This is a genomic window from Amycolatopsis nivea (genome assembly GCF_004522235.1).
Lineage (GTDB): Bacteria > Actinomycetota > Actinomycetes > Mycobacteriales > Pseudonocardiaceae > Amycolatopsis > Amycolatopsis nivea.
The window spans coordinates 1-113,015 of record NZ_SDLT01000014.1 but is presented as its reverse complement, the minus strand read 5'-3'; the positions used below and the strand labels follow the sequence as shown (position 1 = coordinate 113,015).

At 70.7% G+C, this 113,015-nt stretch carries 108 protein-coding genes and 2 pseudogenes (1 of these 110 running past the window's edge); 70 read left to right on the top strand and 40 right to left on the bottom strand.

Annotated features, from left to right (window positions below):
- The 5 genes from EIZ44_RS18685 to EIZ44_RS18665 form a co-directional block, all read left to right on the top strand.
- A protein-coding gene (locus EIZ44_RS18685) for a GntR family transcriptional regulator (RefSeq protein WP_134730081.1) crosses the window boundary here: on the top strand, window positions 1-456 show its 3' portion. It extends 264 nt beyond the left edge of the window; only the last 456 of its 720 coding nucleotides appear in the window; the start codon falls outside the window, past its left edge; its stop codon occupies window positions 454-456.
- The gene (locus EIZ44_RS18680; protein ID WP_134730079.1) at window positions 453-1,388 is read left to right on the top strand and encodes a carbohydrate kinase family protein; all 936 of its coding nucleotides are present in this window, start codon (window positions 453-455) and stop codon (window positions 1,386-1,388) included. Before EIZ44_RS18685 ends, EIZ44_RS18680 begins: the two co-directional genes overlap by 4 nt.
- Window positions 1,389-1,402: 14 nt before the next feature.
- The gene (locus EIZ44_RS18675) at window positions 1,403-2,425 is read left to right on the top strand and encodes an ADP-ribosylglycohydrolase family protein (RefSeq protein ID WP_167754192.1); all 1,023 of its coding nucleotides are present in this window, start codon (window positions 1,403-1,405) and stop codon (window positions 2,423-2,425) included.
- Window positions 2,426-2,458: 33 nt separating this feature from the next.
- Window positions 2,459-3,844 carry an MFS transporter gene (locus tag EIZ44_RS18670; RefSeq protein WP_134730075.1) on the top strand — a complete coding sequence of 462 codons (1,386 nt, stop codon included), beginning with the start codon at window positions 2,459-2,461 and terminating at the stop codon, window positions 3,842-3,844.
- 245 nt (window positions 3,845-4,089) lie between these two features.
- A complete protein-coding gene (locus tag EIZ44_RS18665; RefSeq protein ID WP_134730073.1) occupies window positions 4,090-4,803 on the top strand; it encodes an alpha/beta fold hydrolase in 714 nt (237 codons plus the stop codon).
- A 194-nt stretch (window positions 4,804-4,997) separates the two neighbouring features.
- Here the strand turns inward: EIZ44_RS18665 and EIZ44_RS18660 are convergent, their stop codons facing one another.
- Complete coding sequence (locus EIZ44_RS18660) at window positions 4,998-5,207, bottom strand: CsbD family protein (RefSeq protein ID WP_037812879.1); 210 nt, start codon at window positions 5,205-5,207, stop codon at window positions 4,998-5,000.
- A 183-nt stretch (window positions 5,208-5,390) separates the two neighbouring features.
- Between EIZ44_RS18660 and EIZ44_RS18655 the strand changes: the two genes are divergently transcribed.
- From EIZ44_RS18655 to EIZ44_RS18550, 24 genes are all read left to right on the top strand, one after another.
- Complete coding sequence (locus EIZ44_RS18655) at window positions 5,391-5,852, top strand: Asp23/Gls24 family envelope stress response protein (protein ID WP_037812877.1); 462 nt, start codon at window positions 5,391-5,393, stop codon at window positions 5,850-5,852.
- Window positions 5,853-5,864: 12 nt separating this feature from the next.
- Window positions 5,865-6,182 (top strand): hypothetical protein, encoded by a 318-nt coding sequence (locus EIZ44_RS18650; RefSeq protein ID WP_037812876.1) that lies wholly within the window; start codon window positions 5,865-5,867, stop codon window positions 6,180-6,182.
- Window positions 6,179-6,355 carry a hypothetical protein gene (locus EIZ44_RS44760; RefSeq protein ID WP_037812875.1) on the top strand — a complete coding sequence of 59 codons (177 nt, stop codon included), beginning with the start codon at window positions 6,179-6,181 and terminating at the stop codon, window positions 6,353-6,355. The genes EIZ44_RS18650 and EIZ44_RS44760 overlap by 4 nt, the downstream gene beginning before the upstream one ends.
- Before the next feature lie 3 nt (window positions 6,356-6,358).
- On the top strand, window positions 6,359-6,727 hold the full coding sequence (locus EIZ44_RS18645) for an Asp23/Gls24 family envelope stress response protein (protein WP_043840028.1): 369 nt from the start codon (window positions 6,359-6,361) through the stop codon (window positions 6,725-6,727).
- Window positions 6,724-7,251, top strand: coding sequence for a DUF6286 domain-containing protein (locus EIZ44_RS18640; RefSeq protein WP_134730071.1), 528 nt, complete (start codon window positions 6,724-6,726; stop codon window positions 7,249-7,251). Before EIZ44_RS18645 ends, EIZ44_RS18640 begins: the two co-directional genes overlap by 4 nt.
- A complete protein-coding gene (locus EIZ44_RS18635) occupies window positions 7,248-7,811 on the top strand; it encodes an Asp23/Gls24 family envelope stress response protein (RefSeq protein WP_134730069.1) in 564 nt (187 codons plus the stop codon). The genes EIZ44_RS18640 and EIZ44_RS18635 overlap by 4 nt, the downstream gene beginning before the upstream one ends.
- Window positions 7,812-7,845: 34 nt before the next feature.
- Window positions 7,846-8,478, top strand: coding sequence for a TetR/AcrR family transcriptional regulator (locus EIZ44_RS18630; protein WP_134730067.1), 633 nt, complete (start codon window positions 7,846-7,848; stop codon window positions 8,476-8,478).
- A 192-nt stretch (window positions 8,479-8,670) separates the two neighbouring features.
- On the top strand, window positions 8,671-10,011 hold the full coding sequence (locus EIZ44_RS18625) for an MFS transporter (protein WP_205673221.1): 1,341 nt from the start codon (window positions 8,671-8,673) through the stop codon (window positions 10,009-10,011).
- 3 nt (window positions 10,012-10,014) lie between these two features.
- Window positions 10,015-11,331 (top strand): MmgE/PrpD family protein, encoded by a 1,317-nt coding sequence (locus tag EIZ44_RS18620; protein ID WP_134730065.1) that lies wholly within the window; start codon window positions 10,015-10,017, stop codon window positions 11,329-11,331.
- A gap of 80 nt (window positions 11,332-11,411) precedes the next feature.
- Window positions 11,412-13,523 (top strand): hydantoinase/oxoprolinase family protein, encoded by a 2,112-nt coding sequence (locus EIZ44_RS18615; RefSeq protein WP_134730063.1) that lies wholly within the window; start codon window positions 11,412-11,414, stop codon window positions 13,521-13,523.
- Window positions 13,520-15,538, top strand: coding sequence for a hydantoinase B/oxoprolinase family protein (locus EIZ44_RS18610; protein WP_037812866.1), 2,019 nt, complete (start codon window positions 13,520-13,522; stop codon window positions 15,536-15,538). The genes EIZ44_RS18615 and EIZ44_RS18610 overlap by 4 nt, the downstream gene beginning before the upstream one ends.
- Before the next feature lie 26 nt (window positions 15,539-15,564).
- Entirely contained in the window at window positions 15,565-17,133 is a 1,569-nt protein-coding gene (locus EIZ44_RS18605; protein WP_037813359.1) for a class I adenylate-forming enzyme family protein, read from the top strand.
- Entirely contained in the window at window positions 17,130-18,086 is a 957-nt protein-coding gene (locus EIZ44_RS18600; protein WP_134730061.1) for a cyclase family protein, read from the top strand. The genes EIZ44_RS18605 and EIZ44_RS18600 overlap by 4 nt, the downstream gene beginning before the upstream one ends.
- A 21-nt stretch (window positions 18,087-18,107) precedes the next feature.
- Window positions 18,108-19,280 carry a thiolase family protein gene (locus EIZ44_RS44755; RefSeq protein ID WP_037812863.1) on the top strand — a complete coding sequence of 391 codons (1,173 nt, stop codon included), beginning with the start codon at window positions 18,108-18,110 and terminating at the stop codon, window positions 19,278-19,280.
- A 5-nt stretch (window positions 19,281-19,285) separates the two neighbouring features.
- Complete coding sequence (locus EIZ44_RS44750; protein ID WP_167754191.1) at window positions 19,286-19,687, top strand: Zn-ribbon domain-containing OB-fold protein; 402 nt, start codon at window positions 19,286-19,288, stop codon at window positions 19,685-19,687.
- On the top strand, window positions 19,684-20,592 hold the full coding sequence (locus EIZ44_RS18590; RefSeq protein WP_078870451.1) for a TIGR03620 family F420-dependent LLM class oxidoreductase: 909 nt from the start codon (window positions 19,684-19,686) through the stop codon (window positions 20,590-20,592). Before EIZ44_RS44750 ends, EIZ44_RS18590 begins: the two co-directional genes overlap by 4 nt.
- Window positions 20,589-24,041, top strand: a complete 3,453-nt coding sequence (locus EIZ44_RS18585) for an indolepyruvate ferredoxin oxidoreductase family protein (protein WP_134730057.1) — start codon at window positions 20,589-20,591, stop codon at window positions 24,039-24,041. Before EIZ44_RS18590 ends, EIZ44_RS18585 begins: the two co-directional genes overlap by 4 nt.
- Window positions 24,035-25,399 carry an FAD-binding oxidoreductase gene (locus EIZ44_RS18580; protein ID WP_134730055.1) on the top strand — a complete coding sequence of 455 codons (1,365 nt, stop codon included), beginning with the start codon at window positions 24,035-24,037 and terminating at the stop codon, window positions 25,397-25,399. The genes EIZ44_RS18585 and EIZ44_RS18580 overlap by 7 nt, the downstream gene beginning before the upstream one ends.
- Window positions 25,381-26,367, top strand: coding sequence for an alcohol dehydrogenase catalytic domain-containing protein (locus EIZ44_RS18575; protein WP_051728927.1), 987 nt, complete (start codon window positions 25,381-25,383; stop codon window positions 26,365-26,367). Before EIZ44_RS18580 ends, EIZ44_RS18575 begins: the two co-directional genes overlap by 19 nt.
- The gene (locus EIZ44_RS18570) at window positions 26,364-27,593 is read left to right on the top strand and encodes a CoA transferase (RefSeq protein ID WP_134730053.1); all 1,230 of its coding nucleotides are present in this window, start codon (window positions 26,364-26,366) and stop codon (window positions 27,591-27,593) included. Before EIZ44_RS18575 ends, EIZ44_RS18570 begins: the two co-directional genes overlap by 4 nt.
- A 2-nt stretch (window positions 27,594-27,595) precedes the next feature.
- Window positions 27,596-29,056 (top strand): aldehyde dehydrogenase, encoded by a 1,461-nt coding sequence (locus EIZ44_RS18565; RefSeq protein WP_205673228.1) that lies wholly within the window; start codon window positions 27,596-27,598, stop codon window positions 29,054-29,056.
- Between the two features lie 62 nt (window positions 29,057-29,118).
- Window positions 29,119-30,723 carry a PQQ-binding-like beta-propeller repeat protein gene (locus EIZ44_RS18560; RefSeq protein ID WP_134730049.1) on the top strand — a complete coding sequence of 535 codons (1,605 nt, stop codon included), beginning with the start codon at window positions 29,119-29,121 and terminating at the stop codon, window positions 30,721-30,723.
- On the top strand, window positions 30,720-31,592 hold the full coding sequence (locus tag EIZ44_RS18555) for a TIGR03621 family F420-dependent LLM class oxidoreductase (protein ID WP_037812853.1): 873 nt from the start codon (window positions 30,720-30,722) through the stop codon (window positions 31,590-31,592). Before EIZ44_RS18560 ends, EIZ44_RS18555 begins: the two co-directional genes overlap by 4 nt.
- Before the next feature lie 6 nt (window positions 31,593-31,598).
- Window positions 31,599-32,789: an acyl-CoA dehydrogenase family protein gene (locus tag EIZ44_RS18550; RefSeq protein ID WP_134730047.1), complete on the top strand. Its 1,191-nt coding sequence runs from the start codon at window positions 31,599-31,601 to the stop codon at window positions 32,787-32,789.
- Here the strand turns inward: EIZ44_RS18550 and EIZ44_RS18545 are convergent.
- The 4 genes from EIZ44_RS18545 to EIZ44_RS18530 are packed head-to-tail and all read right to left on the bottom strand — an operon-like array spanning window position 32,780 to window position 34,948.
- Window positions 32,780-33,280, bottom strand: a complete 501-nt coding sequence (locus tag EIZ44_RS18545) for a nitroreductase family deazaflavin-dependent oxidoreductase (protein ID WP_134730045.1) — start codon at window positions 33,278-33,280, stop codon at window positions 32,780-32,782. The two genes, EIZ44_RS18550 and EIZ44_RS18545, sit on opposite strands and share 10 nt — an antisense overlap.
- A 25-nt stretch (window positions 33,281-33,305) precedes the next feature.
- Window positions 33,306-33,797 carry a pyridoxamine 5'-phosphate oxidase family protein gene (locus EIZ44_RS18540; RefSeq protein ID WP_134730043.1) on the bottom strand — a complete coding sequence of 164 codons (492 nt, stop codon included), beginning with the start codon at window positions 33,795-33,797 and terminating at the stop codon, window positions 33,306-33,308.
- 7 nt (window positions 33,798-33,804) lie between these two features.
- Window positions 33,805-34,458, bottom strand: a complete 654-nt coding sequence (locus EIZ44_RS18535) for a TetR/AcrR family transcriptional regulator (protein WP_134730041.1) — start codon at window positions 34,456-34,458, stop codon at window positions 33,805-33,807.
- 52 nt (window positions 34,459-34,510) lie between these two features.
- Complete coding sequence (locus EIZ44_RS18530; RefSeq protein WP_134730039.1) at window positions 34,511-34,948, bottom strand: MarR family winged helix-turn-helix transcriptional regulator; 438 nt, start codon at window positions 34,946-34,948, stop codon at window positions 34,511-34,513.
- Between the two features lie 96 nt (window positions 34,949-35,044).
- Here EIZ44_RS18530 and EIZ44_RS18525 point away from each other — a divergent pair, with 96 nt between their 5' ends.
- Window positions 35,045-36,301, top strand: a complete 1,257-nt coding sequence (locus tag EIZ44_RS18525; RefSeq protein ID WP_134730037.1) for an alpha/beta hydrolase — start codon at window positions 35,045-35,047, stop codon at window positions 36,299-36,301.
- 18 nt (window positions 36,302-36,319) lie between these two features.
- Here EIZ44_RS18525 and EIZ44_RS44745 read toward each other — a convergent pair whose 3' ends face one another.
- Both EIZ44_RS44745 and EIZ44_RS18520 read right to left on the bottom strand, forming a co-directional pair.
- Window positions 36,320-36,493 (bottom strand): hypothetical protein, encoded by a 174-nt coding sequence (locus EIZ44_RS44745; protein WP_167754190.1) that lies wholly within the window; start codon window positions 36,491-36,493, stop codon window positions 36,320-36,322.
- Window positions 36,494-36,584: 91 nt separating this feature from the next.
- Entirely contained in the window at window positions 36,585-37,514 is a 930-nt protein-coding gene (locus EIZ44_RS18520) for an NADP-dependent oxidoreductase (protein ID WP_134730035.1), read from the bottom strand.
- A 123-nt stretch (window positions 37,515-37,637) separates the two neighbouring features.
- Here EIZ44_RS18520 and EIZ44_RS18515 point away from each other — a divergent pair, with 123 nt between their 5' ends.
- The 6 genes from EIZ44_RS18515 to EIZ44_RS18490 all read left to right on the top strand — a co-directional run bounded on the left by EIZ44_RS18515 (window position 37,638) and on the right by EIZ44_RS18490 (window position 41,875).
- A complete protein-coding gene (locus EIZ44_RS18515) occupies window positions 37,638-38,138 on the top strand; it encodes a MarR family winged helix-turn-helix transcriptional regulator (protein ID WP_134730033.1) in 501 nt (166 codons plus the stop codon).
- Window positions 38,139-38,169: 31 nt separating this feature from the next.
- Window positions 38,170-38,814 carry a helix-turn-helix transcriptional regulator gene (locus tag EIZ44_RS18510; RefSeq protein WP_134730031.1) on the top strand — a complete coding sequence of 215 codons (645 nt, stop codon included), beginning with the start codon at window positions 38,170-38,172 and terminating at the stop codon, window positions 38,812-38,814.
- A 32-nt stretch (window positions 38,815-38,846) separates the two neighbouring features.
- The gene (locus tag EIZ44_RS18505) at window positions 38,847-39,314 is read left to right on the top strand and encodes a DUF3291 domain-containing protein (RefSeq protein ID WP_134730029.1); all 468 of its coding nucleotides are present in this window, start codon (window positions 38,847-38,849) and stop codon (window positions 39,312-39,314) included.
- A 103-nt stretch (window positions 39,315-39,417) separates the two neighbouring features.
- On the top strand, window positions 39,418-39,897 hold the full coding sequence (locus tag EIZ44_RS18500; RefSeq protein WP_200864202.1) for a DoxX family membrane protein: 480 nt from the start codon (window positions 39,418-39,420) through the stop codon (window positions 39,895-39,897).
- A 39-nt stretch (window positions 39,898-39,936) separates the two neighbouring features.
- Entirely contained in the window at window positions 39,937-41,163 is a 1,227-nt protein-coding gene (locus tag EIZ44_RS18495) for a hypothetical protein (protein ID WP_134730027.1), read from the top strand.
- A gap of 103 nt (window positions 41,164-41,266) precedes the next feature.
- Entirely contained in the window at window positions 41,267-41,875 is a 609-nt protein-coding gene (locus EIZ44_RS18490) for a dihydrofolate reductase family protein (RefSeq protein ID WP_134730025.1), read from the top strand.
- On the opposite strand, the gene EIZ44_RS18485 is transcribed toward EIZ44_RS18490, so the two are convergent.
- From EIZ44_RS18485 to EIZ44_RS18470, 4 genes are read right to left on the bottom strand one after another with little or no spacing between them, the layout of a single operon-like run.
- On the bottom strand, window positions 41,838-43,607 hold the full coding sequence (locus EIZ44_RS18485; protein ID WP_134730023.1) for a dipeptide ABC transporter ATP-binding protein: 1,770 nt from the start codon (window positions 43,605-43,607) through the stop codon (window positions 41,838-41,840). The genes EIZ44_RS18490 and EIZ44_RS18485 overlap by 38 nt on opposite strands.
- 1 nt (window position 43,608) lies before the next feature.
- Entirely contained in the window at window positions 43,609-44,442 is an 834-nt protein-coding gene (locus EIZ44_RS18480) for an ABC transporter permease (protein ID WP_134730021.1), read from the bottom strand.
- The gene (locus tag EIZ44_RS18475; protein ID WP_134730019.1) at window positions 44,439-45,377 is read right to left on the bottom strand and encodes an ABC transporter permease; all 939 of its coding nucleotides are present in this window, start codon (window positions 45,375-45,377) and stop codon (window positions 44,439-44,441) included. Before EIZ44_RS18475 ends, EIZ44_RS18480 begins: the two co-directional genes overlap by 4 nt.
- Window positions 45,374-46,876 (bottom strand): ABC transporter substrate-binding protein, encoded by a 1,503-nt coding sequence (locus tag EIZ44_RS18470; protein WP_205673218.1) that lies wholly within the window; start codon window positions 46,874-46,876, stop codon window positions 45,374-45,376. Before EIZ44_RS18470 ends, EIZ44_RS18475 begins: the two co-directional genes overlap by 4 nt.
- Before the next feature lie 170 nt (window positions 46,877-47,046).
- Here EIZ44_RS18470 and EIZ44_RS18465 point away from each other — a divergent pair, with 170 nt between their 5' ends.
- Window positions 47,047-47,514, top strand: coding sequence for a hypothetical protein (locus EIZ44_RS18465; protein WP_134730015.1), 468 nt, complete (start codon window positions 47,047-47,049; stop codon window positions 47,512-47,514).
- Between the two features lie 217 nt (window positions 47,515-47,731).
- Here EIZ44_RS18465 and EIZ44_RS18460 read toward each other — a convergent pair whose 3' ends face one another.
- On the bottom strand, window positions 47,732-48,784 hold the full coding sequence (locus EIZ44_RS18460) for a LacI family DNA-binding transcriptional regulator (RefSeq protein WP_134730013.1): 1,053 nt from the start codon (window positions 48,782-48,784) through the stop codon (window positions 47,732-47,734).
- A 105-nt stretch (window positions 48,785-48,889) separates the two neighbouring features.
- Window positions 48,890-49,867, bottom strand: coding sequence for a nitroreductase family protein (locus EIZ44_RS18455; RefSeq protein ID WP_134730011.1), 978 nt, complete (start codon window positions 49,865-49,867; stop codon window positions 48,890-48,892).
- Window positions 49,868-50,079: 212 nt separating this feature from the next.
- Between EIZ44_RS18455 and EIZ44_RS18450 the strand changes: the two genes are divergently transcribed.
- Entirely contained in the window at window positions 50,080-50,541 is a 462-nt protein-coding gene (locus EIZ44_RS18450) for an SRPBCC family protein (RefSeq protein ID WP_037820677.1), read from the top strand.
- Here the strand turns inward: EIZ44_RS18450 and EIZ44_RS18445 are convergent.
- The 8 genes from EIZ44_RS18445 to EIZ44_RS18410 are packed head-to-tail and all read right to left on the bottom strand — an operon-like array spanning window position 50,532 to window position 58,912.
- Window positions 50,532-52,112 carry a phytoene desaturase family protein gene (locus tag EIZ44_RS18445; protein WP_134730009.1) on the bottom strand — a complete coding sequence of 527 codons (1,581 nt, stop codon included), beginning with the start codon at window positions 52,110-52,112 and terminating at the stop codon, window positions 50,532-50,534. The two genes, EIZ44_RS18450 and EIZ44_RS18445, sit on opposite strands and share 10 nt — an antisense overlap.
- 4 nt (window positions 52,113-52,116) lie before the next feature.
- Window positions 52,117-53,187, bottom strand: coding sequence for an NAD-dependent epimerase/dehydratase family protein (locus tag EIZ44_RS18440; RefSeq protein ID WP_134730007.1), 1,071 nt, complete (start codon window positions 53,185-53,187; stop codon window positions 52,117-52,119).
- Window positions 53,188-53,239: 52 nt separating this feature from the next.
- Entirely contained in the window at window positions 53,240-54,472 is a 1,233-nt protein-coding gene (locus EIZ44_RS18435; RefSeq protein WP_134730005.1) for an NAD(P)/FAD-dependent oxidoreductase, read from the bottom strand.
- Window positions 54,469-54,780, bottom strand: coding sequence for a 2Fe-2S iron-sulfur cluster-binding protein (locus EIZ44_RS18430; RefSeq protein WP_037820669.1), 312 nt, complete (start codon window positions 54,778-54,780; stop codon window positions 54,469-54,471). Before EIZ44_RS18430 ends, EIZ44_RS18435 begins: the two co-directional genes overlap by 4 nt.
- Before the next feature lies 1 nt (window position 54,781).
- Complete coding sequence (locus tag EIZ44_RS18425; protein WP_205673217.1) at window positions 54,782-55,675, bottom strand: fumarylacetoacetate hydrolase family protein; 894 nt, start codon at window positions 55,673-55,675, stop codon at window positions 54,782-54,784.
- Window positions 55,672-56,847 carry an RsbRD N-terminal domain-containing protein gene (locus EIZ44_RS18420; RefSeq protein WP_134730001.1) on the bottom strand — a complete coding sequence of 392 codons (1,176 nt, stop codon included), beginning with the start codon at window positions 56,845-56,847 and terminating at the stop codon, window positions 55,672-55,674. The genes EIZ44_RS18425 and EIZ44_RS18420 overlap by 4 nt, the downstream gene beginning before the upstream one ends.
- Window positions 56,844-57,686 carry a polysaccharide deacetylase family protein gene (locus EIZ44_RS18415; protein ID WP_134729999.1) on the bottom strand — a complete coding sequence of 281 codons (843 nt, stop codon included), beginning with the start codon at window positions 57,684-57,686 and terminating at the stop codon, window positions 56,844-56,846. The genes EIZ44_RS18420 and EIZ44_RS18415 overlap by 4 nt, the downstream gene beginning before the upstream one ends.
- Window positions 57,686-58,912, bottom strand: a complete 1,227-nt coding sequence (locus EIZ44_RS18410) for a cytochrome P450 (protein WP_134729997.1) — start codon at window positions 58,910-58,912, stop codon at window positions 57,686-57,688. The genes EIZ44_RS18415 and EIZ44_RS18410 overlap by 1 nt, the downstream gene beginning before the upstream one ends.
- Before the next feature lie 267 nt (window positions 58,913-59,179).
- Here EIZ44_RS18410 and EIZ44_RS18405 point away from each other — a divergent pair, with 267 nt between their 5' ends.
- Window positions 59,180-59,509 carry a hypothetical protein gene (locus EIZ44_RS18405; protein ID WP_051171685.1) on the top strand — a complete coding sequence of 110 codons (330 nt, stop codon included), beginning with the start codon at window positions 59,180-59,182 and terminating at the stop codon, window positions 59,507-59,509.
- A gap of 49 nt (window positions 59,510-59,558) precedes the next feature.
- Window positions 59,559-60,410, top strand: a complete 852-nt coding sequence (locus EIZ44_RS18400; RefSeq protein WP_500676315.1) for a DUF72 domain-containing protein — start codon at window positions 59,559-59,561, stop codon at window positions 60,408-60,410.
- Between the two features lie 12 nt (window positions 60,411-60,422).
- On the opposite strand, the gene EIZ44_RS18395 is transcribed toward EIZ44_RS18400, so the two are convergent.
- Window positions 60,423-61,187 (bottom strand): helix-turn-helix domain-containing protein, encoded by a 765-nt coding sequence (locus EIZ44_RS18395; RefSeq protein ID WP_134729995.1) that lies wholly within the window; start codon window positions 61,185-61,187, stop codon window positions 60,423-60,425.
- A 74-nt stretch (window positions 61,188-61,261) separates the two neighbouring features.
- On the opposite strand from EIZ44_RS18395, the gene EIZ44_RS18390 reads away from it, so the two are divergent.
- Window positions 61,262-62,203: an amidohydrolase family protein gene (locus EIZ44_RS18390; RefSeq protein ID WP_134729993.1), complete on the top strand. Its 942-nt coding sequence runs from the start codon at window positions 61,262-61,264 to the stop codon at window positions 62,201-62,203.
- 8 nt (window positions 62,204-62,211) lie between these two features.
- On the opposite strand, the gene EIZ44_RS18385 is transcribed toward EIZ44_RS18390, so the two are convergent.
- The 3 genes from EIZ44_RS18385 to EIZ44_RS18375 all read right to left on the bottom strand — a co-directional run bounded on the left by EIZ44_RS18385 (window position 62,212) and on the right by EIZ44_RS18375 (window position 65,185).
- Window positions 62,212-62,949 carry an adenylyltransferase/cytidyltransferase family protein gene (locus EIZ44_RS18385; RefSeq protein WP_167754189.1) on the bottom strand — a complete coding sequence of 246 codons (738 nt, stop codon included), beginning with the start codon at window positions 62,947-62,949 and terminating at the stop codon, window positions 62,212-62,214.
- Between the two features lie 74 nt (window positions 62,950-63,023).
- The gene (locus tag EIZ44_RS18380) at window positions 63,024-64,598 is read right to left on the bottom strand and encodes a 4-hydroxyphenylacetate 3-hydroxylase family protein (RefSeq protein WP_134729989.1); all 1,575 of its coding nucleotides are present in this window, start codon (window positions 64,596-64,598) and stop codon (window positions 63,024-63,026) included.
- A 23-nt stretch (window positions 64,599-64,621) separates the two neighbouring features.
- Window positions 64,622-65,185: a flavin reductase family protein gene (locus EIZ44_RS18375; RefSeq protein ID WP_134729987.1), complete on the bottom strand. Its 564-nt coding sequence runs from the start codon at window positions 65,183-65,185 to the stop codon at window positions 64,622-64,624.
- Window positions 65,186-65,313: 128 nt separating this feature from the next.
- Between EIZ44_RS18375 and EIZ44_RS18370 the strand changes: the two genes are divergently transcribed.
- Complete coding sequence (locus tag EIZ44_RS18370; protein ID WP_439098607.1) at window positions 65,314-66,123, top strand: IclR family transcriptional regulator domain-containing protein; 810 nt, start codon at window positions 65,314-65,316, stop codon at window positions 66,121-66,123.
- A 557-nt stretch (window positions 66,124-66,680) separates the two neighbouring features.
- The gene (locus EIZ44_RS18365; RefSeq protein WP_134729983.1) at window positions 66,681-68,708 is read left to right on the top strand and encodes a hypothetical protein; all 2,028 of its coding nucleotides are present in this window, start codon (window positions 66,681-66,683) and stop codon (window positions 68,706-68,708) included.
- Here EIZ44_RS18365 and EIZ44_RS18360 read toward each other — a convergent pair.
- From EIZ44_RS18360 to EIZ44_RS18340, 5 genes and pseudogenes are all read right to left on the bottom strand, one after another.
- Entirely contained in the window at window positions 68,699-69,652 is a 954-nt protein-coding gene (locus EIZ44_RS18360; RefSeq protein ID WP_134729981.1) for a M28 family metallopeptidase, read from the bottom strand. The two genes, EIZ44_RS18365 and EIZ44_RS18360, sit on opposite strands and share 10 nt — an antisense overlap.
- 126 nt (window positions 69,653-69,778) lie before the next feature.
- Window positions 69,779-71,374, bottom strand: a pseudogene (locus EIZ44_RS18355) (M4 family metallopeptidase); the annotation flags it as partial.
- Between the two features lie 671 nt (window positions 71,375-72,045).
- Window positions 72,046-72,705, bottom strand: a complete 660-nt coding sequence (locus EIZ44_RS18350; RefSeq protein WP_134729977.1) for an alpha/beta hydrolase — start codon at window positions 72,703-72,705, stop codon at window positions 72,046-72,048.
- Window positions 72,702-73,091, bottom strand: a complete 390-nt coding sequence (locus EIZ44_RS18345; RefSeq protein WP_205673216.1) for a RidA family protein — start codon at window positions 73,089-73,091, stop codon at window positions 72,702-72,704. Before EIZ44_RS18345 ends, EIZ44_RS18350 begins: the two co-directional genes overlap by 4 nt.
- Entirely contained in the window at window positions 73,088-74,536 is a 1,449-nt protein-coding gene (locus tag EIZ44_RS18340; protein WP_167754188.1) for an FAD-dependent monooxygenase, read from the bottom strand. The genes EIZ44_RS18345 and EIZ44_RS18340 overlap by 4 nt, the downstream gene beginning before the upstream one ends.
- A gap of 100 nt (window positions 74,537-74,636) precedes the next feature.
- Here EIZ44_RS18340 and EIZ44_RS18335 point away from each other — a divergent pair, with 100 nt between their 5' ends.
- The 6 genes from EIZ44_RS18335 to EIZ44_RS18305 all read left to right on the top strand — a co-directional run bounded on the left by EIZ44_RS18335 (window position 74,637) and on the right by EIZ44_RS18305 (window position 78,600).
- Window positions 74,637-75,284 (top strand): TetR/AcrR family transcriptional regulator, encoded by a 648-nt coding sequence (locus tag EIZ44_RS18335; protein ID WP_134729973.1) that lies wholly within the window; start codon window positions 74,637-74,639, stop codon window positions 75,282-75,284.
- Between the two features lie 189 nt (window positions 75,285-75,473).
- Complete coding sequence (locus EIZ44_RS18330; RefSeq protein WP_051729756.1) at window positions 75,474-75,842, top strand: ArsR/SmtB family transcription factor; 369 nt, start codon at window positions 75,474-75,476, stop codon at window positions 75,840-75,842.
- A 1-nt stretch (window position 75,843) separates the two neighbouring features.
- Entirely contained in the window at window positions 75,844-76,494 is a 651-nt protein-coding gene (locus EIZ44_RS18325; RefSeq protein ID WP_134729971.1) for an SRPBCC family protein, read from the top strand.
- Window positions 76,491-76,982, top strand: a complete 492-nt coding sequence (locus tag EIZ44_RS18320; RefSeq protein ID WP_134729969.1) for an SRPBCC family protein — start codon at window positions 76,491-76,493, stop codon at window positions 76,980-76,982. The genes EIZ44_RS18325 and EIZ44_RS18320 overlap by 4 nt, the downstream gene beginning before the upstream one ends.
- 450 nt (window positions 76,983-77,432) lie before the next feature.
- Window positions 77,433-77,858 (top strand): hypothetical protein, encoded by a 426-nt coding sequence (locus EIZ44_RS18310; protein ID WP_043828369.1) that lies wholly within the window; start codon window positions 77,433-77,435, stop codon window positions 77,856-77,858.
- A gap of 235 nt (window positions 77,859-78,093) precedes the next feature.
- Window positions 78,094-78,600, top strand: a complete 507-nt coding sequence (locus EIZ44_RS18305) for a hypothetical protein (protein WP_134729967.1) — start codon at window positions 78,094-78,096, stop codon at window positions 78,598-78,600.
- A 3-nt stretch (window positions 78,601-78,603) separates the two neighbouring features.
- Here EIZ44_RS18305 and EIZ44_RS18300 read toward each other — a convergent pair whose 3' ends face one another.
- Window positions 78,604-79,005, bottom strand: coding sequence for a nuclear transport factor 2 family protein (locus EIZ44_RS18300; RefSeq protein WP_134729965.1), 402 nt, complete (start codon window positions 79,003-79,005; stop codon window positions 78,604-78,606).
- 38 nt (window positions 79,006-79,043) lie between these two features.
- Between EIZ44_RS18300 and EIZ44_RS18295 the strand changes: the two genes are divergently transcribed.
- Window positions 79,044-79,934: an AraC family transcriptional regulator gene (locus EIZ44_RS18295; RefSeq protein ID WP_134729963.1), complete on the top strand. Its 891-nt coding sequence runs from the start codon at window positions 79,044-79,046 to the stop codon at window positions 79,932-79,934.
- A gap of 11 nt (window positions 79,935-79,945) precedes the next feature.
- Here the strand turns inward: EIZ44_RS18295 and EIZ44_RS18290 are convergent, their stop codons facing one another.
- The gene (locus EIZ44_RS18290; protein WP_439098606.1) at window positions 79,946-81,124 is read right to left on the bottom strand and encodes an epoxide hydrolase family protein; all 1,179 of its coding nucleotides are present in this window, start codon (window positions 81,122-81,124) and stop codon (window positions 79,946-79,948) included.
- 201 nt (window positions 81,125-81,325) lie between these two features.
- On the opposite strand from EIZ44_RS18290, the gene EIZ44_RS46165 reads away from it, so the two are divergent.
- Window positions 81,326-81,490 (top strand): DUF6389 family protein, encoded by a 165-nt coding sequence (locus EIZ44_RS46165; protein ID WP_369127027.1) that lies wholly within the window; start codon window positions 81,326-81,328, stop codon window positions 81,488-81,490.
- Between the two features lie 161 nt (window positions 81,491-81,651).
- Here EIZ44_RS46165 and EIZ44_RS18285 read toward each other — a convergent pair whose 3' ends face one another.
- A complete protein-coding gene (locus EIZ44_RS18285; RefSeq protein WP_134729961.1) occupies window positions 81,652-82,263 on the bottom strand; it encodes a transglycosylase SLT domain-containing protein in 612 nt (203 codons plus the stop codon).
- A gap of 170 nt (window positions 82,264-82,433) precedes the next feature.
- Here EIZ44_RS18285 and EIZ44_RS18280 point away from each other — a divergent pair, with 170 nt between their 5' ends.
- The 11 genes from EIZ44_RS18280 to EIZ44_RS18235 all read left to right on the top strand — a co-directional run bounded on the left by EIZ44_RS18280 (window position 82,434) and on the right by EIZ44_RS18235 (window position 93,912).
- Window positions 82,434-83,441, top strand: a complete 1,008-nt coding sequence (locus EIZ44_RS18280) for an LLM class flavin-dependent oxidoreductase (RefSeq protein ID WP_134729959.1) — start codon at window positions 82,434-82,436, stop codon at window positions 83,439-83,441.
- Window positions 83,442-83,453: 12 nt separating this feature from the next.
- On the top strand, window positions 83,454-83,891 hold the full coding sequence (locus EIZ44_RS45145) for a nuclear transport factor 2 family protein (RefSeq protein WP_037819610.1): 438 nt from the start codon (window positions 83,454-83,456) through the stop codon (window positions 83,889-83,891).
- A complete protein-coding gene (locus EIZ44_RS18275) occupies window positions 83,888-84,709 on the top strand; it encodes an alpha/beta fold hydrolase (RefSeq protein ID WP_205673215.1) in 822 nt (273 codons plus the stop codon). Before EIZ44_RS45145 ends, EIZ44_RS18275 begins: the two co-directional genes overlap by 4 nt.
- Window positions 84,706-85,644: a DUF1028 domain-containing protein gene (locus tag EIZ44_RS18270; RefSeq protein WP_134729956.1), complete on the top strand. Its 939-nt coding sequence runs from the start codon at window positions 84,706-84,708 to the stop codon at window positions 85,642-85,644. The genes EIZ44_RS18275 and EIZ44_RS18270 overlap by 4 nt, the downstream gene beginning before the upstream one ends.
- The gene (locus tag EIZ44_RS18265) at window positions 85,641-86,786 is read left to right on the top strand and encodes a M20 family metallopeptidase (protein ID WP_134729954.1); all 1,146 of its coding nucleotides are present in this window, start codon (window positions 85,641-85,643) and stop codon (window positions 86,784-86,786) included. Before EIZ44_RS18270 ends, EIZ44_RS18265 begins: the two co-directional genes overlap by 4 nt.
- Before the next feature lie 29 nt (window positions 86,787-86,815).
- Window positions 86,816-87,880 carry an S-methyl thiohydantoin desulfurase family protein gene (locus tag EIZ44_RS18260; RefSeq protein WP_167754187.1) on the top strand — a complete coding sequence of 355 codons (1,065 nt, stop codon included), beginning with the start codon at window positions 86,816-86,818 and terminating at the stop codon, window positions 87,878-87,880.
- Window positions 87,877-89,166 (top strand): hydantoinase/oxoprolinase N-terminal domain-containing protein, encoded by a 1,290-nt coding sequence (locus tag EIZ44_RS18255; protein WP_134729950.1) that lies wholly within the window; start codon window positions 87,877-87,879, stop codon window positions 89,164-89,166. The genes EIZ44_RS18260 and EIZ44_RS18255 overlap by 4 nt, the downstream gene beginning before the upstream one ends.
- A complete protein-coding gene (locus tag EIZ44_RS45935; RefSeq protein ID WP_134729948.1) occupies window positions 89,163-90,746 on the top strand; it encodes a helix-turn-helix domain-containing protein in 1,584 nt (527 codons plus the stop codon). Before EIZ44_RS18255 ends, EIZ44_RS45935 begins: the two co-directional genes overlap by 4 nt.
- A gap of 80 nt (window positions 90,747-90,826) precedes the next feature.
- The gene (fgd, locus tag EIZ44_RS18245) at window positions 90,827-91,849 is read left to right on the top strand and encodes a glucose-6-phosphate dehydrogenase (coenzyme-F420) (protein WP_134729946.1); all 1,023 of its coding nucleotides are present in this window, start codon (window positions 90,827-90,829) and stop codon (window positions 91,847-91,849) included.
- A gap of 104 nt (window positions 91,850-91,953) precedes the next feature.
- Window positions 91,954-93,486 carry a PucR family transcriptional regulator gene (locus EIZ44_RS18240; RefSeq protein ID WP_134729944.1) on the top strand — a complete coding sequence of 511 codons (1,533 nt, stop codon included), beginning with the start codon at window positions 91,954-91,956 and terminating at the stop codon, window positions 93,484-93,486.
- Between the two features lie 42 nt (window positions 93,487-93,528).
- A complete protein-coding gene (locus EIZ44_RS18235; RefSeq protein WP_134729942.1) occupies window positions 93,529-93,912 on the top strand; it encodes a hypothetical protein in 384 nt (127 codons plus the stop codon).
- Between the two features lie 6 nt (window positions 93,913-93,918).
- Here the strand turns inward: EIZ44_RS18235 and EIZ44_RS18230 are convergent, their stop codons facing one another.
- Both EIZ44_RS18230 and EIZ44_RS18225 read right to left on the bottom strand, forming a co-directional pair.
- Window positions 93,919-94,731: an MBL fold metallo-hydrolase gene (locus EIZ44_RS18230; protein WP_134729940.1), complete on the bottom strand. Its 813-nt coding sequence runs from the start codon at window positions 94,729-94,731 to the stop codon at window positions 93,919-93,921.
- A gap of 49 nt (window positions 94,732-94,780) precedes the next feature.
- On the bottom strand, window positions 94,781-95,470 hold the full coding sequence (locus EIZ44_RS18225) for a GbsR/MarR family transcriptional regulator (protein ID WP_134729938.1): 690 nt from the start codon (window positions 95,468-95,470) through the stop codon (window positions 94,781-94,783).
- A gap of 169 nt (window positions 95,471-95,639) precedes the next feature.
- Here EIZ44_RS18225 and EIZ44_RS18220 point away from each other — a divergent pair, with 169 nt between their 5' ends.
- From EIZ44_RS18220 to EIZ44_RS18210, 3 genes are all read left to right on the top strand, one after another.
- The gene (locus EIZ44_RS18220) at window positions 95,640-96,821 is read left to right on the top strand and encodes a cytochrome P450 (protein WP_134729936.1); all 1,182 of its coding nucleotides are present in this window, start codon (window positions 95,640-95,642) and stop codon (window positions 96,819-96,821) included.
- Window positions 96,822-96,824: 3 nt separating this feature from the next.
- Entirely contained in the window at window positions 96,825-97,637 is an 813-nt protein-coding gene (locus EIZ44_RS18215) for an oxidoreductase (RefSeq protein ID WP_134729934.1), read from the top strand.
- 65 nt (window positions 97,638-97,702) lie between these two features.
- Entirely contained in the window at window positions 97,703-98,008 is a 306-nt protein-coding gene (locus EIZ44_RS18210) for a hypothetical protein (RefSeq protein WP_134669098.1), read from the top strand.
- A gap of 64 nt (window positions 98,009-98,072) precedes the next feature.
- Here EIZ44_RS18210 and EIZ44_RS18205 read toward each other — a convergent pair whose 3' ends face one another.
- Together EIZ44_RS18205 and EIZ44_RS18200 are read right to left on the bottom strand one after the other, a co-directional pair.
- On the bottom strand, window positions 98,073-99,821 hold the full coding sequence (locus tag EIZ44_RS18205) for an AMP-binding protein (protein ID WP_167754186.1): 1,749 nt from the start codon (window positions 99,819-99,821) through the stop codon (window positions 98,073-98,075).
- The gene (locus EIZ44_RS18200) at window positions 99,808-101,607 is read right to left on the bottom strand and encodes a prenyltransferase/squalene oxidase repeat-containing protein (protein WP_134729930.1); all 1,800 of its coding nucleotides are present in this window, start codon (window positions 101,605-101,607) and stop codon (window positions 99,808-99,810) included. Before EIZ44_RS18200 ends, EIZ44_RS18205 begins: the two co-directional genes overlap by 14 nt.
- Window positions 101,608-101,835: 228 nt before the next feature.
- Between EIZ44_RS18200 and EIZ44_RS18195 the strand changes: the two genes are divergently transcribed.
- From EIZ44_RS18195 to EIZ44_RS18180, 4 genes are read left to right on the top strand one after another with little or no spacing between them, the layout of a single operon-like run.
- Window positions 101,836-103,143, top strand: a complete 1,308-nt coding sequence (locus EIZ44_RS18195; protein ID WP_167754185.1) for an FAD-dependent oxidoreductase — start codon at window positions 101,836-101,838, stop codon at window positions 103,141-103,143.
- Window positions 103,144-103,186: 43 nt separating this feature from the next.
- Window positions 103,187-104,116, top strand: coding sequence for a 4-hydroxy-3-methylbut-2-enyl diphosphate reductase (locus EIZ44_RS18190; protein ID WP_037819633.1), 930 nt, complete (start codon window positions 103,187-103,189; stop codon window positions 104,114-104,116).
- A 33-nt stretch (window positions 104,117-104,149) separates the two neighbouring features.
- Window positions 104,150-105,352, top strand: coding sequence for a sensor histidine kinase (locus EIZ44_RS18185; protein WP_134729926.1), 1,203 nt, complete (start codon window positions 104,150-104,152; stop codon window positions 105,350-105,352).
- Window positions 105,352-106,008, top strand: a complete 657-nt coding sequence (locus EIZ44_RS18180) for a response regulator transcription factor (RefSeq protein ID WP_037819634.1) — start codon at window positions 105,352-105,354, stop codon at window positions 106,006-106,008. Before EIZ44_RS18185 ends, EIZ44_RS18180 begins: the two co-directional genes overlap by 1 nt.
- A gap of 3 nt (window positions 106,009-106,011) precedes the next feature.
- On the opposite strand, the gene EIZ44_RS18175 is transcribed toward EIZ44_RS18180, so the two are convergent.
- Window positions 106,012-109,470 (bottom strand): ABC transporter ATP-binding protein, encoded by a 3,459-nt coding sequence (locus EIZ44_RS18175; protein ID WP_167754184.1) that lies wholly within the window; start codon window positions 109,468-109,470, stop codon window positions 106,012-106,014.
- A complete protein-coding gene (locus EIZ44_RS18170) occupies window positions 109,470-111,491 on the bottom strand; it encodes a polysaccharide deacetylase family protein (protein ID WP_134729922.1) in 2,022 nt (673 codons plus the stop codon). Before EIZ44_RS18170 ends, EIZ44_RS18175 begins: the two co-directional genes overlap by 1 nt.
- A gap of 607 nt (window positions 111,492-112,098) precedes the next feature.
- Between EIZ44_RS18170 and EIZ44_RS18165 the strand changes: the two genes are divergently transcribed.
- Window positions 112,099-112,851, top strand: coding sequence for an AfsR/SARP family transcriptional regulator (locus tag EIZ44_RS18165; protein WP_063697480.1), 753 nt, complete (start codon window positions 112,099-112,101; stop codon window positions 112,849-112,851).
- Window positions 112,852-112,856: 5 nt separating this feature from the next.
- Here EIZ44_RS18165 and EIZ44_RS45545 read toward each other — a convergent pair.
- Window positions 112,857-113,015, bottom strand: a pseudogene (locus EIZ44_RS45545) (flavodoxin-dependent (E)-4-hydroxy-3-methylbut-2-enyl-diphosphate synthase); the annotation flags it as partial.

Genomic DNA, 113,015 nt, shown 5'->3' with positions numbered 1-113,015 from the left:
CGCGAGCTGCGGCAGCGCGGTTTCGCGATCCGGCCCGAGTTGCTCAGCAATGCCGAGAAACCCGCCGCCGAAGCGGTTGCCAAGGCGCTCGACCTCGAAACCGGCGACACGGTGAGCCACATCGAGCGGCGGTACTGGATCGGCGACGATCCGTTCGTCTTCCTCGACCATTATCTGGCGCCCCAGCCCGGGATCGACTTCGCCGAGTTCACCGGGGACTCGCTGTACGCGTTCCTCTCCGGCCGCGACGCGCAGCCCACGCATGCGCGGGAGCGGGTCAGCGCCGTCAATCTCTCCGCAGCGGAGGCCGAACGGCTCCAGGTCGAGCCCGGGGTCGCGGCGATGCTGCGCGAGCGCACGTCGTTCGGCGCTGATCAGCGGCCGGTGGAGTTCACCCGCTACATCCTGCGTGGCGATCGCTACCACCTCGACATCGACCTCAGAAGCGAGCGATGAGCGCCGGGCCGCGGCTCGTCGTCGTGGGGGACGCGAGCATCGACTACTTCGTCCAGGTCCCGCACATCGCGGGCAACGACAACAAGGCCATCGGCTCCCTGTCCGGCGTGTACGGCGGCGGGATGAGCGCCAACCTCGCCGCCGCGGCCGCGCGGCACGGCATCGCGGTCGACCTGATCACCAAGACCGGGGCGGGGCCCGACACCGACGCTGCGCTGGCCGAACTCCGCGGGCTCGGCGTCTCGCTCGAGCATTCGCTGCGCGACCTCGAGCATCCGACCTGGATGTGTTTCGTCCAGCTCGACGCGAGCGGCGAGAAGGCGCTGACCGGCGCGGACACCGGGATCAAGATTCCGGCGATCGAGGAGATCGACGCGTCGGTCCTGGCAGGGGCGGACCTCGTGGCTCCGCTGGCCGACGATCTCGAGTGGGCGGCCGCCGTCGCCGAACTCGGCCGGGAGCGCGGGGCGCGGGTCGCCGTCGATCTCGAACCGGACGCGTTCGAACCCGGCCAGCCGGAGTTCGCACGGCTGCTCGGGCTCAGCGACATCGTCTTCCTCAACGCCGCTTCGGCGGCCAAACTCGCTGCCACTCCGCGGGAAGCGGCCCAGCGGGTGATCCGGTTCGGTGCGGAACTCGTTGTCCTCAGCGAAGGCGCGCACGGAGCGTCCACTGTGGACCGCGACGGGGTCGTGCATCGCGCGCGGTTGACCGGCGAGGTGACCGCCGTCGACACGACCGGGGCCGGTGACGCGCTGGCCGGGGCGTTCCTGGGCGCGTTGCTGGCCGGGGCCGGAGTGTCCGAAAGCCTTCGCCGGGCGGTGGCCCAGGCGACCCGGTGCGTGACCGCTGTCGGCGGCCGCACCTATCTGTCCGGCTCGCAGCGCGGCGGGTGGCCAGACGACTTGATCACGATCACGACTGAGAGGTAACCGAGTTGAATTCTGTGCTGCGTTCCCAGATCCACGGCAGTCTCGCCGCGGCCTGCCTGGCCGACGCGCTCGGCGCGCCGACCGAGGAACTGAGCCGGGACCAGATCCGCGCCGCGTTCGGCGGCTACGTCACCGAATTCCACGCCCCGCTCCCGGGTGCGCCCTACGCCAAGGGGCGCGCCGCCGCGCAGATCACCGACGACTCCAGCCAGATGATCCTGCTGACCCGGCTGCTCGCCCGGACCGGAGCCGCGCTGAGTCCCGACGACATGGCGCGGCTGCTGATCGAGTGGTCGAAGAACGAGAACTACTTCCCGCACTTCGCCGGGCCGACCACCCGCGAGGCGATCGCCCGGCTGGAACGCGGCGAGGACCCGCGCGAGGTCGGCCGGACCGGGACGATCATGACCCAGGGCGCCAGCAACGGGGCCGCGATGCGGGTCGGGCCGGTCGGGCTGTTCCACCACGGCGACCCGGAAGCGGCCGTCCGCACCGCGTTCACCACCTGCGTGCCCAGCCACAACACGCCGCCCGGCGTCGCGGGCGCCGCGGCCATCGCCGCCGCCGTCGCGCGGGCTTGCACTCCCGGCGCGGAGATCGTCGACATCGTCCGCGCGGCCGTCGACGGCGCGCGAGCGGGCGCCGAACTCGGCCGGACCGAGGGCCGGGACGTGCCGGGCGCGTCGGTCGAGCGGCGGATCGAGCGGGCGGTCGCGCTGGCCATCACGGCTCGCGACGACGAGCACGCCATCGACCTGATCGCCGGAGAAATCGGCGTCGGCCTGCCCGCCGCGGAAGCGGTGCCGGCGGCGCTCGGGTTCTTCGTTGCCGCGGGCGGAGATCCGGTGCGCGTCGCGCGGCTCGCGGCCAATGCTGGCGGGGACGGCGACACCATCGGCTGCATGGCGGCCGCGATCGCCGGCGCGTACCGGGGGATCGAAGCGATCGACCCGGCCGCCGTCGCCGAGGTGGAGCGCGCGAACGACCTCGACCTGGCCGCGCTCGCCGACGAACTGCTGGCCGCGACCCAGCACTGATCTCCCCACCCCGATCCGAAGGGACGCTCGACGATGAGCGCACGAAGCGAAGAATTCGCCACGGTGAGCCGGAAGGAACGCCTCGCCTTCGGAGGCGGTGACCTGGCCACGAACATCGCCTGGGGCGCGCTGGCCACCTACGTGGTTTTCTTCTACACCAACGTGATCGGGGCCGCGGCGTCGGCGGTCGGCACGATCGTGCTCGTCGCGCGGCTGTTCGACGGCGTGGTCGACGTCGGGATGGGCGCGATCGTCGACCGGACCTCGACCCGCTGGGGCAAGGCGCGTCCCTGGGTGCTGTGGGCCGCCGGGCCGTTCGCCGTCGCGCTGATCCTGGTGTTCACCGTGCCGGGCATGGACCCGGCGCCGACGCTGGTGTACATCGCGATCACCTACGCGCTGATGAACATCGCCCTCAGCGCGGCGGTGATCCCGTACGGAACGCTGAACACCCGGATGACGCGGGACTTCACCGAACGGTCCCGGCTCAACGTCACCCGGATGTTCGGCGCCACCCTCGGCTCGCTGGTCGTCACCGTCCTCACCCTGCCGCTGGTGAGCGCGCTCGGCGACGACCAGCGCGCGTGGATCATCACGTTCTGCCTGTTCGGCGCGGTCGCGGCGGTGCTGTTCTTCATCACCTTCCGCAACACGCGGGAACGTCTCGTCGACACCGCGCCGCCGAAGGACCAGCCGGGGATCGCCGAATCGCTGAAGCTCGCGGGCCGGAACCGTTACTGGCTGCTGCTGTTCGCGATCTTCATCGTGTTCAGCGTCGCGGAATCGCTCTACACCGGGGCGACGGCCTATTTCGCCCAGTACTTCCTGGGCAACGCCGGGTTCGCCGCGCTGATGTCGTTCCTGCTCTACATCCCGGCGCTGCTCGGGATGCTGTTCATGCAGCCGGTCTACCAGCGGTTCGGCAAGGTCGCGCCGATGATCGTCGGCGCCGCGATCTTCGTGGCGGGTTCCCTGGTCATCGCGATCGACCCGACGGACATGACCCTGGCGGTCGCCGGTTCGGTTCTCCGCGGCATCGGGCGGATCCCGATCTTCGGCGCGATCTGGGGCATGCTGCCCGACACCATCGAGTACGGCGAGTGGAAGAACGGCCGCCGGCTGGAGGGCGTGCTCTACAGCGCGGGCAGCATGGGGCAGAAGCTCGGGTACGGGCTGGGCGCGGCGGTGCTCGGCTGGGTCATGGGCGCGGCGGGCTACAACGGCTTGAACCATACGCAGCCGGATTCGGCGCTGTCCGCGATCAACGCGTTGTTCGTCTATGTGCCGATGGCGCTGTTCGTGCTGTTGATCATTCTGTTCTGGGCTTACCGGCTGGAGCGGATCTACCCGACAGTGGAGAAAGACCTGGCCGAACGGCGCGCGGCGGCTGGAGAACGCTCGCTTCCGCTCAGCGACTGAGGTGGGGTTGCCCCTACTGCGCTCGGGCAGCCAGCGGTATCGCGTTCGACTGGATTCTTCGCGACGCTGGGGTTGCTTCTTGGCGCGTGGAGGGGGATCCAGTGACGAATTCTGTTGGACGACAGGGAAAATCGCGGCTCGTTGCCCTGGTGGCGGTTGTCGCGATCGGCGGCGCGGCTGCGTGCGCTGATGCGGCTGATCCTCCGGCCGCCGGACCGCACTTGGTCCCGGTGAATGGCCGCACGATGGCGTTTTCCGTGACTCCGGGCCGGTTGCCCGCGATTGTGCTCGACGCGGGCGGCGGGATGGATTCCTCGGAATGGCGCAAGGTCGTCCCGGAACTCGCGGCGAAGACCGGATCCGAGGTGATCGCCTACGACCGGGCCGGGGAAGGCAAAAGCGACGAGGCACCCGGCCCGTGGCGAGCGGACAATGCCGCCGCCGATCTCGCCGCGGGGCTGACGCAGCTGGGAGTAACGGGAAACGTCGTTCTCGTGTCGCATTCGCTGGCGGGCGAAGTCGCCTTTTCCTTCGCCCGGAGCCATCCGCACTGGGTTGTCGGCGCGGTGTTCGTGGACGCTAATCTGCCGCAGTTCTTCACCCCGGCTGAGACCGCCAAATTAGTGGCGTTGAACGAGCGACAAGTGGAAGAGCTCAAGAAGGCGCCGTCCACCCGGCAGACGCGCCAGTTGCTCGCCCAAGCCGACGGCTACGGGCCGGTGCACGCGGCGTACCACAAGCTGACCTGGCCGTCCGGCATACCGGCGGCCGTGATCGTGTCCGCCGAGACGCCGTTTCCGACTCCCGAGGACGCGCAGTTGTGGCGGCGGGCGCAGCAGGACTTCGCGCACGCCGCGCCGAACCGGACGCTGGTCACTGCTGAGCACAGTTCTCATGACGTCCCGCTCGACCGGCCGGACGTGGTCGTCGCGGCCGTGGCGAATCTGCTGCAGCGTTGAGGTCCGTGAAGGGCTCCTTGAGGGAATCAGATTCCTTCAAGGAGCCCTTCACGGAGAACGCCACGTAGCCCGGCGGCAGTGCATCGCCGCAACGGGGCCGCCCGCCGCCGCTGCCGAGAAAATCTCACTGACCGCCGAAAAGCGAACGCGGGACCCCGGCTTTGTGCCGGAATCCCGCGTTCTCGAGGAGAAAGTCAGTCTTTCTTCAGCGCGTTCTTGACTTTGCCCGCCGCGTCGCCGAGAGCGTCCTTCACGTTTTCGGCGGCTTCCTTGATCCCGGCCTTCGCCTGGTCGGCTTTGCCTTCGTTCTCCAGCTTCTCGTCACCGGTCAGCGAACCGGCGGCCTCCTTGGCCTTGCCGCCGAAGTCGTCTGCCTTGGCGCCGATCTTGTCGCCCATCGACATGAGTGCCCTCCTTCATCGCCGAACAACGAACGCGGGAATGCGTCAGAGTGAACGACAACGCGGATCCCGAATCGTCACTCACCCGATGATGTGATCGTCGCCACTCGTTCGGGGAGTGAGTTTTGCGCGGCGGCCGGGTCGATCCGATGAACTGAACAACGGGAACCGACTGGAGGAGAATCGATGGCTTCGACGACTGACACGGCGGCCAAGACCCAGGACGTGGAGAAGGTCAACGCCGGTCCGCTGACCAGTTCGCAGGGGACGACCACCGTCGCGGACGTGGTGGTGCAGAAGATCGCCGGGCTGGCGACGCGGGAGATCCCCGGTGTGTACGACCTCGGCGGCGGCGCGGCGCGGGCGTTTTCGGCGCTGCGCGAGCGGATCCCGGGCGCGACGGCGTCGGCCGGACAGGGCGTTTCGGTCGAGGTGGGGGAGAAGCAGGCCGCGGTGGACCTGCAGATCGTGGTCGAGTACGGCGTCTCGATCGCGGAGGTCGCGCGCTCGATCCGGCGGAACGTGATCAGCGCGGTGGAGGGGATGACCGGGCTGGAGGTGGTCGAGGTCAACATCAACGTCGGCGACCTGCACCTGCCGTCGGACGACGAGGAGGACGCGTCCGGCGACAGCGGCCGGGTGCAGTGAGCGGACGGACCGATGAACCCGCTTGAGGAGGCCCGCCGGATCGCCGCCGCGGTGCGCGAACTGCCCGAGGTGGCGGACGTGCACGGCGGCGAGTTCGGCCGGGTCGCGACGCTCGGGGCGGGCGGCCGGGTGGGCGGAGTCCGGGTGACCGACGAGGACGTCACCGTCGGCGTGACGGTCCGGGCCCCGTTCTCGGCGGGCGACGTGGCGGCCGCGGTGCGCGCGGCCGCCGCGTCCCCCGGCCGTCCGGTGCACGTGCTGATCGCCGACGTCGAAGTGCCGGCCGCGGGGGAACCCGGGCCGGAAAACCGGAAGGAGACGGTGTCGTGAACGCAACGGGATTGGGGCTGGTCACCGGCCTCGCGCTGGGCCTCGCCGCCGCGATCGGCGGGTTCGGGGCGTTCCTGCTGGTCCTCGTGCTGGGCGCGGCGGGACTGCTCGTCGGCCGCCTGCTCGACGGCAAGCTCGACCTCTCGCAGCTCACCGGCCGCGACCGGGGGTGAGCCGTGGCTGTCGCAGCGGAGGAGCGGGGGACCCTCACGATCAGCGAGCACACCGTCGAGCGGCTGGCCGCCCACGCGGCGGGCGAGATCGACCGGGTGGGCGGGGCCGCCGGGCGGACGCTCGGGATCAGCCTCGGCGGTGAGGCGCTGGACCGGTCGGCGAAGACGTCCGCGCGGATCGCGGGCGGCGAGGTGGAGCTGGACGTGCGGATCTCGCTCGAGTACCCGGCCCCGGTCGGCGCGACCACCGAACGGGTGCGCGGTCATCTGCGCGGGCGGGTCGAGGAACTGACCGGGATGCCGGTCCGCCGCGTCGGCATCACGGTGACGGCCTTGCACGCCGAGGCCGCGGGACAGAGGAGGGTGGAGTGAAACGCCGAACCCGCCGGTCTCTTCCGGCGAGCCTGACCGCCGCGGTGCTGCTGGCGGTGTGCGTCCTGGTCGCTGTCGCGGCGATCCAGCGGCTGACCGGGAATCAGCCGTGGCTGGACTATCGCGCGGTCGCGACCGCGGTCCACAACGCGCGCTGGACCGACCTCGTCCCGGCGCTGATCTCAGCCGCGGTCGCCCTGGTCGGGCTGGTGCTGCTGTGGGCGGCGCTCCTGCCGGGCAAACGCCGGATCCTCCCGCTGACGGGAGACCCGGATTCCGGGGCCGACACCACGGGCTACCGATCCGCGTTGCGCGCGGCCGCGACGGACGTGGACGGCGTCGAGCAAGCCCGGCTCTCGACCGGTTCGCGCAAGGTCAAAGTGCGGGTGAAGACCGCCCGCACCCGGACGGACGGACTGTCCGACGCAGTCCGCGCGGCCGTCGAATCCCGGCTCGACCACATCTCGCCGGCCCGGCGGCCCGCCGTGTCGGTGCGAGTCCGTGCGACGAGGGAGGCCTCATGAACCGTCCGGCCACGCTCAACCGCGTCCTGCTCGCGGTGATCGGCCTGGTGCTGCTCGCCGCGGGCGGATTCGGTCTGGCTACGCACTTCCGCGTGCTCAGGCTCATCGATCCCGAGGCGCCGCTCGTGCCGGGCACCGCGGAGCCGCCCACCTGGGTGTTCTACGCGATCGCCGCGGCGGCCGTCGTGGCGGGGCTGCTCGCGCTGCGCTGGCTGCTGGCCCAGCTCGCGCACCGGCCGCGCACGGGAGTGTGGCGGTTCGAAACCGATCCCGCCTACGGGCGCACCGAGCTGCGCGCGGACGACGCGGTGGCCCCGTTCGTCGAGGAACTGCGCGGGCATCCCGGAGTGCACAAGGCGAGCGCGTCGCTCGCCGGAACCCGGGAGACGCCGTCGCTGGCGCTGATCCTCACCTGCGAGCGGGACGCGGATCTGGGCGAGATCCGCGGCCGCATCACCGGAGAAAGCCTGCCGCGGCTCGAGGAAGCGTTGGAGCTGAAGGACATTCCGGTCACGATCGAGTTCCGGTTCACCGGCAAGGCGGCGTCCCGTGTCGGGTGAGGGGTAGGGGAGACCCCGGCGTTACCATCTGCGCGTGGGCGACAACGTGTCGAATGAATCGACGGAGCTGCTTTCGGTGCGCGAGGAGCAGCGGAGGATGACGCGGCAGCGGATCATCACCGCGGCGCGGCAGGTGTTCGAGGAACGGGGCTACGGACAGGCCTCGATCGGCGACATCGCGAAGGCGGCGAAGGTCAACCGGGCGACGTTCTACCTGCACTTCACCAACAAGGCCGAGGTGTTCACCGAGGTCTACCGCGCGGTCCGCGAGGACCAGAGCGCGCAGTACTGGTCGCTGCTCGGGCGGGCGCTCGCCGAGGGCAGGGCGGCGAGCGTGCGCGCCTGGCTCGACGGGGCGCTGTCCTGGTGGGAGAGCCAGGCGGCGCTGCTGCCCGCGATCCACGAGGCGATGGCCAGCGACCTCGAGGTCGCGGCCCGGTGGAAGGACCAGATCGACCAGCTGGCCGGCGGGCTCGAGGAGTACCTCGTCCAGTTCCCGCAGGCGCGGCGCGAGGAGCGGCGGCTGCGGGTCGAACTCCTGATGGTGCAGCTCGACCAGGTGTGTTTCCGCGCGATCGTGCAGAAGGTGTTCGTCATCGAGCGGGCGCAGCTGCTCGACGTGGTGACCGGGCTGTGGGTCGACGCGCTGGGGCTGGAGCGCGACTAGATCAACAGCTTGACGCTTGACTCGACACGGTGTCGTCCTTATTCTTCCGGGGACACCTGCGCCGCCAGTGAACGCGCAGGTCAGGCGAGGACGGCCGCAGCCCTGTGCGGCCTGCCCGCCTGGTGTCGAGGCGTCGACAGGGAAGACGCCGGTCTTCGCCCACCTGTCAACGACGACTCGGGAGCGTCCCCTATGTCCTCCAGTCCTGGCGTCGCCGCTCCGTCTCCGGCGCTGATGCGGCGCGTGGTTTTCGCGTCCGCCATCGGCAACACCGTCGAGACCTACGATTACGCGGTCTACGGCTTTCTGACGGTCGTGCTTTCGAAACTGTTCTTCCCCGCGCAACAGCCGGGCGTCGCGTTGCTGTCGGCCTTCGCGGTGTTCGGCGTCGCCTTCGTGGTGCGGCCGCTGGGTTCGCTGCTGTTCGGCTCGATCGCGGACCGGATCGGGCGCAAACCCGCGCTGGTCGCCACGGTCGCGCTGATGGCGGGCAGCACGGCGGCGATCGGCGTGCTGCCGCCGGTGGCGTCGATCGGTGTCTGGGCGCCGATCCTGCTGGTGCTGTTCCGCTTGCTGCAGGGCCTCGCGGCGGGCGGCGAGTACGGCACGGCGATGACTTACGCGGCCGAGTTCACCCCGCGCGGCAAGCGCGGCGCGATGACCAGCCGCGTGCAGATCGGGAGCGTGGCGAGCCTGCTGCTGGCCGCGGGCGCGGTGCTGTTGCTGAGCACCCTGCTGACGCCCGCCGCGATGGCGAGCTGGGGCTGGCGGATCCCGTTCCTGCTCGCCCTGCCGCTCGGCCTGGTCGGGCTCTACATCCGTTCCCAGCTCGACGAATCGCCCGAGTTCCGGGCGCTCGAGCACCGCACGCAGGTGCCCGCCTCGCCGGTCAAGGAGTCGTTCACCGCGCACTGGCGGCTGATCGTGCTGATCTTCGGCATCGCCGCGTTCCAGCAGGTCGGCTACTACGTCGCCTTCACCTACGCGCAGACCTACCTGATCCGGCTCGGGTTTTCGCAGTCGCAAGCCACATTGGCGACGGTGATCAGCATCGCGGTGGCGGTCGTGCTGGTCGCGCTGGGCGGACCGCTGTCGGATCGCTGGGGTCGGTGGCCGATGCTGCTCGGGCTGTCCGCGGGCACCTTCGTGCTGGCCTACCCGCTGTTCATCGGGCTCTCCTCGGCGAAAAGTCTGGGCGCGGCCATCGGGATGACGGTGCTGCTCGGCGTCCTGCCCGCGTTGTACACGGCGGTGGCTCCGGCGTCCTATGTGGAGGTTCTTCCCGCCCGGGTGCGCGCCACCGTGTTCGCGGTCGGGTTCGCGTTGGCGGCGACGTTGCTGGGCGGTCCGGCGCTCTATGTCAGCCAGACGCTCGTGCAAGCCACCGGGGACAACCGTGCGCCCGCGCTGTTCCTGATGTTCGGTGCGCTGTTGAGCTTGATCGCGGCATTGTTCGTGCGGCGCGCGACCAAGCGGGTGGAGGACGCGGAGCTGGCTCCGGCGGTCAGCGAGCGGTCTCCCGAAGGGGTGTGACCCGTGTTGCTCACCGATCTCGCTGAGCAACTCGACACCGCGGCCCCGAGGATTACCGGCGAGCTGATCGACCAAGCCGGTACTTGTCTTCTCGACGCACTGGCCTGTGCCTACGGCGGACGCGACCTGCCGTGGGCCAGGCAGGCCAGGGCGATCGCGGGCAGCGGTGACGACGCCACGATCTGGGCGACCGGCGGCCGAAGGGCAGGGCTCGCGGACGCGGTGTTCGCGAATTCCGTTGCCTGTCATGCGTTGCTGCACGAGGACACGCATGCCGAAAGCCGGGTGCATCCCGGGACGGTGGTGATTCCGGCGGCGCTGGCGATCGGGGAACGCCTGCGCTCGCCGTTGCCCGCGCTGCTGCGGGCGATCGTCCTCGGCTACGAGGCCATCGCGCAGGTTTCGGCCGCAGTGCTGACCGAGGAGTTCGGCGTACGCGGATGGCGGGCCAGCAGTGTCTTCGGTCCCTTTGGCGCCGCGGCTGCGGCGGCGCATTTGCTGGGGCTCAGTCCAGTGGCCACCGCGCACGCGTTCGGGATTGCTGCCAGCTCCGCTGCGGGGCTGTGCCAGTGGGCGCACGACGGGACCACCGAGGTGTTCTTCCAGAACGCCGGTGCGTCGCGGGCAGGCGTCGTCGCGGCGCTGCTCGCCCAGGAAGGCGCGACCGGTGCGGCGTCGGCGGTGGACGGGATTTTCGGCCTGCGCCAGGCATTCGGCGGCGCACAGGACGAAGCCCGGCCACCGGACGTCCGGCTGGACCGGATGGCGATCTCGCAGACGTTTTTCAAGGCGTACCCGTCGTGTGCGTTGACTCAGGAACCGATCGACGCGGCCATCGTCCTTGCCGGACAAGGAATCCACCCCGAGCAGGTCGTCGAAGCCACGGTGTACACGTCCAGCGTGGCGGCGCGCTATCCGGGCTGTGACAACGCGACTGCCTTGGCAGCACCGATTTCCCGGCAGATGAGCCTGCAGTTCGCGGTGGCGGCCGCGTTGACCGACGGCGCGATCCGTCCGGACCGCTATGCCGGAGCGCTCGATCCGGGGCTGGCGAAGCTGGCGGCGCGGATCTCGGTAGCAGTGGATCCCGTTGCGGACGCGGCTTTTCCGGCGCGCCGGGACGCGCGAGTGGCAGTCCGGCTCGCCGACGGACGCGTCGTGTCCGCGGAAAGCCGGGAGCAGGCACCGGTATCCGTGCCCGAGAAGTTCCGTTCCTATGCGGAACCGGTGCTGGGCGCGGGAATCGACCCGGTACTGCGGGCCGTCCGGGAACCCTTCTCCGGCGCCGATTCCGCGGAGTTCGCCGCGCATCTGCGCTGAATCGACAAGTTGTCGCTTGACTCGACACTGTGTCGTGTCTAATCTGGCTCGCAGGCCGGGAGCCGTTCCACGGAAGGACAATGACGTTGCGTTCCGAAGTCACGTTTCAGATCGGGTGCGACATCGGCGGTACGTTCACCGACGTCGTCGCGCTCGCCTCGGACGGACAGTCCTATGCGGACAAGTCCGACACCGTTCCGGACGACCTCGCCGCGGGATTGCTTGCCGCGCTGGAAAATCTCGCCGCCCGTGTCGGGTTGCCCCTGACCGGGCTGCTCGCCGCGACGACGCGGTTCGTGAACGGCACGACCGTGGTGACGAACGCGGTCGCCGAATTGCGCGGCGCGAAGGTCGGGCTGATCACCACGCAGGGCTTCGGCGACAACCTGCTGATCGCGCGGTCGGCCCGCAACGCGCACCGCGACCACCACAAGCAGCTCAGCCTTCCGCAGATCGTCGCTCGCGAGAACGTGCTCGAGGTGCCCGAGCGGATCGACCGCAAGGGCCGGGTCGTCGTTCCGCTCACCGAGCGGCGGGCGCGCGAGGCCGTGGATGCACTGGCGGCCAAGGGAGTCGAGTCGATCGCCGTGTCCCTGTTGTGGGGCTTCGCGAACCCGGAGCACGAGGAACTGCTCGCCTCGATCGTCGAGGCCGAGCATCCGGAGCTGTTCTTGAGCGTCGCGTCGCGGCTGCACCCGGTCATCCGGGAGTACGAGCGGACGATGACCACGGTGCTCAACGCGTTCACCGGGATCCGGGTCGCCGAGTACACCGAGCGGATCGAGCGCGAGCTGGCGGCGCGCGGGCTGCGCGAACCGGTCGCGTTCATGCAGGGCTTCGGCGGCACGTCGAGCGCGGCGGAAGCCCGGCAGCGACCCATCACGCTCATCGACTCCGGACCGGCCGGCGGCGTGATCGGGGCGCGGGCGCTGGCTGACCGGCTCGGCCTCAAGGACATCGTCACCGCGGACATGGGCGGCACGTCGTTCGACGTCTCGGTGCTGCGCGACGCGACTCCGAACGTCACCCGGCGAGTGATGCTGGGGGAGCGGTTCCTGACCGCGCTGTCCAAGATCGACGTGCTGCCCATCGGCACCGGCGGCGGCAGCATCGCGTGGCTGGATTCGCGTGGAGTTCCGCAGGTCGGGCCGCACAGCGCGGGAGCCGAGCCGGGGCCGATCTGCTACGGCAAGGGCGGCGCCCGTCCGACGGTGACCGACGCGTCCGCGGTGCTCGGGCTGCTGGATTCCGGGTCCTTTCTGGACGGTCGCCGGGCGCTCGACACCGACAGTGCCAGCGAAGCCCTCGCCCGCGAGATCGGGAAACCGCTGGGCGTGGACGCGGTTCAGGCCGCGGCGGCGGTGCACCGGATGGTGGTCGCGGACATGGGCAACGCGGTCCGCGCCGTGACGGTGGAGCGCGGGCACGATCCGCGCCGGTTCGCGATGGTGGCTTTCGGCGGCGCGCTCGGCCTGTTCGCCGCGGACATCGCCCGTTCGGTCGGCATCCGGCAGATCGTGATCCCGGCCGAAGCCGCGGTGTTCTCCGCGCGCGGGCTGCTTTCCAGCGACGACGTGCGCACCCGCGCGCGCTCGGTGATGTGGCAGGGCGGCGGGGCCGAGGCGGTGCACGCCGCGCTTAAGGAACTCGACGCGGAACTCGTCGAGGCGTTGCACACCGCGGGCTATCCGGACGACCGGATCGACGTCCGCTGGGAAGGCGACTTCAAGTTCCTTGGCCAGCAATGGGAACTGCGGGTGCCGATCCCGCGCCGGGACGAGTTCGGCGAAGCGGACCTGGTCGCGATCCAGGACGGGTTCGCCGCGCGCTACGAGCAGGAGTACGGCGAGGGCACGGCTTGGGTGGGCAGCCCGGTGGTACTGATGTCGGTGCGGGTCACCGCGACCGGCCGGGTCGACTTCTTCGAACCGGCCAAGCAGGCGCCGACCGGCGACGCGGCCGAACCGGTCGGACGCAGGCGGATCCGGCGGGCCGGAGAGTCCGAAGTGGACGTCTACGACGCGCGGCGGATCACCGCCGGGGCCAGGATATCCGGCCCGGCGCTGATCGAACACTCGCTGACCACCGTCTCGCTGCCCGAGGGCTGGGAACTGAACGTGGACGGCTGGGGCAACTACCTGCTGACCGACACCGCCCGGACGACCGGGTGCACCGGGGAGGAAACCGCATGACCGCCGCCGCGACCGGGCTCGACCCGGTGGACGTCGAAATTCTCGCCAAGGCACTGGACAACGTCGCCGCGGAAATGGGCGTGGTGATGATGCGCGCCTCCGGCAGCCCCGCGATCGCCGAGGCGGTGGACTTCTCCACCTTCATCGCCGACGCCGAGGGCGACATCATCAGCTACGCCGGCTACATCACGATGTACCTGGGCGCGGCCCGCCAGGCGGTCCGGCACCTGCTCGCGACGTATCCCCGCGAGCAGATCCGGCCGGGGGACATGTTCCTCTGCAACGACCCGTTCACCACCGGCAACGCGCACGCCGTCGACGTCGGCGTGGTGCGGCCGATCTTCTTCGGCGAGCAGCTGGTGGCGTGGTGCTGGGCCGAGGCGCACGTCAACGACTTCGGCGGCGCCGCGCCCGGCGGGATGGACCCGACGGCCACCGAGGTCTACGGCGAAGCGCTGCGGCTGCCCGGGGTGAAGATCGTCGACCAGGGGCGTCCGGTCGAGGACGTGTGGCGGATCATCGAGACGAACATCCGGGTGCCGGAGCTGGTGCTCAACGACATCCGGTGTTTCATCGCCGCCTGTCACCGCTGCGACGAACGGCTGCAGGCGCTCGTCGAGCAGTACGGGGCGGACACTTTCCGCCGGTATGTCGAGGCCGCCAAGGACCTGGCCGAGCAGGCCGTCCGGCGCAGGATCGCGGATTTGCCGAAGGGCACGTTCACCGCCGAGGAATTCGCCGAGCACAATGGGCACGCCGACGAGCTGTATCCGATCCGCTGCACGCTCACCGTCAGCGAGGACGCGCTGCGGTTCGACCTGATCGAGTCCGCGCCGCAGACCGACGGGTTCATCAACGTCAGCGCGGCGACCACGCTGGGCGCGGTCGTCTCCCCGCTGCTGATCACCCTGCTGCCGGACCTGCCGATCAACCAGGGCACGCTGCGCCCGATCGAGGTGGTGACCCGGCCGGGCACGATCTGCGACGCGCGCCAGCCCGCGCCGATGGGGGCCGGGCACATCGAGACCGGGTTCCGGATCGGGAAGGTGGTCACCAGGCTGCTCGCCGATTTGCAGGCAGGCAGCGAAAACGCTTTCGTCCGCGAGCACGTGACGGCGCCGTGGCAGGACTCGTGGAGCGCCAGTTTCTTCTACGCTCCCGACGAATCCGGCCGGCTCGTGCCGTTCCCGGACATGAACGGCGGCGGCAGCGGAGCGGGCGCGCAGGCGATCGCGGACGGCATGGACGTCAGCGGCGTGCTCGCCCAGCCGCAGAACAGCATTCCGGACATCGAGATCAACGAGCTCGCCTATCCGGTGCTGTACCTGTGGCGCAAGCTGAACCCGAACTCCGGCGGACCGGGCCGGACCCGGGGCGGCGCGGGCATCGACCTCGCGTTCACGCCGTGGTACACGCCGGGCGGCCAGGAGCACGTCATGGCGGCCTGCTGGCAGGTTCCGCCGTGCGGGGTCTTCGGCGGCTATCCCGGATCCACGAGCGGTTCGGCGCTGGTCACCGGTGCCCAGGCAGACGAGGCGTTCGCCCGAGGCGAGGTCCCGCGCGCCGTCGAGGATCTCGCCGCCGCGCCGAAACCGTTGCAGGGAAAGCAGTTCGGGCTTTCGGTCGGTGCCGGCGACGTGGTGGTGCTGCGGGTCGGCGGCGGTGGCGGCTACGGCGACCCGCTGGAACGCGACCCGGACCTGGTCGCGGCGGATGTGCGTTCGGGCGTGGTGACGGCCGACGCGGCGCGGGTTTCCTACGGCGTCGTGCTCGATGCCGCGGGCGGCCCGGACCTCGCCGAGACCAGTCGGGAGCGGGACCGAATCCGTGCCAGCAGGCGGGAATGGCCCCGGGAAGACGGCTTGGCGGTGCGCCGGAGCCCGGCGCACGAACGGCTGGCCGAACGCGGCCAGTGGTGCCAGCCGAGGCCGGGGGTCGAACTCGCGGAGTACGCCGACCCGGACACCGGAACCCTGCTGCGCGCGGACGTGGTCGTGCACCCGGACGCCCGATGACGGGCCACAACGAAAGGCGGAACGACGTGGTTGCCCCGGATACTTTCCCGGACGCGCTGGCGGCGCTGGCGAAGCTGTTTCCCGGCGAGGAGGCGGTGGTCGCGCCCGAGGGGCGGCTGACCTTCGCCGAATTCGCGCGGCGGTGCGACGAGCTGGCCGGCGCGTTCCGCGCGGCGGGGCTGCGGCCGGGCGAGCGAGTGGGGATCCTGCTGCCGAACGGGCTGCGCTGGCTGGTCACGATGCTCGGCGCGCAGCGGGCCGGGCTGGTCGCGGTGCCGGTCAACACCTGGTACCGGTCGGCGGAGCTGGCGCACCTGGTGGGCACCGCAGACCTGCGGCTGGTGGTCACCGAACAGCGGGTGTTCGGCAAGGACATGCTCGCCGAGCTCACCGCGGCCGGGCACGGCGAGGTCTTCGAGCCCAGAGCCCGCGCCGACGGGTATCTGGGCGCGCTCTTCTGGCCGTCCGCCGAGCCGTTCCCGTCCGGGCTCGAGCCCGCCCCGGCTCCGGAACGCAGCGCGGGACCCGACGACCTCGCGATGATCCTCTACACCAGCGGCAGCACGGCGCTCCCGAAGGCGGTGCCGCTGGAACACGGCAAGCTGCTGCGCAACGGGTACGAGATGGGCGAGCGGATGCACGTCGGTCCGGGCGACCGGCTGTGGTTCGCGATGCCGTTGTTCTTCGGCTACGGGGCCTGCAACGCGCTGCCGGTCGCGCTGAGCCACGGCCTGACCTTGTGCGTCGAGGAAAAGGTCGACGGCGACGCGTCGCTGGCCTTCATCGAGCGCGAACGGTGCACTGTCTCCTATGGGCTCGCGACGGCGGTCCGGGCGCTGCTGGCCGCGCCGAGTTTCGGCAGCCGGGACATTTCCTCGCTGCGGACCGGCCCGGTCGGGTTCAACGCCGAGGACAAGCGGCTGGCCATCGAAGGACTCGGCATCACCGAGGCGTGCAGCGCCTACGGGCTGACCGAGTCCTACGGCTTCGTGACCATGACCGACGCGAGCGACCTGCCGGAAGTCAAGCTGCACACCCAGGGCAGGCGGCTGCCGACCCAGGAGATCCGCATCGTGGACAAGTCCGGGGCGGTGTGCCCGCCCGGCGCCACCGGCGAGATCGAGATCCGGGGCTGCGTGATCGACGGCTACCTCAGCGGGTCGGACGTCAGCGGCGGCACGCATTCCCCGGACGGCTGGTTCCGCACCGGCGACCTCGGGTCGGTCGACGCGGACGGGCGGCTGTCGTTCGGCGGCCGGTGGAAGGAAATGCTCAAGATCAAGGGCATCAACGTCGCGCCGGTGGAGATCGAGGGCATCCTCGGCGAGCACGCCGAGGTCGACCAGGCGTACGTCTTCGGACTGTCCACTCCGGACGGCGACCAGGAGATGGCCTGCGTCATCGTCGCGGACGAGCGCAGCGGCGCCGACGGGACCGAACTGGCGGACCGGCTGCGGGAGTACGTCCGGTCGCGGGCCGCGAGCTACAAGGTGCCCGCCCGGGTCGTGGTGCTGGATTCGGCCGCGGTGCCGCAGACGCACACCGGCAAGGTCAGCAAGCTCAAGCTGCGCGAGATGCTGGAGGCGGCGGGATGACCGGGCGGCGCACCCCGGCGTTCGCGGACCTGCCGACGCTGCCGGACCGGGACGAGCACCACGCGTGGGACGTGTGGGGGCGCGCGGACGAAATCGGCACGCTCAACCTGATCGGCCCGCAGCAGCGGCTCGCCGCGGCGAAGACGGTGCGCAGCGGGCAGATGATCTCGCTGACTCTGCCGCTGAACGAACCCGCTCCCGGGCTGTTCGAGGAACGCGAGCTGTTCCGGCACGTCGTGGAGGACACCGCGGCCGGGCACGACGACCGGCTGGACGGGTTCTACCTGCAGGGTTCCTCGCAGTGGGACGGGCTGCGACACATCAACGCCGGACGGCACGGGTACTGGGGCGGCCGCAGCGAAGCCGACCTGGCGAGCAGCGAGGTGCTGGGCGTCGACCGGTGGGCCGAGCACGGCTTCGGCGGGCGCGGGGTGCTGGTCGACGTCGCCGGGCACCTCGCGGCGCAAGGCACGCCGCTCGCTCCGGACGAGCCGGTGGAGATCACCGCCGCGCTGCTCGACGAGGTCGCCGCCGCGCAGGGAACCGTCTTCGAATCCGGGGACATCCTCGTGGTCCGCACCGGATGGACGGAGTGGTACCGGGAGCTGCCAGAGCGGGAGCGGGCCGCGCTGCGCGGGACGATCGGCACCGGTTTCGCTTGCCCCGGACTGGAGTCGGCGAAGGACATGGCCGGGTACCTCTGGGACCGGGAGTTCGCCGCGGTCGCGATGGACAACGTCGGCGTCGAGGTCTTCCCGGTGAACCGCGCCAAGGGCTTCCTGCACCGCCGGCTGATCGCGTTGCAGGGCATGCCGCTGGGCGAGCTGTGGCTGCTGGACCGGCTCGCGCGGGCGTGTGCGGAACGGGGGAGCTACGAGTTCCTCCTCGTCTCCGGGGTGCTGCCGCTGCCGCGCGGGGTCGGCAGCCCCGCGAACGCGCACGCGATTCTCTGACGCTTCGAGAAAGGAACGAACATGCCGCTAGGACCGGTACGCCAGGTGGCGATAGTCGGGATCGGCATCACCGAGCTGTCCCGGAAATCCGCGCGCAGCGGTCTCGACCTGGCCGCCGAGGCGCTCCAGTCCGGGCTGGACGACGCCGGGCTGAGCGCCGGGGACGTGGACGGGCTGTTCACGAACGTCGGCTATCCGCTGTCGATCGATTACGACCGGATGGCGGAGGCGTTCGGACTGCGGATCCGCGCCGCCGTGCAGACCTGGAGCCACGGCCGCTTCGTCGGTCCCGCGCTGCAAGCGGCCGCCCAGGCCGTGGCGCTCGGCACCACCGAGGTCGCCGCCTGCCTGGCCGGGGTGTCATTCTCCGGACTGGGCATGGTCGGCGGCGCGGGCGACGCGGAAGGGCTGCGGCAAGGCGGCGGCTCGCACGGGGAACTGCCGCAGTACGGCATGACCGCTCCCGGTGCGGGCGCGGCGATGGCGTTCCGCCGGTACTGCGAGCGGTACGGCGTCGACCCCGCGCTGATCTCCGCGGTGCCGATGGCCATGCGCCGCCACGCCCGGCTCAACCCGAACGCGCAGATGACCAAACCGCTGGAACAAGCGGACTACGACGCGCAGCCGTACATCGTGGAACCGTTGCGCCGTCCGGACTTCGCGCTGCTCAGCGACGGCGGTGCCTGCCTGCTGGTGACCACTGTGGAGCGAGCGCGCGATCTGCGGCAGCCCGCGGTGATCGTCTCCGGAATGCAGGGCCTGCGCGCCGGCCGGGACGAGTTCATCTTCGCACCGCCCGGGCTGGGCGTGTTCACCCAAGGCGACGAGCGCCGGGTCGAGGACCATCCGGTGTACGCGATGGCGGGGCTGTCCGGGCCGGGTGACGTGGATTCGCTGCAGCTCTACGACGCTTTCTCGCCCAATGTGGTGTTCGTGCTGGAGCGGTTCGGCTTCACCGGCGAAGGCCAAGCTCTCGAATGGCTGCAGGACGGCCGGATCGAGCTCGGCGGGGAACTGCCGGTCAACACCGCGGGCGGGCTGCTGTCCGAGGCACACCTCTGCGGCTGGGGGCACATGGCCGAGGCGGTCCGCCAGATCCGCGGCCAGGCCGGAGACCGCCAGGTGACCGGATGCGAGGTCGTCCAGTGGGCGACGCCGTTCGGCGATTCGACTGTCTTCACGAAGGACCGGTGACCACGATGACCACTGCGCGACCTCTTCCGCTTCGCTACCCCGAGGACGTCGAACACCTCGACGGCGCGGCTCGCGGCGAACTGCGCGTGCCGGTGTGCGGCTCGTGCGGCGTGGCGTTCTGGCCGCCGTCGCCGGTGTGTCCGCGCGATTTCCGCCGCGACGTCGAGTGGACGATCGACGCCGGGACCGGCCGGGTGCACAGCTGGGTCCGGTTCCACAAGCGGTACTTCGAGGGCGACGACGTGCCGTACGTCGTGGTGCAGGTCCGGCTCGACAGCGGCCCGAACCTGACGACGACGTGGACCGGCTCCGGCGATCCCGTGCTCGGCGAACCGGTCGTCGTGTCGTTCCGCGAGGTCGGCGACGGGGTGTGGCTGCCGGAATTCGGGCCGGGGGAGCGGGCGTGAACCTGTCTCGTGAACTGGCGGCCCGGATCGGACCGGTCGGCGTGTGGCTGTCCGTCCTGGCGGAGGTCCCCGCTGCCGAGGCCGCGAAGGCGGCGCGGGTGGTCGAGGACCTCGGGTACGGTGCTCTGTGGATCGGGGAATCCCCGGCGCACAAGGAAATCTTCACCAACGCCGCGTTGCTGCTGTCGGCGACCACACGGCTGACCGTGGCCACCGGGGTAGCCACCATCTGGGCCCGGGACGCGGTCGCCACTGAAGGCGCGGCCCAGACTCTCGGCGAGGCTTTCCCCGGACGGTTCGTGCTCGGTCTCGGCGCCAGCCACGCGGAGGCCGGACGCGGGAGCGGCCATGACCGGCCGCTGACGGCGTTGCGCGAGTACCTCGATGTGCTGGACAGCGACCGTTACCAGGGGCCGCGCCCGGAACGCGCAGTGCCGCGGGTGCTGGCGGCGTTGCGGCCCCGGATGCAGGAACTCGCCCGCGACCGGGCCGCCGGAATGCACTCGTTCTTCGTGCCGCCCGCGCATACCGCCGCCGCCCGGGAACGGCTCGGTCCGGAACCGTTGCTCGTTCCGGAACAGGCGGTGGTTGTCGACCCAGACGCTGTGCGGGCGCGCGAGGTGGCGCGGAAGCACATCGCGACCCGGCTGGCACTGCGGAATTACGTGAATCACTTGCGCGCCTTGGGTTTCGGGGACGCCGACTTCGCCGACGGCGGGAGCGACCGGCTGGTGGACGAGCTGGTCGTCTGCGGTGATCCGCAACTGGTGGCGGCGCGGGTTCGCGAGCATCTCGCCGCGGGGGCCGACCACGTGGCGATCCATCCGTTGACCGGTACGCCGGGTGTCGAGCCGGTGCTGGACCAGCTTCGGGCGCTGGTTTCCGAGGGAGGAATTCCGTCGTGACTGATCGTTATCGCGCGGTCGAAGGGCAGTTCCAGCTGACCGGCGTCCAGGCGCTGGCCCGGCTGCCCTTCGACGTCCGCCGCGCCGACCAGCGGGCGGGGCTGCGCACAGCGGCGTTCGTCTCCGGCTACGAGGGCTCGCCGCTCGGCGGATACGACCTCGAACTCGGCAAACAGGCCGAACTGCTGGCCGAGCACGACGTCGTGTTCAAACCGGGCGTCAACGAGGAACTGGCGGCCACCGCGGTGCAGGGCGCGCAGCTGGCGGCCCAGTCGGAGAACCGGCGGGTCGACGGCGTCACCGGCTACTGGTACGGCAAGTCTCCTGGCCTGGACCGCGCCTCGGATGCCTTGCGGCACAACAATCTCATGGGCACCCACCGCCTCGGCGGCGCGCTGGCGCTGGTCGGCGACGACCCGGGCGCGAAGTCCTCGACGGTGCCCGGCAGCTCCGAACTGCTGCTGGCCGACCTGGGCCTGCCGACGCTGTACCCGGCGGATCCGCAGGAGGTGCTCGACCTCGGGCAGCACGCGGTCGCGCTGTCGCGGGCCTGCGGGCTCTGGGTCGGGTTCAAGATCGCCACCAACGTCGCCGACGGGACCGGCGCCGTGCGCGTCGATCCCGGCCGGTTCCGTTCCGTGGCACCGGATCCGGTGGTCGACGGGCGGCCGTTCGTCCACGAGATGACCGCCCGGATGCTGCAGCCGGACCTCGGCAGGCTGGAGCGCAGCCGGGACGGCGCGCGGCTCGAACTCGCCCGTCGTTACGCCGCGGCCAACAGGCTGAACACGATCGTCGGCGGTCGCGATGCCCGGATCGGGATCGTCGCCGCGGGCAAGACCTATCACGATCTCCGCCAGGCGCTGGAGATCCTGGGCCTGGACGAGTCCGAATTGGAGCGGCGCGGTGTCCGGCTGCTGCGGCTCGCGATGGTGCACCCGCTCGACCCCGAAATCGTCGCCCGGTTCGCGGCGGGACTGCGCGAAATCGTGGTCGTGGAAGAGAAACGCTCCTTCATCGAGACCGCGGTCAAAGACCTGCTCTACGGCCGCGCCGACGCTCCGGCGGTCACCGGCAAACGCGGACCCGACGGCACGGCGCTGGTCCCGGCCGACGGGGAACTGGATCCGGACCGCATTGCCGCGGCGCTCGCGCTCCGGTTGCGTGCGCATGGCGGCTTCCCGTCCGTGGAATCCTGGCGGGCCCCGCGACGCACGATCGCGCTTCCGCTCGCCGCGCGCACGCCGTACTTCTGCTCGGGCTGCCCGCACAACTCGTCCACGAAGACGCCGGAGGGTTCGCTGGTCGGCGCCGGGATCGGATGTCACAGCCTGGTCCTGATGACCGGGCGCGAGGACTACGGCGACATCACCGGACTGACCCAGATGGGCGGCGAGGGCACGCAATGGGTCGGCATGTCGCCATTCGTGCGCGACGACCACCTGGTGCAGAACCTCGGCGACGGCACCTTCCACCACTCCGGCAGCCTGGCGGTGCGCGCGGCCGTCGCGTCCGGGGTCAACATCACCTACAAACTGCTGTACAACTCGGCCGTCGCGATGACCGGCGGGCAGCAGCCGACCGGGGGCATGACCGTTCCCCAAGTGATCGCGGCGATGCGGGCCGAGGGCGTGCGCCGGATCATCGTCACCACCGAGGAACCGGCGCGGTACCGGCGGGTGCGGCTGGGCCGCGGCGTGCGGGTCTGGCACCGGGACCGGCTGGCCGAAGCGCAGGAGACGCTCGCCCGCGTCCCGGGCGTGACGATGCTGATCCACGACCAGGAGTGCGCGACCGAACTGCGCCGCAAACGCAAGCGCGGGCTCGCCCCGGAACCGCCGCAGCACGCGGTGATCAACGAACGCGTCTGCGAGGGTTGCGGCGACTGCGGGGAGAAGTCGAACTGCCTTTCGGTGCAGCCGGTCGACACCGAGTTCGGCCGCAAGACCCGGATCGACCAGTCGTCCTGCAACAAGGATTTCTCGTGCCTGGACGGGGATTGCCCGTCGTTCCTCACCGTGCTTCCCGGCAAGAGCGCGGGGAAACGGCCGCTTGCCGAACCGTTGGCGGCACCGCTTCCGGAGCCGAAGCGGACGGTCTCGGCTGAGCGCTTCACGGTGCGGGTGACCGGGGTCGGCGGCTCGGGCGTGGTCACGCTGTCGCAGATCCTCGCGACCGCGGCGAGCATCGCCGGGCTGCCGGTGCGGTCGCTGGACCAGACCGGGCTCGCACAGAAGGGCGGTGCGGTCGTCTCCGACGTCAAGATCGGCGCGGCGCACGCGAACAAGGCGAGCGACGGCGAGTGCGACCTCTACCTCGGCGCCGACGTGCTCGTCGCCGCGGACCCGCGCTACCTCGCCGTCGCCGATTCACGCCGGACCACTGCGGTGGTTTCGACCTCGAAGGTCCCGACCGGGGCGATGGTTGCCGACACCAGCGTCACGTTCCCGGAGGAAACGGCGTTGCTCGACCGGCTCCGCGAAGCGACCGGAACCGTGACCGCGCTGGACGCCCGGGAAATGGCCGAGGTGTTGTTCGGCCAGGACCAGTACGCCAACCTCCTGCTGACCGGGGTGGCGTACCAGCGCGGCGCGCTGCCGATCCCGGCCGAGGCGATCGAAGAAGCCATCTCCCGCAACGGGGTTCGGGTCGAGACCAACGTGCAGGCGTTCCGCCGCGGTCGGCAGTGGGTCGCGGACCAGGGGGCGCTGGCGGCTGTGCTCGCGAGCTTGCGCGGAGAACCCGAAGCGGAGCCCGCGCTGACTCCGGTAGCCCGCGAACTTCTGTCCACTGTCGGCGAGAGTGCTGAACTGGCGCGGCTGCTGCGGGTCCGGGTGCCGGATCTGATCGCGTACCAGAACGTCGCCTACGCACGGCGTTACGTGGAGCAGGTCGAACGGGTGCGCCGTGCCGAGTCCAGCGCGGTCCCGGGTTCGACGGCGCTGACCGAGGCGGTAGCGCGGAATCTGTACAAACTCATGGCCTACAAGGACGAGTACGAGGTCGCGCGGCTTTCGCTGGATCCGGCGCAGGAACGCCAGGTCCGCGCGCGATTCGGGGCCGACGCCCGCATCGCGTACCGGTTGCATCCGCCGGTGCTGAAGGCGCTCGGCATGCGCCGCAAGATCGAACTGGGACCGTGGTTCAAGCCGGTTTTCCGGGTGCTGGTGGCGGGACGGCGGTTGCGGGGCACCCCGCTGGACCCGTTCGGCCGTGCCGCGGTCCGGCGGCTGGAACGGGATTTGATCGCCGAATACGAACGGGTCGTCGGCGAGCTGGCCGAGCGGCTGGACCCGGAAAACCATGCCCTGGCAGTGGAAACGGCTCTCTTGCCCGATCTGGTGCGCGGGTACGAGGACGTCAAGCTCGGCACGGTCGCGACATACCGGAGCACGCTCGCGCAGCGGATGGACGAGTTCCGTGCGGCGAAAGCTGGTGCGCCGTGCTGAACGAACTCCGCCGGGCCTTGCCTGCTGGCCGGGTCCTCACTGATCCGGATGTCCTCGCTGCCTACGCCCACGACGAGGCGGTCTGGGCTCCGCACGAGCTGCCGTTGGCTGTCGTGCGGGCGCACACCGCCGAGGAGATTCAGCAGACCGTGCAGGTGTGCCTGCGCCACCGCGTGCCGATCGTGCCGCGCGGGGCTGGCACGGGTCTGTCCGGCGGCGCGAACGCGGTCGGCGGCGGGATCGTGTTGTCCACCGAGCGGATGACCGCCATCCGCGAGATCAACGCCGCCGAGCGGCTCGCGGTGGTCGAACCCGGCGTCGTGAACGAAACCCTGCGGTCGGCGTGCGCGGAACACGGCCTCTGGTACCCGCCGGACCCGGCGAGTGCGCCGTGGTCGACCATCGGCGGCAACGTCGCGACCAACGCCGGCGGGCTGTGCTGCGTCAAATACGGCGTCACCCGCGATTACGTGCTCGGGATGGAAGTCGTCACCGGGACCGGGGAACTGGTCCGGCTCGGCCGCCGGACCGCGAAAGGCGTGGCCGGATACGACCTCACCGGGCTGATGGTCGGCTCGGAAGGCACGCTCGGCATCGTCACCGAGGTCACCGTTCGGCTGCGCGGCGCGCGGGCCAGCGAACGCACAGTCGCCGGGTATTTCCCCAGCCTGTCGGCGGCGGGAGACGCGGTCGCGGCCGTCAGCGAGTCGGGTGTGGTGCCGTCGGCGCTGGAGCTGATCGACCGGCACACCCTCGCCGCGGTGGACGCCTGGAAGAACATGGGCCTGTCCGCCGAAGCCGAAGCGGTGCTGCTCGGCCGCACCGACGCACCCGGCGAGGACGAGGCAAAGGTGCTGACCGACTGCTTCACCGCGGCCGGAGCCACCTGGGCGGCCGCATCGTCCGACGTGGACGAAGCCGAGGCACTGTTCGCTGCGCGGCGGCTGGCGTATCCGGCGCTCGAACGGCTGGGTCCGGTGCTCACCGAGGACGTCTGCGTACCCCGCGGCGCGGTGCCGGAAATGCTCCGGCGGATCGAAGCCATCGGCACCCGGCATGCCGTGCGGATCGCGAATGTCGCGCACGCCGGGGACGGCAACCTGCATCCGGTGCTCGTCGTCCCGGCCGAGGAAAGGGCACGGGCGGAGGCGGCGTTCGAGGAGATCCTCGACGAGGCGATCGCGCTGGGCGGCACGGTCACCGGGGAACACGGCGTCGGCCTGCTCAAACGCGGCGGGCTCGCCCGGGAACTCAGCCCGGCGGTGCTGGCGATGCACGCGGCGGTCAAGAACGCGCTCGATCCGCACGGAATCCTCAACCCGGGCAAGGTGATCGCGTCGTGCGCGCCGTCGTCCTGACTGCTCCGGGAGAGCTGACGGTCGCTGAGGTGGACTGTCCGGAACCCGGCAGCGGCGAGGTCCTGGTGAAGGTCGCCGCCTGCGGGGTGTGCGGGCACGACCAGGCCGACCGGGCCGGTTTGCTGACCCTTCCGCTGCCCGCGGTGCTTGGTCACGAGATCGCCGGAACCGTCGTCGCCGGTGGAACCCGGTTCGCGGCCGGTGCTCGGGTCGCGGCGAAGCAGTTCGGCACCTGCGGCTGCTGCGAACCGTGCGTGACCGGCGATGAACTGCGCTGTCCGCAGCGTGCGTTCCTCTACGGCGGGTTCGCCGAATACGCCGTGCTGCCGGAATCCGCCCTGCTCCCGGTGCCGCCCGGGGTGTCGCTGGCCGAGGCCGCGGTGGTCGCCTGCGCAGTCGGCACCGGACTGCAAGCTCTCCGCCGGGTGGCGCGCGTCGAGCCCGGCGAGACGGTCCTGGTCACCGGAGCCAGTGGGGGATTGGGGTTGCACGCAGTTCAGGTTGCCGCCGCGCTCGGGGCGCGCGTGCTCGCACTCACCGGGAGCCCGGACAAGGCCGCGCAACTGGGGAATGCCGCTCAGGTGGTGCTCGCCGGAGACACCGCCGGGCAGGACATCCTCGACGCGACCGACGGTCGGGGCGTCGACGTCGTGCTCGACAACACGGGGCACCAATCCGTGTTCCGCCAAGCTTTCCGCGCCCTCGCCCATGCGGGCCGGTACGTGCTGACCGGGCAGGTCAGCGGGGAGCCGATCCGGGTCCACCCGGCTTTTGTGTTCGAGAAGGAAGCCGTCATCACCGGCTCGGGGTCCACGCTGATGCGCACCTTCGCCGACGCGATGGCCTTGGTCGCCGAGCGCCGGGTGCGGCCCGTGGTGACTCCTTACCCGCTCGAAGCCGCAGCGCGTGCTTTCGCTGACCGGGTGACCGGGCGGGCTGTGGTGGTTCCTTCTGGAGGAGAGTCGTGACTAGACCGCTGGCCGGTGTCCATGTCGTGGAGTGCGCGAGTTTCGTCGCCGGACCGACCGGTGGCCTGACTCTCGCGCAACTGGGTGCCGACGTCGTCCGCATCGACCCGATCGGCGGCGGCAGCGATTACCTCCGCTGGCCGGTCGCGCCGACGGGGGAGAGCTACTACTGGGCGTCCCTGAACAAGGGCAAGCGCTCGGTCGCGATCGACCTGCGGAATCCGGAAGGCCGCGAACTGGTTCTCGCCCTGGCCACCGCTCCCGGCCGCGACCGCGGAATCCTCATCGACAACGCGGTCGGCCGCCCTTGGCTGGCCCACGAGCGGCTGGCCGACCGCCGTCCCGACATGATTCACGTGCGCGTCCAGGGATATCCGGACGGACGGCCCGCGGTCGACTACACGGTGAACGCCGAGGTCGGGGTCCCGGGGATCACCGGCAGCGGCGACTGGGCCGCCCCGGTGAACCACGTGCTGCCCGCGTGGGATCTCGTCACCGGGCTGGGCGTCGCGACCGGCTTGCTCGCCGCGCTGCACCGTCGCGACCGCGCCGGCGAAGGGTCCTATGTGGAGCTGGCGTTGTCCGACGTGGCTCTCGCTGGCGTCGCGAACCTGGGCTGGCTGTCGGAAGCCGCTGACCGGCAAGGGGAACGGCCTCGGCACGGCAACCACGTCTACGGCAGTTTCGGCGTCGACTTCGCCTGCCGCGACGACGCCCGCGTGATGGTCGTGGCGCTCACCGACGGCCAGTGGCGCGCGTTGCAGTCGGCCACCGGGACTGCGGAAGTGTTCACCGCACTGGAAAAGGCACTGAACGCTGACCTGCGCGACGAAGCCGAACGGTACCGCCTGCGCGAGACCATCGCGGCGGTCCTGCGGCCGTGGTTCGCCGCGCGCGACCTCGGCGAGGTGGGCAAGGAACTCGACGCCGCCCGGGTCCTGTGGGGCCGCTACCGCGGGATGGCCGACCTCGTGACCGAACACCGCGAGCAAGCCCACGAAGTGCTCGCCGACCTGCAACTGCCCAGCGGCAGCCCGGCCGTCACGGCGCGGTCGCCGCTGCGCTTCTCCGGCGAACGCGGTCCCGCCGGAGCGTGCCCGGCGCTCGGCGCGGACACCGATTCCGTACTGGCCGAAGTGCTCGGCCTCACCGCCGCCGAACTCGGCGGCCTGCACGACCGGCGGGTCATCGCCGCGCCGGAAAACCCGTACAAGGAGGTACGTTGACCATCGATTCGAGCATCGCCCTCGACCGCACCCGGTTCTTCATCGACGGCACCTGGACCGAGCCGAAGGGCACCGAAACCCACCTCGCGCTGGAAGCCGCCACCGAGAAACCGCTCGGCCGCGCCGCACTGGGTTCCGCCGCTGACATCGACGCCGCCGTCCGGGCCGCCCGCCGCGCGCTGGACGAGGGTCCGTGGGGCCGGACCACCGCTGCGGAACGCGCGGCGACGATGCGCCGGTTCGCCGCGGCTTTGGCGGCCCGCTCCGCCGACACCGCCACGCTCGTCAGCCGGGAGAACGGCATGCCGATCGGGCTGTCGAACGCCTTCAACGGGGACGCGCCGGCCGGGCTGCTGAACATGTATGCCGACCAGATCGAGGCGACGCAGCTGGAGGAAATCCGGCCGAGCGCGTCCGGATCGACGGTCGTGCGGCGCGCGCCCGTAGGCGTGGTCGCTGCGATCACGCCGTGGAACTACCCGCAGGTGCTCGCGATGATGAAGATCGCGCCGGCGCTCGCCGCGGGCTGCACCGTGGTGCTCAAGCCGTCGCCGGAAACCGCGCTCGACGGGTACGTTTTCGCCGACGCCGCCGCGGAAGCCGGGCTGCCGCCGGGCGTGCTCAACATCGTGGTCGCCGGTCGCGAAGCCGGTGCGTCGCTGGTGTCCCACCCGCTGGTGGACAAGGTCGCGTTCACCGGATCCACCGCCGCGGGACGGACCATCGGCGCGGAATGCGGGCGGCTGATCCGCCGGTGCACGCTGGAACTGGGCGGGAAGTCGGCGGCCATCGTGCTGGACGACGCGGACCTCGACACCTTCGTCGCCGGTCTCGACAACGCCTGCTTCCAGAACAACGGCCAGACCTGCACCGTCCAGTCCCGGATTCTCGCCCCGCGCTCGCGCTACGCCGAGGTGGTCGACGCGGTCGCGCAGTACGCGCGCGAAATGGTGCTGGGCGATCCGCTCGACCCGGCCGTCACGTGCGGTCCGATGGCCAGCAAGGCACAGCTCGACCGGGTTCTCGGCTACCTCGAACTGGGCCGCGCCTCCGCCGCCCGGCTGGTGGCGGGCGGCGGCCGTCCCGCCGCGCTGTCCCGCGGCTGGTTCGTGGAGCCGACGGTGTTCGCCGACGTGGACAACCGCGAACGGATCGCGCAGGAGGAGATCTTCGGCCCGGTCGTCACCATCACCCCCTACGAGGACGAGGACGACGCGGTCCGCCTCGCCAACGACAGCGAATACGGGCTCGGCGGCTCGGTCTGGACCGCCGACGAAGACCGCGGCCTCGCCCTCGCCCGCCGCGTGCGGACCGGGACCATCGGCCTCAACTACTACCTCCAGGACCTCGGCGCGCCGTTCGGCGGGATGAAGGGCAGCGGCGTCGGCCGCGAACTCGGGCCCGAGGCGCTCGACAGCTACCTGGAATTCCAGTCCGTCTACGCCAGCGCCGCCCAGCTCTGACCCAGCGCCGCCCCGGGGCCGCACCGTGCGGCCCCGGGGACCGACCGCGGAGGAGAAGACCCGTGCCCCCTGTTCGCCGCCTGCGCACTGTCGCGCTCGCCCTCGCGCTTGTCCTGCCCCTTACTGCTGTCCCGGACGCTGCCGCCGCCACCCGCTACCGGGTCCAGCGGCTGGTCAGCGGCACCACGCTGCACTCGCCGAACGGCATCGCCCTCGCCCCGAACGGCGACCTGCTCACCGCCAGCCTCGCCAGCGAAACTATTTCCGCGGTGGACCCGCGCACCGGACGGAACCACACCCTCGTCGGCCCGCGCGACGGCCGTTCCGACGACCTCGCGGTGGCCCCCTCCGGCGAAATCCTGTGGACCGACCCGGTCGGCGGCGTGGTGAAAGGCCGCGCGCCGGACGGCCGGATCCGCACCGTCGCCCGCGACCTGCCCGGCGTCAACTCCATCGCGTTCGACCGGTCCGGCAAGCACCTGTACGTCGGGCAGCTGACCTTCGCCGACGCGCTCTGGGAGATCGACCTGGCCGGTCAGGCCGCGCCCCGCCTCGTCGTGCGCGATCCGGGCGGGCTGAACGCGTTCGCCTTCGGCCCGGACGGCATGATCTACGCGCCGCGGTCGAAGTACGGGGAAGTAGCCCGGGTCGATCCGCGAACCGGAGCGATTTCGGTGCTGGCCCAAGGATTCCGGCAGCCGGTGTCCGTCCGCTTCGATCCGCGGAACCGCCTCTACGCGCTCGACGGCGCGACCGGTCAGCTGGCCCGGATCGACCCGGACGGCACCAAATACACCGTGGCGATGCTGCCCGCCGCGGACGACAACATGATCATCGACTCCCGTGGGGACGCTTATGTCAGCAACATGGCCGACAGTTCCGTCTCCCGAGTGGACCTGAACACCGGCGCTGTCACGGTCATTACGTCCAGCCGACTGGCGTTCCCCGCGGATCTCGCATCCGACGGGCGGATGCTCTATATCGCGGACGCGACCGCGCTGCGCACCGTGGACCCGCGCACCGGTGCGGTCGGCGAAATCCAGCGTCGGCTGTCGTCCTCGCTGGAGTTTCCGTCCGGGATCAGCGTCACCGCGGGGCATTTCGTGCTCACCTCGGAGCTGATCGGGTCCGTCCAGGTGGTGGACCGCCGCACGGGGAAGGTTGTCCGAGAAGTGCACGGTCTCGACAATCCCGCGGATGCCGTCGAACTGTCCGACGGCAGCCTGGTGATTTCCGAACCCGCGAAGGGCAGGCTGCTGCGCGTCGTCGGCGAGGAAATCCGTCCGCTGGTCGAAAACCTCGGCGCACCAACGGGTCTTGCCGTCACGAAGCGCGCGACAGTTCTGGTCGCGGATGCTCGCGGCCGTCTCCTCGAGGTCGAACCCGCCTCCGGAAAGGTCGTCGAACGAGCTGCCGGACTCGGCGGACTGCGGGCCGTCACGGTCCGGCCGGACGGAACGGCTGTCGTCCTCGACGCCACCGGTCACCGCGTGCTTTCGGTGAACCGGCAAGGAAAAACCGAGGTGCTGGCGACCGGACTCGACGTCGGCTACCTGGACGTCCCGTACGCCCGCTCCGGCGGTCTCGCGCTCGGCTCCGACGGGACTGTCTACGTCGCTGCGGACCGGCACAACGCCGTCGACGCGATCCGGAAGACCCGCGGATGACCGCACGGGAGTTCCGGTTCGGAGTCAACCTGCTCACGCCGTCCTCGCGCGCGGAATGGCAGGCGCGGTGCCGTGAAGCCGAAGACCTCGGCTACGACGTCATCGCGGTCGCCGACCACCTGGGCATGCCAGCGCCGTTGCCCGCGCTTGTTTCGGCGGCCGAAGCCACCACCCGGCCGCAGCTCGCGGTGTTCGTGCTCAACTCCGGGTTCTACAACGCGGTGCTGCTGGCCCGCGACCTCGCCGGAACGGACGCGCTGCTCGACGGACGCCTCGAGGTCGCGCTCGGAACCGGCTACGTCAAAGCGGAATTCGACCGTGCCGGGATTCCGTGGCGCAGCGCGTCCGAACGGGTCGACCACCTCGAGCGCACCGTGCTGGAGGTGGGGCGGCTTCTCGCCGACCCGGACCACCGCCCGAGCCCGGTCCGGCGGCCGCCGTTGTGCGTAGCGGGCAACGGCGACCGGGTCCTGCGGATCGCCGCTGAACATGCCGACATCGTCGCGTTCAGCGGGGCCGCACCCGGGCAACGCCCCGGCATGCTCCGGTTCCTCGGCGCGGACGCGCTCGCCGCTCGCGTGGACCACGTGCGGCAAACGGCCCCGCACCGCTTCGACGACCTCGAACTCAACCTGCTCATCCACGCCGTCACCCTCGACGGCGACCGCCAGTCCGCAGTCGACCGGCTGCCCCGGTTCGAGGCGCAACCGATCGATTTGGCGCAGGTGCCCACTGTCCTTTCCGGACCTCCGGCGGAGATCGCGGAAACCCTTCACCAGCACCGGAAGACGTTCGGCTTCAGCTACGTCACGGTGCCCGAACCGGCGATGCGCGATTTCGCTCGCGTCATCGCCGCGATGAGGAGCTGACCCCTGATGGCTCGTTTGGCCCGGACCGCGGGTTTGTCCGATGTGCAGCAGGAGATTCTGTCCACGGTGCGCTCGTTCGTGGACAAGGAGATCATCCCGCACGCGCAGGCGCTGGAGCACGCGGACGAGTATCCGGCGGAGATCGTCGAGGGCATGAAGGAGATGGGCCTGTTCGGGCTCACCATCCCGGAGGAGTACGGCGGCCTGGGCGAGTCGCTGCTGACCTACGCGCTGGTGGTCGAGGAGATCGCGCGCGGCTGGATGAGCGTGTCCGGGGTGATCAACACGCACTTCATCGTGGCGCACATGATCAAGCAGCACGGGACGCCGGAGCAGAAGCAGCATTTCCTGCCCCGGATGGCGACCGGCGAGGTCCGCGGCAGCTTCTCGATGTCGGAGCCGGACCTCGGGTCGGACGTGGCGGCGATCAAGACCCGCGCTAAGCGCGACGGTGACGACTACGTGATCGACGGCGCGAAGATGTGGCTGACCAACGGCGGCTCCTCCAACCTGATCGCCTTGTTGGTGAAGACGGACGAGGGCGCGGAGAAGGCGCATCAGAACCTGACGACGTTCCTGGTCGAGAAGCCCTCCGGGTTCGGCGAGGTGCTTCCCGGGCTGACGATCCCGGGCAAGATCGACAAGATGGGCTACAAGGGCGTCGACACCACCGAAGCGGTGTTCGACGGCTTCACGATCGGCGCGGACAAGGTGTTGGGGGAGGCTCCGGGCAAGGGCTTCTCGTACATGATGGACGGCGTCGAGGTCGGCCGGGTGAACGTGGCCGCGCGGGCCTGCGGGATCGCGATCCGGTCGTTCGAGCTGGCGATCGCGTACGCGCAGCAGCGGTCGACGTTCGGCAAGCCGATCGCGCAGCACCAGGCGATCGCGTTCAAGCTCGCCGAGATGGCGACGAAGGTCGAGGCCGCGCACCTGATGATGGTGAACGCGGCCCGGTTGAAGGATTCCGGCGCCCGCAACGACGTCGAGGCCGGGATGGCGAAACTGATCGCCAGCGAGTACTGCGCCGAGGTCACCCAGGAAGCGTTCCGGATCCACGGCGGGTACGGCTACTCGAAGGAATACGAGATCGAGCGCCTGATGCGCGAGGCCCCGTTCCTGCTGATCGGCGAGGGCACCAGCGAAATCCAGAAAACCATCATCAGCCGCGGCCTCCTCCGCGAATATCAGGCCTGACGCGGGGCAAGCACCACGACCGGAATCTCGCGTTCCGTCCAGTCCTGGTACTTCGCGAAATCCGCGTACAGCTCGACCAGCCGCGGCCAGAGTTCGCGTCGTTCGTCCGGCGACGCGACTCTCGCCGCGACCGGGACGTCGCGGCGACCCTTGAGATGCACGCGGGTTTCCGGTTCCGCGCGCAGATTGAAGTACCACTGCGGATGTTTCGGCAGCCCGCCCTGGGAGGCGACGACGACCAGGTCGTCGCCGGAACGCAGGTACAGCAGCGGCGTGGTGAACAGCCGCCCGGACTTGCGGCCTCGGTGGTCCAGCAGCAGCGTCGGCACGGGCTTGCGAAAACCCGCGCCGACGCGCCAGTTGTGGCCGATCCGGCCGTTGGTCAGGGTGAAGACTTTGACCTGGATCCGGGACATGTACTTCATGAGCGCCGCTGTCACCGGCGAGTCCAGGCCTTTCGGCGCCTGTGCGGGAAGGGAAAAGCGGCCCATCGTGACCTCCTGGCGGGCGAACGCGTCAGCGGGCGGTCGATCCGGCGAGCGGCATCGGGTCGAGCCCGAGCTTGCGGTGGTCCCAGGACCGGACCCGCTCCACGTCGACGCGGATCGCGACCCGTTTGCGGAGCATGAATTCCACCATCGGCTTCACCTCGTCGGTGTACTCGCCGTGGTACCGCTCCCACACGTTGACCCCGACCGCCCAAAGCGCGTCCGGATCGTCGACGACCTCGGCGCGCCCTTCGAGCGAGACGCCGCGCAGGACGTCGTAGGTCAGGCCGTCCTCGATCAGCACGGTGACGCGCGGGTCGCGGCGGAGGTTTACTGCCTTCTGCGCCTTGGCTTTCGTCTCGAACCACAGCACGCCGTCGATGACCGCGTACCACATCGCGACCGCGTGCGGATGCCCGTCGGGGCCGAGCGACACCAGCGTCGCGGTCCGCTGGGAGGCGAGGTAGGCCGACACCTCCTCGGGGCTCATCTCGATCTGCGCTCGCTGGTTGGTTCCCATCGGTTCCTCACTTCCTGCGGCGGGCCCCGGGCGGGCCGGCGAGTATCGAGGTGACGACGTCGACGAGGTCGTCGACGATCTGGCCGGTGGTCCAGTCCGCCGCGTCCGGCCCGTGCAGGCGGCGGGTGCGGCCGACGTCGCCGAGGACGTTCAGCGTCACGGTCATCGCCTGGGACAGCCGGAAATCGAGCGTCCGGCGGGGGACTCCGGGGCACAGCCGGTCCAGCTGTGCGACGAACGCGGCGTTGCGCTCGAAGAACGACTCGGCGACCGCGTCCAGCCCGTCGCCGCCGGTCGCCAGCAGCCGGCCGACCAGCCGGATCCAGCATTCGCCGCCCGATTCGAGCACCGCGACCACCGGCTGCACGAACGCGCGCGCCAATTCCCGTGCGGTGGCGTCTTTTCCGGGGGATTCCCGCAGCACCGCGTTCCGCTCGCCGGTCACCTGGTCGAGCCGGCTGCGCAGGACCGCGTCGAGCAGGCCTTCCTGGGAACCGAAGTGGTAGTGGATCGCCGCGACGTTCGTCCGCGCCTCCTGCATCACGGTCCGCAGCGACACCGCGCCGACGCCGTGCTCGGCGAAAAGCCGTTCCGCGGCGGCGATCAGGCGCTGCTCGGTCGCCTCCCCGCGAGCGGGGCTCCGCGCGGCTTCGCTGCCCATGCCGCGGACTCTATCAGCCGTTTCAATCACGTGATAGAGGCTGCGGCGACGGTCAGAGCCGGTCGTACAGCCCGGCCAGCCGGGTGAGCACCGTGCCCGCGGCGTCGATCGCCTGCTCGTCGAGGTCTTCGGTCAGCTCGCGCAATCCGGCGGCGAGGACCTGCTCGCGCTCCTCGTGCCGGCGGCGGCCCGCGTCGGTCAACGCGACGATCGACGTGCGGCGGTCCCCGGAGGCGGCCCGTTCGCGCGTGACGTAACCGGCGTTGGCCAGGCCGTTGACCAGCTGGGTGACCGCCGCCCCCGTCGTTTCGACGTGCCCGGCGAGCTGGTTGACCGTCATCGGCCCGTGTTCGGCCAGGCTCTTGAGCGCGCGGGCGTGCGCGAGCGAAAGGGCTTCGGCGCTGCGGGTCGCGCGGCCGCGCAGCCGGGAATCGGCCGCGCTGAGCCGGTAGGCGGCTCGTGCCAGCCGGGTGATCGCCTCGTCGCCCATCGGGTCTTCTCTCCTGTGGTGCCCGCCGCATTCCTTGCCGCGCGGAGTCTAGCCGTGGCACATTAGCTAAGTACTTAGTTATTTGAGGAGGCGGGCATGACGACACGTTCGGCCGGGCAGAGCTGGGCCCTGGACATCGCGCTGGCGCAGGGCGGCTTCGACGCGCTGCACCCGGAAGGCAAGGGCACGCTCGAACAGCTCGGGCACGATCACGCCGACTTCGACAAGGTGTTCGCGATGGTCCGCGCCGGAGCGATGCTGCCGAAGGCGTGGGCCGTCGTCGCGGGACAGGCGGAGGAGCGGGCCGCGCACCACGAGCGGCTGGGCTACCGCCGGACGGCGTCGGACCTGTACCTGCGGGCGGCGGTGATGTACGGCCGTGCGCAGTACTCGATCTTCGACTCCGCCGACGGACGCAAGGCGAAGTTCCGCGAACGCTGCGATTCGTGCGTGGCGCGGCTGGGAGAGCTTCGGGGCAACACGGTCCGCCGGGTCGAACTGGACTTCGAGGGCGGCAAGATCTTCGCTCTCCTGCACCTGCCGGCACAGCCGGTTTCCGGTGCCCCGGCGGTGATTCTCGGCCCCGGCATGGACATGATCAAGGAGGACTACATCTTCGCGGCCGAGCGCTACTACACCTCGCGCGGAGTCGTGGCGTTGTCCATCGAAGGACCGGGGCAGGGGGAGACGCGGGCGCGCGGGCTGACCGTGACCCTGGACAACTACGAGCGCGCCCTCGAAACCTATGCCGCGTACCTCGCCGGTCTGTCCGAAGTGGACGAAAACCGGATCGGCATGTTCGGCATCAGCATGAGCGGGTACTGGGCCCTGCGCGCCGCGGCGATGTCCGGCACCCGCCTGCGCGCGGTCGCCGCGTTCGAGGCGGTGTCCGGCGATTTCGAGACGATTTTCGAGCGGGCGCAGCCGAGTTTCAAGAACAACTACCTGTATATGGCGGGCTACACCGACGAAGCGGCGTTCGACCGCGACCTGAAGGAGAAGATGCCGCTCGGCGACCTCGTGACCAGTATTCGTTGCCCGGTGCTGCTCGGCATCGGCGAATTCGACGAGCTGACGCCGGTGGAAAGCGCGCTCGAGACCTACGAAAAGATCCGTGCGCCCAAGGAAATGCGGGTTTACGAGGACGAATTCCACCCGCTGGGCGGCACGGCAGCGGAGGTCTTCGCCTTCGGCGCGGAGTGGCTGACGCGCGGTCTCGACGGGGAGTTCGACACGCCCGGGCGGGACGAGCGGTTCTTCGTCCACCGCGACGGCCGCACGACCGAGGGAACGGCGGACCCGCGTTGGTGGCTCGGCGCGACTCCGGCCGGTTTGGCGAAGGCCCGGAGCTGAGCGGTTCGAGCGCTGGGGTCAGCGCTCGAACCGGACTCTTTCATGGAGTGAGGACGGTCTTGCCGACGAGCCGTCCCGGGCTGCTTCTTCGTGCACTGTCGGGAGATCGGCGAGCGGCCGCCGGTCGGTGACGGTGATCTGCAACGTCCCGGCGTCGATGCGCTCGGGCGGGACGAGCGGTTCTTCGTCCACCGCGACGGCCGTACGACCGAGGGAACCGCGGACCCGCGTTGGTGGCTCGGCGCGACTCCGGCCGGTTTGGCGCAGGCTCGAACCGGGGCTTTCAGGGAATGAGGACGGTCTTGCCGATGAGCCGTCCCGAGGCTGCTTCTTCGTGCACTGCGGGGAGATCGGCGAGCGGCCGCCGGTCGGCGACGGTGATCCGCAACGTCCCCGCGTCGACGCGCTCGACGAGTTCGGCCAGTTGCTCGGCGTTGCTGGCGACGAACACCCGCGCCGTCCGGATGCCGCGTCCGGGATTCTCCGGCGGGGGAGTGGTGGTGCTGACCAGCGCTCCGCCGTCGGCGACCAGGCCGGCGAGCGCTGCGGCCTCCTCCGGAGTGGTGGGCACGAGGTTGAGCACGACGTCGAACGGCGCTCCGTCGCCGGCGTCGGAAGCGAAGTCGAGGTGCCCGATGATCCGGTCGGCTCCGTATTCGCGGAGGCGTTCCGCGGTGCGCGGGCTCGAGGTCGCGGTCACCGTCGCGCCTGCCTGATGGGCGAGTTGAACGGCGAAGCCGCCGACCGCCCCGCCTGCGCCGTTGATCAGGATCGTCTGGCCCGCTTGCAGGCGAGCGTCGTCGAAGAGCGCCTGCCACGCAGTCAATCCGCCGACCGGCAGCGCGGCGGCGTCGGGCAGCTCGACCGTCTTCGGAGCGGCCGCCAGCGCGTCAGCGGGAACGACGGCGAACTCGGCGGCCGCACCGTCGGCGTTCATCGGCAGGAAGGCCACGACCGGGTCGCCGACCTGGCGTCCGTCGACCCGGGGACCGAGCTCGGCGATCGTCCCGGCGACCTCGATGCCCGGCACGTGCGGGAAGGTCAAGGGAAACACCTCCTGCAGGCCGCCCGCCCGGATCCCGAGGTCGACGGGGTTGAACGAGGTGGCGGCGACCTGGACGAGCACCTGCCCCTCGCCGGGCGTCGGCCGCTCGGCCTCTTCGAGCGCCAGGACTTCGCTTCCGCCGTAGCGGTGGTAGCGCACTGCCTTCATGACATCCTCCGTAATGTGTTTCGAAGTCGAAGCACCTCTGAGTATGCTTCGATATCGAAGCAAAGTCGCGGAGACGTGAGGACGGCCACAATGATTCGACTTCGAAGCATCTAGACTGGCGGCATGGCGGACGCGCTGGAGCCCAAGCAGCTCAACACCTATTTCGCACTCATGGAGGCGGTGAGCCTGCTGCAGCACGCCGTCAGCCAGCAACTGCGGGCCGAGGGCGACCTCAGCTACGTGCAGTTCGAACTCCTCGCCCGGCTCGCCGACTCCGCCGGACCGCTCACGATGACGGAACTGGCCGACGGCGTCGTGTACAGCCGCAGCGGCCTGACTCACCAGGCGGGCCTGCTCGAAAAGGCGGGCCTGGTCACCCGCGGCCCCAGTGCGGACGACCAGCGGGCCACCGTCGTCGGCATCACCGACGCCGGGCGGGAGCTGGTCGCGAAGGTGCTTCCCGGGCACATCGACGCCGTCCGCCGGTTGCTGTTCGCTCCACTGTCCACTTCGGACCTGGACGCGCTGGGCGGCATCATGACCCGCGTCCGCGACCACATGCGCGCCGAGCCGCCCCGGTCGGTCTCGACGCGGAGGAGCTCGAAGGGGAGCGGCGTCCTCTAACGCGCATTGTCGTTGTTCTTAGACTGGCGGCGTGGAAGACATCGAGGCGATCGCCGTCCTGCAGGACCCGGTCCGGCGGCGGCTGTACGACTACGTGGTCTCCCAGGACCACGACGTGAGCCGGAACGAGGCGGCCGAGGGGGCCGGGATCCAGCGCACGCTCGCCGCTTTCCACCTCGACAAACTCGTGGACGCCGGGCTGCTGGAGACGGAAAGCAAGCGGCTGAGCGGACGTTCGGGCCCGGGCGCCGGTCGCCCGGCGAAGCTCTACCGCCGGTCCGGAGCCGAACGCCAGTTCTCCGTCCCGGCGCGCGACTACCGCACCGCCGCCGACCTGCTGGCCGAGGTCGCCGAAGTCGCCCGTCTCGACACCGAACTTCAAGCCGCCGCCCGCCGCGAGGGCCGCGCCGCCGCTTGTCCGGTCGAAGACCTCGCCGCCGCGAAGGAACTGCTGGCCGCCCGCGGGTACGAACCGCGTGAGGACGGCGACGTCCTGCGCCTCGTCAACTGCCCGTTCCACGTCCTCTCGCAACGGCATCCGGGGCTGGTGTGCGGCATGAACCTGGCGCTGCTGGAAGGACTGCTCGACGACGCCGAAGGCCTGCGCGCCCGGATGGATCCGCGCCCCGGGCTGTGCTGCGTCGTTGTCGAGCCTTCTAAAAATAATGAGAGTTGACATAGAACGTCCGGCGATGGTGAGGTGAACGAGTGACGGAACATCACCTCGCCCAGCTCAACGTGGGCATCCTCAGACATCCCCTCGAAGACCCTCGGATGCACGGCTTCACGTCGATGCTCGACACGCTGAACGAGGTCGCCGACAACGCGCCCGGCTTCGTGTGGCGTCTGGTCGAGGACGGCGGCAACGACGCGACCTCGCTGCGGACCTCGCTCGGCGACGACGTCCTGGTGAACATGTCGGTCTGGGAGAGCCGCGACGCGCTGTGGGACTACGTCTACCGCAGCGGCCATCTGGACATGCTGCGCCGCCGGTCGGAGTGGTTCGAACTGCCGAAGGCGCCGTTCCAGGTGTTGTGGTGGGTGCCCGCCGGGCAGGTCCCGACGGTCGAGGAGGCCGTCGAGCGGCTGGAACTGCTGCGGGAGAAGGGACCCTCGCCGAGCGCGTTCGGTTTCCGGGACAGCTATCTGCCCGAAGGCGCCGCCTCCGCGCCGTGACGGTTTCCGCGACACGTCCGGTGGGTCGCCGGGACCGGCCCGCGGGATGGCTAGGGTGTCCGGCGTGGCGAACATGTCCCGTTGGTCGGATGAGAATGGCGGCTTGGACTTCGGTCTGCTGGTGCTGCGGCTGATGCTGTCGGTCGCGATGGGGGCGCACGGGCTCACGCAGGTCTTCGGCCTGTTCGGCGGTGCGGGCATGGCACATTTCGAGAACGTGTTGCGCGGCTACGGGTTCAGCCACAACATCGAATTCCTGACCTGGCTGACCGGCATCACCGAAGTCGCCGGCGCGGTCCTGCTGGCGCTGGGCCTGCTGACCCCGCTCGCCGCGGCAGGCCTGCTGGGCGTCGCGATCAGCGCGGTCCGGGTGAAGTGGTCAGGCGGCCTGTTCGGCACCAGCGGCCCGGGATTCGAACTGGAACTGACCCTCGCGGCGATGGCGTTGGCATTGCTGCTGACCGGCCCGGGGTGGTACGCCCTGGACCGGCACACGGCATGGCGGCAGAAACCCCTAGGCTTCGCGGTGGGCGGACTGTTCTTGTCGGTATGCGCGGCGATCGGGGCGGGTTCGCTGTTCTGATCGTCGACGGCGGCAGGCCAGGTCTGGAAAGCTGATCTCGTGTTTGCGCGCAAAGACGACGGCAGTGAGCTGAACGCGGAGTTCTCCGTGGTTTCCGACGGCGAGCGGTTGAGCCTGGTCATGGAGAGTGCAGGCGGCCGGAGCGCCGGGCCGCAGCCGCGCAACAATCAGTACAACGAGGCCTTGACGTTGTTGCTCCGCCGCCTTCGGGACCGGCAAGCGGTCGTGGTCTCCGGCGTGGTGGCGTCGTCGCAGGCCACCCGCCTGCCGGAGGAAGAGCGCAGCATCGTCCCGGTTCCGATCCATTTGGCTGAAGAGCGCGACATCGGGCAGGTGCGGCGGCAGATCACCCGGGCGTCCGGGAGGGTCGGCCTGAAAAACGGCGCAGCGAAAGAGGGCAACAACCAGAAGCGGATCGAGCTGCGGCTGGAGGTTCCGGGTTGCGGGCCGGGCGACGCGGCGCAGCTCGAGGCGGATCTCGCCGCACCCTCGGCGAGCGAGGCCCTGGTGGGCGACCTGCTCCGCAGCCTCAAGGGCGAGACGATCCGGACGGTCACCGGCAAGGAGAACCGGATCATCGATGTCGAGGACGGCTCGGTGCTGGTGGGCACCGACCGGTCCCCGGGCGGGCAGGCCGTCCCGCTCGTCGACATCCAGTACGGGCTGGACGTGCTCACCGCGCGCGGCAAGATCCAGGTTTCCGTGGAAGAACTCGGTCACCGGAGCGCTTTCGTCGGGGCAGTCCTTGCCACTCTGCCGCATGTCACGACCACCACCTCCCCGGCAACGGTGACGTTGCACAGCTCTGCCGCCGAACCCGACGCGACGGACGTCCATTACGGCGAGCTGGACGTGCGGGCGCAGGTCAAAGTCCGGACCGAGCAGCGCAAGCTCCGCCGGTTGCTCGCCAACGGACGCACCACCGCGCCGTGTGCGTTGTGCGGGGATGAGTTCCCGGTGGACTTCCTAGTCGCCGCGCACGTGAAGAAGCGCGCAGCCTGCACCGACGACGAACGGCGGAATCTCCGCGACATCGCCATGCTCGCCTGCAGCTTCGGCTGCGACATCCTCTACGAGGCGGGTTGGGTGACGGTCGACGGAACCGGCTGCATCCGGACCGTCGAACTCGGCAAACTTCCCGCCGGGAGCCTGAAACTGCGCATGCAGCACCTGGCCGGTCGTCGCTGCGGGGCGCACCGGGAAGCTTCCGAGCCGTACTTCGCCTGGCACCGCACCACCACATTCCTGGGCAAGCTGGCTGACTGAGCCGACGCGGCACCGGATCCCGCTCGACGCATGGCGTTCCCGCCGCCCCGGTGCTATCTTCCTCCTAACCGCTTGCAAACCGCAATCACTCGGGAGGTCCGCCATGCCGGACACCACCTGTCACATGTCGATGTCGCTGGACGGGTTCGTCGCCGGGCCGGCGCAGAGCCGGGAGGACCCGCTCGGCAAGCGGGGGGTGGAGTTGCACGGCTGGCACATCGGCGACCCCCGCGCCACCGACGCCGACAAGACCGCCAGCGAGTGGCTGATGCGGCCCAGGGGTGCGTATGTGATGGGGCGGAACATGTTCGGTCCCGTCCGCGGCGACTGGGACGAGGACTGGTCCGGCTGGTGGGGCGCCGAACCGCCGTATCACGCGCCGGTGTTCGTGTTGACTCATCATCACCACGAGCCGATCGAGATGGAGGGCGGGACGACGTTCTACTTCGTCACCGACGGGTTCGACGCCGCCTACGCAGCGGCGTGTGAAGCCGCTGGGGACAGGGGCGTCGACATCGCCGGCGGGGCGTCGACGGTTCGGCAGGCGCTGATCGCCGGGGTGATCGACGAGTTCACGCTCGACATCGCGCCCGTGCTGCTCGGGTCGGGCGAGAGCATGTTCGACGGGGTGGAATCCTTCGGTTTCGAGCCCGTCGAGGTGCTGCATTCGCCGCTCACCACCCACATCCGCTATCGCCGCGCCAGCTCGTAGGGACCTCCAGTGTTGCGGCGAGCAGGCTCCGCGTGTACGGATGCGACGGCGCGGCGAGTACCTGGTCAGTCCGTCCTGACTCGACGGCCCGGCCTTCGCTGAGCACGACGACCTCGTCCGAAATGCTGCGCACGACCGCGAGATTATGCGTCACGAAGATCATCGAGGGTCCGTCGTTCATCAATGAGCGCAGCAATTCCACCACGGACGCTTGCACGGAAACGTCCAAAGCGGACGTCACCTCGTCGCAGATGATCAGTTTCGGCTCGCATACCAGCGCCCGGGCGATCGCGACTCGCTGGCGTTGTCCGCCGGACAGTTCCGCCGGGTAGCGGCCGCCCAGCCGGGCGGGGATCTCGACGCGGTCGAGTGCGGCGCGGGCCCGGCGGCGGCCTTCGCGGGCGGTTACGCCGAAATAGTGCCGCAGGGGGACCAGCAGACCGTCCTCGACCGTCCGATGTGGACTCAACGAGCCATAGGGGTTCTGGAAAACGTACTGCAGTTCGCGCCGGGTACGGGAATCTCGCCGGGCGGCGGCGGGCGGGACTGGCTTGCCTTCGAAGATCACCGAACCTTGCTGCTCGGTGTGCAGTCCGGCCAGGCACCGCGACATGGTGGTCTTGCCGCTGCCGGATTCGCCGACGACCGCGAGGCATTGGCCGGGCCGCAGGTCGAAGGAGACGTCGAAGACGACCTGTCGTCCGCGGTAGCTGGCGTTCAGGCCGGAGACCGATAACAGCGCCGCTTGGTCCGCGGCAGGTGGGTCCGGCTCGGGTGCGCGCGGCACGCTTCGCGCAGTCTGAGCTACTTCGTCCGCGCGGATGCACCGTGCGAGAGTGCCCGAAGCCGAGCGAGTCAGCGCCGGATGTGTTGTGCCGCAAGCGGTCGTGGCGTGATCGCAGCGTGGTGCGAAGACGCACCCGGCACGAGGATCGTCGATACCGGGCGCTCGGCCGCGGATGGGGACCAGCCGCTGCCGGTGGGTTGCGGAGGGGACGGCCGCCAGCAGAGCCCGCGTGTAGGGGTGCGCGGCGCGGGTCAGGACCTCGCGGGCGGGGCCGTGTTCGACGACCTCGCCGCCGTACATCACCATCACCTGGTCGGCGACGTCGGAGACCACCGCGAGATCGTGCGACACGTAGATCGCCGCCAGGTCGCGGGTCCGGCACAGGTCCCGGACCAGGCCGAGCACGCGGGATTGGGTGGCGACGTCGAGTCCGGTCGTCGGTTCGTCGAGCACGATCAGCCGCGGCCCGGCGGCGACGGCCATCGCGATGGCGACCCGTTGCTGCTGGCCGCCGGACAGTTGACGCGGGCGGCGGCGCAGGAACGCGTCGTCGCCGGGCAGTCCGACGGTGTCCAGCAGCTGTCGTACCTGGGGCAGCAGCTGGCCCGATCCCTCGGTCAGCTGGGTCGAGACACGCAGGGCCGGGTTCAGCGCGGTAGCCGGATCCTGGGGCACGTACGCGACTCTCCGGCCTCGCGCACGACGCAATTCCGCGGCGGGCAAGGAAAGCAGATTCACCCCGTCGACCACGACCTGTCCGCCCGTGATCTTCGCGCCGGACCTGGCGAAGCCCAGCAACGCGAGCGCGAGCGTGCTTTTTCCGGACCCTGACTCGCCGACCACGCCGAGGACCTCGCCCCGGCCGAGTTCGAAGCCGATCTCCCGGACGATGGGATTCCCGGCGGCCTCGACGGTCACCCCCGACACCACGACTTCCTTGCTCACGTCAGCTCTTTTCTTCCGTGCGGCTGACCGTCCGGGCGACGGACTCGGCGACGAGGTTGCCGCCGAGCGCCATCATCAGGATCAGCGCGATCGGCGCCAGCACGGGCAGCGGCGCGGCCGCCAGACCGTCCTGGTTCTCGCTGACCATGAGCCCCCAGTCCGGAGCGGGCGGCGCGATGCCGAAGCCGAGGTAGTTCAGCGAGGCGATCGCGGTGACCGCCCACACCAGCCGCATTCCGGTCTCCACCATCAGCGGCGACGTCACCCCGGGTAGTACCTCGCTGAGGACGATCTGCCGCCCGGGCAGTCCGTTCGCCTTGGCCCACAACACATATTCGCTGTCGAGCACCGGCAGTGCGGCACCACGCAGCACGCGCGAGACGCCGGGCGCGAACGCCACCCCGACGAGCGACGCGGTGAGCAGCGGGTGCCGGCCGAACGCAGCCACGAAAACCAGCACGAAGATGGTCTCCGGGAAACTCAGCACGACGTCCATCGTACGCATGAGGACGGTATCGGCGACCCCGTCGCGGTAGGCGGCGGTCAGGCCGATGAGTGCGCCGAGGACTACGCCGATGGCGGTGGCCAGCAGCGTCATCCAGGTGAGGGTGCCGCCTCCGGAGAGCAGGCGGCTGAGCACGTCCCGGCCGAGAAGATCCGTGCCCAGCGGGAATTCCGCGCTCGGTCCCTCCAGCGGCGGAGCGACGATGGCGGTCGGCGGCCACGGCGCGAGCAATGGGCCGAAGATGACGATAAATGCCGTAGCAGCAAGCAAACCGAGCCCCAGCCGGGCGCGTCCGGTCCGGACCGCGCGGCGCACCACCGAGACGCTCATCGGCTCCGCCCTACCGCGGCGAGGATGTCCGCGAGCAGATTGCACAGGTAGTACGTGGCCGCGAGGATGAGCACGCACGGCTGCAGGACCGGCAGATCGTGCGAGTTCACCGCGCTGACCAGCGCCGTGCCGAGCCCGGGGTAGGAGTAGACGTATTCGACCACCACGACGCCGGTGATCGTGACCGCGGCGACCAGACCGGCGGCGGGCAGGCTCGCCGCGATCGCGTTGGGCAGCGCGTGCCGGAACAGGATGCGGCGGCGGCTCAGTCCTTTGAGGACGGCCATCTGCACGTACTCGCTGTCCAGCGCGTCGATGACCGAAGCGCGGACGAGGCGGCCCAAGTACATCACCCCCATGAACGCGAGCGTGGCGACCGGCAGCACGAGTTCCGCCGGGTGCCACCACGGCAGATCGCCGGGCGGGATGTCCGAAACCCCCGGCAGCACCCCGAGCATCGAGGTGGCGAACAGCGCGATCAGGAGCATGCCCACGACGAACGGCGGCAGCGCCATGCTCAGCGACGTGACCGCGACGAACGCCTTGTCCGCGAAACTGTCGCGGCGCGCGGCGCTCAGCACTCCGGCGACCACCGAGAGCGGGAGGATCAGCAGCATCGAAATGAAGCCGAGGGTGAACGAGTTCAGGATCCGCGGTCCGAGGATTTCCGAGACCGGTTCCCGGTTCTGCAGCGACACTCCCGGGTCGCCGGTGAGCAGCCCGCCGAGCCAGCGGCCGTACTGCGTCACGAGCGGCTGGTCGAGCCCGAGCTGATGCCGCAACGCCGCGACTTGCTCGCCGGTGGCGTCCTTGCCGAGCACGATCCGGGCGACGTCGCCCGGCAACGCTTGCGTCACCAGGAAAACCAGGATCGAGACCAGCAGCAGCACGAGCACGCCGAGCACGAGCCGGCGCACGAGCCAGCGCGCGGTCATCCGACGGTCACCCCGGTCAGGAACGACAGCGGGCGGCCGTTCACGTCCGGCACCAGCCCGCGCACGGCCGGCCGGTGCGGCATCAGCACGTCGGAGAACGCGGGCGTGATGTTCGGGCCGCTCGTGTACTCGATCTCGTGCATCCGGTTCATGAGCGGGCACTGGTCTTTTTCGGGCGAGGAGAACAGCTTCCCGGCGAGCTTCACGAACGCGGGGTCGTTCCAGTTCGCGCCGTTGCCGATCCGGTCGGGCAGCAGCGAGCCGAGCACGGACGGCAGGTAGGGGACCGGGTTGTAGTCGACGTAAGCCGGCCACTTGCCCCATTTCGCCAGCAGTTCCGGCGTGGGGACCACGTTGACGCTCACCTTCACCCCGGCCTGCGCGGCGTTCTGCGCGAAGACCTGCGCCAGTTCCGACATGCCCGGCAGCAGGCCGTCAGTGGTGATCGCAAAGGCCAGATCAGTCTGCCCGGCCTCGGCCAGCAGCCGTTTCGCGGCCGCGACGTCCGGGGCGCGCTGCGTGATGTCCGGCGCGGCGCACGGGGGCGCGGTGGTCTCGTAATCGTTCGCGATCCGGGCGTAGCCGCTGAAGACGTTGGACACGATCTGCTGCCGGTCGACCAGCAGCCGCAAAGCCTGCCGCACCCGGACGTCGCTGAACGGCGGGACGGCCGTGTTGAGCCCGATCCGCAGGCTGAAGTTCCCTTTGCTGTCCAGCAACTGGATGCCGTCCCGGCCGACGAGGGACTTCGCGATCGTCGGACTCGTGTTCGAGGCGATGTCGACCCGCCCGGACAGCAACGCGTTCGCCTGAGCCTGCTGGCTTTGGTACTCGATCAGCTGGACCGCGCTGAGCTTCGGTTTCTCGCCCCAGTAACCGTCGAAGCGCTCCACTGTGGACTCGCGACCGGGCACGAACGACTTGACCGCGAACGGCCCGGTGCCGATCGGCTTCGCCGGCGCCGAACCGGTTTTGGTCATCGGCAGCAGGACGCTCGCCCAGATCTCCTTGAACGGACTGAACGGCTCGGTCAGTCCGACCCGGACGGTGAGCTTGTCCACCGCCCGGACCGAACCGGGGTCGATCATCTGGATCAGTGCCAGGCCCTGGGCGGCATGCGCGGGATCGCGCAGGTACTTGATGCTCGACACGACGTCGGCGGAGGTGAATTCGGTGCTGTCGGTGAACTTCACGCCGGGGCGCAGCGTGATCGTCCACTGTGTCCGGTCGGCGTTCGAGGCCATCCCGGTGGCGAGCCGCCATTCGGCTTTGCCCTCGGGGTCCAAGGCGGTGAGCCCCTCGAAGAGCAGGGAGGAGCGCAGCTCCTGGATCGGGCTCTGGGTGCCGACGTAGGGATTGAGGCTCTCGCCCGCGTCGGCGGAAACGGCGACGCGGAGCGTATTCGGCCCGCCCGCGGCCGCGTCGTACGGCGGGCTGCAGCCGGCGAGCAGCGCGACGGCGAGCAGGAGGGTTGGCAGGCATCGGGGTCTGCGCGACACTGGGGACCTCCAGGGAAGCCAGAAATCTAAGCGTTTAGATTTGCCGAGCGTCGCCACAGGGTACGGCCAGTTCCGACGCGAGGGAAGAGTCTACAAGTGGAGAAGCTAATCGTTTAGAGTGAGCTTCGCCGGACCGCGACGTCCGGCGGAGCAGAGGAGGAAGCAGCCCCATGACCAGCCCGTACGAGCGTCTGTTCGTGAGGAAAATGCCCAACTGTCTCGACGATCTCGTCAACGAGGGAGCCGCGGCGGGCGTCGTCGAACCGCCCAACGTCGGCGAATCGCTCGCCCTCATGCGCGCGAAGGAGGTCCCGGAGAGCAAGATCCACCTCACCTACACGTGGATCAGCGAATGCGACACCCCCGTGCAGTGGGTCAAGGAGCACCAGCACGACTACGACGAGGTCCTGATCTGGCACGGGAACAACCCGGCGGACCCGGACGACCTCGGCGCGGAGATCTACCTCGACATCGAGGGCTTCCGCCACGTGATCACGACCAGCGGTTCGGTTTACCTGCCCGCGGGCATGCGGCATTGCCCGCTCGGCTTCACCCGGGTGGACCGGCCGTTCCGGTTCAGCGCGCTGTCACTGAACGCGGAGTACGCGTCGGACGAGCACAACACCCTGGCGGTGTAGCGGACCGCCCCGCCGTGATGGCCGCGGCGGGGCGGTTATCCGGTTGCGGTGGCTTTGGCGTGCGCGGTTTCCTCGGCGGCACCGGGTTCGCAGCCGCAGGTCACGCCGGGGGCGAGGTTTCGTCCAATGCGGACGAGTCGTTTCGGCTGTCGGAGCCGACGGCCGTGTCGTCGTGCGGTAGCGGACCGCCCTGCCGCGGTGGCGTGCGGCGGGGCGGTTATCCGGTTGCGGTGGCTTTGGCGTGTGCGGTTTCCTCGGCGGCACCGGGTTCGCAGCCGCAGGTCACGCCGATGCTGAGCGTTCCGTCCAGCACGGACGAATCACCACGCCCGTCGAGCGCGTCGAAAGCCCGGACCGCGAATTCCTCCAGCGGGACGCGGACCGTCGTGAGCGGGACGTCGCCGAGGCGGGCCTCGCGGGTCCCGTCGAAGCCCACGACCGCGAGGTCTTCCGGCACGCGCAAACCCAGGCTGTGCGCGATGCGGATGGTCACCAGCGCCTGCTCGTCGGTGGTCGCGTAGACCGCGCGGATCCGGCGGCCGCTCGTCAGCACCTCGCGTACCGCGCGGCCCGCTTCGACCTTGTCGAACGACGTCCGGACCAGCCTGCCTTCGGTGGGCAGCCCGGCATCCGCCATCGCGCGCCGCCAGCCGCCCTCGCGGCCTTCCGCCGGTCCTACTGCGAATTCGCCTGCCACGCACAGAATGTCTTCGTATCCGTGGCCAAGCAGGTGTTCGGTGACGAGCCGCGCGCCGTCGAAGTCGTTGAACGCCACGCTGGGCGAGTCGTCCGGTGCCGCCCATTGCAGGTACACGCACGGAGTTTCGGTCGACAGCCGCGGCTTTTCGCCGGTGGTCACGAAAATCCCGCGCGGACGCAGTTCGGAGAACGCTTCGCCGTACTCGTCGGCGAGGCCCGGCCGGTAATCGGTGTTGCCGAGCAGGGTGAGCAGTCCCCGGCGGCGGCCCTCGGCCTCGAGGCAGCGCGACATCTCACCGAAGAAAGCGTTCGCGGTGTCCGGCACCAGCAAACCGACCAGATTGGACCGTCCGCCGCTCAACGCGCCGGCGAGCGGGTTGCGCCGGTAGCCGAGCATCCGGATGGCGTCCTCGACCTTGCGCCGCGTCTTTTCCGCCACCGGACGGGGCCCGTCGTTGAGGACGTAGCTGACCACCGCCGTAGAAGTCCCGGCCAGCCGCGCGACATCGGAGAGAACCGGCCGGCGCCCGGGACGCTCGGCGCGGGGGAATTCGCCGGTTTCCGCTGCCACGGTGCCACTCTAAAGCACCGGCGCGAGAGCCGCGTCCATCCGGCACAGTGGGAAGTGGACGGCGCGGCGGTGACCGAACTTTCCGCCGACCGCGGGCGAAGCAGGTCAGCCGCCGTACCGCGCCGGTGCCTGGAGCGGTTCGAGCACGTCGTCGACGCTGGCGTGCGACCGCGTCCGCTGGAGCCGTTTCACGCCGGCCGGCGGCCGCCCTACCCACAGCACCGCCTGGGGCGCGTGCCCGAGCGTGACGCGTTCCGCGAGCGTCTCGCGCATCCGGCGGCTGGCCCGGCTCAACCGGCCGGACGAGAGTCCGTGGACGGTGGCGGTCAGCAGCACCGAACTCAGCGCCTCTCCCGCGCGCAGCCAGGCGAGGTGATCGTCGCCGGGCGTGCTGAGCACCACCAGCGTCGCGTCGTCGCTTCGCGGTTCGGCTTCGCTTCGGGGGAGCCGGTATCCGGCAGCTGCGCGGACGAGGACGCCTTGCGGAGCGGCCAGGGATGCGCTTCGCGCATACGCCTCTTCCCGAGGCAGCTGAGCAGGAACCCGCGCGCCTTCGCCGAGCGCGGTCATGAGGTATCGGCGGACTGCGCGGTCTTCCACTGGGTGCAAGACCGCGCCTTCGCGGGCGGCGGCTTGCGAAAGCCGGTCAAGGCAATCCGACGGCACGGGTCGTCCGCCGCACGGGCGCAAGTCCTCCCGGCGGCGGGGGATCGACGTCGCCAGAGCGGCTTCCCCGGGAGCCGGTTCGCCGGGATGCGGCGTCACGACGGCCAGGTGGCCCGGTTCCAGCGGGCACGGCAGCCGGTCCACCGTGCAGGCCCAGCCGAGACCGGCGAAGGCGACCCGGAGGTGGTGGAGGGCCGCGCCGCTGGTGAGCGTCTGCCAACGCCCGGCGGAGTCGTTGGCGGCTCGCCAGCGGGCCGGGTCCGCATACAGGTGGAGGGTGCGGTACCCGGTGCGCCAGTGCCAGAACGGGGCGTCGGAGGCGCCCGGCGCGAGGAGAGCGGCGGCCACCGCCGCCTCGACGGCCGCGGGTCCGGGAACCCGCGAATTCGCCAGTGAATTCGGCCGTGGATTCGGCATTGTTGCTTCCCGCTCGGGTTGGGGGGAGTGCATCCGGTCGGTGCCAGGGTCTATGGTGCGCTCCCTCGGCGGCCCGCGATAGGGGCCGGGGTTCATCAATTCGGAGCGACCTGCGTTCGCGAAGCTCGCCGTCTTAGCGTCCGGGCGGCGGCCCGGCCCGGAGTTTGCCCGTCTCCTCCGGGGGAATCCGGCGGGAAACGAGGAGGAGACGCATGGTCGAAGTGAGCCGGACGGTGCCCGCGCCGCCGGAAGCGGTGTTCGAGGTGCTGGCGGACGGCTGGTCCTATTCCGGCTGGGTGGTGGGCAGCTGCCACATCCGCGACGTCGACGCGAGCTGGCCCCAGCCGGGCGCGCGGATTCACCACAGCGTCGGCGGATGGCCGGTCCAACTGGAGGACACCACGGTGGTGCTGGCGGTCGAACCCGGCGTTTCGCTGGAACTGGAGGCCCGGGGCGGCGCGCTCGGCACGGCGCGGATCGAGCTGTCGCTGGCTCCGGACGGCGAGGGCCAGACGATCGTGCGGATGGCCGAGCGGGTGACGAGCGGGGCGGGCGGTTTGGTCCCGGAAAGCGTGCTGGCACTGGTGCTGGGGCCGCGGAACCGCGAGTCGCTGGCGCGGTTGGCGGCGTTGGCGCTCGGGCGGTGGCGGGGGACCGGAGAGAGTCAGCCGTAGACGGCCCGGTTCGCCGCGCGGATCACCGCGGCGTACCCCGGGCCGAGCAGGTGCTCGCGGGCCAGCGCGGCGCGGGCGGCGTTCGCGCCCGGCCCGCCGTGGACCGCGCCGCCGGGGTGCGCTGCGGCACCGGCGAGGTACAGCCGGTCCACCGGCGTGTCGGCCCGGCCGAGTCCCGGCACCGGACGGAAGAACAGCTGCTGGTGGATCGCCGTCGTGCCGCCGTTGATCGCGCCGCCGACGAGGTTCGCGTCATGGCCAGCCAGGTCCGCCGGGCCCTGCACCCGGCGGGCGAGGATCAAATCCCGGAACCCCGGGGCGTTGCGCTCCACCGTCGCCTCGATGCGCTCGGCCTGTCGCCGCACTGTGTCGCGGTCGACGCCACGCGGGACGTGCGTGTATGCCCACACGGATTCGGTACCGGCGGGCGACCGCGTCGAATCCGCGGTCGTCATCTGGCCCAGCAACAGGAACGGCTGCTCCGGCACCCGGTCCCGGGCCAATTCCGCGCCGAAAGCGGACAATCCGTCCTCATCGCATCCTAAATGGACGGTTCCGGCGCCGCGGGCGTCCTTCGCGGTCCACGGGATCGGCTCGGACAACGCCCAATCGAGCTTCACCGTCGCACTGTCCCATTCGAACACCCGGAGATCCGCCAGCAACCGCGAAGGCAGCCATCGCGGTGCGACGAGCTTGCCGTACAACGTCTCCGCGGTGACGTCCGCCAGCACCGCCTTGCGAGCCCGGATCGGCTCGCCGTCCGCGCAGCGCACCCCGACCGCCTTGCCGCGCGCCACCAGCACCTCGGTCACCGGCGTTCCACAATGGACAGACCCGCCCTTGGCGCGGAGCCTGCGCACCAACGCGGCCACCAGTTCGCTCGCCCCGCCCTCCGGGACTGGGAATCCGACGTCCTGGGCCAGCATCCCCAGCAACCAGCCGAAAACCGCGCTCCCGGCGTTGTCGACGGAAAGGTCGCTGTGCGCGGCATTTCCGGAGAGCAGCAGCCGGGCGCCTTCGCCCTCGAACCGTTCGCGGGCGAATCGGCGGGCGGGCAGCGCGAGCATCCGCGCGAGCCGCAGCACCTCGGCGGTTCCGGTGCGGCGCAGGAACCGGGCACTGGCCCGCACCGGCGGGAACGGCGTGAACAGCGCGTCCAGGAATTCGTCGCGGAATCCGTGCCATTGCGAGAAAAGCTCCCGCCACGATCGGGCGTCTCCGGGAGCGAACTGCGCGATCGATTCCGCGGTGCGGTCGAGGTCGCGGGAGAGGACGGCGCAGCGGTCGTCCGGGAAAACGTGCGCGAGCGCGTCCGGCGCGTGGAGCCAGCGCAGGCCGTGCTCCGTCAGGTCGAGGCTGCGGAGCACCGGGGACGCCGCGCCGAGCGGGAAGAACGCGGCGCACAGGTCCGAGCGGAAGCCGGGGGCGGTGATCTCCTCGGTGCGCAAAGCCCCGCCCGGAACGGGCTGTTCTTCCAGGACCACGACATCCCAGCCCTTGTCGGCGAGCAGGTTCGCCGCGACGAGGCCGTTGTGCCCGGCCCCGATGACGATCGCGTCGGCGGTGTGCACGGGCTCAGGCCTGCGACTGGCGGGTCGGACGGCCCCTGCCCAACGCCCTTGCGCGGTCGAGGAGCCCGGGACGCGACGAGGCGAGCGGGGCCGACGGCGCGCCGTCCTTCCGGCGCATCCCGGCGACCAGGTCCTGGACGGTTTCGGCCGAGCTGTACCGCGGCGTCCAGCCGAGCACGAGCCGCGCCCGCGAGGCGTCGACCAGCGCGGCCTGATCAGCGAGCTCAAGCCAGCCAGGGTGCAACGGCTGGAGCCCGGCCAGCCACGCCGCTCGCGCGACCGTCCGCGCGACCGGCTTCGGCACCGCGATCCGGGTGCCACCGACCGCGTGCGCGAACGCGGAAGCGTCGAGCACGTCCTCGGCGGCGAGGTTGAACGGGCCGACCGCGCGCTGCTCGAGAGCCAGCCGGAACGCTTCGGCGACGTCGTCGGTATGCACGGCCTGGAGCCGCAGACCCTGCCACAGCGGCACCGGCGAGAACCGGCCGCCGATCAGGCGAGGCGGCAGTGCGGGCGGGAGCAGCCACCGGGTGAATTCCCCCGCCGCTCGCCGCTGCAGGATCGCGCACGGGCGCATCCACGCGACCGCGACGTCCGGGTGCGTGGACGTGAACAGGTCCAGCGCGTCTTCCAGATCCGCTTTGCCCCGGCTGTACGCGCTGGCCGCGATCCCGCGACAGGGCCAGTCCTCGGTGACTTTCTCGTCGTTCGGCTCCGGTGCGTAGGCGGCTGCTGACGACGCGCACACCACCTGTCCGACGCCTGCCTTGCTGACCGCTTTCAGGACGTTCGCGGTCCCGCCTTCGTTGGTGCGCGCCATCGGCGGGTCGCTCCAGGCGGGGGAGATGGCCCAGGCCAGGTGCACGACTGCGTCCGCGCCGGTGAAGATTTCCGTCAGCAGTTCGTCGGCATCCGGCGCGCCGATGTCCACCGAATGCCATTCCGCGCGCGAGTACGGTTCAGCGGCGCGATCCGGCACCCGGCGGGCGGCACCGGCGACGTCGTGGCCGGGTCCGAGGGCACGCAACAACGCGGTGCCGACGTTCCCGCTGGCGCCTGTGATCACGATCCGCATGCGGGCCGTTTACCCGCTCCGCACTGGCGGAAACGTCCAGGTGCCGAGCGTCTCAACCGGTTCGGGCGGCTACTGCGTCGGAGAGGCGGAACTGCGGGTCGCGCGCGTCGTCCGGGCTGAGGCGCGCCTCGCCGGCGAGGAGGCGGCGCGCGGCGACGTGGTCGACCGGCCGGTTCACCGACTCGACCGCGACGAGCCGGCCGCGGTGGAAATGCAGGACGGAGAACGCGTCGTCCCCGGCGAGGCGCACCGTCTCGGTCTCGCGGTCCGGCAGCAGCCCGGCGATCTGCAGCTTGGCCGAGAACTGCTCGGTCCAGAACCACGGCACCGCGTCGAACGGCACTGTCCGCCCGGCGAGGCGGGCGGCGAGGACCCGGGCCTGATCGGCGGCGTTCTGGACCGATTCGAGCCGTCGGCGGCGTCCGTCGCCTGCCGGGAACGAGGCGCAGTCGCCGACCGCGGAGATCAGCGGATCCGACGTGCGCAGCGCGCCGTCGACCTCCACCCCGTCGCCGACCGCCAGTCCGCATTCGCGGGCGAGTCCGGCTTCGGGCTCCACGCCGATCCCGAGCACCACGAGGTCGGCCGGGATCCGCGTGCCGTCGGCGAGCTCCACCTGCCGGACCCGGGCGTCGCCGTCGAAGGCCCGGACCGTCGTGCCGGTCAGGACGCGCACGCCCTGTGCCTCGTGCAGCGCCCGGAAATGCCCGGAAATCCCGTTCGACACGACCCGCTGCATGACCCGGGGCAGGCTCTCCACGACAGTGACCGCGCAGCCCCGGCGGCGTGCGGCCGCGGCCGCTTCGAGCCCGATGAACCCACCGCCGACCACGACGACATCGCGCGCCTCGGCCAGCGCGTCCCGGACCGCCCGGGCGTCGTCCGGGACTCGCAGCACGCGGATTCCCGCGAGCGCGGCTCCCGGCACGGTCGTTTCGCGCGCGCGGCAGCCGGTCGCCAGAACCAGCTCGCGGTAGCCGAGCGACCCGCCCGACCCGAGCCGCACGACGCGCCGGTCCCGGTCGATCCCGGTGACCGTGTCGCGCAGGAGCGTGATGCCCCGCGCCGCGTAGAACTCCGGTTTGCGGAACTCCAGCCGCGGTTCGGTGTCGTTCAGCAGCATCGCCTTGGACAGCGGCGGCCGCTGCACCGGCGGGCCGTCCAGCCGGTCGACGAGGACGATCGGGACGTCGGAGCCCTCCTCGCGCAGGAACAACGCGACGTGGAAACCGGCGTGCCCGCCGCCCACGATCACGACCGGAGCGGTGCCTGGCGTGCCGGTCACTGTTCTTCGGGCAGGTCGACGAGCACGTCGTGCTCCGGCGCGGGCAGCTGGCAGCTCAGCCGGCTGGACGGGCGGCGCTCGGACGCCGTGCAGTTCAGCATCTCGTCCTCGGCCTCGCTCATCGGCGGGAAGTCGTCCGCGGCGTCCTCGGGGACGTAGACGTGGCAGGTCGCGCACATGGCGTTGCCGCCGCATTCGCCGACGATTCCCTCGACGTCCCCGTCGAGGGCGGCCTGCATCAGGGGAGTGCCCGGCGGCACGTCGACGGCCCAGTCGCCGTCCGGAGCCCGGAAGATCACCTTCGGCACTTCAGATCCTCTCCAGCGAGTGCTCGACGACGGGGGAGCGCATGCGGCCGAGCCCGTCGATCTCGGCCTCGACGACGTCTCCGCCGGCGAGGAAACGGGGCGGGTCCAGCTGGAAGCCGCAGCCCGGCGGCGTGCCGGTCAGCAGGACGTCCCCCGGGCGCAGCGCCATCGACCTGCTGACCGACTCGATCAGCCCGGCGACCCCGACCGCCATGCCCGCGGTGGAGTCCTGCTGGCGGAGCTCGCCGTTGACCCACAGCCGCAGCCCGGCCCCGGCGGGGTCGAACTCGTCCGGGGTCGCCAGCCACGGCCCGGTCGGGCAGAACGAAGGGGACCCCTTCGCCCGCGCGATCTGGAACAGCAGCGGATGGTCCGCGCCCGCGCCGAAGGCGACGTCCCGCGCCGTGACGTCGTTGGCGACCATGTACCCGGCCACGTGCTTCAGCGCTTCGGCGCGCGGGATCCGTTGCCCGCCAAGGCCGATGACCACCGCCAGTTCGACCTCGTAGTCGAGCTGGCGGGTCTCCGGCGGGCAGACGATGGGGTCGGCCGGGCCGCACACGCTGCTGGCGGGCTTGAGGAACACGACCGGCTCGCCCGGGGGCCGCGCGCCGAGCACCTCGCCGCCGTGGGCCGGGTAGTTGAAGCCGATCGCGATGACTGTGCCGGGACGGGGCACCGGCGGGCCGAGCCGCGTGCCGGCCAGCGGCACCAGATCGGTGCCGGCGTGCCCGGCGACCGCGGCCCGCACCAGCGGTTCGGCGACCGGCCAGCGCGCCAGCAGTGCGCTCCATCCCCCGGCGAACGCGGCTCCGCGCAACGGAAGGATCGCGTCCGGCCGGACCAGCACCCCCGGTTCCTCCGCTCCGGGCGGTCCGAAACTGACGAGCTTCACGGGTTCCTCCTGGCTTCGGTGACGGCCGCGAACGACAGCGCCAAATCGGTGAACGACCGCACGTCGAGCCCGGTCAGCTGGTGCCATCGGGAGAGGCGGTAGGAGACGGAGTTCGGGTGCAGCGCGAGCGCGGATCCGGTGCCGCGCAAGGTGAATCCGGACTCGGCGTAGGCGACGACGGCGTCGGCGAGATCGGGCTGCTCGCGCGCGATCCGGGCCGCCGGTTCGAGGAGGGGGCCGATGAGCGGGGCGAGATCGGGGATCGTGGCGCGGAACCATTCGGTCTCGAACCGGACCGCCGCGCGGCCGTCGGCCTCGGCGAGCCGCAGGGCCCGCGCGGCGTCGCCGAGGCCGAGCCGGATCCCGGCCGGGCCCGTGCGGGCGAGCCCGATGCCGAGCGGCCGGTTCTCGCCGCCCACCTCGGCGGCGAGCGCCACGACGTCGTCGATCGCCGCGCCCTGGGACACGACCGTCATCAGCCCCGCCCGCGCGTCGACGTGCAGCACCCCGGTGATCCGCCGTCCCGCGCGCTGCAGCGCGTCGACGGATTCGCGCGGCCACCAGCGGCTGCCCGCGACGAGGACGGTGAACTCCCCGTCCGGGTCGAAGGCGAGTTCGCGCATCACGTCGGCGATGCCCTCGCCGGGCCCGTCGGCGTGCAGGAGATCGAAAAAGCGCGCCCGCGTCTCGCGTTCGTGCTGCTCGCGGCCGCCCTGCTGAGCCACGTAAGCGTCCACGACCGCCTGGCTCATCGCCTGCGACCAGTGCGCCATCGGGCCGACCAGTTCGACCAGCAGCGCCTCCGAGGCCAGCTCCGATCGCCGCAGCGCCTCCCACAAATCCCGGTGTGCGTAATGAAAAGCGGCCAGCACGTCGTACACCGGCATGTCGTAGTACGCGCGCCGCCGGGCGGAAGCGCGGATCGATTGCAGCACTTCGGGATCCGGCGGCGACCCGGCGGCGAGGCTGCGCGTCATCGTCCCGTAGAGCGCCCGGACGTTCCGGAAGTGCTCGTCCTCCGGAAGCCGCGCGTACGACGGCAGTTCGGCCCGGATCCGCGCGACCAGCCCTCGCGCCAGTTCGTCCAGGGTGTCCTCGACCGACGCCCAGAACCGGTCGCGGTCCACCGGTCCGGGAACTGCCGACAACCGCGGCCGGGACGCCTCGCTCACCACGCCGGCGCCCGGTCGACGTGGGCGGCGGCGGGGAAGTCCGCCGGATGACGCCGGACCCAGTCCGCGATTTCGTCGGCCCGGGCGAGCCAGACGCGATCGTCCGCGGCGAGCCGGTCCACCAGTGTCCCGATCGCCGCGACCCGGTCGGGACTGTCCTGCCACGGCACGTGGAAGATCAGCCCGGTGCAGCCGCCGGCAGCCGCCGTGTCGTCCACGATCGCCGCGTAGCCGTCGAGAAGTCCGCCTGGGCCGACGGGCTCGTCGCCGGGCGGCTGGCGGAGCCGGGTGAAACCGGGGATGTAGTAGGCGCCGTCGACGCCGTGCCAGGGATACGGCAGAAGCGGAAGCCTTGCCACGTCGCCGACCGCGGTCCCGAAGGCCGTTCCGGCGAGCGAAACGTAGTCGAAGCCGTGCTCGGCCAGGAGGTCGATCGAGTGCGAACCGAGCAGTCCCGCAGGAGGCCGGGCGCCGCGCGGGCGGATGCCTAGCTCGGCGAAGGCGTCCAGGCTCAGCCGGAGGGACTCGTCGATCTCCTCCGCCGACGACCGGTGCCACGGCTCGTGCAGCCAGCCGTGCCAGCCGACCTCGTGGCCCGCCTCCGCGATCGCGCGCACCGCGTCCGGATACTGCCGGAAATTCCACGCCTCCACGAAGAACGTCGCGGAGTACTGGTGCGCGGCCAGCATCGTCAGCAAGGCCGGAAGCTCTCGCGTCACGCTGTGGTGATCGCCTGTCGGCTGGGCCGAACCGAGCTGGATCTCGGCTACTTCGCCGAGGTGGTCGAACGTGACCGCGACCGCGCACTGCGCGCCGCCGGGCCCCCACCGGCCGCCCATCACCGGCCCCGGGGCGCGACGTCGAGCCGGGAAATCATGGCAAAAGTCAGATCGGTCGTGCGGGGCGGTTCGGCGTCGCACAGTTCCAGATCGGGCAGCCGTCGCGGCAGTTCGCGCAGCAGGATCTCGCCCTCCAGCCGGGACAACGGCGCGCCGAGGCAGAAGTGCCCGCCCGCGGTGAACGCGAGATGCCGGTTGTCGGGGCGGCGCGGGTCGAACGCGTCGGGCCGCTCGAACCGGGCCGGGTCGCGGTTCGCGGCGGCCAGCCCGAGCAGCAGATGGTCGCCCTCGGGGATCGGGATTCCGCCCAGTTCCAGGCCGGCTCCCGCGTAGCGCCACACGAAATGCACCGGGGCCTCGAACCGCAGGTTCTCCTCCCACGCCGCCCTCGCCGCCGACGGGTCGCCGACCAGCGCGCGGAACTGGTCTTTGTTCGAGGTCAGCGCGTAAACCGCGTTCGTCATCGCGACCATCGTCGTGTGGTAGCTGGCCACGAAGAACCCCACCAGGGTCACCACCAGCTCCGTCCGCGACAGCCGCTCGCCGTCCGCTTCCGCGAGCAGCAGCGCGCCGACCGGGTCGTCCTCGTCGAGCTTTCCGCGCAGCGTGTCGACGATGTCGCCGATGTAGTCGAAATAGAACTGCGCCGTCGCGTCGGCTTCCGCGAGCTGTTCCGGCGTGATGTCGCCCTGGCTGAGGACGGCGTTGAGGCCGGGCATGCGTTCCAGGACCGTCGCGGCGTCGGCCATCGGCGCGTGCAGCAGCCGGCACGCGATCAGGGCCGGGATCTTCATCGCGTACTCGCGCACGAAGTCGACCACGCCGTCGCGCCCGGCCAGTTCGTCCAGCCCCGCGGTGACGATCTCCTCCACCCACGCCCGCATCCGCTTGACCGACCGCGGCTGGAACGCGGGCGACGCGAGCTTGCGCAGCCGGGTGTGCGCGGGCGCGTCCACGTTCGGCAGGGAGAACCGGTAGAACTCCGCCGCCGGGCCGGAGCCGATGTGCGCCGGGAACTCGCCGGGGTGCGGCTGCACCGTGTTCGCCGGGGACTTGAGGACCTTCTCGACCTCGGCGTACCCGGTGAGCAGCCAGGAATCCTGCCCGTTGACCACGGTCCGCGCGACCGGGGCGGCCTCGCGGAGACGGCGGTAGGCGGCGTGCCGGTCGGCGCCGAACGCCGGGTCCGACGGATCAAGGCGAACGACTTCTGCGGCGTTGGTCATCACGAAATCCCCTTCGATCTCGCTCGGGCACCCGGGCGTCTGCCCCGACGATGCTAAGCAGCGGCCCCGACGCGCGTCATCGGCGAAAACACGAAAATCGCCGCGTCCGTTTGTGCCTTGTCCCGAAGCCGGGAGCGGCCCCGAGACGCCGGTCACCCGCGGTCCAGTCCCATTTGACACCCGATGCGAACACATGTTCGACTCCCGTGCGGGCCGCCGGGAACCGCGGGCGGTCCGGGAGCGGGGAAGCGAGCAGGTGAGCCTGAGGTGAGCGAGTGGCCGTCGACGGTGCGGAAAGTGGATCCGCCGATTCCGGTGTGGGTGGGCGTGCGCAAGCTGCTCGTGCTCGGCACCGAGATCCTCGCGCCGCGCGACCGCGCCGGGCTGCGGATCGAGACCGAGCACCCCGGGCTGCTGTTCGAATGGGCGCGCCGCGAGGACGGCGGGCTGCTCGGCTGGGTGACCTACCAGCTCGTCACCGGCGACGAGCAGTGGTCGCGGCCGGTCAGCCACTACGTGCCCGCGCACCTGCTCCGCCGCCGCGGACCCGCACGCCGTCACCAGTACGGCGACTACCGGCCCCGGACCCACGGATGACCGCGCCCGGGTAGTAATTTCCCTTGCGAGCGAGGGGAGCGGACGAGAAGTGGCACGGCTTCATGTCGGCTGCGCGATGTGGACGCACAAGGCGTGGCCAGGGCGGTTCCTGCCGCCGTCGCTGCCCGCGAAGGAGCGCCTGCGGGCCTACGCGGGCTGGTGCAACGCGGTCGAGGGCAACACCACCTTCTACGCGACCCCGGCCCGGAGCACCGTCGAGACGTGGGCGCAGCAGACCGGTCCCGACTTCCGGTTCGTGGTCAAGGTGCCCAAGACCGTGACGCACGAGCGGCGGTTCGCCGGGGTCGAGACCGAGATGCGGGCGTTCCTGGACGCGCTCGAACCCCTCGGCGAGCGGGCCGTGCTGTGGACCCAGGTGCCCGGTTCGTTCGGCCCTTCGGACGTCGACGTCCTCGGCCGCTTCCTGCGCCGTCTCCCCGCCAACCTGCGGCGCGCGGTGGAGGTGCGGCATCCCGAGTTCTTCAGCGACGCGAGCGCGGCGTCGCTGCTGGAAGGGACGCTCGCGACCGCGGACGCGGAGTGGGTGCCGTTCGACACCACGGTCTTTTTCCAGCGCCCGCCGACCAGCGAGGCCGAGCAGGACGCCTGGGCGAAGAAACCGCGGCTGCCGCGCCGGACGCGAGCGCTGACCGACCGGCCGGTCGTCCGTTATCTGGGCCGGGACTCGGTGGAGGAGACGGTGGCGGGCTGGCAGCCGTGGGCCGAGGTGGTCGCCGGCTGGCTGCGGGAAGGCCGCTCGCCGACGGTTTTCCTGCACACTCCCGACAACGACGAAGCACCGGCGCTCGCCCGCCGGTTCCACGACGACGTGCGCGCGCTGGTGCCCGGCCTGGAGGCGCTGCCCGAGCCGGAGCCGGTGGAACCCGCGACGCTGTTCTGAGCACCGGGCCGGCTATCCAGCCGGGACGAACGCGATCAGCCGCTGATGCGGATCGTCGACCACCTGCAAGACAATCTGGTCCACCGTCTCCTCGACCCCGCCCGGCAGCCGGAGGCGCACCCGCAGGTGGGTGTGCGGCCGGACGACGTCGTTGCGTTCCCAGAGCGCCGCGAACTCGGCGTCGGTCCGGAGCAGTTCGTCGATCCAGTCCCCGGTCGGCGGGCCCGCCGGGCTGCTCGCGCGCACGATGCCGATCGTCGTGCGCCGCATCGCTTCCAGGTCCGCGAACCGGCTCTGGAGCACCGGATCGGTGAACAGCATCTGCACGTACCGGCGGCGTTCCGGCGGGACCGCGCCGAAATCGGTCATCAGCCGAGCGGCGGCGGCGTTCCAGGCCAGGATCGCCGTCGCCGGTCCGACGAGCACCGCGGGAATCTCGCCCATCCGGTCGACAAGGCGGCGCAACGGATCGCTCGGCTCGGGGTTCGGCGGAGGGACGTCGGGGACGGTGACGAGATCCAGCGCGTACTGCGTCTGGTCGTCGTCGAGCCCGAGCGCGGCGGCGATGCGGCGGACCACGTCGGCGCTCGGCATGACCCGGCCCTGCTCGATCCGCGTGTAGTACTCGTCGCTGACGAACGCCAGCGCGGCGACCTCACCGCGCCGGAGACCGGGGACTTGACGACGGCCCGTTTCGGCGGAGACGGGCGGCGGGGCTTCGTCGCGGCGGGCGTGCAGGAACGCGCCGAGCTGGACGAGCCGAGGGTCGCGCGCCATCAGCGCGGGCTCCGGGGGAGGGGGATCGGTTTCTTCCCCTCCCGCGCCGGACGGCGAGGGCGCACGGTGGAGGCATGATCGACCGCGAACGCATCGACGTCCACACCCACCTGGTCCCTCCGTTCTGGGGCGAGGCCCTCGCACAGCACGGCGGCGACCCGTCGGGCTGGACGCTGCCCCCGTGGACGCCCGATGACCACTTGAAGTTCATGGACGCCAACAGCATCGCCGCGAGCGTACTGTCGCTCACCGCCCCGAGCGTGACCGGCTGGACCGGCCCGGCGCGTCGCGAGACGGCCCGCCGCGTCAACGAATACACCGCCGAACTGGTGCGGGAACGCCCGGACCGGTTCGGGTTGTTCGCCACGGTTCCGTTGCCCGACGTCGAAGGCGCGGTAGCGGAGGTCGACCACGCGTTCGGCGCGCTCCGGGCGGACGGCGTGGTCCTGCTCTCCAACTACGACGGCGTCTATCTGGGCGACGGCCGGTACGCGCCGCTCTGGGAAGCGCTCGACCGCCACCGAGCGGTGGTCTTCATCCATCCCGCGCATCCGCTCGTGCCGTTGCTGCCCGGGATCCCGGGACCGATGGTGGACTATCCGTTCGACACCACGCGCAACGCGGTGCACATGGTGTTCAACGGCATCACCGAGCGCTTCCCGAACGTGCGGATCATCCTTTCGCACGCGGGCGGTTTCGTCCCCTTCGCGGCGTTGCGGTTCTGCCAGATCCAAGCCGCGCTGGAGCCCGCCGGACCCACCGCCGACGACTGGCTGGCCCGCTTCCGCAGCTTCTACTGGGACACGGCGCTGTCGTCGGGCGAATACGCTCTCGGCGCGCTCGCCCGGTTCGCCGATCCCGCGCGGATTCTGTACGGCAGCGACTTCCCTTACGCGACAATGGAAGTGAGCACCCGGTTCACCGAGATCCTGGACACCGAAAGCGGGTTGACCGCCGAACAAAGCCGGGCGATCGACTCCGGGAACGCCCGCGCGCTGTTCCCTCGGCTGGGCTGAAACCCCGGTCAGCCCGCGTCGACGAGATCCACCGCGGTCGGCCCGTCCGGCAAGTCCGCGAGCAGCACCCCGGCGTCCACCGCGACGGTCCGGTCGCCGTACGGGGTGCGGGCCCGGTATTTCCCCGGCGGCGGCAACAGCGTGGTGCACGGCGTGACGATTTCGCCCGCGACAGTCCCGTGCACGCGGTGCGGGCGGCCGAGGATCGCTGCGGCGCCAACGAGATCGCCCGCGGTGACCAAGGTGCGGACCAGAGTCGAGGAACAGCCGGGAAGCAGGTCGACGGCATGCGCGGTGAAGCCGTGGGCGGGTCCGAGCTTCCGCAGCAGGGCGGTGTCCCCGGCGCCTCGGTGGCCGAACCGGAAGTTGCTGCCGGTGACCACGGCGGTGGCGTTGAGGGTGCGCATCAGGACGCCGTCGACGAATTCCTCGGCCGGCGTGCGCGCGAGGCATTCGGTGAACGGGAGGACGAGCACCTGGTCGGCACCGTGCCGGCGGGCCAGTTCGGCGCGATGTTCCACCGTCGCCACCGGAGTCGTGTCGCGCGGCCGTCCGGCGATGGTCGCCGGATGCGGGTCGAAGGTCGTGAGGACCACCGGCGCGCCGCGCTCCCGGCCGAGGCGCGCCGCGTGGTCCAGAACCCGCTGGTGGCCGCGGTGCAGTCCGTCGAAGACGCCGAGCGCGACGACGGACGGACCCCATCCGTCCGGCACCTCGGCGATGCCGTGCCAGAAAACCGTGCTCACGCGAACCTCCCGCGCTCGTGCCGGGACCGGAACCGCGGCGCCCCCGGGGATGCGGGGGCGCCGCGGCGGACCGGTCAGCGCCGCTTCAGGAACGAGACGTCGTCGTTGCCGATGAGGTCCGGCACGGTCCAGCCGTCGAGGTCGTATTCGGCGAGGCACTGCTCGGCCAGGCCCTTCATCGACTCGGTCGTGCCCTGGGCCTCGGCGGCGAACAGCAGCTCCGCCTTGACGTTCTCGTGGTTGCCGGAGTAGTTGCGCTCGTAGAGCTCGTGCCGTCCGCCGAACTCCGACCCGACCGCGTCCCACAGCGCCTTCATCACCTTGACCCGGTCGACCGCCTCGTAGCCGTTGGAGCCGCGCACGTACTTGTCCAGGTACGGCCGCACCTCGGGGGTCTTGAAGTCGATCGAGTGCGAGTTGAGGTAGATCAGGCCGCTGGCCACGTCGGATTCGATGATCTCCTTGATCCGCGGGTAGGCCTGGATCATCAGCATCCGGTAGGTCAGGCCGTAGTCGAGCTTGGGCAGCAGCGCCCCGTTGGTCCACTCGTCCGGGTTGCGCGCCATCGCGTCGGCGAGCGCGAAGAACGTGTTGCGCCATCCGACGACCTCCCCGACCCGGGTCTGCACGCCGCGGAAGTCCTTGCTGCCGGTGATCTCCAGCGCCTTGAGCAGCAGCCCGGCGATGAAGTCGATCTTCGTCGCGAGCCGGATGCAGCCGTGGAAGGTGAACCGCGGGATGAAGCCGGAGACCGGGAAGAACCCGTTGATCTTCTCGATGTCGCCGTAGAGGAACACGTTCTCCCACGGCACGAGGACCTTGTCGAACACGAAAATGGTGTCGTTCTCGTCCATCCGGGAGGACAGCGGGTAGTCGAACGGGCTGCCCATCACCGCGGCCTGCTGCGTGTAGGACGTGCGGCAGATCAGCTTCACGCCCGGCGCGTCCATCGGCACCGTGCAGATGAGCGCGAACTCCTTCTTCTTGATCGGCAGCCCGTAGTGGGCGATGAAGTTGTAGTTCGTGATGGCCGAACCGGTCGCCACGACCTTCGCCCCGGACACGATCAGGCCCGCGTCGGTCTCCTTCTCCACCTTCATGAACACGTCGCCGACCTCGTCCGGCGGCAGGTTCCGGTCGACCGGCGGGTTGATGATCGCGTGGTTCCAGTACAGGACCTTCTCCTGCGATTCCTTGTACCAGCGCTTCGCGTTCTCCTCGAACGGCGCGTAGAAGTCGGAGTTCGCGCCGAGCGTGCCGAGGAAGCTGGCCTTGTAGTCCGGGCTGCGGCCCATCCAGCCGTACGTCATCCGCGACCAGGTCTCGATCGCGCGGCGGTCGGCGAGCAGGTCGTCCACGGTGTGCGGGCTGCGGAAGAACGGGTGCGTGACCCCGCCGTTGCCGGTGTCGGTCGGCACGGTCAGCGCGTCGCGGGTGTCGGGCGAGTGCAGCGCGTCGTACAGCCGGGCGGTCATCCGGACCGGGTTGCGGAAGGCGGGGTGCGTGGTGACGTCCTTGACGCGCTCGCCGTAGATCCACACTTCGCGTCCGTCCTGGACGGACTGGATGTATTCGTCGCCGGTCATCGGCGCGGAAGCGGTGGGGGCGGCGGTCTCGGAGGTCTCTGAGCGGTCCTGCTGGATGGTCATGGCGATGTCCTTTCGGGTGGCGGTCAGGCGGCGTACGGCCGCAGCGGGGTGAACGTGGTCGAGGCGCCGAACCAGCCCGCCTCGGGGCAGTCGAGCGAGCCGCCCCAGTGGGTGCCGGTCTCGCGGGGGCCGAGTTCGCGGAACGCGCCGGCGTAGAAGAGCAGCGGCTGCCGGTTTTCGACAGCGACGTCGACGACCTCGCCGACCACGATCAGGTGGTCGCCGCCGTCGTAGGTCCGCCACGGGCGGCACGAATACACCGCGGCGGAGCCGACCAGGACCGGCGCGACCGGCCCTTCGGCCCATTCAGGTCCGGGATCGGCCGGACGTCCGGCGAAGTGCCAGGCGGTGTCTGCCTGGTCGGCGCCGAGCACGTTGACGGCGAAGGCGGCGCCGTCGAGGTAACTGCAGGCCTTGGACTGCCGGGTCAGCGTGACCTGGCACAACGCGGGTTCGAGCGAGACCGCGGTGAACGCGTTGACCGTGGCCCCGTGCGGGGTGCCCTGGTCGCTGCGGCAGGTCACCACGGTGACGCCGGTGGCGAACCGGCCGAACGCGTCGCGCAGTTCGCGGGACGGAACCGTCATCTCGCACCTCCTCGTGCGATGTACGCTATGCGTACGATGTGAACGCTATGCGTGCAGTGGTTGGAAGGATGCATCAGGAGGCGACGGAGGTCAAGGCCAGTACCGGAGCGGGTGAAATACTGCGGAGCGTGACGGCAGCCGGAAACGAGCGCGACTTCGTGCAGAGCCTGGAGCGCGGGTTCGCCGTGCTCCTCGCCTTCGACGAGGAGCGCACCAACCCCACGCTCGCCGAACTGGCGACCGCGACGAACCTGTCGCGCCCCGCGGTGCGCCGCCTGCTGCTGACCCTGCAGCGGATGGGCTACGTGACCAGCGACGGACCGCGCTGGTCGCTGACCCCGCGCGTGCTGACCATCGGCCAGCACTACACGGCGACCCGCGCGATGATCGACCTGGCGCAGCCGCACCTGCTGCGGCTGGCGGAGGCGACGGGGGAGTCCGCGTCGCTGGCCGAACTCGACGGCAACGACGCGGTCTACGTCGCCCGCGTGCCGGTGCGGCGGATCATGAGCATCAACGTCGCGGTCGGCACCCGGCTGCCCGCGCACGCGACCTCGATGGGCCGGGTGCTGCTGGCGTGGTCGGGCCCGGAGCGGATCACCCGCTACCTGGAGGATGTTCCGCTCCGCTCGTACACCGGGCGCACGGTCACCGATCCGGCGGAACTGCGGCTCGCGCTCTCCGCGGTGCGCGAGGACGGTGTGTCCATTGTGGACGGCGAACTGGAGGAAGGCCTGCTGTCCGCGTCGGCCCCGGTGCGCGACCGGAGCGGGGCGGTCGTCGCGGCACTGGCCTCGTCGACGGCCACCGGACGGCTCGCGCCGGAACGGCTGCGCAAGGAAACCGTCCCAGTGCTGCTCGAAACGGCGGCGGCGATCAGCACGGACCTTGGGTACGACCCGCGACCGGTGCCGGTGAGGCGGGACGGCTTCTACTGAGGTCGCTGCCGGGTCGTTCTCGTCGCGGCGACTTGCACGACAGCGTCATGCGCTGCGCGAGGATGTCTCTGTTGCTCTAAGGCAACGAGTCGTTTCGCGGGGGAACTCTGCCCAGACTGAGTGCATGCGCGCCGCCCTTGCGCGGGACGCCGAACTCTGCCTCAGCGGGCAGGCTGCGCGTGCTGTTCGCCCCTGGGCGGGGTGCCGAACTCGGCCTCGAACAAGCAGACTGAGCGCATACTCGCCGCCCTTGAGCGGGACGCCGAACTCGGTCTGGGCGGGCAGGCTGGGCGCGTGCTCTTCGCCCTTGCGCGGGACGCTGAACTCGGCATCGAGCGAGCACCCTTGGCGCATACTCACCGTCCTTGATCGGTGCCACGATCGAGTGTCCTCCGCGATATTTCTGTTTCTCTTCCCACCGCGTCATCCGAATTCCGTTCTCCGCCCGTCGCCTTTTCGCGAATAGCGTTGCGAGCCGCGCGAGATTATCCAGCACTGACACCGGCGAAATCCCGCTGCCGCCGAAATTGTCAGACCTCGCCGCTACCTTGCTGGGCATGACGCTTCTGGGGTTCTCCGAGGAGGACGAGTACCTGCCCGACTACGGCACCATTGTGCTTCGAGACGACGTATACCGCAGCGCGCCCGCGCTGGACAACAAACTGCTCGGCGAACTCGCGACGAACGCGTTGTCCGGCACGGTCGCGACAGCGGGCGACGGCTGGCTGCACTGCTCGGCAAGCCATCCCTGGCAAGCAGTGCGCTGCGAAGCCCACGACGGGCCGCCGGAACTGCGGCTCGAGGCATGGGAAGACGTTGTCGAGTCGCCGTTTCACAGCCGCTCCGGGGCCGTGAGCCTGGGATTGCTCACCGGCGGCGCCGGCGGCGACGCACTGAACCTGGGAGCGAAAGGCCTTTTCCGTACGCGGGTCTGCCGGAAACCGGCGGAGGCCGGAGAAGAGGGCGACGTCTGGCTGATCCAGTTCTGGCCGTCACCCGACGGACCGGAGCCGCCGCGGTGGCTCAAACGCACCCGTCCCGCGTTGCATCCGGAAGACCCGGGCTGGCAAGAGGTATTGGGTTACCACCTGATCGAAGTCTCGTGGTACTTCACGCTCGTGGGCATGTCGCGCCAGGACGGCTGGCTCGACGAACCGTTGCCCGGTGAACCGCCTTCGGACACCGTGTGTGCTCAGTTGGGCGTCGTCCCGCCGCGCACGCGACGGGACGCGATTCCCTTGCTGGTCGCGGCAGGCCTGCTCGTGGACGACGACACCGGCGGATACTCGGAGGGAACGCCGCGGCGCGCCACGGAGGTGCTCGACCTGCCAGCGGACCTGGCCGCCCGGTTGGACGCGGCCGCCGTCCGCGCCGTGTACATCCTGCTCGCGGCCGATCTCGTCAGCATCGCGGCGTGGTCGGATCCGGCGCACGTCAAGGATTTGGCCGCTTTGCTGGCGGTCCCGGAGGAAACCGTCGAGCCGTTGCTCGAGTATTCGGTCAGCGACAAGCTGATCCGCCGGGCCAACGACACCGTCGCGGCGCTTCCCCGCCCACCACTGCGGCATGAGCCAGTACCCCTCGTCCGAATGGTTTGCGAAGAGGAACCGCCGACCGCGGCCGGTCCTCCGCCGCGAGCCGGTTTCGTTTCCGGCGACGGCACGGTCGGCGTCTGGCGCGGGGGAGAGCTGGCGATCCTCGGCCGGGTCGAGAGCGACTACCGGTACCGCGCGTTCGAGACCCTGGCCGGGATTTACGTCGCCGCGTCCGGCGGGCAGGGACAGCTGATCGACTGGTCGGGCACGGCCCGGCAGCTTCCGGTGGACCTGGACATCCGGCCCGTCCGCAGCGCGGACGGACGCTACCTGGCGGGCGTGCAGACCCATATCGGCCGACGGACGTGGGACCAGGTGCATTTGTACGACGTGACCACGGAAGAAGCGTGGAGCCTGCCCCCATCGCCTGAGCTGACCCGGAGCGTCCTGGGCATCCACGACGGCGCTGTCTACTTCACGACGGATTCGGGAGCCCTCGTCGCTTCCCGCTGGACACCGGGTGCGGAACCGGTGGACCTCGCCTCGCCTGTCCATCGGCTCGATCCGTTGTCCGGGGCGCAATTGCGCGAAGAAGCCGGGGGACTGGCGGTATTCACCGCGTCCGGGGAACGGCGGGAAGTCCCGGAACCCCACCGCTGGCGGTTCGTGCCGGGCGGCACGCGGATGTATTCGTTCGGGTACGACCCGCTCGTCGCGCAACTGCTCGACCTTGCCACCGGGACCATCGGCGAACACCCGCTTCCCGACGGCTGCGAGTCCGGCGAAGCCGTGCCGTCCGCGCCGGTCTGGGAAACCCCCGACACCCTGGTCTTCTCCCAGCCGCACCGCGGACTGACTCGCCGCGTCGTCCGATGGCACGTGCGGCGCAACGAGTTCGAGCATTTCGACCTGCCCGAACTCGCGGGACACCGCCCGTTCCTGATCGGACCGATTCTCGCCGGAGAGCCGGACACTCCGGGTCGCCGTCTTCGCGACGGCGGCCCGGAGCGGGTGCCCGGTCCGGGCGCTGGAAGTCAGGATCAGCGATGAGCCGCCGCGACCGCCAGCTTCCACACCGCGTAGCCGATCGCGTCGGAGTTCTTCTCCAGCGGCGTGTCCGGGATGTTCGACGTCGTGTCGCAGGCGCGGTGGTAGCAGTTGTCGAACGCCGCGCCCGGCGTGCCGCCCCACTTCTCGGCCTGTTCGTAGCTCTTGATGTCGCCGGCACCCGTCGCGAGGCCGCCGACCGGGATGCCCGCGCGCTTGAACGACGCGTGGTCGGACCGTCCGTCGCCTTCGGTGTCGCCCTCGGTCTCGATGTTGATGGAGGCGAAGTACTCGTCGAACACGGCCTTGACCGAAGCGACGTCGTCGTAGACGAAGTAGCCCCAGTTCTTCGAGCCGATCATGTCGAAGTTGAGGTAGGTGGTGATCTTCGCGCGCTCGGCGCTCGACAGCGTGCTCACGTAGTACCGCGAGCCGACCATGCCGGACTCCTCGTCGGCCCACCACGCGAACCGGACGCGCTTGGCCATCGCCGGGTTGGTGCGGGCCAGCGTCAGCGCGACCTCGAGGATCGACGCGCTGCCGGAACCGTTGTCGTTGATGCCGGGGCCTGCGCTCACCGAGTCGAGGTGCGCGCCGAGCATCAGAACCTGGTTCGCGTCGCCCTGCGGCCATTCCGCGATCAGGTTCTGCGACCGGCCGGTGCAGCTCGTGCAGGTCTGGCGCTTCGTGGTGTAGCCCGCGTTCTTGAGCAGGTTTTCCACATAGGACACCGACGCCGCGTATCCGCCGCCGCGCGGCGAGCGCGTGCCGCCGTTGTTGCGGGCGATGGCCTGGAACTGGTTGAGGTGGGTCTTGATGTTGGCCAGCGAGATGTCCGGGGCCGCGAGCGCCGAGGCGGGCGCGGCGGTGGCCGCGGGCACGCTGACGACGCCCAGTACCGCCACCAGGGCGGTGACCCCGGCGCCGATTCTTGTCTTCCACTTCATGACGGTGCGTTCCTTCGGTTGGGGTGGGGAGAGCGGGTGTTCTCGGGGGATTGGCCGGGCAGGCCGGGTCCCGTCGCGCGGCGGCGAGCGGGACCCGGCCGCGTCAGGTCAGCGCGTGGTGCGCGTCGTGCAGGTCGGCTCGCCGGACACCGCGGGGACGGAGACGGCGTTCCAAGCTGCCTTGGTGGCGTTGAACTCGGTGCAGCTGCCCGGGTAGAGCGCGATCGCGGCCTGGAGCGTCGCCTTGCGGGCCGCCTTGTGGTTCCACGACGAGGTCTTCTTCAGCAGGCCGTTGTAGAAGATCTTGGCGGCCTTCTGGATGCCGATCCCGGTGACGCTGCTGTTGTTGCAGGTCGGGCTGGCCGGCTTGCCGCCGCCCGGGTTCGAGCCCTCGGCGAGCAGGTAGAACCAGTGGTTCTGCGGACCGGCCGCGGCGTGCACCTCGGTGCTCGGGATCGACGACGAGTAGCAGTTCGGGTCGCCGACCTTCGACGGGTTGTACATGTAGCGGATCGGGCCCTGGCCGACCAGGTTGACGCCTTCGCCGACCTCGTAGTCGGGCCGGTCCTTCGCGTTGTTCGCGTATGCCTCGGTCATCGCGCCGAAGATGTCGCCGGTCGACTCGTTCAAGCCGCCGTTCTCGTTGCCGGAACCCGCGCCGCCCGGCGTGGTCTGGAAGATGCCGTGCCCGAACTCGTGGCCGACGACGTCCATCGACGTGGCCTGGCGCCGGTTGTCCTGAGAGTGCCCGAAGTGGGTCGAAGAGCCGTCCCAGTAAGCGTTGACGTCGTTCAGGCCGACGGACGCCGGGTAGCCGCGCCCGCTGCCGTTGATGCCGTTGCGGCCCAGCCAGTCCTTCAGCATCTTCCATTCGGTCTGGACGCTGAAAAGGGTGTCGACGCAGCCGGTCTCGAGGTTCGTCCCGGAACCGTTGCCCCAGCTGTTGTCCGGTCCACTGTAGACAGACCCGCCCTCGCGGCCGCAGCTGATGCCCGGGCGGCCCGGGTCGCGCATCGAGTACGAGCTGCCGGATCCGGTGGTGTCGATGGAGACGGTGCCGACGTAGTAGCTGTTGCCGGTGCCCGCCGCGTTCACCGCGTTCGGCCGCGCCTGGGACTTCGCCCCGGAGCTGAAGGTCTTGATGTCGTCCCGCTGGTCGAGCACCGCGCCGGTGGCGGCGTCGACGAACACGTGCAGCCTGCTCGGCGCCGTGGCCGTGCGCCCGGTGACGACGACCTCGTACGCCAGTTTCGGATTCGCCCCGGCCAGCACCACCTTTTCGGGCGTGCTCACACTGTCCACAGTGGGCAGTTGGGCGCGTGCCGTGGAGGCAGCCTTCGCGGCGTCGAGAACGGCTTGCGTCCCGACGGCGATGGGCGCGGTTTCCGCGGCGCTGGTGTCCCGGACGTTGCCGGCCCCGTCCGCGACGACGACCGCGTCCCCGCCGACGACCCGCAGGCCTTGGTAGGTGCGCTCGTAGGCGCTGTAGAAGAGCCCGGCGTCGCCCGCGGTCTGGCCGACGCGCCGGAACGCCTCCGCCGGGCCGCGGCTGAGCCCGCCGAGCCCGGAGGCGACCGCCTGGTCGGCGGCGCGAGCGGCGGCGACGTCCGGGGAAACGGGCTGGGCTGGGGAGGCTGCGCTCGCCGGGACCGACGGCAACGCGAGGGACAGGGCGAGACCGGCGGCGGCCGCCAGGCCCGTGGTGAGTCCGCGATGGGGCATCGAGGTCTTCCTTCCCTGAAGGCAGGACGGTGGGTGCGGGGAGAGGGAACACGCCCGGCTGCTCACGGTGGGTATGCGGCCGAGCACAGTCGAGTAAAGGATCGGCGCCCGGGAGCGTCAATGCTCCAAACGGACCAACGGAATGTTCCGGATTCAGCGGTCAATTCGTATATGCGTTGCCGGTGCTGGGATTTTTCGCGTTTTCGGGCACTGGGCGACTTTCGTAGGGAATGTCCCGGGTGCCGTACGAATGTCGGAAGAGTCCGGACGGCGGAAAGGCCGGGCCAGCGGAAGGTCGTTCCCCGGCGGGGACCGCCAGTGCGAGTGCGAGTGCGGCGCTGCCTGCCGCGGGTCGGCGAAGCATTGCTGCCAGGCGAACTCGGCGCGTTCGCATGCCCCGGACCAGAGGCTGGGTTCGCGACGGAGCGCTGCCGGACCAGCGGGCCGCCCGGCGTGGCCCGGTCGGGCTCGTTAGGAGCTGGACTTACGGTGCTGCGCTGCCGGGCCAGAGATCCGCCCGGCTTGATCCGGATGGGCTCGTTACGGGCTGGACTCGCGCGGCGGTGCGCTGCCGGGCCAGGGGTCTGCCCGGTCTGATCCGGACGGGCTCGCCGATCGCGGCGGGACGCGCCGTGTGCCCGGCACGCCCCGGGTGTCCGGACCTCGCTGCCTCAGCGACGTCCGGGAAGAGATCCCTCCGGCCCGGTCATGGCCGCGCACACTTCGGCGGCCGCTGTCCACAGTCCTAAGTGGCCGGTCGCGACGGTCCGGCATTCCATGCCCTGCTCCCGAGCGCGGGCAGACATAACCGAGAAAGGAGAATGCTCGCCGAAAAGAACGTAGCGGCCAGGCGGCCGCGTGGCCGAGGACGGCGGCAGGGGTTCTTCGTGGCTGGCGAGGTCGATCGGCCGCAGCCGGGAGACCACGGCAGACTCGGTGAATCCGAGCGCGTCGAGCCCGAACGGCGGAACGGCCCGGCCCGACGGGTCGTGAGACTGCGCCGCTTCGGCGAACAGCCGACGCAGGACCGGCATGAGGTCGAACGCGGATTCGCCGGGCGAGGGAAGGAAAGCGTCGAGGTAGATCGCTTCGCGCACCTGCTCGGGATGCGCGTCCGCGAGCCCGGCGACGACCATCCCGCCGTAACTGTGGCCGACGAGGACGACCTGGTCTTCGAGCAGTTGCCCGACTTCGTCGAGGTGCTGCCGCAATCCGAGGCCGGTGAGCGTGGGCGCGGCGACAGTGTGCCCTTGCTGGGACAACCGCGCCGCGATCCGGTCCCATATCCAGCCGCCGCACCACGAGCCGTGCACCAGGACGTAGTGGCTCATGGCGCGGGCACCTTCGCGATGACGTCGACCTCGACCAGTACGTCGGGGACGAACAGCGCGGCGACTCCGACCAGGGTGCTCGCCGGAGCTGCGGGCATTCCTTCGCGCAGTGCGGCGAAGAGTCCGGAGAGCAGCTCGGGGCGATAGTCCACGACGTAAACGGTTTCCTTGACGATGTCCTCGCGGCCGCAGCCGGCGGCGGCGAGCGCGACGTCGAGGTTGTGCGCGATCCGCCGCATCTGGGTCGCGTGGTCCTCGCCGCAGAGGTTCCCGTGCTCGTCCCAGGCGACTTGCCCGGAAAGGAAAACGAGGTCGGCGACGCGCACGACCGGGGTGAAGGCTCCGGGGATGCGGTGCAGCCCGGGAGGGGTCAGGTACTCGGTCATCGCCGCGCCGCCGCGCCGGCCCAGGCGGTGATCGCGGCTTCCCGGAGCGCGGCGTCCGGCGGATCGGTTTCGCGGCGGACCCATGCGATGTGGCCGTCCGGCCGGACGAGGAGTTCGCTGAGGTTCTCGGGTCGGGTGCTGGTCGCCGTGATCCGGTCTTTCCAGCCTTCGGCGACCTGCTCCGCGCCGTCTCCGAAGTAGCCGAAAGTGCCGTCGTGCAACAGATTCGCGCCTTGCGACCCGAGCATCCGGCCGGGCGCCCGGGTGCCGACGAGCGGGTCGCCGTCGGGTGCTGGATAGGACGTCGACAGGGCGGACACCAGACCGGCCAGCCGGGCGTTGACCTCAGGGATTTCGAGCAACGAATCCAGCAGTCCGCGCAGCGCGGCGACCGGGCGCTGGTAGTCGGGGACCAGGGTGAGTTCCAGCAGCAGCGTCTGGGCTTGGGTGTTGTCGGCGACCAGTTGCCCCACCGGGAAACGCTCCGCGTGGTAGGTGTCGAGCAGGCCCGGCGGCGCCCAGCCGTTGAGGTCGGCGGCGAGTTTCCAGCCGAGGTTCATCGCGTCCTGCAGGCCGGTGTTGAGGCCCTGGCCCGCCGCCGGGAAATGGATGTGCGCCGCGTCGCCCGCGAGGAAAACGCGGCCGGACCGGTAATGCTCGGCCAGCCGGGTGGCGTTGCCGAAGCGCGAAAGCCAGCGCGGCTCCGCGATGCCGAAGGAGGTGCCCGTCAGCTCCACCAGGGTGGCGCGGAACTCCTCGAACGTCACGGGTTCCGTTGCCGGGACGCGCATGCGCTCCGGACTGGTGATCACGATGCGGGTCAGCCCTCCGGAAAGCGGGGCGATCAGCAGCGGAACGCGCCCGGCCGCGGCGATCGCTTCCTGGTCGACGACCGCGAAGTCGCCGAGCATCGAGCTCATCGTGCCGTCCGAACCCGGGAAACCGATGCCGGCGGACTCCCGGACCTTGCTCCGGCCGCCGTCGCAGCCCACGAGATACGCGGCGCGAAGCCGGAAGTCCCCGTCTGGCCCGATGCCCGTGACATCGACCCCGTCGTCGTCCTGGACGAGCGACACGACTTCGTGTCCGTACGAGATTTCGACGCCGAGCTCGCGTGCGCGTTCTCCGAGCAGCTGCTCGGTCCGCGCCTGCTCCAGGAACAGCGTGTAGCCGTGCCGGGTGTCCAGCGCGGAGAAGTCGAGCTTCCGCGAGAGCCCGGCGAAATGCCAGCTCGGGACGGTGCGGCCCTGGGCGAGGAACCGGTCGGCGATGCCGCGCAGTTCGAGCATCTCGATGCTGCGCGGATGCAGCGTGAGCGCGCGCGACTGGCCGTGCCGCGCCTGCTGCCGTTCGAGGATCCGGACCCGCACCCCGGCCAGCGCCAGTTCCGCGCCGAGCAGCAGCCCCGTCGGGCCCGCCCCACTGATCACGACCTCGGTGTCCACAGCCGCCTCCATTATTTTCCGAACAACGTTCATTTAAGCCTGCCGCCAGTGTCCTGAGGAAGCGCGAAGCTGTCAAACACGCTGCTAGGCTGGCCACGCCATGACCGCGCACCAGCCCCGCACCCGAGGACGCCCGCCCGCCGCCGACCGGGCCCACGTCACCGCCGCCGCGCTCCGGCTGCTCGACGAAGAGGGCCTCGACGCGCTCACCATGCGGAAACTGGCCACCGCGGTCGGCGTCCAGGTGGGGACGCTTTACGGCTACTTCCCGACCAAAACGGCCTTGCTGACCGCCATGGCCGAGTCGATGCTGGACGGCTGCCGCACCGCCGCCGACGGAATTGCCGAGCCGCGCGAACGGGTGCTGGCCCTGATGAGAAGCCTGCGCACCGCACTTCTGTCCTATCGCGACGGTGCGCGGGTGTACGCGGGCACGCACGCCATCGGGCCGAACACCCTGGGCTTCGCCGAAGCCCTCAACGGCGCGTTGCGGGAAACCGGCCTCGACGCCGCAGCGGCGATGAAAACTGCGCTGCTGGTCCTGCACTTCGCAACCGGCCACACCCTCGAAGAACAAGCAGCAATCCAGTCCGGCCCGGACCTGCCCGCCGACATCGGCCACCTGCGCGAAGCAATCCAAGACGGCGACTATCCACACCTCGCCGAGGCCCAAGACCATCTGACCGGAACCGACCTGACCGACCTCTTCGAACAGGGCCTGCGCCTGCTCACCGCCGACCTGCCCTGACGGCCGGGTTTCACCGTGCGGCCAATGGCACCGGCGCGTTGCGGGCTGGGTGACTACATCGGTCTTGCTGACGCCGGGAGCAGGTCTCGGTCGACACCGGCATTGGCGAGACGGATCGGGCGCCGACACCGTGGATGGACCAAGTACCGGCGCTGGCTTATATAAGCGAGAGCCGGTATGATCCGGGTAGTGCACGCGTTCGACATTCTCGGCGACCCGGTGCGCCGCCGCATTCTCGAACTGCTCGCCGACGGCGAGCAGACCTCGGGCGCGATCACCGACGTGATTCGAGCCGAGTTCGCACTGTCCCAGCCGGCTGTCTCGCAGCATCTGCGCGTTCTGCGCGAGAACGGGTTCGCTTCGGTCCGGGCCGAGGGAGCCCGCCGGTTCTACGCCGTCGACCCCTCGCCGCTGAGCGAGGTCGACGAGTGGTTGGACCGGTTTCGCGGGTTCTGGAATCAGCGGCTCGATGCCCTGGGCACTGAGCTGGCCCGCGGCAGGCGAGCATCCCGGACCTCGGGTGTCGGCAAGGCCGGTCCGCCAGCGAAAGGACGATGACATGAAGGACGTACTGGACGAACTGGCCGCTGCGCGCCGGGCGATGGGCACCGCGACCCTGCCGGCCGGCGACGCGTACACGATCGAGCTGCGGCGTGACTACGACGCGTCGGTCGACGAGGTGTGGAACGCCATCACCGACCCCGAGCGGTTGGGCCGCTGGCTGAAGCCGGTGACCGGTGACCTGCGCCTGGGCGGATCGTTCGAGCTGGACGGCGGTGAGCACGGGGAGATCCTCGCCTGCGACCCGCCGCGGCGGCTGCGGGTGTCCTGGCTCTTCGGGCCCGGGGCCGACGAGTGGCCGGGCACGAGCGAGGTCGAGGTGAGGCTGTCTCCGGGCACTGCCGGGGGCACCGAATTCGAGCTGGTCCACGCCGCGGCCGTCGGGGAGCCCATGTTCCCGACTTACGGCCCGGGCGCCGGCGGCGTGGGCTGGGATCTGCATCTCCTCTCCTTTTCGCGCTTCCTGGCCGACGGCGAGACCCTCGATCACGACGAGTTCCGGACCTTGTCCGGGGGACGCGAGTTCGCTCGGCGCAGCGCGGCGGCATGGGGCGAAGCTCACCTGGCTGCCGGCGGCGACCCGGATCGCGTGGCGGCTGCGGTGGCGGCCACCACCGCGTTCTACGCCCCCGAAGGAAGCGAGCGATGAAGTACGCCAACTCGATCGAGATCGCCCTGCCTCGCGAGAAGGTGGTCCAGCTGATCTCCGACCCGGCGCACCTGGCGAAGTGGCTGCGGGGCCTGGTTCTGCACGAACCGGTGAACGGAGTACACGGCCAGGTCGGCACCACCTCGCGCGTGGTGCTCCAGCGGGGCAAACAGCGGGTGGAGGCCACCGAGACCATCACTCGGCTGGAGCCCGCGGACATCCGCGCAGTGCCCAGGTCGGTCGTCGTGCATTACGAACGGGAGATCACCGCCAAAGGGATGTGGCAGGCCCAGCGCGATCGGATCGTCGACGCTGGTCCGGACAAGACGCTGTGGGAGAGCGAGAGCGAGTTTCGGTTCGACGGGCCCCTGATGCGACTGGTGGCGCTGCTCATGGTCGGCTCGTTTCGCAAGCAGTCGCAGCAGCACATGCGGGACTTCAAAGCGTTCGCCGAGCACGGGACGGACGTCCGGCAGGGGGCGAGCTGACCTGCCGCTGAGTCGCGGGTCCGGCCAGCATGGCGAGCACACCCACCGCACGCGTCGACCGGTATGCCGCGATGCCAAGGCAGGCCTGCCGAAACGGGCGTCGCCGCGTTGGCCTCGGCGTGGCCCAAGCTGCCGAAGCCGCCACTGGCTCGCCTGGACGGTCGCGCTCGCCGCCGCAGTCGTCGTGCTGGCTGTGGAGCCGATGGTCCATCGCCGCTGGTACCGCGATCCGGGATAGCGCTCGCCGCGCCTGTCCCACGACCCGGTGAACAAGGCTGGCGTGATCGAGTTTTCCGGCGAATAGTTCAACAGCAGCGGGAAATGCGCCGCACCGGACCGCGAAAGCCTTGAGTTCCGGCAGGAAGTGCCGTCCGGCGGTGGGCGTCCTTGCGCTCCGCGAGGCGGAATCGGGATCCTGGGCTCACCGAAGCGCAGGGGAGGAGCCGGGCGATGGACGACGTGGAGCTGACGCATCGCGAATGCGTCCGGCTGCTCCGGTCACCCGAACGGGGCCGTCGCGGGATCGTTGCCATCGACGGGCTGACGCCTGCCCTGCGGGTCTGCCTTCTTCTCGACGCGGGCGACGTGCTGATCCCGACCGGGCCGGACAGCGGGCTCGTGCGAGTGGCGGCGTTGCGCCCGGTTTCGCTGGAATTCACCGATCAGGACAAGGACGGGCGGCTGCGGTGGACGGTCCGCGGGATCGGCCTTGCCCGGCCGATGACCGGGCTGGACGTTCCTCGTCCGGTGCCGCGCAGCACCGTGCTCGCGGCGATGCCGGACGCGTTCCGCAACGGGGTCCGGGTCGTCGTGGCCCGCTACCGCGGCAACCGGCCTGCGGACGGGGTCGTGATTCCCGCGCCGCGCGTCGGCTGAGAAAGGCTCGAGTGCCTGTCTTGGTCACCGTTTGGCGACACCGTCGCTGAGCCCCATTCGGCGGGTTGTGGCCGGATACGATGGATTTGCCTGAAATCAGTTGTTCCCGCGTTTCGCCCGAGGCGAGCGACGCGGGCGGCTGGGTGATCAGGAGGGGGAATGCCCGGGCAAAACCGGCGCTGCGCACCAGCGGCCGGGACGACCGGGCGGAGGCGTCATTCAGCCGGAAGGAACCATGAGCACCGCGAGAATCAATGTCAGGACCTTGACGGTCATCACGAGCTGGATCCTCATCGCCGGGGCCGTGCTGCTGGGCATGGGATTCGTCATGCTCATCACCGCGCCGCCGCACAGCGGCGCCAATATCGGCGCCGGAGGAGCCCTCCTCTTCGGCCTGGGCACGACCGGGGCGGGTCTGCTGATCGGAGCGGGGACAGCGGTGGCCGCGCTGCGGGTCCGGCTGCGCGAGGGGCGCGCTGAGGTCCCTGTGCTTGCCTGGGAGAAGCGTCTCCGGCGGTTGACCGCGGCCGCGGTCGGCCTGGTCGCGATCGGGGACCTCGTGCTGACCCGGGCAACCTTCGCCTTCAAGAATGCGCGCGCTGGAAGCGATGGCGTGGATTCTTACCCGATTTTCGTGACCGGTGTATGCATCGCCGGGTGCGGTCTCCTCGCCGGGGTCCCGCACGCGTTGTACTGGCTGTCGCGGCAGCGGACTCGCCGTCATTTCGAGCGTCGCGCATAGCCCTCACGCGGGCCGCATAGTGCGCATCGTGCGTTCGACCTCCCAGAAGGCGCGCACCGCAAGGATTTTCCCCGCCTCGTCGACGCGATAGACGAACACTCCTTCGGCCTCGAGCACCTGTCCGCCGTTCTCGCTGCGGACGTGGCCGGTGTAAGCGACCTCGTTCCCGCAGGCGAACGAGTCGTCGAAGAGGAACTCGATCGAGTCGTTGGGCGCGATGGCGCGGTCCCAGAACGCGGAAAGGGCGTCGCGGCCCCGGTGCCCGGTGCCGTCCGGGTCGAACTGGGAAGGGCCGACCGGGTCCTCCACCAGGGCGTCCGCGGCGAACAGCGCCAGCCAGGCCTCCTTGTCTCGCCTCCGGACGGCGGCGTGCAGGGCCTGGCTGGCGGTGCGAGCGGTGGTCATCGAGCCTCCTGGTGTTGATCGTCGCTAGCCTGGGAACCATGGTGTTCGACTCCACGCGGCTGGATCTCCAGCCGTATGCCGGGTTCGACATGGCGCGCTACGTTCGGCGCACGTATTGCAGCTGGGCGGACGCTGGCTGGGAGTCCCTGCTCGTGCAGCGGTTCGAGCACGTCCCCGTCGCCGAGGAAATGGCGTTGCCCGCCGCGGCGGATCTGCATTTGGTGTTGCCGGTCGGGCGGAGCGCGGTGATGGAGACGCGCCGGGACGGCCGGTGGGGGCGCACTTCGTGGACGCCGGGGCGCGTCGAGTTGATGCTTCCGGATCAGCCTGCGGTGCGGCGTTACCGGGCCACCGGCGTGTTGGACAGCGTGCAGGTCCACATTCCGCGGGACACCGTCGATGCGACAGCCGCGCAACTCGGCGGCGCCGCGGTGGACTTCGCTGCGGTGGCCGCTTCGCTGACGGCGGGCGATCCGCTGGTCGAGGAGATCATCCGAGCCGTCGGTGGTGCGGGCGCGGCCGACGATCTGTATGCCGAATCCGCGGCGGCGTTCCTGACGATGCAACTGCTCACCCGGCACACGCGGCGGTCCGCTCGCGCCGCGCCGACGCGGGAGAACGCGAGGGTCCGGGCGGTCGTCGCGGCGATGCGCGAGCGGCTCGCCGAGCCGGTCACCTTGGCGGATCTCGCCGGCGAGGTGCATCTGAGCGTCTACCACCTGGTCCGGGTCTTCAAGGAAGCGACCGGGGAGACGCCGTACCGGTACCTGACCCGGTTGCGGATCGACGAGGCGAAACGGCTGCTGCGCGGCACCGAGCTGACCATCGCCCAGATCGCGGGGCGCTGCGGATTCGCTGACCCGGCTGCGTTGTCGACGGCGTTCCTGCGGCATACCGGGACGCGTCCCTCGGCGTACCGCGATTCCTGACGGGCCCGGCATCAGCGCTGCTGCCGGAACGCTTCCCGGATCTCGGACACGAGCAGCTCCGGCTGCTCCAGCCCCGGGAAGTGGCCGCCGCGGTCGAGTTCGTGCCAGGAGCGCAGGTCGAGGTAGCGGCGTTCGGCCCAGTGGCGGACGGCGGGCCAGGGGTCGGCCGGGAAGATCGAGCAGGCGGTCGGCACGGTCACCGGCTGCGCGTTCTCCTCTTCCGCGCTGCGGGCCACCCAGCGCATCGCCTCCCAGTACCACCGCGAGGAGGACGCGCCGGTGCCGGTCAGCCAGTACAGCGCGATGGTGTCGATCTGCTGCGAAATGCTTACGCCGCCGCCGGATTCCGGCCGGGTGTCGGAGTAGGCGGCGAATTTCTCGCCCAGCCACGCGGCCAGTCCGGCGGGGGAGTCGAGCAGCGAATAGCCCAGCGTCTGCGGGCGGGTGCTCATCTGCAGTCCGAAGCCGTAGCCGTCGGCGAGATGCCGGTTCCGCCGGTCCAGGACGCGTTGTTCGGCGGGACTGGGCGCGAGCAGGTCGTCGGGCATGGGGGAGGCGATCGGCATCGTCAGGTGCAGGCCCGCGACGCGTTCGGGAACGAGGCGCGCGAGTTCGGTGCTCACGAACGCGCCCCAGTCCCCGCCGTGCGCGCCGAACCGCGGATAGCCGAGCACGGTCATCAACTGCGCCCACGCCCGCGCGGTGCGGCCGGGATTCCAGCCCTGCTCCCGCGGCCGGTCGCTGAACCCGAACCCCGGCAGCGCCGGGATCACCAGGTGGAAGGCGTCGCGCGCGGAACCGCCGTGCGCGACCGGATCGGTCAGCGGGCCGATGACGTCCTCGAACTCGAGAACCGAACCGGGCCAGCCGTGCGTCAGCACCAGCGGAAGCGCGTCCGGCTCGGCGGAACGGACGTGCCAGAACGTGATCCCCAGGCCGTCCAGGACGACGCGGTAGTGCGGGATGGCGTTCCACCGCTCCTGCAGCGCGGACCAATCGTGCTCGCGCCACGCGGTCAGCAGGGTCGACAGCTGCGCCAGCTGGATTCCCTGGGACGCGTCCGGCACGGTCTCGTGTTCGGGAAGCCGGACTTGGTCCAGCCTGGTCCGCAGATCGGCGAGGTCCGCGTTGTCGACGTCGATGGCGAAGCGTTCGGGGGAGGGGGTCTCGCCTGCAGAAATGTCAGCCACGCAAGGAACCGTAGGGCTGGGCCGGGCGCTGCCTCAATGTTCGGGATTGCGGTGTGCGAGTCAATTATTGCGGTGCGGAGTCCACAGAGGAGGCCCGCTCTAAGCTCGCTCCCGTGGACACGGGTGACTACCGGGCCGCGGTGACCGGGATCCTCGGCTCCGCGTCGCACGAAACTTCCGCCAGGCTCGAGCGGTTCTGAGTTGCGGCGCGCGGAGCCCGACATTCCGCCGCGGCCGGGAGGGTGGACGCGCGACGATCTCGAAGCCGCGGTCGTCGACGCGGTGACGGAGTGGATCACGCCGCTCATCCCGGCTGGAGCACCCGAGGGCTTCTGTCGCGTCGAGGCCCCGGGCGGCTGCGGGTGAGCGCGGAAATGCCGGGAGCCGTATGTGTCCGAAGAGGACTCTGGCCGGTTCGCGGTCGACGGATACGGCCGGACGCTCGGCACCTCCGGAGTGCGGGCGAGGATCGGCGCCGGGTACCGGTCGGGTCGGCTTGATCGCGGCGTTCGGGGGCCGGAACCCGGTCACGGCTCGCCGAGCGCCTTGCCCGCCTTGGCCCAGTTCCCGCGCAGAGTGTCCAAATAGGACTGTGCCTGCGGGCCCGGTTTGGTCCCGCGGGCGAAGCTCTTCATCGCGCCCGGCCCCGCGTTGTAGCCGAGCGCGAGCAGTTCGTCGGAGGTGATCGAGCCGGACCGATGCGCGGGCAATTGCGCGGCTAGGTCGTGCAGGTACCAGGACTCGGCCTGGATCGCCAGGTCCGGGTCGTCCGGCAGCTGGTCCCATGAACGTCCGGCGAACGCGCGGCCCTTCTTCGTCGCGTCGAAGGTCGCTTCGTGCATGTTCGCGACCCCGAACGCGGCGCCCGGCTTGAGCCGCTGCCAGGCGCGTTCGAGAGCCGGATCGTGCGGTTTGTACGACTCGTTGAAGAGAATCGCCATGACCAGCCGAGGGGAGACTCCCGCCTCTTGAGCGCGGGTCCGGACCATGGAGGCGAACCGTGCCGGGTCGTAGCTCCCGCTGAGCGCGGAGGTGGTCGGAGTCGCCGGGGTCTTGGGTTCCGGCTGGCTGGCGGGACCGGTGCAGGCGGCGAGACACAGTCCCAGCATCGCCGCTGCCAGCCAACGCCACTCGCGCATCGTCTCCGCCTTCCCTCTGCTTCCACCTTGGCACAAAACGGCCGCCGGTCGTGCACCGTGCACTGTCGAGTTCCGCACGTTTCGTCGCCGTGCCCGAAGCGCGGGACCCGGTGCGGTTTCTAACGTCGAGCCCAACGTGGTGAACCAGCCCGCACGACAGGAGCCCGCCGATGACCCACCCGTCCCGCAGCCGGCTGGGAGTGCTGCTCGGCAGCACCACTCCGCCGGAACAGATCGGCGCACAGGCCGCGGCCGCGGAAGCCGCCGGTTTCGGGGAATTGTGGCTGCCCGAGGACTACTTCTTCCTCGGCGGCATCGCGGGCGCCGCGCTCGCGCTCGGAGCGACGTCCCGGGTCCCGGTCGGCATCGGGGTCGTGTCGTCGGTCGTCCGGCATCCGGCGTTGCTGGCCATGGAAATCAGCACGCTGGCCCGCGCTTACCCGGGCCGGCTGATGCCCGGAATAGGGCACGGCGTCCCCGCCTGGACCGCGCAGATGGGCTTGACCCAGCGGTCGCCGATGAGCGCCCTGCGCGAAACCCTCACCGCGGTCCGCGGGCTGTTGCGCGGCGAGACGATCGACGAGGAGGGCCGGTTCGCCGCCTTCCGCCAGGTCGCGATCACGCACCCGGTCGCCGAGCCGGTGCCGCTGTTCACCGGGGTGCTCGGGGACAAGGGGCTCGAGCTGACCGGCCGGATGGCCGACGGTCTGCTCGTCAGCGCGCTCGCACCGGTCGAATACGTACGGAGCGCGCGGCGCAAGCTGGACGAAGCCGCGCGCGCGGCCGGGCGAGACGAGCGCATCACGATCACCGTCCTCGCCGCGGCCAACGTCACGCGGGATCCGGGGGAGGCAGCCGCCGCGAGGGAAGCGCTCAAAGCGGTTCTTGCTTTTTACCTCGCCGCGAGTGGCCCGGGCCCGCTGTTCGGCGCGGTCGGTGCCAACGAGCAGCTCGCGGACATGCTCTCGCGAGGCGGTCCCGAGGTGGTCGCCGCGGAGATGCCGGACGAGTGGCTCGACGTTTTCGGCGTCGTGGGCGGGCAGGACACCGCGCGGGCCCGCCTCAAGGAGTACCTCGACGCGGGCGCGGACAACGTCGCCATCGCGACCGTCGTCGCCGGCGGCGCGGAAGAAACTCTCGCCGCGGTCGGAGAACTGACCGGCGAGTTCACCCACTGAAAGGGCACGACCATGAGCACTGACCTCGAGCGGATCCTCGAAGTGCACCAAGGCTGGTACGAGGCGAACATCGGCCTCGTCGCCGACCGGATGCTGCAGTACTTCCCCGAAGGCGACGGCTACCACCAGTTCAACCTCAACGGCCACACCTACCACGGCGTGCTGGACAAGCACCGGCTGTGGGTCAACGCCGCGAAGATCGGGCTGAGCATCACCGCGATCAAGGACACCGTCGGCCCGGACGTCCAGGTCTTCGGGGACGTCGCGCTGCTCACCGCCGAAGGAACCGCCGACGTGCTGGCTCCCGGCCAGCAGGACGCGGTCCCGACCCCGTTCCGCACCACCGAGTTCTTCCGCCGCGACGACGGCAAGGGCGGCCCGGACTGGCGGATCTGGCACATGCACGTGAGCGTCCAGGACCCGCAGATGCCCAAGCACGGCACGGAATGAGCAGGGGTTTGGACCGCGTCAGCGTCGAGGGACCGGCCGGAAAGCTGTCAGTGCTGCGCACGGCGGACGACCGGTCCGGCGTCCCGCTCGTGCTCCTGCATCCGATCAACTCCGCGGCAGTGGTCTGGGAGGACGTCGCCGCCCGGCTCGACCGGCCGGTCGTCGCGCCGGACCTGCGCGGGCACGGGCACTCCGGGCAGACCGGCCCGTTCACTGTCGAAGATGGCTACGTGCCGGACGTTCTGGCGGTCCTCGACGCGCTCGGGCTGGACCAGGTGCATCTGGCCGGCGGGTCGCTGGGCGGCACGATCAGCGTCGCGCTGGCCGCGCTGCATCCCCGGCGGGTGCGCAGCGTCGCCGCGTTCGGTTCGACGCTGGGCACCGGCGTTCCGGCCGAGGCGATCGCCGCGATGGTGCGCGAACTCGAGGCCGCCGGGACTGCCGGGTACTTCGCCGGTCAGGTGCCGGAGATCGTGGGCCGGAAGCACCGGGATTCGGCGCGGGTCCGGGAGGTGATGGCGGAAGCGGTCGGCACCCGGCCGACGACGGTCGTCGCGGAGATCCTTTACGGAGCGTTCGGCGCGGATATCCGGCATTTGGCGGGAAAGGTTGCCACGTCGGGGATTCCGGTGCTGGCAGTGGCCGGAACCGAGGATCCGACGTGCCCGCCCGCGATGTCGCGCGAACTCGCCGAAGCCACCGGCGGCACCGCGATGGAGCTCGACGGAACGGGTCACCTGCCGATGCTCGAGGAAACCGGCCAGGTGGCCGGCCTCCTCCGGAACCACCTCGCGCGGGCGGAGGAAGGAAGGCCGTGACGTACTCGATCGTCGCGCGCGATCCGGCCACCGGCTGCCTCGGGGTCGGCGCCCAGACCCATTTCTTCGGCGTCGGCACGTTGCTGCCGTGGGCCGAGGCGGGCGTCGGCGCGGTGGCCACCCAGGCGTTCGTCAACGTCGATTGCGGACCTCGCGGCCTGGAGTTGTTGCGGGCAGGCGTACCCGCACCGTCTACTGTGGACCTGCTGGTGGCCGAGGACCCGGATTCCGCTTATCGCCAGCTCGGAGTTGTCGACGCACGGGGCTCGGTGGGCACGCACACCGGCGGCTCGTGCGCGCCGCACGCCGGTTCCGCGCGCGGGCATCAGGTGACGGTGCAAGGGAACATGCTGGCTGCCCCGAACGTGTGCCAGGCTGCGCTGTCCGCCTTCGAGACCGCGGGCGGCGACCTCGCCGACCGTATCCTCGCCGGGCTCCAAGCCGCGGACGGTGCCGGGGGAGACGTGCGCGGCGCCCAGTCGGCGGCACTGCTGGTCGTCTCCGGCCGACGGAGCCCGACGCCGTGGAACGAGGTGGTGGTCGACCTGCGGGTCGACGACCATCCGGATCCGCTCGCCGAACTGTCCCGGCTTCTCCCGCGCTCGCGGGCCTTCGGCGCGGTCGGCGGGGTGATGTTCGCGCGCGGCTTGACGCTCGGGCCGTTCGAGGGCGTCACGCCGGACGAGCTGGACGCACGGCTGAACGATCTCGCGTCGGCGGCGGAGGTGATCGGGCCGGATAACCGCGAGGCCGACTTCTGGCGCGCGGTCCTGCTCGCCCGCGCCGGACGGCATCGGGAGGCCGCCGACCTCTTCGCGGAGGTAGCGGCGTTCCGGCCCGCGTTGGTGGGATTCGCGAAAGGGCTTGCGCCGCTGGGATTTCTCGACGCCGAAGCCCTCTCCGCGTTGACTGCACACCTTGAGGAGTCGTCATGAACGCCGCCGCTGCTGTCCGAGCCGCGCGGGTGACCGACCTGGCGGCGGACTTGATCCGGTGCGACACACAAAACCCGCCCGGCGGGGAACGGCCGGTGGTCGAGCCGCTGTACGAGGTCTTGGCGGAACTGGGTGCCGAGGTCGAGGTTTTCGAGCCCGAACCGGGCCGTCCGTCGATCCTGGGCCGCATCGGGTCCGGTGACGGGCCGACGCTGCTGGTCAACGGGCACGTGGACGTCGTGCCAGTGTCCGAAGAGGACTGGACGGTGCCTCCGTTCGGCGGGTTGGTCCGGGACGGCCTGCTCTACGGTCGCGGCGCCTGCGACATGAAGGGCGGGATCGCCGCGGCGCTCGAAGGGATGCGCGCCTGCCGCGACGCCGGAATCGTGCCGCCCGCGAACATCGTCTTCCATCTCGTGGCGGACGAGGAGACCGGCGGCCGGGCCGGGACCGAGGCGCTGGTCGCTGCCGGGCTGGTGCACGCCGACGCGGCCGTCGTGCCCGAGCCCAGCGAACTGCGCGTCGGGGTGGCCGAGCGCGGCTCGCTGATGGTGGAGATCGTGGTGCGCGGGCGGGCCGGGCACGGCAGCGATCCGGCCGCCGGGCACTCCGCCGTCGCCGACGCCGCGCGGATCGTCTCGGCGCTCCACCTCGCCGACTTCGGCGGCGAAGCGCATCCGCTGCTGGGCATCCCGACCGCGAACGCGGGAACCATCGCGGGCGGCACCGCCGTCAACATCGTGGCCGCCGAATGCCGGCTGCGGATCGACCGGCGCGTACTGCCCGGCCAGACGCGGGACGAGGCGCTGGCCACCGTCACCGGACTGATCGACGCGGCGGGCAAGTTCGACTACGACGCGGCTGTCCTCGCCTTCGCCGAGGGCTCCGAACTGGACCCGCAGCACCCGTTCGTCACCGAGGTCCGCGAGGCGGCGGACGACGCACCGGTTCGCGGGCTGAAACTCGGCACGGACGCGCGGTTCCTGCGCAATCAGCTCGGCATCCCGACGGTCGTGTACGGGCCCGGGTCGATGACGGTCGCGCACACCGCCGACGAGTACGTGCCGGTCGCCGAACTGACCGCCGCCGCCCGCGCGTTCGCTCGGCTGTATGCCGGTTTCCGGGGTGTCGCCACCGCATGAGCAGCTACGACGCCGGTTAAGGTTTGCGCATGGAGCACGTCGCCGAGTCCGCGATCGACGACGTGGTGCGCGGCGCGGGGCACTTCGGGAGCGGAGGCGGCGGCGACCCGTACCTGGCGCAGCAGCTCCTGCTCGCGGCCGTCCGGCGGCACGGGCCGATCCCGCTCGTCACGGCGGGCGAACTGGACCCGGACGCGCTCGTCCTCCCCGTGGTGTCCGGCGGGACCCCGCACACGCTCGTCGAGAAGGCGCACAGCACCGTCGAGGCCGAGACCCTCCGGAAGGCGGTGGAGGCCCGGGCCGGGCGCGAGTGCGCGGCGGTCCTGCCGATCCAGCTCGGCAGCGTGAACGTGGCCGTTCCGCTCGCGGTCGCGGCCGAACTCGGGCTGCCGTGCCTCGACCTCGACCTGATGCGCCGCACGCTGCCCTCGATCGACCTGACGCTGCTGCGGCTGGCCGGATTTTCCGCCTCGCCGATCACCGTCGTCGGAGGCTCCGGCATCGTCGCCGAGTTCAGCCAAGGCACCGACGCCGTGCTCGGCGAGCTGGTGCGGGCCGTGCTGCCGCCGCTGGGTCTCGTGGCGCTGATCAGCGCGTATCGGGTGACCGCCGGGGACTGTGCGCGGCTCGGCACGGCCGGGTCGATCAGCGAATGCGCCCGGATCGGGGCAGCGCTCGCCGAAGACGGCCACGACCCGTACCTGCGTGCCTGCGGCGGACGCCTGGTGTGCACCGGAACCGTCGCGGAGGTCCTGCAGCATTCCTCGGACGGCTGGCCGCGCGGCGTGGTTTCCCTCGACACCCCAGACGGTTTCGTGCGGATCGACTTCCAGAACGAGAACCTGATCGTCAGCCGGGAAGGCACGGTGCTGGCCACGGTCCCGGACCTGATCGGCGTCGCGGACGCGGACACGGGCGCATTGACACAGACCGTCGACCTCGCCGCCGGGCAGGAAGTGCACGTGATCGCCAGCCCGGTCGACGAGCGGTGGCACACGCCCGAAGGACACGCGGCGGCTGGGCCGCGCGCGTTCGGTTATGCCGTCGATCCGGTGCGGTTCGACGGTTCGCCGCTCTTGGCCGGTGTCCGATGAGCCGGTTGCGAGTGGGCCTCGACGCCGTCGCCGCCCGAGCCGTGGCACTGGACACGGCGAACCGAATCGTGGCGTCCCACCGGGGAGCACCCGGCACCGATTCGCCGTCGAGACTGCTCGGCGCGCTGCTCGCGGAGGTCGATGCCGAAGCGGTCGATCGGGTCGTGGCGATCCTGCCGGAGCCCGTGCCTGCCGAGGCGGGATCGCCGGTCGGGGTGCTGCGCATCGGCGGTGCGACGGCGCTTCCGCCGCTCGTGGGCTGGCCGGTCGAGCTGTCCAGTGCGCTCGCGGGACCCGTCGCGATGGTGCGGGGCGGGCACGAATACGACGGCACGGCGTCCGCGCCGCTGGACCTCGCCGCGGTGGCCGAATTCGCCCGCCGGTGCGCCGGAACCGTCTGCGCGGTCGCGGTCGCCGGAGTCCACGGATTGGAGAATCCCGACCACGAACAGCAGGCCGCGGCCGTCCTCGCCGACGTGCTCGGGCCGGAGGTCCCGGTGCTCAAAGGCAGCGAGACCGAGGCGATCGGGCTGCTGGAGCGGGAGAACACGGCCGTGCTCGACGCCGCTCTGGCCGAGTCCGCCCGCGCCCGGATCGGCGAACTGGGCGCCACGGTTCGGAAGCACAATCCCGATGCGGAGCTGTATCTGGTTCGCGGGGACGGAACCGTGCTGCCCGAACTCGCCGCGCAGCGCCACGCCACGGCTTGCCTCGGAGCAGCCCAGGCGGCGTTGCTGCACGGTGCCGCGCGGCTGGCCGGAGTATCCGCGGCGGTGGTGGTAGAAGCGAACGGCAACCAGGCTGTGGTCGGGACGACGCGGGGTGGGTTGCTGCCCGAATCGGGCGCGCACCGGGAATTCGGCGGCGTCCGGATCGGCTCGCGCCTCCCGCGGTTGACCGTCGTGGACCGCTCGATGTCCGTCGCCGCAGCGGTCGCTCGTGCGCGGTACGGCTACGACGATCTCCCGGTCGTGCTTGTCGGAGACCGGCCCCTGCCCGACGCGATTCGGCCGCCGGACGGCGATCTCGCAGCCGCTGTGGGAGCGGCGACCGCGGAAGCGGCGGGCTCGGTCGACCGGATCTTCTGGCAGGGCACCGGTGGACGGGAAGATTCGGCGGCCCGCGCCCGGCAACTGGCCCGGGACGCCGCGGTCCGGGCCGGCGCCGACCCCCGCACCTTGCGGGAAACCCCGGTGAAGGAGGCGCTGATGACCTACGTTCCGGTGCCGGCCGCGCGCCTCCAGGCGACCGCGGTGGGGCCGATCCTGGAACCGGCGGCGCCATGACGGTCACCCTCGCCCAGCTGCTGGACCTCGACCTGATCGAGCACTACGAGGTGCTCGCGGGCGAGACCGGGCTGAAGCGGCCCGTCGGGGCGGTCGTCGCGGGATCCGCGGTGCACGAGATTTCCGAACTCGCCCCGCGCAGTGTCGTGGTTTTCGGCCGTGAGCAGCTGGTCCTCGACGATCTCGCGGCGGACCTCGCGATCCGGCTGGCGGGCAGCGCGGGCCTGTCCGGGATCATCGCGGCCCGCCCGCACCGGCCGGTGCCCTTCGCCACCCGCAGGCTCGCCGACCGGCTGGCGCTGCCGCTCATCGGCGTCGAGGACAGCACTCCGACCGGGGTGATCACGGCGTTCGACCCCTACGTCAGCGCCCCGGAGATCGCGGGCCTGCGGGTGCTCGGCGACGCGTCCCGCCGCTTCCAGCGTCCGCCCGCCGACGCGAACGCGCTCACTTCGCAGCTCTCGGCGACGCTCGGCGAACCAGTAGCGCTCGTCGACGCGGAGGCCCGTTTCGTGGCCGGTGACCCGGAGGTGCACGCGTTGCTCGGCAGGTGTGCCGACCCTGCCTTGCTGGCCGATTCGCGGCCGGTCGCCCTGACTGTCGGGGCGGACGGCGAACTAATGCTGCACCCGGTCCAGGTCGTCACGACCGGACCCGCGGTCTACTGGATCGCGGTGCGGCGGCCCCGGTTCGCGGCCGGTGTGCTGCTCGAACCGGTCCGGCGCGCGATCGCGATCGCCGCGCTGTCGTTCGCCGTGCACGTCGCCGGAGAGGCGGTCCGCGACGAACGCGAACACCGGCGCCGTTCGCTCCTGCTCAGCGAAATCCTCGAACAGCCCGGCGAACCGGGACGCCACACCGTCGAACGGGCCACCGCACTCGGCTGGCGGCTCGCCGGACGGCACACCGCGGTCCAGGTGCAGGCGGCAGCCGCCCCGCCCGCGCTCCGGATGTCCGCGCTGGGTACGGAATTGGAAGCACAACTGGGCGAACACGGCGTCGCCGCGAGGCTTGTCGAACGCGGCGAAGGATGGCTGTTCTGGCTGACTTCCGACGCGCAAGCCCAGGATCCCGGCCCGTTGCTGGACCGGCTTGCCAGGACACTCGCGGCCGTCGAAGCGGAGCATCCCGGACTGCGGCTGTGCGCCGGAGTAGGCCGGGCCCACACTGGTGCGGCGGGCATCGGCCGCTCCGCCGAACAGGCCCGCCGCGCGGCGTTGCTCGCCCACACCGCACACCGCCGGGCGGTCGTCGAGCACATCGACGCGGGCAACGCCCGAAAGCTGATCGCGGGTTGGTACGGCTCCGCTCCTTTGCGCGGCGCGGCGGCCGACCTGCTCGCCCCGCTGGAGGAGGCGGATCCGTCCGGTGGTCTGGTTCGGACTTTGCGGTGTTACCTGGATTTCCAGTCTTCGGCGAAGGCCGCGGGGGAGGCGCTGGGGGTGCATCGGAATACGGTGATGCAGCGGATGGAGCGGATCGCCGAGTTGCTGCCGGTGGATCTGGGCGATCCGGACGACCGGTTGGCGGTGCATCTGGCGACGCGGGCGGCCGGGGTGGATTGGGACGAGCCCGGCTGACGTCGAGCACAAGACCGCGGGCTGGAGTTCGTCCGCCGTGCACGATGACCCCGCGCCGCCAGCCGGGTTGAGTGTCCGGAATGGACACACGCACCGCGGGAATCACCATTGGCTACAAGGCATCCGCCGAGCAGTTCGGGCGGCGCCACCTGGTTGACCTGGCCGTCCTCGCCGAAGAGCGGGGCTTCGACTCAGTGCTGGTGAGCGATCATTACCAGCCCTGGCGGCACCGGCACGGGCACGCGCCGTTCTCGATGGCCTGGCTCGCCGCGGCGGGGGAGCGGACCGAACGGGTCCGACTCGGCACCAGCGTGCTCACCGCGACCTTCCGCTACCACCCGGCCGTGGTCGCGCAGGCCTTCGGCACGCTCGGCGCGCTGTACCCCGGACGCGTCCTGCTCGGTCTCGGCACCGGCGAAGCGCTCAACGAGGTCGCGGTCGCCCGCCTGGAGTGGCCCGGCTTCAAGGAACGCTTCGCCCGCCTGCGCGAGGCGATCGACCTCATCCGTCGCTTGTGGACAGAGGAACGGGTGAGTTTCGACGGCGAGTACTACCAAACCGAGAACGCGACCGTCTACGACCGACCGGCCCATCCGGTGCCGATTTACGTCGCGGCAGGCGGCCCCGTGGTCGCGAAGTACGCCGGTAGGACGGCGGACGGCTTCATCTGCACCAGCGGCAAGGGCATGGAGCTCTACACGGAGAAGCTCCAGCCCGCTGTGGACGCCGGGGCTGAACAGTCCGGCCGCAAGCCCGCGGACGTCGCGCGCTCGATCGAGATCAAACTGTCCTACGACACCGACGCCGAGGCCGCCGTCGCGAACACCCGGTTCTGGGCTCCGCTGTCCCTGACCGCCGAACAGAAGCACGGCATCTCCGACCCCGTCGCCATGGAGCGCGTCGCCGACGAACTCCCGATGTCCCAGATCGCGTCCCGGTGGATCGTTTCCGCCGATCCCGACGAGGTGGTCGAACGGATCCGCCCGTACGTGGACGCGGGCTTCACCGACCTGGTCCTGCACGCGCCCGGCGACGACCAAGCCCGCTTCCTCGACCTCGCCCGGCGGAATCTGCTGCCCCGGTTGCGGCGGCTGGGCGGATAGCCCTGCCGAGCGGTCTTCGCAGTGCGCTGAGCCCACTGACGGCGCTCCGGGCGCTGTTTAGCCTTCCCCCGACGCAGCGTGGCGTGGACGGAAGGAGCGGCCCGATGACGGCAGTCGACACCCGGCCAGGAGAACCGATCGCCGCCGATCTCCCTCCGCCGGACGGGACGATCCGGCTTCCGCTCCTGGTCAGCGCGCGACGCGGCTGGTTCAGCGTGGCGGCCCCCGCTTCGGGCCTGAACCGTCCGCTGGCCGGGGCGACCTCGTGGGATCCCGCCCGGCCGCCGGGTCGGCACCAGCTGGTGTTGATGACGAAGCCCCGCCCGACCGCCGACGAACTAGCGCAGGCCTTGACCGCTGCTGGCCGCGCGGGAGCCGCAGCGCTAGTCGTACGCGAGGGTGCTCTGCCGCCGGAACTCGACCTCGCCACTGCTGCGGTGCCAGTGCTCGTGGTTGCCAGACAGGTCGAATGGGCCGAGATCGGCACAGTCGTGCACTCCCTGCTGTCCGGTGCCCGATTCGGCGGCGTGACAGCGACCCCCGCCGGTCTCTACGATCTCGCCGAAAGCGCGGCCCTAGCCCTCGACGGTGCCGTGGTGGTCGCCGACGCGTCTTTCCGCGTTCTCGCCTTCGGTTGCGGCGAAGCAATGGACGCCCTGACCAGCGAAATGGTGCTAGCCCGGCGAGTCCCGTCGGAGTTGCGGAAGCGCCTCGCCCAGGTCCGAAGCGTCGCCCGCGTTGACCTCCCGGACGGGGACGTGCGCTGGGCTGCCCCGATCCGCTCCGACACCACCATCGGCGGCTACGTCCTTTGCGCGCCGCGCCGGGAGACGTCCGTGGCACGAGTGTTGCGCGAGGTGTCGACGGCCGCCGCTGCCTGGTTCATCGACGAACCCGCCGGGCGAGACGACGAAGACGCGATCCGCGCGGAGCTTCTGCGCGGACTCCTCACCGGTTCGGGATCACTGGAAGCACTGACCGAACGACTCGGCACTTCGCAGCGATGGCGCCTCGCCGCCCTGGGCGATGTCGCGCCCGATCGCGAGGGAGCCCTGGCCCGCTGCGCCCGAATGCTGAACCCTCGCACGGCGACGGCAACGCTGGGTTCCCTCCTGTTCGTCCTGCTCCCGTCGATGCCCGATCCAGGACCCGCCGATTTCACCGAACGCCTGCGCCGGCGCGCGTCGACCACCGCGCCGCTGGTGGCGTGTCTCGGCCGCCCCTGCGCCACCGCGTCCGAAATCCGAGCGGAACTAGGCCCGCTCCGGCACGCGTCGCGGGTCCTGACGGCACCAGCGACCGCCCACCTGACGGACCTGCTGCCGCACGTCCTGATCTCCGAACTCGCGGAACTAGCCGCCGAACACCCGGCCCTGCTCGACGGCTCCCTCGACGTGCTCCGCCGAGACCCCTCCCCGCGCGGTGCCGAATACCTGAACACCCTCCGCTGCTGGTTCGACGCAGGCGGCGACGCCACCCGCGCGGCGGCGGCACTTCGCATACACCGCAACACCTTTCGGTACCGGCTTCAACGCATCGAAGAACTGTGCGCGGTCGACCTCGATGATCCCGTGCAGCGCTTCACGATCGAACTGCAGACGCGGCTCTTGGCGTCGCCACTCATGCTCGGGTCATGAAAACAAGGCGTGCAGACGGGAACCGGGTGGAAGAATAGCGTCGTGGAACGCGAAACGCTGCTGGGCTTGCTGCGGTCGGGAAGTGCGGACGCCTGGGGCCGCGCTGCCGACGCGCTCGATCGCGGTGCGGCGTGGGACGAGTACGGCGGTGCCGAGACCTTCTCGTTGCAATCCATCTTTCGCCGCCGGCGTCGCGTCGCGGCGAAGGCGGGGCAGTATTCGGTGGGGTTCGAGGCCGCGGTGCACGCACTGAACTCGTGGGGCGAGCGGCGGCTGACGCTCGGGACGATCGATGACCGGCCCCGGAACGGGCTGGTGTTCCAGCTGTTCCTGAACAGCGAATCGGCGGCGATAGTCGCCTGCTTCGCGATCGAACCTCCTGCTTACCGGGGAAAGTTTCCCCGGCCGGCAGAAGGGGCGTCGTGACGCGAGTCAGCCGAGATGGTCGTTCGTGCCGTCGACCCAGCCGATGTAGCGCTCCGCTGAACGACGCACCGCGGCCTTCGCGTCAGTCGGCACGCTGGCCCCGGTGAGCGCGTACAGCCGGTCGAACGCGTACGGCTCCAGCCGGTCCACGAGACGTCGGACAAGCCCGGCGGAAAGCGGGATCTGGTTGGGATAGCTGCGCATGAACGTCACCCAGCCCGGCGCGGCGACCGGCACGATGGTGTCGCCGACCAGCAGTGCGCCGTTCGCGATGTGCGCGACGGCGGCGCCCGGGAAATGCCCGCCCGCTTCGACCAGGGTGACGCCGGGCAGGATCTGTTCGGTGCCCTGCCATTCGCGGATCACCGGGTCTTCCCGCTGCACCCACTGCCGATCCGCGGAATGCACCAGCACCGGGACGTTCCCGAGAGCGTGGCTGAGGCTCACCTGCGAGCCGTACATGTGCGGATGGCTCGCCACGATCGCCGCGGCACCGCCGAGTTCGGCGATCTTGTCGAGCAGCGGCTGGTCGAGCGCGTTGGGCGGATCCCACAGCAGGTTGCCCGCTTCGGTCTGGACCAGGTAGGTCCATTGGCCGATGCCGAACTCCGGTTCGCGGTGCAGCCGGTGGATCCCCGGCTCCGGCTCTTCGTGGACCAGTTCGTGCGGGACGGCCGCCAGTTCGTCCATTGTGGTCCACGACTGCCCGGAGGCGCGGACGTATTGTCGTTCGTCCGCGCAGATCCGGCAGGTCCCGGCGGGCGGCTTTTCGGTGTCCGGGTGTTCGACCCCGCACGTTCCGCAAATCCAGACGGTCATGCGGCCACTCTGGTATCTCCACTTAACTTGAGGTCAAGGGCGGCCGTCGTCACAGCGCGGCCTGCCGCCAATGTTCGGCGGCCTCGATCATGTCCTGCCGGATGTGCTGGAGCCATTGGCTGGTCGTGCGGAGGCGGGTGCCGACCACCGTGTCGCCGCCGAACAGTTCGGCGCCTTGGCGGGTGAAGCTGGCCCACTGGGCGATGCCTTCCATGCTGGCCAGCCAGGCTTGCTGCCACACGTCGTTCTCGATCAGGTAATGCTCGCGGCGGCCGTTCCGCTCGCGCCGCAGCATGCCCCGTTCTTCCAGCCAGCCCACCGCTTTGGAGACCGACGCCGGGCTCACGCGCAGCCGGGCGGCGAGCTCGGTCGCGGTGCGGCTGCCCGACTCGGCGGTGAAAAGGCAGATCAGAACCCGCGCCATCATCGACGGCATCCCGGTCTGGGTGGCCATCTGCGCGAACCGCGTCTCGAAGTCGCTGCGGGTCTGCGGATCAGCTGCTGCCCTAGGCGGCGGGACGGGCGGCGCGGCGGGGGCCCGGCGTCGCGCCCGTCGCCGGGCGGCCTGTTCTGCGCGGTCGGCCTGGTAACCGTGCGCCCCGCCGTTGCGGGCGACCTCGCGGATCACCGTCGACTTCGGCCTGCCCAGCCTGCGCCCGATCTCGGCGTAGCTCAGCCCGTCCGCCAACCCGGCCGCGACGCGCTGCCGTTCCGGGTAGCTCAACCTGCCGGATGGCATCAGATCGTCTCCGCCTCGCTCGTCCCGGAGCCCTTCCGGTGCATTCACCTTCAGGCTAATGCATCGATAATAGGGCCGCTGCCTGCGTAGATGCAGATTCTGCGTTTGCTGCTCACTAAAACATCGTCCTACTGTTTCCCGCAAGAGGTTCACGGGAAGGGAGCTGGCGATGACCAGCACACTGCCGACCGAGCGTCCGGCCGGCCTGCCGTTCGACCCGCCGCGGGGGCTGGCCGAACTGCGCGAGAAGAGTCCGCTCAGCCGGCTGGACTACCCGGACGGCCACGCCGGATGGCTGGTGACCGGGCACGCGCTGGCCCGCGAGGTGCTGGCAGACCGCCGGTTCAGCGCGCGAGCCGAATTGCGGCATATGCCGATCCCGGGCGCTCCGGCCAGCGATCAGCCCGCGCCGCCGGGAATGTTCGGCAGCATGGACGCGCCCGAGCACACCCGCTACCGGCACCTGCTGGCAGGCCAGTTCACCGTCCGCCGGATGCGCCTGCTGTCCGAGCGGATCCAGGCGGTCGCGGACCGCTGCCTGAACGCCATGGCTGAGAGCGGCAGCCCGGCCGACCTGGTCCCGGCTCTGGCGCAGCCGCTGCCCGCGCAGACGATCTGCGAACTCCTCGGGGTCCCCTACGCCGAACGGGACCGGTTCCAGGAGCAGGCGCTCACCCTGTTCCGGCTGGACAACACGCCGGAAGAAACCGGCGCGGCCTACGCCGCGGTCCACGGAGTCATCGGCGAATTGGTGGCAGCCAAGCGAAAAGCGCCCACCGACGACCTGCTCAGCGACCTGACCGGCAGCGATCTCACAGACACCGAGCTGGTCAACATCGGTTTCACCTTGCTGGGCGCGGGACTGGACACCACCACGAACATGCTCGCGCTGGGCGTCTTCGCCCTGCTCGAACACCCTGACCAGCTCGCGCTGCTGCGCGCCGAACCGGAACTGGCCGACAACGCGGTCGAAGAACTGCTGCGCTACCTGAGCATCATCCCGTTCACCGTGCGCACCGCGCTGGAAGACGTCGAACTCGCCGGCGAACAGGTGCGCGCGGGCGAGTCGGTCACCATCTCGGTGCCCGCCGCGAACCACGACCCCGCGCACTTTCCCGCGCCGGACAACCTCGACCTGCGCCGCAAGGCGAGCGGGCACGTCGCCTTCGGCCACGGCATCCACCAATGCCTGGGCCAGCAACTCGCGCGCGTCCAGCTCCGGGTCGCCCTGCCCGCTTTGCTGACCAAGTTCCCGTCCCTGCGCCTCGCCGTGCCTGCTTCGGACATCGCGATGCGCAGCGACATGCTCATCTACGGCGTGCATCAGCTGCCCGTCGCGTGGGAGGCCTGACCTGTGTCGAAAGTTTGCTTGATCACCGGTGCCTCAGCAGGAATCGGCCGCGCCACCGCGCTGGAACTGCTGCGGGCGGGCCACGTCGTGTACGGAGCCGCGCGCCGAGTGTCCAACATGGACGAACTGCGCGACGCTGGCGGGCACCCGCTGGCGATGGACGCTCGCGACGAGGCCGACCTCGTCCGCGTGGTGCGCACTGTCCTGGACGAACAGGGACGGATCGACGTCCTGATCAACAACGCCGGGACTGTGCTGCACGGGGCCGCTGAAGATGTTCCGTTGGAGGCTGCCCGCGATCAGTTCCAGGTCAACGTTTTCGCCCCGGCTCGGCTGGTCCAGCTCGCCCTGCCCGCGATGCGCGCCCAGGGGTCGGGCCGCATCGTGAACGTCTCCTCGATCGGCGGGGTGATCAGCTTGCCGTTCGGTGCTTGGTACTACGCGTCGAAACACGCGCTCGAGGCTTACTCGGACACGTTGCGGATGGAGGTTCGGCCCTTCGGCATCGACGTGGTGGTCGTCCAGCCGGGCATCATCAAGACCGAGTTCGAAGACCAGACCGCCGCGCAGTTGCGGGAGTACTCCGGCGGTGGGCCTCATGGGGCGATGGTTGAGAAGATGGCTGGTCAGGCCGAAACGGGGCTCGCTGGGGGTGCCGATCCCGCTGTCGTGGCGCAGGCCATCCGGCAGGCGGTGGAAGCCGATCCGCCCGAGACTCGTTACGCCGTCGGTCTGCATGCCGAGGAACTCCTGGAGCTGAACCGGACGCTGCCGGATCGGGAGTTCGACGAGCTGGTCACCCGTTCGATCCGGTAGGGGAGGAGTTGCCGACCCGCGACCATGGACCGCGCAGCGAAGATTCTCCGGATGGGACTGGCTTGATGAGCAATGGCCGCGGGACCGCGGACGAGAGGCCGGTGTACGAGCAGAGCGCGGTACTCCGGCAAGCATGGTTCAGCGCTCTGCTGATCAGCGCGGCCTTGGCAGCGCTCGCGGTGCTGGGCCTGTTCCTGCGGCCGCACTGGTGGTGGGCGGTGCCGATCGGCTGCGCGGTGCTGAGCCTGGTTCTTGCTCTGCGGCTCCGGCTCGCGACGACCCGGGGCGCGGTCGCAATCCTGAGCGTGACGATCCTCGTCCTTGTCGTCGGTGCCGGGTGGCTTGCCGCGCAACTCGCCGAACGGTGGTGAGAACACCGTCGGCCCATGCCCGGCCGGGCTGACGACTCACTTCCCCGGCGAAGGAACGAAGCCCTCACCCCACCCGCGCCGCCAGCCGTGCGCGGTCGAGTTTTCCGTGCGGGTTCAACGGGAGTTCGTCGGTCGCGAAGATCCGGTCCGGGACCATGTACCCCGGCAGGCTGCGGCCCAGCTCCAAGCGCAGAGCGGCCTCGTCGGTCGAGCCGGTCTCCACGAACAGGGCCAGCACAGTGTCGCCACGGACCCCGGGCACGGGCGTCGCGGCAGTGCGCACACCGCCGAGGAGACGGGTCGCCGCGTGTTCGATCTCGGCGAGTTCCACGCGGTGGCCGCGGATCTTGACCTGCCCGTCCAGCCTGCCGCGATGGTGCAGCAGGCCGTCGTGCCACTCCGCCAGGTCGCCGGTGCGATACCACCGCCGCCCGTCGCGGGTGACCAGTTTTCCCTGGTCCAGCAACGGATCCGAGTAGCCCGCGAACACCTGCGGGCCTGCGACGAGCAGTTCCCCGTCGGCGTCGAGGCTCAGCTCGGCACCGGCGGTCGGGGTGCCGATGGGCAGGATCGCGTGGCCGGGGATCGGGTCGGCGGGAGCCAGCCGGTAGGTGCTGACCCACACCGTCGTCTCGGTCGGCCCGTACACGTTGTCGATGATCGCCTCCGGAGCGGCGGCGCGGGCGAGCGCGACGGTCTCGCGCCGCAGCGGTTCGCCGCCGATCACCACATGCCGCAGTCCGGACAGCGATCCTGGCGCCAGATTCCCCGCGGCGGCGGCCGCTTCGAGCAGGCTCGGCGTGCAGGCCCACACCGTGACGCGGTGCCGGGCGATCGTCCCCGCCGGGTTGAGCGCGTGCACGCGGGGCACGGCGGCGAGCGCGCTGCCGCTGCTCCACGCGCCCCACATCTCGAACACCGAGAAGTCGAACGTCAACCCGTGGCACTGGGAGAACACTTCCCCCGGCCCGGTCCGGAACGACGGCAGTGCGGCGGCCAGGAACGCTTCCACGTTCCCGTGGGTGATCCGCACTCCCTTCGGCCGCCCGGTCGAGCCGGAGGTGAACAGCAGGTACGCGGGGCTGTCGCCGGAGACCGGAGCGGCGGCCCGCGCCGCTGGGCCGGGACGTGCCGCGTCGTGGATGTCCACCACCGCGATCCCGGCCATGGCGGACAGCTGTGCCTCCAGCGGTTCTTCGCCGCGCAGATCGGTGTGCACGACGCAGCGCGCACCGGCCTGGCGGACGATGTCGGCGTTGCGCTCCGGCGGAAAGTCCATCGACAGCGGCACGATCGCGGCGCCCGCGTACAGCACCCCGAGGTAGGCGCAGTACGTCGCGATCTCCCGTTCGCCGAGCACGGCGACCACGCCGCCCGCGCCGATGGTTTCGGCGAGCGCGGCGGCGTGGGCCGCGGTTTCCGCGTACGTCAGTGCACCGGCGTTGTCGACCAGGCACGGCTCGTCGGCGAACCGGGCGGCTGTCTCGGCGAACCGCGCGGCCAATCCTTCAGCGGGCGCGCGCCAGGCGCCCGTTTCCGCGTCTCCGCTTGTCAGAGAGCCGGTGGTGCCTTCGACGAGTTTCCACAGCGAACGCGGCGTACGGAACGCGCGCTCGTCAAAGGCGGGTAGCTCGATGCCGTACCGCGTAACCAGTTTGCTGCTCAGCGCCAACGTGCTCAGCGACGTGAGACCGTAGTGCAGCAACGGAGTGTCGGGTTCCAGCGAAGACGTTTCGTCGCACAAAGCCAGTTCGCTGCGGAGCAGTTCCTCGAACTCCGCGCTCCACGGCTTCACCTGCTCAGCGGCCGACATGCGGCACCGCCCAACGCGGCTGGTCGAACGTTCCCGGTGCGGTCGCGGTGTCGTCGCGCAATGCTTCGCGGTAGCGCGCGAGTGCTTGCAGGGCATAGCCGTTCGCGGTGTGGTCGTGCCGGTACAGCAGTTCGAGGAAGTACACGCCGAGCAGACTGGGTTGCCACAGCCCGTCCGCGTCGCGATGGTCGACGAGCCACCGCGCGCCGCGGGCCGCGATCGGCGCGGTCGGTGTCACACCGGACGCGCACAGGCCCAGCAAGGCCATCGCCGTCTCCTCGACCGTGGAGTGACCCCGGCCGAGCGCGTCGCCCCAGCCGCCGTCTTCGTTTTGGTTGAGCCGCAACCACGAGACGCAGCGCCGCGCGACGGCGCTCGAACCCAAACCGGCGTCGCCCAGCGCGCGAAGCACGGAGCCCGTTCCGCACACCTGCCCGACGTACCACTTGTTCTCGATGGCGCCGTCCGCGCGCTGCACCTTCGCGAACCACGCGTACGCGTTGCGCAACGGTTCGTCGTCCGGGCGGCAGCGTCCGGACAACGCCAGCGCGGAGAACGCTTCGGCGGACATCACCGCGCAGGGGCCGTACAGCACCTTCGGCGACCGCGCCTTGCCGACCATGGCGAACGACGGGTCCATGCTCGCGATCCGGCCGACCTGCGCGAAGCAGCTCCACGAACCGTCGTAGTTCTGTTGGCGGAGCAGCCATTCGGTGCCGCGCCGCACCTGCGGGTCGCTCACGTCCGCGCCGTCGCCGGACAGCGCGATCACCGCGTCGCCGGTGTTGCCGCTGTTCGGCCAGCCGGACGGCAGCCCCCAGCCCCAGCCTCCGGGCGGGGCACCGGTCCAGATGAAGTCCTCGTCCCGTTGCGCGGAGCGGATCCAGCCGACCGCCTTGGTCACCCGCGCGTCGTCGCCGAGCCCGGCGTGCTGGAGACCGGTGGTGATGAAGTTGGTCGCGTCCACCTCGAGGTCGCGGGTGACCGCCCAGCCGCCTTCGGGCTTGATGGTGGCGCGGAAGTAGTCGAGGCAGTGGCGCACGATGTCCGGGCGCTGTTTCGCGATGGTGAGCCCGATGCAGACGTTGGCCGACATCATCGGCGACTCGACGAAACCGCCTTCCGGGCCTTCGAACCCGACCAGCCCTTCGAGGTATTCGATGGCCTTCGGCGTTGCGGCTTTGTTGAGCGCGGTGCGGACCCGGCCGCCGGGCATCAGCTCGGCGCACATCAGGCCCCACGACAGCGCGGTGGGCATCGCGAAGGTCAGCTTGCGGCGCAACGGGGCGGGCAGCAGGGCCAGTTCGATCGGGCAGCGCAGCAGGCCCTCGTCGCTCATCAGCCCGGCCAGCACCAGGTAGAAGTGCACCAGGACGGTGAGCGAGCACTGTTCCACGTCGCGGATCGCCGCGGTGCCGCCGAATTCCTCGACGCGCGCCCAGCCGCGGCGGATCTGCCCGGCGGCCTCGTCCGGGATCACCAGCGCCAGCGCGGCCACCGACAGCGCGGTGCCGTTCAGCGTCGGCTCGGTGTCGACGTCGTCGCCCCAGCCGCCGTCCGGGCCCTGGTTGGCCAGCAGGAAGTCCAGGCCCCGGCGGATCAGGTCGCGGCAGCCTTCCGGATCCGCCAGGTGCATGGCGATCACGACGTCGGCGGTGGAACCGGGGCTGGCCGACAGCCTGCCTTCCCAGCTGCCGTCGGAGCGCTGGAGGGCGAACAGCGCGTCGGCGGTGCGGGCCAGCGCGCGGTCCAGCTCCGCGGGCGGGAGGATCGGGTCGAGGCTCATGGTCGCTCGCTTTCGGACCTGGCGTGGAAAAGGGAATCGCGGCCGGAACGCCCGGGAAAAGGACACAGGCGTGGCGCGATCAGTGTGACACGGCCGAGTTCGCGCGGTCAACCGCGCGGCGGCCGCGTTGACGGGTTCCCGGGGCCGTGTCACGCTGTTCGCGGGGGATTCTTCTGTGCACTCGCGGTGCTATTTTCGCGCGTCTTCCGGAGCAGAACGGTAAATGGTGTGAGCGATTACGACATTGTCATATGCGGGGCCGGGGCAGGCGGGCTCACCGCGGCGATTCTTCTCGGCAGGCAAGGACGCCGGGTGCTGCTGGTCGACAAACTCACCGACACGGTGGAAACGTTCAAGGGCGAGCTCCTCCAGCCCGGTTCGCTGGCCACTTTGGACTCGATCGGCGCGCTGGAAACCCTGCGCCGCGCGGGCGGGCGCCGGATCGACCGGCTGGTCTGCGCCGGCGACGACGGCGCGGAGCTGTGCGCGATGGACTACCGGTGGCTGCCGAGCGCCTACGACCACTGCCTCACCCACACCTACAAAGGCATCCTGGACAACCTGATCCAGGCGCTGCCCGCGACCGTCGAGTTCCGCCGCGGGGTCTCGGTCGAGCGCGCGGTGCGGGACGGATCCGGCCGCGTCGCCGGGGTCGTGCTGCGCGAGCGCGGCGCCCGCGCCGAGGTGTCCGCGGACCTGGTCGTCGCGGCCGACGGGCACGCGTCCAAGCTGCGCGGCCAGGTCGGGATCGAAGTGGACACCACGCCCTACGACCACCAGGTGGTCGCGATCGACCTGGCCGGCGTGCCGGAGCTGGCGCACCAGGCGACCACCACGATCACCCGCGACGGGATGCGCGTGATGTACCCGATGCCCGGCGGCGGCGGGCGGCTGTACCTCCAGGTCGAGCGCGGGCTGGTGAACCGGATCGGCAAGGCCGGGCTGGCCGGCTGGGTGGACGAGGCGGTCGCCGCGTGCCCGAGCGTGGCGCCGATCGCCGAGTCCGTGCGCGCCGGGGTGCCGACCTGCCGGGTGCTGTCCGCGCGGCGGTTCGTCGCGCCGGTCTTCCACGGCGCCGGGATGCCGCTGATCGGCGACGCAGCGCACGCCGTGCACCCGATGGCCGGGCAGGGCATGAACGCGGCGATCGCGGACGCGGTGCGGCTGGCCGGCGCGTTCCGGGACGTCTCCACCGCCGGATCCGGCGCGGTCGACGCCGCGCTGGCCGAATACGACCGGGTGCGCCGCCCGGAGCTCAAAACCATTTCTGAATTCAGCCACCGGTTCGCGGAAATGTTCACCACCGCGGTCGGGAATTTCGGGTACGCGCGCAGCAAGTACATTCTTTCCTGCCACGGCCGGAATCGCCGGTTGTGCTACAAGATCATGCACAACATCTCCGGTCTGGGTTATCGGAAATTCTCCGTTCTCGACCGGTTGCAGCAACTCGGCTGGCCGGACCGCGCGGCCGATGAGTTGCCTCCGCGTCGAGCGGGCGTGGACGGCGCCGTTGAGGCCACCTTGGACCCGCGTTGAGGAATCTCGTGCGCTCCGCCGCTCCCCGCTTACGGTCGCGGCCATGAAACAGGTGTTGCTGGCGAGCCCGCGCGGGTACTGCGCCGGGGTGGATCGCGCCGTACGCGCCGTCGAGGCCGCACTGCAGCGCCACGGCGCGCCGGTCTACGTGCGCAAGCAGATCGTGCATAACACGCACGTGGTGCGCCGTCTCGAGCGTCTTGGAGCGGTGTTCGTCGACGAGGTGAGCGAAGTGCCGCCTGGCTCGGTCACAGTGTTCTCGGCGCACGGCGTCGCCCCCGCGGTGCACGAAGCCGCTGCGGGACGCTCGTTGCGCACTATCGACGCGACGTGCCCGCTGGTGACGAAGGTGCACCGCGAAGCCGTGCGTGCTGCCGCGCGCGGAGACCAGATCCTGTTGATCGGCCACCACGGGCACGAAGAGGTCGAAGGCACCAGCGGCGAGGCACCGGCGGACACCATCGTGGTGGACGGCCCGGACGCGGTCGCGGGCTTGGAAGTGCGCGATCCGGCCAAAGTGACCTGGTTGTCCCAAACCACCCTTTCGGTCGCGGAGACCGAACAGACCGTCCGCCGGCTGCGCGAACGGTTCCCGCTGCTGTCCGACCCGCCCAGCGACGACATCTGCTACGCCACCCAGAACCGGCAGGAAGCGGTCGCCGAGCTGGCCGCCGAGGCCGGTCTGGTGCTCGTCGTCGGTTCCGCCAACTCGTCCAATTCGGTGCGGCTCGTGGAAGTCGCGCTGGACGGCGGCGCTTCCGCGGCGTACCTGGTCGAGGACGCCGCCGCGGTCGATCCCGCGTGGCTCGACGGGGTGACGACGGTCGGGGTCACCAGCGGGGCGTCGGTGCCGGAGGATCTGGTCGAGCAGGTGCTCGAACTGCTGGCCGGACACGGTTTCGGGGACGTGCGCGAGGTGCGCACCGCCGAAGAGAAGCTGAGTTTCGCCCCACCGCGCGAGTTGCGGTCGTAACCCGCGGCCGCGCCTGCGGTTAACCTGCCAGGCATGGACGAGGCGAGGAGGACCGTACGGGCCGCGGTGTCCGGCGAAGGACGGTCCGAAGCGCTCGCCGTGGCCGCGCGCTGGGCGGTGCGCGTGGGCCTGATGGTGGTGCTGGCCTACACCGTCGCGGTGGCCTCGCCGGGGATCGGGACGCACGGCCTGCCCGGGCTCAACCTGCTCGGCCTGCTCGTCGGCGCGGCGGGCTGGTTCGGCTGGGGCCTGCTGCGCGACCGGGAGGGCCTGCTGCGGCTGATCGCGCTGCTGGTCGGCGTGGTCGGCGGCGCACTGCTCGTACCCGGCACCTCCGGTTCGGACGTCGGCGTGATCCTGGTCTGCCTGATGGTGCTCGCCGCCGCCAGCGTGGTGGAGCCGGGCCCGGCCGGGGTGGTCGCCGTCTTCGCGATGGCGGCGGTCGGAATCGCCGAGCGGTTCTGGGAGAACCTGCTGCCCGGCGGATTCGCGGTGCTCGCCGCCGCGGCCTCGTATCTGGCCGGGATCGTGCGCAGGCAGCGCCTGCTGCACATCGCGCAGACCGAGATGCTGCTGGTGGAAACCCAGGTCGCGAAAGAAGAACAGGCCCGTTCCGCGGCGCTGGCCGAGCGCGCCCGGATCGCCCGCGAGATCCACGACGTGCTGGCGCACTCGATGGGCGGTTTGATCGTGCAGCTGGAGGCCGCGGACGCGCTCCTGGAGACGGTGCCGGGCGCGGACCGGGCGCGGGCCTGCGTGATCCGCGCGCGCGGTCTGGCCGGGGAAGGCCTGGCCGAGACCCGCCGCGCGATCGGTGCGCTGCGCGGGGACAAACGCTCGCTGCCCGAGTTCCTGAGCGCGCTGGTCGAGGACTACCAGGCCGACTATCCCGACGTGCCGGTGTCTTTCGAGGAGCCGGCCGAACAGTCGGAGCTGCGCCCGGAAGTGACGCTGGCGTTGCAGCGTCTCGGCCAGGAAGCACTCACGAACGTGCGCCGGCACGCGCCGGGCGCTCCCGTGACCGTCTCGCTGTCGGTGGACGAGGAGCAGGTCGAACTGGTCGTGCGGAACGGCGCACCGAGCGAGGCCGAACGCACCACGACTGGCGGCGGCTACGGGCTCATCGGGATGCGGGAACGGATCGAACAGTTGGAAGGCACGCTGCAAGCGGCGGCCGAAGGACCGGGCTGGACCGTGCGGGCGCGGGTGCCGCGCACGGGAACCGAGGGGGACTGATGGACGGGCCGTTGCGGGTGCTGGTCGCCGACGACCAGACGGCGGTGCGCGAGGGACTGGTGACCCTGCTGGAGACCTTCCCCGGCACGACGGTGGTCGGCGCCGCCGCGAACGGGGACGCGGTGCTGGAGATGGTCGCCGCCGATCCGCCGGACGTGGTCCTGATGGACCTGCGGATGCCGGTCCGGGACGGGGTCAGCACCACCGCCCGGCTGCGCGCGGAGTACCCGGCGGTGAAGGTCGTCGTGCTCACCACTTATGCCGACGACAGTTCGGTGCGGGAAGCGTTGCGGGCGGGTGCTTTGGGGTTCCTCACGAAGGACGCTGGCCGCGCGGACATCGCCCGTGCGCTGGCGGCCGCCGCGTCCGGCCAGTCGGTGATGGACGCCGAGGTGCAGCGGCGTCTGCTCGCCGGGATGAGCGAGCCTGCCGAGCCGCCGGTGCGTTCCGCGGCGGACGGGGTGCTGAGCGGTCGCGAGGTCGAGGTGCTGCGGCTGGTGGCAGGCGGACTGTCCAATCGCGAGATCGCCGGGCGGTTGTTCATCGGGGAGGCGACGGTGAAGAGCCATATCAACCGGATCTTCGCGAAGATCGGCGTGCGGGACCGGGCGCAGGCGGTGCGGTATGCGTTCCGGCACGGGTTGACGGGGGAGTGAGGTTCAGCCCGTGGTTTCGAGGGATCCCCACAGCTTCGTGTAGTGGCCCTGTGCCGCCACAAGCTCGGCATGGGTGCCGAGTTCGGCGAGCCGTCCGTCCTCCAGCACCGCGATGCGGTCGGCGTGTGCGGCGGTGGACAGGCGGTGCGCGACGAGTATCACCGTGCGTCCGGCGCACGCTGCGGCGGTCGCCGCTTGGCATCGTGCCTCGGTGCGTGGGTCGAGGTTCGCAGTGGCTTCGTCCAAGACAAGAATCGTGGGCGCCAGAAGCCGGGCCCTCGCGAGCGAGACGAGCTGGCGTTGGCCTGCCGACAGCGCGGAGCCGCCGACGCCGACCGTAGTGGCGTAGCCGTCCGACAGGGCTTCGAACACTTCGTGCGCGCCTACCGCGCGGGCGGCGGCGATGGCGTCGCGCGGGCTGGCATCCGGGCAGCCGTAACGGATGTTGTCGAGCACGCTGCGCCCGAAGAGGTACGGTTCCTGCGGCACGAAGCCGATTTGCCTGCGTAGCAAGCGTACGTCGTAGCTGCGGAGGTCGACGCCGTCCACCAGAACCTGCCCCTGGCACGGATCGTGGAACCGGAGAAGCAGCTTCAGCAGCGTGGACTTGCCCGCGCCGCTGGCTCCGACCACGGCCAGCGTGCTGCCCGCGGGTACGTCGAGCGAAATGTCGGACAGGGCGTCGCGCGGTGCGCCGGGGTAGCGCATGCGTACCTGGTTGAACCGCACGGTGCCTCGGGCCTGGGACGGTGCGACCGGCTGTCGCGGCGACGGTACGGCCGGTTCGGTGCGGAGGAAGGCGCGAAGGCGTCGTACAGCGACAGCGGCCTGTGCGTAGCCGTCGTAGGCCTGAGCGAACTGTTGCACGGGCGCGAAAAGCGAGTCGAGGTACAGCACGAAGGCGACCAGTACGCCCGCGGTGAGCGTGCCGTCTTCGATGCGCGCTGCTCCGGCCGCAAGCACTACTGCGGCGGTCACGGCGCCTACCAACTCGACGAACGGGAAGTACAGCGCGGTCCACAGATGCGTGCGTACACGGGCGTCGCGGTACCGGCGGTCGTGCGCGCCTAGTTCGGCGACGCTGTCTGTGCGGCGGCCGTGAAGCTGCACGACGGTGAGCCTGCTGATCGTTTCGCGGAGCGCGGTGGTGAAAGCGGCCAGGCTCTCCCGTGCGAGGGTGTAAAGCGGGGTGGAACGGCGTCGGAACCACATCGTGGCCAGCACTACCAACGGAACTCCCGCCAGCGCGAGCAGCAGCAGGTCACCGTCCATCAAGGACAGTGCGGTGATCGCGCCGATCGTGGTGACCGCGCTGACCAACGCTCCGGGCAGGTCGTTGCGCAGAAAATGGGACAGTGCCTCGATGTCGGCGGTGAGCAGGGTGATCAACCGGCCGCGGTCCCGTTCCGCGGGGCCGAGCGCCAGTGCGTGCTGCGCGGTGCGCCTGCGCAAGCCGAACAGCACCCGCTCGCAGGTACGGCCGGTCACCACGGTTTCGCCCGCGGTGCTCAGCGCGTTGAGTGCGACCAAACCCGCACCGGCGGCGACCCATGCCAGCAGTACGCCGAGCTGTCCGGCGTTCACGCCCGAGTCGACTCCGCGGCCCATGGCCAGCGGCAGCAGCACATCGGTGGCCGTGCCGGCGGCGAGCAGCGACAAACCGGCGAGGAATCCCTTGCGGTGCGCGCGAAACAGTCCGTGCTGGCGAGGCGGGACAGTGACGGGTGCCGCCAGCACTTGCGAAAAGGCGGGTTTCGGCGGCGGTGGCGCGGGCTCCGTTTCGCCGAGGAGAGCCCGGTAGGCGGGAGAGCGGGCTTGCAGTTCCTCGTGGGTCCCAATGTCCGCCACGCGGCCGGACTCCAGCAGCACCACCCGGTCGGCGGTACGGAGGAGATTCGGGCGACTGGTCGCCACGACCCGCGTGGTGGCCAGGCCGCGCAGGTGACGGTGGATGGCGCGCTCGGTCACCGCGTCCACTGCGGTCGTCGGGTCGTCGAGCAACAGCAGCTTCGGGTCCGGGAGCAACGCCCGGGCGAGCGCGATGCGTTGTCGTTGCCCGCCGGACAACTCGGCGTCGCTGATCCTGGTCTGGTAGCCGTCTGGGCTTGCCATGATGAAGTCGTGCACCCCGGCCGCGCGAGCAGCCGCGACGATTCGTGCATGGTCGGCGTCGGGCGCGCCGTATGCGATGTTCGCCTGGAAGGAGCCGGGCATCAGCTGCGGTTCTTCGGTGAGCACTCCGACCGCGCGATGCAATGCTTCGCCGTTCAGTGCGCGTACGTCCACACCACCGACGCGTACGCAGCCATCGGCCGCGTCGTAGCGGCGACACAACAGCCGTAGCAAGGTGGACTTCCCGGAACCCGGTGCCCCAGCTACGGCTACGTACTGGCCCGGCGCGATCGTGAGCGACACACTTCGGAGCACCGGTTTGTCGTAGTAGCCGAAGTGCACGTCACGCAGTTCGACTCCGAGCGCGCTTTGGGGCAGCCCGCGCGAGCCGTCCTGCAGTGCTGGCTGGGTGTCGATCAGCGCGAAGCAGCGCTCCAGCCCGGCGCGCGCTTCCTGTGCGTACCCGACCAAACCGGCCAGTGCGCGCACGGGACCGACCAACTGCGCCAAGTAGCTCACGAAGGCGACGAAGGTGCCGAGGCTGATGTCGTGCCGCAACGCCAGCCAGCCGCCGATGCCCAGCACGCCGACCTGCCCGGCCAGTGGCACGGCGCTCATCAACGGCAGGACCGCGGCGGAGACCCGAGCGGTGCGGATCCGAGCGGTGCGCACCGCGGCGGCGTCCCGTTCGATGGCGGCCAGTTCGTGCTCCTGGCGGCCGAACGCGGTCACCACGTGCAGTCCGTCCAGCACCTCGGACACCCGGCCGGTGAGCTCCGCCGACCGTTGCTGCGCGGCCAGTCCCGCCGGGAAGATCCGGCTGCGGGCCAGGTGCACGGCCAGCACCAGCAGCGGGCACACCGCGAGCACCAGCCCGGTCAGCACCGGGGAAAGCAGCACCATCGCGGTCGCCGACGCCGCCAGCAGCGCGAGGTTGCCGACCGCGGCGGGCAGCGGATCGAGCAGGCCCTGTGCATAGCAGACGTCACCGGTCGCGCGGCCGAGCAATTGTCCGGCACCGAACCCGGTGCGTTGGCTCTCGTCGAGCCGATGCACCGCGGCCACCACGTCGGCCCGCAATTCGCGTTGCACGTCCAGGGCCGTCCGGCCGCCCCAGTACTGCCGGACGGCGGTGGCCGCGAACCGGCCGAGCGCGAAAGCCAGCAATACCACCAGATACGGCGCGATCGGGTCAGTGTGCGTGACGACAGTGCGGTCGATCAGCCGTTGCTGCACCAGCGGCAGCGCCGCGGCGAAACCGGTGGCGGCCAACGCAGCCAGTGCCGCCAGCGCGGTGGCGCCGCGATGCCTGCGCAGGTAGCGCGCCAGCCTGCGCAACGGTGGTGCCATCACACCACGCCGGTGGGCGCGGCCAGCGCCGCCGCCCTCGGCTGCTCGGCCGGGGCCGGGTGCAGGACGTCGCGCGCCATGGCCAGCCACCGCACCGCGAACGCGTCGTGCACGAATCCCGCGCCCAGCAACAGGTCCACGTGCGTGTCGTGGGCGACGACGGTGGCCGGGAACCCGTGCCCGGCGGCGGTCGGCTCGTCGGCGACCACCTCGGCCTGCCCGGGATCGAACGCGAGCCAGCACTGGCTCGCCCCGCTTTTCCAGCCGCGCCAGAGTTCCCCGCCGACCGCGCTGACCGCTTCCTTGCCGCCGAGCAGCGCTTCCAGGTAGTCGGGCACGATCAGATTCTCGATCCGCCGACCCGGCGTCGCGGTGTGGATGCAGGCCAGCAGGGCCGGGACGCCGTGCCGGAGCGCGTACCGGCGCACCTCGGTCGCGGAGCCGTCTACCGGGCGGAGGTCGACCGCCACCGCGGAAGCGTCCTGTGCGGACACCCACGGGAGCCAGGCGCGGTGCGCGGTCTCGCGGTCGGCCAGTGCGCCGGGATGCGCGGCGGGCACCTCCATGTAGCGGTGCAGTTCCTCCTGGAAATTCCAGTGGTCGGCCGGGTTTCCGACGATCAGCGCCGGACCGTCCTCGCCGGAACCGCGCGGGCGGCGGTGCGCGAGCAGGGTCACCCGCGCGCCCTCCCGCGGGGAAACCAGGCACCACACGTCGTCGCTCACCAGGATGAGTTCCCCGTCGCCGTCGCGGTCGATGTCGTGCAGACCGGCGGACGGCGCGTAACGGCCGCCTGCCGCCCAGCGCGCCGCGGACAGCAGCGGCCGGGCCAGGCGCGCGTGCGACGCGGTGGCGCGCACCCACGGGGCCAGCGCCCGGCCCCGGCCGTCCTCCGTGCAGTCGTGCCAGCCCAGTTCGTGCTGGCCCAGCAGGAGCATCCGCTCGGCGACCGTCTGCAGCCGCGGTTCGACGGCACTGCCCGCTTCCCGCAGTTCGGCTTCGACGGAGTCCAGCAATTCCCCGTAAGACCACCATTCCTGGGTGTCGGTCCAGCCGCGGTACGACGGCCCGGCGGACCAGTCGACCTCCAGTTCGTAGTAGGTCCCCGCCGGCACGTCGGCGGACGCGGGCTGAGGGCGTCCGTCCAGCCAGGAATCCAGGCTGACCGGTTCGGCCGCCCCGGATTCGGCCAGGAACCGCAGCAGCCGCTCGTAGCGTTCCAGCGCGGGTTCCCAGCCGCCGACGCCGGCCGCGCGCTCCATGTCGTCGGCGTACACGAGGATTTCCTCGCCGGTCTGCCGCTCCCCGACATCGGCGAGGAACGCCTCCAGGAAGTGCAGATGCGCGTCCGTCCGGGGCGGGAACAGGTACCGCAGGTAGGAACAGATCGGGAGCACGGTCAGGTCGCCGGTCACCGCGCGCGGGCGCAGCAGGCGCAGATCGGCGAGCCCGGGGCGGAACGGCGGCGGCTGCTCGGAGTCCCAGTGGAACGGTCCGTGCAGGTCCGCGTGCGCGCGGGAGTCCGCGGGATAGCCGTCCTCGGGGACCGGCTTCGCGAGCAGCCGGTCGTCCACCAGGACCCGGCGGATGCCCGCCTCGGCGAGCACCCCGGCCAGCTCCGGCGCCCACACCCGCTCCGGCAGCCAGGCGGTCGGCGGCTGGCCGCCGGGCACGCCGAAATGCCGCCGGTGCAGGTCCGCGGCGGCGGCCAGCTGGCGGCGGTTCGACCACTCCGAGCACGCGGGCATGATCGGCTCGGAGTAGGTGCCGCCGAGCAGCGAGACGGTGCCGTCGGCGATCCGTTCGCGGACCAGGCCGACGAAATCCGGACGGTGCCAGAGCGCGGCTTCGAGCAGCGTGCCGGACAGGTGCAGGCCGGTCGGGATCCGGTAGCGGCGGTGCAGGTCGAGCACCTCGGCGTAGCCGTCGCAGATCCGCCCGATGCCGTCCCGGTTGTCGTAGCCGTCGGTGATGTTCAGCTGGTTCGCGTGGTGCACGAAGGCGAGTGGCGCGCCCGACATGACAATCCTCCCGGCTCCGGTGGCTCTTCCGCGGGACCCCGCGACGACCGCTGCCGCCGACGGTAGGAGCGCGGCCCGGCGGGCGTCGTCCACCGCTGGTTGGGTTCGCGGGTGGGTTGGCCGGTTCCACCCGTGGGTGCAACGCCCCGGGTCAACGGAGGCTCAACGGCCGCGCAACCGGGACCCGCGGCGGACGGGCGCGGGGAAAAATCCCCTCGGCGGGCGGGCGGCGGAGACCGGTGCCGGACGAAAGGTAAATACAGATTAAATGGCAATATCCATATTTTGCCCGACCCTGACTTTCGCGGGGGCCTGCTGGGGTTTTTCCTTACTTCCGGAAAGTGCCGTGCAGTCCGCACGGTTGTGCATTACCCGGTTCGGCCGCGGTGTCGGTGGACAGTGCCGAACCCGGTGTGGCAAGCTGCGCCCAGCGGCACTGGCGGGAGAAAAAGAAATACCGCGCGACGCGGTCCGGGAACTCCGGATACCGGCGGCGCGGACCCCGCGAAGCGCCGTTACTGGGTGCGGTACAAGCGGTACAAACTGGCTGGTGCGGAGAGGGCGGGTCGCCCGGGCCTCTTCGCGCGGTGATTCCTGGGGGAAAGCCGTGGATTTCAAGCTTTTGGGCCCGCTGCGGGTCGAATGCGGGGACGCGGAAGTACGCATGCCGAAGGCGCCGAAGGTGCGGCAGCTGCTCGCGTTGTTGTTGTTCTACCACAACCAGATCGTGAGCACGGACCAGATCGTGGACGAACTGTGGGGCGAGGAGTCGCCGCGCCAGGCCGCGCTGACCGTGCGCACGTATGTCTGCCATATCCGGAAAGCCATGGACGGCCCCGGCGGCGGGCACGGCTTGCGCACGGTCTCCTCCGGCTACCAGCTTTCGCTGGGCAGCGACCAGCTGGACGTCAGCCGGTTTTCCGCGTTTTACCACTCGGGCCGGGCGCATTACGAGGCCGGCGAACATGAAAAGGCCTCGGAAAGTTTCCGGCGCGCGCTGGAGGTATTCCGCGGGCGCGTGCTCGCCGACGTGGAGACCGGGGCGATTCTGCGGCCGTTCAAGGCCCGGCTCGAGGAAGAGCGCACCGCGGCGCAGGCGCTGCGGATCCAGACCGACCTGGCGCTGGGCCGGTACCTGCAGCTGATCGGGGAACTGCGGTCGCTGACCATCAGCCAGCCGCTGAACGAATGGGCGCACGCGAGGCTGATGGAGGCGCTGACGCATTCCGGCCGCCGCAGCGACGCGCTGAACGTGTACCGCACGCTGCGCCGCACGCTCGACCAGGAACTGGGCATCGCGCCCGCGCCGGAGCTGCAGCGGCTGCTGCAACGGATCCTCGCCATCGGTCAGCCCACCTGATCGCCTCAGCCCACCGTCACGGTGGGCGTGCCCGGGGTGTCGACGGTGTCGGCGATGCGCATGGCTTCTTCGATGAGGGTCTCCACGATGGCGTGTTCGGGGACGGTCTTGATGACTTCGCCTTTGACGAAGATCTGGCCTTTGCCGTTGCCGGAGGCGACGCC

Coding starts and splice junctions, on each gene's coding strand:
- EIZ44_RS18680 (WP_134730079.1), top strand. CDS start 453: ATGAGCGCCGGGCCGCGGCTCGTCGTCGTGGGGGACGCGAGCATCGAC.
- EIZ44_RS18670 (WP_134730075.1), top strand. CDS start 2,459: ATGAGCGCACGAAGCGAAGAATTCGCCACGGTGAGCCGGAAGGAACGC.
- EIZ44_RS18665 (WP_134730073.1), top strand. CDS start 4,090: ATGGCGTTTTCCGTGACTCCGGGCCGGTTGCCCGCGATTGTGCTCGAC.
- EIZ44_RS18660 (WP_037812879.1), bottom strand. CDS start 5,207: ATGTCGATGGGCGACAAGATCGGCGCCAAGGCAGACGACTTCGGCGGC.
- EIZ44_RS18655 (WP_037812877.1), top strand. CDS start 5,391: ATGGCTTCGACGACTGACACGGCGGCCAAGACCCAGGACGTGGAGAAG.
- EIZ44_RS18650 (WP_037812876.1), top strand. CDS start 5,865: ATGAACCCGCTTGAGGAGGCCCGCCGGATCGCCGCCGCGGTGCGCGAA.
- EIZ44_RS18635 (WP_134730069.1), top strand. CDS start 7,248: ATGAACCGTCCGGCCACGCTCAACCGCGTCCTGCTCGCGGTGATCGGC.
- EIZ44_RS18625 (WP_205673221.1), top strand. CDS start 8,671: ATGTCCTCCAGTCCTGGCGTCGCCGCTCCGTCTCCGGCGCTGATGCGG.
- EIZ44_RS18615 (WP_134730063.1), top strand. CDS start 11,412: ATGACGTTGCGTTCCGAAGTCACGTTTCAGATCGGGTGCGACATCGGC.
- EIZ44_RS18610 (WP_037812866.1), top strand. CDS start 13,520: ATGACCGCCGCCGCGACCGGGCTCGACCCGGTGGACGTCGAAATTCTC.
- EIZ44_RS18600 (WP_134730061.1), top strand. CDS start 17,130: ATGACCGGGCGGCGCACCCCGGCGTTCGCGGACCTGCCGACGCTGCCG.
- EIZ44_RS44755 (WP_037812863.1), top strand. CDS start 18,108: ATGCCGCTAGGACCGGTACGCCAGGTGGCGATAGTCGGGATCGGCATC.
- EIZ44_RS44750 (WP_167754191.1), top strand. CDS start 19,286: ATGACCACTGCGCGACCTCTTCCGCTTCGCTACCCCGAGGACGTCGAA.
- EIZ44_RS18555 (WP_037812853.1), top strand. CDS start 30,720: ATGACCGCACGGGAGTTCCGGTTCGGAGTCAACCTGCTCACGCCGTCC.
- EIZ44_RS18550 (WP_134730047.1), top strand. CDS start 31,599: ATGGCTCGTTTGGCCCGGACCGCGGGTTTGTCCGATGTGCAGCAGGAG.
- EIZ44_RS18545 (WP_134730045.1), bottom strand. CDS start 33,280: ATGGGCCGCTTTTCCCTTCCCGCACAGGCGCCGAAAGGCCTGGACTCG.
- EIZ44_RS18540 (WP_134730043.1), bottom strand. CDS start 33,797: ATGGGAACCAACCAGCGAGCGCAGATCGAGATGAGCCCCGAGGAGGTG.
- EIZ44_RS18535 (WP_134730041.1), bottom strand. CDS start 34,458: ATGGGCAGCGAAGCCGCGCGGAGCCCCGCTCGCGGGGAGGCGACCGAG.
- EIZ44_RS18530 (WP_134730039.1), bottom strand. CDS start 34,948: ATGGGCGACGAGGCGATCACCCGGCTGGCACGAGCCGCCTACCGGCTC.
- EIZ44_RS18525 (WP_134730037.1), top strand. CDS start 35,045: ATGACGACACGTTCGGCCGGGCAGAGCTGGGCCCTGGACATCGCGCTG.
- EIZ44_RS18520 (WP_134730035.1), bottom strand. CDS start 37,514: ATGAAGGCAGTGCGCTACCACCGCTACGGCGGAAGCGAAGTCCTGGCG.
- EIZ44_RS18515 (WP_134730033.1), top strand. CDS start 37,638: ATGGCGGACGCGCTGGAGCCCAAGCAGCTCAACACCTATTTCGCACTC.
- EIZ44_RS18490 (WP_134730025.1), top strand. CDS start 41,267: ATGCCGGACACCACCTGTCACATGTCGATGTCGCTGGACGGGTTCGTC.
- EIZ44_RS18480 (WP_134730021.1), bottom strand. CDS start 44,442: ATGAGCGTCTCGGTGGTGCGCCGCGCGGTCCGGACCGGACGCGCCCGG.
- EIZ44_RS18475 (WP_134730019.1), bottom strand. CDS start 45,377: ATGACCGCGCGCTGGCTCGTGCGCCGGCTCGTGCTCGGCGTGCTCGTG.
- EIZ44_RS18465 (WP_134730015.1), top strand. CDS start 47,047: ATGACCAGCCCGTACGAGCGTCTGTTCGTGAGGAAAATGCCCAACTGT.
- EIZ44_RS18455 (WP_134730011.1), bottom strand. CDS start 49,867: ATGCCGAATCCACGGCCGAATTCACTGGCGAATTCGCGGGTTCCCGGA.
- EIZ44_RS18450 (WP_037820677.1), top strand. CDS start 50,080: ATGGTCGAAGTGAGCCGGACGGTGCCCGCGCCGCCGGAAGCGGTGTTC.
- EIZ44_RS18440 (WP_134730007.1), bottom strand. CDS start 53,187: ATGCGGATCGTGATCACAGGCGCCAGCGGGAACGTCGGCACCGCGTTG.
- EIZ44_RS18415 (WP_134729999.1), bottom strand. CDS start 57,686: ATGGGCGGCCGGTGGGGGCCCGGCGGCGCGCAGTGCGCGGTCGCGGTC.
- EIZ44_RS18410 (WP_134729997.1), bottom strand. CDS start 58,912: ATGACCAACGCCGCAGAAGTCGTTCGCCTTGATCCGTCGGACCCGGCG.
- EIZ44_RS18395 (WP_134729995.1), bottom strand. CDS start 61,187: ATGGCGCGCGACCCTCGGCTCGTCCAGCTCGGCGCGTTCCTGCACGCC.
- EIZ44_RS18390 (WP_134729993.1), top strand. CDS start 61,262: ATGATCGACCGCGAACGCATCGACGTCCACACCCACCTGGTCCCTCCG.
- EIZ44_RS18380 (WP_134729989.1), bottom strand. CDS start 64,598: ATGACCATCCAGCAGGACCGCTCAGAGACCTCCGAGACCGCCGCCCCC.
- EIZ44_RS18375 (WP_134729987.1), bottom strand. CDS start 65,185: ATGACGGTTCCGTCCCGCGAACTGCGCGACGCGTTCGGCCGGTTCGCC.
- EIZ44_RS18365 (WP_134729983.1), top strand. CDS start 66,681: ATGACGCTTCTGGGGTTCTCCGAGGAGGACGAGTACCTGCCCGACTAC.
- EIZ44_RS18360 (WP_134729981.1), bottom strand. CDS start 69,652: ATGAAGTGGAAGACAAGAATCGGCGCCGGGGTCACCGCCCTGGTGGCG.
- EIZ44_RS18350 (WP_134729977.1), bottom strand. CDS start 72,705: ATGAGCCACTACGTCCTGGTGCACGGCTCGTGGTGCGGCGGCTGGATA.
- EIZ44_RS18345 (WP_205673216.1), bottom strand. CDS start 73,091: ATGACCGAGTACCTGACCCCTCCCGGGCTGCACCGCATCCCCGGAGCC.
- EIZ44_RS18335 (WP_134729973.1), top strand. CDS start 74,637: ATGACCGCGCACCAGCCCCGCACCCGAGGACGCCCGCCCGCCGCCGAC.
- EIZ44_RS18325 (WP_134729971.1), top strand. CDS start 75,844: ATGAAGGACGTACTGGACGAACTGGCCGCTGCGCGCCGGGCGATGGGC.
- EIZ44_RS18320 (WP_134729969.1), top strand. CDS start 76,491: ATGAAGTACGCCAACTCGATCGAGATCGCCCTGCCTCGCGAGAAGGTG.
- EIZ44_RS18310 (WP_043828369.1), top strand. CDS start 77,433: ATGGACGACGTGGAGCTGACGCATCGCGAATGCGTCCGGCTGCTCCGG.
- EIZ44_RS18305 (WP_134729967.1), top strand. CDS start 78,094: ATGAGCACCGCGAGAATCAATGTCAGGACCTTGACGGTCATCACGAGC.
- EIZ44_RS18300 (WP_134729965.1), bottom strand. CDS start 79,005: ATGACCACCGCTCGCACCGCCAGCCAGGCCCTGCACGCCGCCGTCCGG.
- EIZ44_RS18295 (WP_134729963.1), top strand. CDS start 79,044: ATGGTGTTCGACTCCACGCGGCTGGATCTCCAGCCGTATGCCGGGTTC.
- EIZ44_RS18285 (WP_134729961.1), bottom strand. CDS start 82,263: ATGCGCGAGTGGCGTTGGCTGGCAGCGGCGATGCTGGGACTGTGTCTC.
- EIZ44_RS18280 (WP_134729959.1), top strand. CDS start 82,434: ATGACCCACCCGTCCCGCAGCCGGCTGGGAGTGCTGCTCGGCAGCACC.
- EIZ44_RS45145 (WP_037819610.1), top strand. CDS start 83,454: ATGAGCACTGACCTCGAGCGGATCCTCGAAGTGCACCAAGGCTGGTAC.
- EIZ44_RS18275 (WP_205673215.1), top strand. CDS start 83,888: ATGAGCAGGGGTTTGGACCGCGTCAGCGTCGAGGGACCGGCCGGAAAG.
- EIZ44_RS18265 (WP_134729954.1), top strand. CDS start 85,641: ATGAACGCCGCCGCTGCTGTCCGAGCCGCGCGGGTGACCGACCTGGCG.
- EIZ44_RS18260 (WP_167754187.1), top strand. CDS start 86,816: ATGGAGCACGTCGCCGAGTCCGCGATCGACGACGTGGTGCGCGGCGCG.
- EIZ44_RS18255 (WP_134729950.1), top strand. CDS start 87,877: ATGAGCCGGTTGCGAGTGGGCCTCGACGCCGTCGCCGCCCGAGCCGTG.
- EIZ44_RS45935 (WP_134729948.1), top strand. CDS start 89,163: ATGACGGTCACCCTCGCCCAGCTGCTGGACCTCGACCTGATCGAGCAC.
- fgd (WP_134729946.1), top strand. CDS start 90,827: ATGGACACACGCACCGCGGGAATCACCATTGGCTACAAGGCATCCGCC.
- EIZ44_RS18240 (WP_134729944.1), top strand. CDS start 91,954: ATGACGGCAGTCGACACCCGGCCAGGAGAACCGATCGCCGCCGATCTC.
- EIZ44_RS18230 (WP_134729940.1), bottom strand. CDS start 94,731: ATGACCGTCTGGATTTGCGGAACGTGCGGGGTCGAACACCCGGACACC.
- EIZ44_RS18225 (WP_134729938.1), bottom strand. CDS start 95,470: ATGCCATCCGGCAGGTTGAGCTACCCGGAACGGCAGCGCGTCGCGGCC.
- EIZ44_RS18220 (WP_134729936.1), top strand. CDS start 95,640: ATGACCAGCACACTGCCGACCGAGCGTCCGGCCGGCCTGCCGTTCGAC.
- EIZ44_RS18210 (WP_134669098.1), top strand. CDS start 97,703: ATGAGCAATGGCCGCGGGACCGCGGACGAGAGGCCGGTGTACGAGCAG.
- EIZ44_RS18205 (WP_167754186.1), bottom strand. CDS start 99,821: ATGTCGGCCGCTGAGCAGGTGAAGCCGTGGAGCGCGGAGTTCGAGGAA.
- EIZ44_RS18200 (WP_134729930.1), bottom strand. CDS start 101,607: ATGAGCCTCGACCCGATCCTCCCGCCCGCGGAGCTGGACCGCGCGCTG.
- EIZ44_RS18190 (WP_037819633.1), top strand. CDS start 103,187: ATGAAACAGGTGTTGCTGGCGAGCCCGCGCGGGTACTGCGCCGGGGTG.
- EIZ44_RS18185 (WP_134729926.1), top strand. CDS start 104,150: ATGGACGAGGCGAGGAGGACCGTACGGGCCGCGGTGTCCGGCGAAGGA.
- EIZ44_RS18180 (WP_037819634.1), top strand. CDS start 105,352: ATGGACGGGCCGTTGCGGGTGCTGGTCGCCGACGACCAGACGGCGGTG.
- EIZ44_RS18175 (WP_167754184.1), bottom strand. CDS start 109,470: ATGGCACCACCGTTGCGCAGGCTGGCGCGCTACCTGCGCAGGCATCGC.
- EIZ44_RS18170 (WP_134729922.1), bottom strand. CDS start 111,491: ATGTCGGGCGCGCCACTCGCCTTCGTGCACCACGCGAACCAGCTGAAC.